Here is a 115,343-nt window from a genome sequence, read left to right as displayed (position 1 = left end):
GGCGCGCTGAACAGTGCCACCTCGCCGCTGCCGTAATGCTCCTGGTACGTATCAAGCAGCCCGCTGTACCGGGTTAGCTGCTCCTGCAGCTGATCCTCCCCGTACAGCTCGGTCATGAATGCCGCTGCATGTTGGCCTTCCAGCAGCTCCCTCGTTTGCTCAATTGTTAACATTGTTGCTCCTCCCCATTCGTTAGCCGTAATCCTATCGTCCCTTCGGGAATATAGGGGTCATATACCTAAGTTGAACTGTTATGTCACTTCAGGATGATCCGATACACCGGCACAGCGGTTACGCTGTGGATGCCTGCAGCCGCTTGGGTGCTGCCGGATTGCGCTTCGACTTCGGCAAGCGGTACTCCACCCCGACAAGGCGTCGCTTCCAAGATCAGCTCGCCGCCTGCAAGCTCAAGCGATTCTCTGAATCGCGCAAGTCCGATTTCCCATGGGTCACCGTTCCAGAAGTGATCATGCATCAGCCTGCCCTGCGTAAATGCATAGCCCACATTCCCGGTATAATCAATCTTCAGCAGCACATCCTCCAGACCGTCCGGCATGCCGTCCTCCAGATAGACCGCTGTCTTCAACGGGCGAAGCGGCTTGACGGTCATGCCGACCCGCTGCTCTGGCACCGTTACACGGCAGGTTTGGAACCAGCCATCCCGCTCGGCGGACAGGGAACCGCTACCTTCCAGCACATAGGGAGCTGCCCGACCATCCGAATGATCTTCGACATGATCTTCCGCATGATCGTTCGCGTGATCATTCGTATATTCACGGAACGTGAATTCATGCTGCCCGCAGCTGTGAAAGACAAGCCTGTCACCGTCAGCCGCAACCGGCACCTCCGAGAACAGCACACGCTTGCGGCCGCCTGTTTCGAGCAGCCACATGGTGCACGCTTCCCGGTACGGCATCACATAGACCCGGATCGGCTTCTTGCTGCCTGTTCGGCGGATGGTGATGCTGCCGGAATGCTGATGCGGTACGGTAACGCGGCAGCATTTTCCATCCTGGTCATAGTCAACTCTACTTTCGCCGCCTTCCACTGCCTCGATCCCCTCCGCTTCCCACACGAGTTCGCCGTCGATTCCTTCCGGCATGACGAAGAAGCAGGTGGAGTCGTGCTCCGACTCCAGCATCGTAACCAGCTGTGCTGTGGCGTGGCGGAGCCGCAAACCCGACAGCTCCATGCGCAGCGGCAGCACGAACGACGCTCTCGGCGGAACCGTCAGCGAGCCGGAGGCCGGAAGCCGCAGCGTCTCAGCGCCAAGCTCAATGCTGAACCGCACGTCCCGGTGCTCACGCATCTTCACATGATCCTGGTAATTGTTCACGAACAGGAACCCCGATTCCCCATCCGTACGGGCTGCATAACGCAAGGTATCCGTGTCGTCCGGCTCCAGCTTCCCCGCTCCGTCCGGCAGTACAGCCGCCATCGGAGCGAGCTGTCTGCCGAAGGACTGCAGGAAATAATGCAGCAGGCGCAGCGGATGATTGGACGGCCTCACCTGCCCGAACTCTCCGATCGGCGCCTGGAAGTCGTAGGTGATTTTCGGCGTTGTGCTTTCATTCAGATAGCCTGACTCCGTGACCGGATTCGTGCCTCCGTGGAACATGTAGTAACCGACGAAGTTGCAGCCTCCGGCGATTTTCACCAGACTCATCGCTGCGGCGCTCTCCGGGTCCACCTGGAATCTTGCGCCGTACCAGGCCTGCATGCCCCCGCCCATCTCGCAGCAGGCATACGGATACTTTGACTTCGGATAAGGCGGGTTGTACTCGCCCTTCGCCCCATCCTCATGATAACTCTCGAACAGATACTCCCGTGTCGGCTCCTGTTCCTTGCCAGTACCATTGTTGAACCAAGGCGTGTAGGCGTAGCCGCCGTATAGAGGCAGCACCTCATCCTCCAGGACAGGGGCCCCGCCCCAGCCTGTGCTTGTGTAGATAGGCGCTTCCAAGCCCGCTTCCAGCGCAAGCTCCTTCAGCCGCCGTATATGCTCCGCGCCGCCAGTGCCGCCGCTTATATATTCGTCCCCCTGCTTCGCCGTCAGCTCCCAGAGCGCAGCGGAGGCTTGAAATTCATTTTCCAGCTGGATGCCGATCACCGGGCCGCCGTCCTTGAACATCAGCCCTGCGGATTGCCGTCCAATCTCATCGTACAGCCTGCCTACATACTGCATGTAACCGTTATCATTGGAACGAACCTCAAATGACCGTCCGAACAGCCAATCCGGGAGCCCGCCATTGCGCACTTCGCCGTGGCAGAATGGTCCAACTCGCAGCATCACATAGAGACCGCTCTGGCCGCACAGCTCAATGAACCGCCTAACATTGCGGTTACCTTCCCAGCACCAATCGTCTTCCCGCTCCTCATGATGATTCCAGAATATATACGTCGCCACAATGGTAATGCCCGATGCCTTCACCTTGGCAAGTTCAGCCTGCCAGTGCTCCTCTGGATAACGTGAATAATGGAATTCGCCGCAGATGCCGAAGCAAGGCTGCCCGTTCAGCTCCATGTAGTAGTTTGTGAATGAGATTTCGTCTCCTTCGGGGCTTCGCCCGCCAAGCTTCAGAGAGGAACGGTATATGGCCTTCGGCGGCACATTGGCGTTCAACCTATACTGCATAGCTGATGCACCTCCTGATAAAAAGATAGCAAGCCAGGCACTGCGTCCCGGCCTGCTGCTGTCTCATCGTGGCTTATTATGCTCTGGCAGAACGCTTAAGAACGGCAACGCCGTTCACAGGCAGATCCAGCTTGCCGCTGACCGCTTCGCCCGACTCGAGATTCGTATACTGGCGGCTGTCCAGCTCGACGGACTGCCCGCGTCCGCTGAAGTTCATTACGAATACATAGTCGGATTCGCCGTCCGTGCGCACCTGTGCGGTCACACCTGCCGGAAGCTCAGCTTCTACAGCCTTGGCAAGACCAGCTTCCTTCACGATAGCCTGATAGAATCCGCCCAGAAAATCATCCTGCAGCCGCGCTGCCATATGATAGGCTTGACCCTTGCCCAGCTTGTTGACGGTCAATGCCGGTCTGCCTGCGTAGAAATCATCCGTATAACGTCCGAGCACCTCGGCGCCTTCGGTATGGATCAGCTCGCACAGTTCGGCAACCTCGAAGCTGCCGCTGAGACCCAGCACATTGCCCTGCTCCATTGCTACGCCGTTGCGGTCATAGTCATAGAGGCCTTCAATCTCCTCCGCCCAAATGCCAAGCGTCTTGCGCAGCGGTCCAGGGAAGCCGCCCAGATGACAGAGATCATTCTCGTTGACCACACCGGACCAGTAAGTCGTCACCAGCGTGCCGCCGTTCTCGACGAACTGCTCCAGCTTCTTACCCGTCTCTTCCCGGCACAGGTACAGCATCGGTGCGATGATCAGCTTATAGCCGGCAAAATCATCCTCTGAGCCAATCACATCGGCCGGCACGCCCTGCTCCCAAAGTGCGCGGTGATGGGCCAGTACGGTCTCTTCATAGTGAATGCCCGAGTTGCGCGGTCCCTGCGCATCCTTTACCGCCCAGCGGTTATCCCAGTCGAACAGGATGGCCGTCTGCGATGGCGTCGGCGTTCCGGTGATTTCCGAGATGTCCGCAAGGCTGCGTCCCAGCTCGGCTACATCCTGGAATACCCGTGTATGCTCGTGGCCTACATGGTCGACAACAGCGCCGTGGAACTTCTCGCTCGAGCCCCGGCTCTTGCGCCACTGGAAGTACTGAACCGAATCCGATCCATGTGCGACAGCCTGCAGGGAAGACAGCTTGTGCATGCCCGGGCGCTTCAGCTTGCTGACCGGCTGCCAGTTCGTCAGGCTCGGCGTGCTCTCCATCAGGAGGAATGGCTTCTGCTTCAGGGAGCGGTACAGGTCATGATAGAACGAGATCGAAGCGCCAAGCTTGCTGTCGTCCGCTGCATCATGCCAGGTCGGGTAAGCGTCCCAGGAAATGACGTCCAGAATGTCCGCAAATTTGCGGTAATCCAATCCCTCGATCATATGCATGTTGGTTGTGGCCGGCAGGTCAGGGTTAGCCGAGCGGACCGACTCAATTTCGTGACGGCAGAAGTCAACGGTCAGGTCCGTCACATAACGGCGCCAGTCAAGGTTCTGGCCGTGTACCATGTTCTCGCCGTGCGGCGCTGGAGATTCCACCTGGCTCCAGTCTGTGTACGTATGCGCCCAGAACGACGTCCACCATGCGCTGTTGAGCGCATCAAGCGAGCCGTATTTGTTCTGCAGCCACTGGCGGAAGCCGTCCTGGCAGTAGCTGCAGTGGCAGTCGCCGCCGAACTCATTCGAGATATGCCAGCCGATAACAGCCGGATGATGGCCATAGCGCTCCGCCAGCTTGCCATTGAGGATCGCTGTCTTCTCGCGGTAAACCGGCGACGAGCTGCAGTGGTTGTGGCGCATGCCGTGCAGGTTGCGGACCCGGTTCGCTTCTACGCGCAGCACCTCGGGATATTTCTCCGACATCCATGCCGGACGCGCGCCGCTCGGCGTAGCCAGCCAGGCGAAGATGCCGTTTGCCGCGAACGAATCCAGAACCTTATCCATCCACTCAAAATTAAATACACCCTCGGCCGGCTCGAATGCCGCCCAGGAGAAAATGCCGACTGCCATTACATTGCAGCCCGCGAGCTTCATCAGCCGGATATCTTCTTCGAGCACCTTCGGGTCGTGCAGCCATTGGTCCGGATTGTAGTCCGCGCCGTGCATCAGTACCGGCAGCTTGCTGCTGACCGGAGGGAATTTCTTAGCCATTATATGATCGCTCCTCATCTGTATCGTTTAATGCTCTTATCTTACTCTTATAGTAGACGATAACCCGCCCGAACAAGTAGAATAGAACCATCCAATAATCGTACAATCTTCTCATGGAGGTCTTCTTATGATGCCTTTCCTGCTGGCGGAGTTTGCCAATATGGAGCATACCCTGCCGCTGTATGTCTGCTGCGTTGGCAGCCATGAACAGAAGTGGCTGGAGCGGCCGGACGGCTACCACGCCCATCAGCTGTTCCTCTCCCGCAGCGGACAGGGTACCTTCCGCATTGAAGGCCAGCCCGACCTGACGCTGACACCCGGCACGATGCTGCTGCTGCCCGCGGGCGTACCGCATGCTTATTTTCCCGATCAGTCCAGCGACCGCTGGGATCTTGGCTTTGCCGCCTTCAATGGGCATGCGGCCGGGCCGCTAATGGAGCAGATGGCGCCGCAGGCACGGACCGTGCTGACAACGAGCCGTTTCGACCGGCTCTGGGACCAGCTGGAATCGCTGTGGCAGCTGATCAGCCTGAACGGGGAGCAGTCGTACTGGGAAGCCTCGAAGCGGATGTATGACATGATGGTGACGCTGCTGGAGGGCTTAAGCGCGGACAAGAAGTCCGCGGCGAGGCCGGCCGTCTCATCAGGCGTGCAGCATCCCGGGCTGCAAACAGCCGTCAAGCTGATCCATGACCATTACAACGAGCGGCTGCTGCTGGCAAATGTGGCAAGGGCCGCAGGCTATTCGCCGCAGCATTTTCACCGGCTGTTCGTTGCAAGCTACGGCATGACCCCGCAGCATTATATCCTTCAGCTCCGCATGCGGACAGCGGCCCAGCTGCTGAAGGAGGATGCTTCCGTTTCGGTGGAGCGTGTAGCGGAGTCGCTCGGGATGGAAACGAGCTATTTTATCCGCATGTTCAAGCGCACCTATGGCGAGACGCCAAAGAGGTTCAGGGACCGGTAGTGCGGCAGCGTGGAAGGCACTAATTGATCCGGAAGCTGTACTGACAGCAGGATTAGACTGTCCATGCACAGGAAAAACACCGTAGCAGGTCTATATGAACCCGTTACGGTGTTTGTCATAGGTACCGCTGATTGGCCCGGTGAACCATCAGTCCGGCAGCTGAACGCTGCCCGGCACGAGATAGGCAGTTGAAGTACCATTTGCCGGAAGCGCCTGGATCGTGTCGGTGACCGATTTTCCACGGATATCCGTGATTCGGACCTTCAGCTTGGCGGTTCCAAGGCCTGTTCCCACAAAATGATTGTATTCCGTCTTCTCCAGACTGATCCAGCGTTTATCCTTATAAACCTCCAGCTTCAGCACGGGATACTTGTGGTTGCGCACTTGGATAGCGGCCCACCACTGGCTGCTGCCTTCCTTGATCCGGTAGGTGAAATTGCCTTTCACCGGCCCTTTGACCACACGCCATTTGATGTTGATTTTACCGGCCTTCATATCACCAATCTTGGCAAAAGCATTCGGGGAAAGATCAAGCGCCCCCGGCGCACCTTCGGGATACTGGTCCGTTACGTAGACCACGGTCTTTCCTTTGGGACCCTGCACCTCCAGATAAGCCCCGGCCAGCGCTGCCTTGATCCCCATATAGTTGTAATCCATAGGATTGAGTGCTGTTATCTTCATGGTGGATGGAATCGGGTCCAGCAGCGCATTGCCGCCGGAATAGCCTGAACCGGTATAGGTCGCATAGCTTGAACGCCAATCAGTCCAGGCTGCGCCCGCAGAAGCAGCAAATACGGATAGAAACAGCATCAGTGCCACAGAAGTGACGAGAGACTTTCGGGTAATCCTCTTATTACCGTTCATAATAAAACCTCCTCCAACAAGTGTAATAGAGCCGGGACCCAACCCTCCTTTCGCATCTCTCTATAACCCTAGAATATTATGCTAAGTCTCCCTTATTATCTCATATATTGATAGAGAGTCCAAATCTCCTGCCGGCGGTATTCCATCTAATGAGCAAAAAAACAGCCGCCGATGATGATCGACGACTGGCTGTTGATGCCTTATAAAGATGAGTGATTTTCGGTTGGAACTGTGAATTGACTCCTATAATTTAATATTCAGCTCGGTTGCTGTGTTCCGGATATAGGCAGCCGCCTGCCGGTACTGCTCCTGCGTATGCAGATGCTCGATGATGAGCGTGGTATCGGAATCAAGCTTGTTCAGTTCTGTCAGGAAAACCCGGTAGTCCAGTGCGCCTGTGCCCGGCACCACTTCATCCAGATGAACAGTCAATTTGCCCGCCAGCTTGATATCCTTGGCATGGCAGTTCTTGATCCAGGGTCCCAGCTTCGCGAAGAAGTCACGAATCATCTCCCCGTTACGGTAGTAGGTCCGCGGGCTGCTGATCATATTGACCGGATCAAGATGTACGGCAAAGCCCGGGCGGTCTACCGCCTTGATCAGAGCCAGATAGGTATCCGCAGAATCAGGGAATACCCAAGGCATCGTCTCCATGGTAAAGAAGGTCCGCTGCGGCTTCACGCTGTCCATAATGTCTCTTGTTGTCTCCACAATCATCTCGAAGGTCTCATCCGAGAAGTTATCCGGATGCGGACCATCCCACTGCTCGCCGCGCGAGCCGGCAATATTAACGCAGCATCTGGCCCCAATTTCCTCTGCGAGCGCCAGCTGCTGCTTACAGAACTCTAGCGCCTTCCTTCGTGTTTCCTCATCTTGTGAGATTGGATTGCTCCAGGCACCAACCTCGGAGATCAGAATGTCCCGCTTCCGCGCTTCATCCGCATAAGCCTGTATTAAGTTCCGGTCCGCATCACCGCCTACCGGAAATACAGCCGCCCGGAAGCCTTCATTCTTTAGCGCCTCCGCCCAGGTATCCGGCTGGGGATTGTCGATAAATACTTGTCCGCCTAATCGCATCCTGCTATCCTCCTCTTAAGTCGAATCTGCTGCCTTGTTAAAAATCAAACAAGCTTGTCGAGCTGAAGCAATAGCTCCTCGGCACCGCCTTGAAGAAAGCAGCCGAACCGGTGCTCGCTGCCCGTCTCTTCCTTATTGATGAGCAGCAGCTTTCCCTTCGTCATATAAGGCAGCTGGTTGGCCGGGTATACCTGCAGGCTCGTCCCGATTACAAGCACCGCATCAGCCGCTTCGATAGCCTGAAGCGCTGCATTCCAGGCCTGCTGCGGCAGCCCTTCCCCGAACAGCACCACATCTGGCCGCAGACGGCCGCCGCACCGGCATGCCTCTCCCACAAGGAAGGCTTCTTCCTTCGCCGGCTCACTGCACCTCTGGCACCGGAAGCTGCGAATCGAGCCGTGCAGCTCCTCCACCTGCTTGTTACCAGCAAGCTGATGAAGGCCGTCTACGTTTTGTGTGGCGATGAGCTGAATACGTCCCGCCTGCTCCCACCCGCCTAGCACATCATGCCCCATGTGCGGGGTCACCTGCTTGAGATGATTGATGCGAGCGGAGTAGAAAGCGTGAAACAGCTCATAGTTCCCCTCCAGCGCCTCGACCGTTGCCACGGTCTGCGGATTAATCTGACGCCACCACCCTGACGGCGACCGAAAATCCGGCACCCCGGCATCCACAGAGCAGCCTGCCCCTGTCAAGACAACAAGGCGCCTCGATGAGCGGATAATGGTTGCAGCGGTTTGGAGCATGGTTGTCCCTCCCCGTAATGTTAGTAATCGCGTTTCACACATTTCGTGTCTTTGGCATTAATGTACCACTCACGGCAGCAGGGGGACAACCTGGGGCTGTTTCAGTGACTCTGGCTTGCTAGACGCCGCAAAGACGCCAGCACGATCATTGATCAGGCGAACCTTACGGAAAATAAATAGAGCCGCCTCCAGCAGGAAGCGGCTCAGACTCATTTAATTTTTCGCCTTCGGGTCCCAGCCCTTCAGCACATTCGGGATCGTCCACTCGGCTGCCTGCTCATCGGTGAGCTGGCGGCGGGTGTCCGTCACCACGGCGCCTGGGCCGTGGTTGTTATACTCGAAGAAGCGGGCGTCTTCCGCTGAGAAACCGGACATATCGGTCCAGCCAATCGGATTAATATGCGCGCCCATCTCGGTGTTCATGAACACCACGCTGGCAATGGCGTCCGGGTTGCCGCCCGGATGCCAAGGACGGCCCAGCCAGACCGTGCCCGGCGCTGCATCGCTCGTCAGCTTGCTGTTTACAATCAGATAGCCGAACGGCTCGCTGATCATCGTGCTGGCCGCTGTAATGTAGCCATTATTGCTGGAGGAGCCGCGGTCGAGCGAATGAATGGTGCATTCGTCGAACACTGCCCGCGAACCCCCGAAGATAAAGTCCACATCGCCTTCAATATAGCATTGGTAGAAATACTGCGTACCGCCGTTGGTCAGCAGCGTGTCCTGGTTGCCGAGGAAGCGCACATTCTCGAAGCGGTGCCGATCTCCACGTACATTCAGTGCCACCGCCTGCTTGCCCGACACATCGACCGATGCCTCATCGAACGAGTTCTCAATCGTCAGATTCCGGACCGTAACATCACTGCCGCTTATGAACACGCTCGCACTGCCGCTCGTACCGTAGGTTCCACCGCCCGGCTTCTCCCTGCCGGAATAGTTGTCGTAGGTCAGCACGGTACCCTCGGCGCTTTCCCCTGTCAGCGTGATGAAAGGCTTATTCGCGGGGATGGTTACAACCTCTTTGTACACACCATTATGGACGAAAATTTCAACCGGATCCGTATTGTTCGCTTGTACCGCATCAATGGCCCCCTGAACCGTCTGGTAGTCACCCTTGCCATCCTGTGCCACAACCAGACGGCTCGGCATCGCCCTCAGTTGATCCCGGACATCTCCCGCCTGCCTGATATCACCTTCCGCCAACGTTCTTCCCCTTACGTCGGCCGATTGGCCCGCCACGACTCTCGCATAAACGCGGTCATCATAATATCCGGTTGTCTTCGCGGTCTCCAGCAGTCTTGCGGCATAGCTTCCGCCCCACGAGTAGCCGTCTCTGCGCTCCTTCTCAATCTCCTGAATGCTGTACTTGATAACGCCATCCCGCCCGGAGAATATTCCCCTGTTCGTGCCGATCTCATAGAACCGGTACCAGCTGACCGCCTCAGGGTCCTTCACAAAATATTCCCCGTTCGGATCAGCCTTCACATAACGGATACCTTCCAGCTTCACATCATCGAACCACTTCAGCGCTCCTGCAACGGCCCGCTTAATTTCCTCCGTCTGCTCCGGCCGGGACATCAGATAACGGACAATGCCGACCGATTCCGAGCCGGATACCGAAGGATGCTCGTAGGCGCGCGCTCCCCTCGGCTCATACGTGAGAGGATCATGCTGCGCACACCATGCCGCCAATACGCCATCCACTTCAATCTGCGACTTCAGGATGTACTCGATCCCCTTATCCCTGGCCTGCTTCAGCTGCTCCAGCCGCTCCGCATCAACCAAGTCCGTATCGTACGGGTAGTTCTTTGCCAGCATATTGTCGATCAGATCCAGCACATTAATCATGGCATTATCGTTGAACGTCACATAGTTGGAATAATAGACGCCATCCCCCGGGTTGCCGCGCTGCGGATAAACCTGCGGCCAGCCGCCGGTTTCAACCTGCATGGTCAGCAGAAAATCAACGCCCCGCCGCACGCTGTCTTTGAATGCTTCATCGCCGGTTTCCCGGTACACCTGCGAGATAAAACGCAGCTCATTAATAGTAGCATCGTTGTCGATCGTGCCAAGCTCAACACCGGTCGGGCTTGTCTGTGAGGATTTGGGCTCCTGCCCATCCCACGCCCTGTCATAAGGCATCGCCTTCGTCCAGCCGCCGTGGTCCATCTGCCAGGAGACCAGATTGTTCGCCTTCTGAACCGCATCCTCCAGATCGCCGGCAAAATCATCCGCCGCTCCCTCGCCCTCGATAAGCCCGCCATCCTCGAAAGCTTCCACCGTCTCGAAGAACAGCACCGTATTGCCATAACGGTTCTCGCCTACTGCTGCTTTGGTCAGCTGAAGATTCTTGAAAGCCGGTGTAAGCGACTTCCAGCTTCCCGTCGGCACACTGAGCACGATGTCCTTGACATCCACCTCCTGCAGCTTGCCGTTCAAGGTCACTGCCGCAATGTTGCTGGCCACAGCATGAACGCCTGCGATTTGAATCTCATCAGCTCCCAGCGCACCCTTAACCTTCTTCTCCAGCATCTCTCTTATAAAATCAGCCTCGTCGGCCGTTAGATAATCCTTCAGGCCAAAGCCCCTGCCGCCCTCTGCCGACATGTAGCCTTCCTTCGTGACCGCCCCTATGGCGCCTCTGCTGTCCTTGCCGGCCTTCAGCTTCAGTGCTTTCGCTAGCATAACGGCAGCATCCATTCGGGTCAACGGCTCATCTACCGCCACCGAACCGTCCTTACCGGCTGTAACGTATCCCGCTGCCCGGGCGGCCTCTACTATATAAGCATCCCAGTCCGCAAGGGATTTGCCCCATATCTCGGACTCAAGCTTCACATTCTTGTACGTATCCTCATGGGTGAAGCCCAGTGTATCGTTAAGCAGCGACATGAACGCAATCCCCGTGATGGGTTCGGCTGCAGACTGCTCGCCCGCCAGCATGCCAAGCGACTCCAGCTTGCGGATCAGCAGTCCGCCGAGCAGGTCTTGGACTTCAACCTCTACCAATTCCACAGGCGCCGGAGTATTCGACTCCGGCCTGTTATGTACACGCAGGTGGTCGATGTTAGCCCCGCCGCTGTTTCCTGTAGCCGTGGCGCGGATTACATTCGTTCCTTCCTTCAGGTTTACCTTCGCTGAAGTGGTCAGCCAGGTGGCAAAGTCTCCCGTCGGCTGGAAGCTGAGCTGCGGCACAGCCACTGTATCGCCAACCTTGATCTCTGCCGGCCGGTCCTCTGCTGCACCGGAGGCGTACCGGAATTCAAGCGTGTACTCGCCTGCCTGCGGTACTTCTACTGTCCATTCCAGCCATCCGCCTGATGTATTCGGGTTGTAATCCACGAATCCTGTTCCCGTAAAGCCCGCATGCTTATTGTCAATGATCGCTCCCGATAGTGCGGCATTCTCGGCTTCATAAACCGTGTCAAACGCCTGTCCGGCACTGCCGTCTGCAGTCATTCCACTAACCGCTTCTGCTGCCGCCGTCTCCGCAGCGTACCCCTGCTTAGGCTGCAGAGTCAGAACAGGTGCAGTCACAAGCGCAGATGTCAACGCCAAGCTAACCAGCTTTCTTGCATGCTTTGCCTTCCTCAAAAGATCGTTCCCCTTTCATCCATTAGAATGGTATCCAGTGACACCCTGATTATATGTAAGCGCTTTAAATCACGTATATAATCTTTATCTCCGATGCCGTGCAATCATAGGCCTACAGGTTGAACCCAATCTAATGATTATAGCGGAATGTCAATGAGAACCAGAATGCCTGAAGACGGAAACCGTATATAAAAGGACAATTTCCAGAGACGAGTGATATACTTCTTCTATAAATAGACAGGCGGAGAACCCTTCCCCGCCGCGGTCTCAATTTTAACGATAATAGAGGTGCTGCATTTGGCAAAAATAGATAACCCATGGATCAAGCTTCTGACCCGGATCAATCAGGAGGATTACGAAGCCATTCAATTACTGGAGCAGGCATGCTGCCAGGCAGACGGGACTGCACTGAAGCTTGAGCTGGATTACAAGCTGGCCGCCGGAGAAACAGAGTCAGAGGCATCCGGCTCTTCGTCCGTACGACAGATTAATGATTTTCTCTACTATGACGGCTCCAAGCTGATCGGCTATATGGGGATTAACGATTTCGGTGGTGCAGGCATGCCGATTGAAGTGAATGGCATGGTGCACCCCGGCTATAGGAGACAGGGGATTTTCAAGCAGTTAAGCGGGCTGCTTATGGATGAATGGGCACGGAGAACGCCGTCGGATATGCTTCTGCTGACTGACCGCAGCTCTGTTCCGGGCCAATCCTTTGTCAAAGGGACTGGCGCGGTGTATAAGCATACTGAGTACGAGATGTATCTCCGAACTGACCATCAAACTGTGCAGCCGGAAGGGGTTCATCTTTCGCTTCGCAAGGCTGTCAATGCAGATGCCCCGGAGATCAGCCGGCAGAATATGATCTACTTCCATGACGAGCTGGGTGGTGATCCGGCAGCCGAAGCGGAAGTAGACTTGCTCCTGCCCGAAGAGGAGGAGAAGAAGGGCATGACCATCTATCTTGCGGAAGTAGACGGACAGGTTGTGGGTAAGGTTCACATTCAGCTGACCCCAGCTGCAGGAGGCATCTATGGACTGGGGATTTTGCCCGAATATCGCGGGCTGGGTTATGGCAGAGCAACTCTTCAGATGGCAATAGCCAAGCTGCAGGAGGCCAAGGCTAACGCAATCATGCTGCAAGTGGCTGCCGACAATGCAGGCGCGCTTCAGCTCTATAAATCCTGCGGTTTCGTCGAGACCTCGACGATGGATTATTATAAGCTCACAAGGCAAGTATCCTGCCGCAATGCATTTGGCATGCTCTAACTAGTTGGGATAAGCAGCAATTAAGGCATTTCCTTCCGACTCAATCCGCTGCAGGGTTTCTTCAGCCGTGTATCTGCCCTGGAAAAAAGCCGTCAAATGTTCGGCAGCCATCGGAGGCAGTGACTCATCCAACTCGACAGGCTCCTTCGGAGCACGAAAAGTGCCGAAACGCTGCTCATAAAGGGGCTGCACCGTAACACCGCTAACAGCAGATGGCACATCCGTTAATGGCAGTATGTCAAGACTAGGTACTGCCGCCTCTTTACCGGCCATGTATTCCATCACCCTCCAGGCCAGTGAATCCTTATCACTGTCCGAGCCTATACCAATGAGTCCGGTAAAACGAAGATCTGAAGCCCCCCCTGCCCCAGCAGGGGGAGCCATCATTTCCCACTCGAAGTCCAGCTTTTTGTCATGCAGCCTCAGCGCATAGGACGGCTTGGCCCACGCCATTGCCGCATCTCCCGCTATGAAGTTATCTTTGTCCGTCAACTCCAGATAATCAGCTTCCTCACCCAGCAAACCTTCGTAATCAGTGAGCAGCTTCATCCAGCCTTCGGTATTAACCGTCATCTGTTTACCGTCCCAGATGGCAAGGTTATCCTGCTCACTGATTTGCAGCAAGAGCTGACCCGGTGTTGACCAGGTATCATACCCCCTCTGTTCTCCCGGGAAGCTGGAGGCCAAGCTTAACAGCTCGTGCCACGTTAGCGGCGTTTCAGGCATTGGAATGCCTTCTGAGCGGAATAACGATTGGTTGATGAATAGAGCCTCGGTTTCGAAGCCCACCGGCAGCGCATACAGCTGTCCGTCTCCCATGGCCCGCAGATAGTCGATCGAACCAAGAGCATAGCTCCCGGTATCATGCTTGTTCTTCTTGAGAAGGGGGTCAAGCGGTTTCAGTACACCTTCATTCACCAGCTTATAATAGAAATATTCATGATTTATCATGTACATATCAGCCGAAGTGCCTTTCAGCCAGTCTATATAGTCGGCAACAGTTTGTACGGATTCCGGTCTCGTCACTGTTTCGATCTTGACATTAGGGAAGTGAATCGCAAGGGCATTGCCTGACGAGTAGTTAAACCCATCCTCAGAATTTACGGCAATTCTTAATGTCCCTTCCAGCTCCTCCGGTTCAGGAGGTGCTGCACAGGCCTGCAGCATCAGAAGAATGATTACGATAGCTGCCCCCGCAGCAGCGCGTTTTGTGAAACGTCCCTTCATTGGTTCACCCCGGTTTTAGTTGTATATTCCAGCAGCTTGGCATTTGCCTTATCCTCAATGCTGGTAAGCATTTGTTCAACCGTTTTGTCGGCCGCCAGCCTCATCTCTTCCTCAATTAGGTCCTTTAGTACGGCTTCCAGATAATCAGCCGGTTCGCGGTACACGCTAAGCTTATCCATGTCTGCCTCAAGGCCTGTATAAGCACCTGCCAGATCTTCTTGAATAAATGCCTTTCGGATTGGCAGATGGCTAAACCTCCCGTTACTAACCCTACTCTTCAACCTAGCCGTTTCCTCGCTGTTCATAAAGGCCAGCACTTCCCAGGCAGCTTCTTGGACCGCAGATTCAGCATGAATTGCCAGCATCGTCGCCGGCTTCATGGAGCTTGAAACATTCCGCTGAGAGCCTTTAACAGGCCCGCCTATTACCTTCCATTGCAAGTCGGGTGCTTGTTGCCTCAATGTTCCTATGTAGGAGGGGTCCATAACCGTCATTGCCGATTTCCCTTCCAGGAAAGGATCATAGGGCGGTCTGGGCAGTCCATTGGACTGGCTGTTCCGGTGCTCAGAGGCGTCGAATATGACATACTTGTCCATGACTTGCATCCAACTTTCGAACACTTCCTTCCAACCCTTTGTGTGAAACACAACACGGTCTCCTGATGGCGTCAGCCAGTCAAGCCCTTCATTTTCTCCCAACTGTAGTAAAATAGAAACTGGGGACAGCTCTGCCTTGCTGAAGCCGTAGACATCTTCGGCCCCTGCAAATCTTTCGGAGAGCTGCATGATCTCCCTGTATGTCATACTGCCTGCCGGGTAAGCGATGTTCAGCTTGTCGAATAGTCCGGTGTTTATGTATAATGCTTCACCTGTAAAGCTCAGTGGCAGTGCATAGAGCTGCCCTTCCCCTGCCGCACGTATTTGCTCGACCGGGCCTTCAAGAAGCCCGCCAACATCATACTGGTCCCGGAGAATGTATGGGTCGAGAGGCAGGAGCCTTTGCTCTTCGACCATTCTGCTTAATGAACCCGATATGGAGGAGGGAATCGAGATGAGATCCGGCCGATGCTCATCGATATAGGCCGTAAAGCTATCGTAGAGCGGCTCTCCCGGTTTGAATATAGGAGCATACTCCATAACCTCTACAGTGATATGTGGGAACTTTGCTTTTACCATGTTCTGAAAATCCCACTCATATGCTGCTCTGGATTCATACAAAACTTTGATGACAGCTTCCTCCTCCGCAGGCTCAGATACGGAAGTGCAGCCGGTTAGCAGGAACCCGACAGCCAAACCAATGAATAGCGTTAGCCGAACTGACCTCATACAACAGCTCCTCTTCCAACGTTAATAGACACCCATATCGACAATTAATATGGATGCAATTTGATATTATATCATTTCCTGTAATATATTCCATCCATTAATATAGCATCATGTCCCAAGCTTGTATACCATGTATGCTGCTGGCAAGGCGATTAGCCATTCAAAAAGGAAAAAGTCCCCTTATCCAAGAGGACTTCATTCTAATAAACTATGCTAGTTTCTTAAAACGTTATTTTATAAAAGTATTCTCCACCCGCTGAGACAACAGGAAGTAGGGAACCCAGATGACACAGGTTACGACATATCGGCCTATCTCTCTTATCTGGCTTCCGTCTGCCATCGCTTCCTTCAAGACTGGAATTTGCTGCACAAATACATAGCTTACTATCATTCCAACCAAGCTGGCCAAATACAGCGTAATCATCAGCTTCGGGACGATTCTCTTCCTTCTGTAGAACAGGACAATCGTAACCAAGGTTCCAATAACCAAAACTAAATTCCAGACTACCTCCGTTATTACCATTGGCGCAAACAGCGGGTCATATAGAGATGAATCCTTGGACCCCAATACTCCCCATATGGATGAATCCAATACATCCGGCAGTTCTTTCACAAAAAATAAAAACAATGAAACCACTGAAATTACAAAACCAATCTGCGGCAGGATCAGCCAACCGCCAAAGCCTAAGGCTCCAGCTGGCTCAGGAATGTGCTGCTTCTTCTCCTGCTTGTCCAAACTATTCGTCTCCACCTAATCTCTCCTCGTGTAAAAAAATGCCCAGTTTATCAAAGTCCGGATATATCCCCGCTTAATTCATCGTAGGGTTGGCTTAACACTTCCTTTGCTAAAGGCTGGAAAAGCTTATGCCTCAACTAATAAGGCCCCTAACCCTTCGGGCGGTTGTCCGCCAGCCAAGCCTTCGCATAATCGACTGCTTCCTTCACGCTGAACAGCCGGCATTCTGCCCTGCCAATCCGGCCTAGCTTGACTGCCACCCGCCCTTCCATATCCGCTCCCAAATCGGCAAAATCATCCGCATCGTAAGCATAATCGGTAAACGTCTTCCATACACGCTCTCCCTGCTCCAGCATGGCGGTGCCCATCTGCTTCTCCGGCATGCCGTCCAGCTGCGTCTCTGCGAGATGAAAGCTCGTGCAGGAGTCATAGCCCGCGCCCAGCAGCAGGACCTTTGCATCCAGCTCGTACAGCTTGCCCAGCGGGGAAGCCTCGCCAAACTGCGGGGTCAGCGGATGCTCTGCGGTAATGTATGCAGCTTGACGGCCGTTTGCACTGAACGATGACTGCGGGTGAGAAGATCTCATCGTTCCCGGAAAGGTGCGGAACAGCTCGGCAATCCGGCCCATTTCGCGCGTCGGCGTAACGGCCGGGTCAAAGGCCGGCATTTCCTTATAAATGATCTCGATCCACTCTTGAGGCACCGCCGGGTTCCCCCATCCGGCAGGGTCGCTCCAGTCGCCGCTCTGCGCAGGCATAACCACTGTTCCCCCGCTGCCTACTGCTGCCATCAGGGCCTGCACGACCGTCTGCGGCCCGCCGCAAACCCAGCCCAGGCTGGAAAGCGAGGAATGGACGATAACGGTATCGCCTTCGCGAACCCCGAGGGCATCCAGCTCCTCCTTCAGACTGCTTAACGTAACCGGCCATTCCGTGGCTTGTATCAACTCATGTTCACTCATCGTTCATTCTCCTATATGTATCAGCTATAAATAAAACACGCCTGTCCCTCCCAGGGGAACAGGCGCTAACACAATTGTAGCATATTTTTGACAGTATAAGATGGAAGCTTTCACTGGATTCTTACAAGAATCCTTCCAGCGCAATCGTCGGCTTCATGTCCGACTGCCACGCTCCTTTGCCGTAGCCGCCGTTGTAGCCTGGAGTCGCGCCCGGCTCCCAGTAGAACACGCCTTTGCCTTTACCGCCCGGCAGCGCCTGGATCTTCTTCACTATATCCGCCACGAAGCTCTTGGCTGCCGCCGGCTGGTTATAATCCATGCCGATCTCGCTGATCATCACTTCCTTGCCGTACGTGTTAATCATGTCGTTCGCATTCGACACCGTCTGATTGACAAGGGCAGACCAGTCCGATGCTGACGGGTACAGGGACATGCCGACGATATCGAAATTAGCCCCGTTGCTGATCAGGCCGCCGATATTCCATCTGTACAGTGAATTGTCATTTCCATTGGCAAGATGGACAATCGTCTTGGTGCCGCTGTTAACCGACTTCACCGCATTGTGTCCGGTATTGACCAGCCAGGCATAGTTCCGCATGCTGACCGAGGCTCTTCCGTCTTCCCACAGCATGCCGTTGTTCGTTTCGTTGCCAATCTGCACCCAATCAGGTGTTACCCCTTTGCTCTGCATCGTGAACATAACATCACGGGTATGGTTGTAGACCGCATCCATCAGCTGCTGGAAGGTGTAGTTCTTCCACGCTGCAGGCTTGGTCTGCTTGCCCGGATCAGCCCAGGAGTCGCTGTAATGGAGCGTCAGCATAACGGACATCCCCTTGGATTTGGCCCTAGCAGCCAGCGCCGCAGCACGGTCCTTGTTCATGTATCCGTTTCCATAATCATTCGTCGGATTGACGAAGACCCTGATCCGCACCGAGTTAATCTTGTAATCCTGACGCAGGATATCAAGGATGTCACGCTGAACACCATTCTTGTCCTTCCACTTGTAGCCCTGAGCCTCCATACCCGCTACCCAGCTGATATCCGCCCCCTTGGCAAACGAAGGCGCCGCGTAAACCTCAGCCGTTGGAGCAACCTGGCCCAATGAGAATAACGACAAACACATGGCAATCACAAGAGCAAGCGATAATCTCTTCTTCATGATGCATCTCCTTTTCCATGGATAAAATGTGCACTTTCTCACACAAATGAAAGCGCTCACCAAGAGTGTAAGCGTTATCAACAAGGAGTTGAAGGATACGATTACAACATTTATGACATTTTCCCAATGTCTTTGATACATTATGGAGCTCTGCCGCAAAAAAAGAAGAAGCGGATTGCTCCGCCTCTTTTATCATCAATCTGTCAGGCATACTATGGCTGCGCAAAATCAGTTCTGCTGATTTACGCTGAATACGTCGCGGTCGTTCCACGGCTGCACAGGCCGGTGATTGTCCGGGAAGATCGCCGCAAAGGCGTCAATCTGCTCCTGCGAGACCTCAATTGGCTCCTGCATAACCGTCCATTCTACTCCCTCGGAGCATGGCGGCGTCGTAAGCGAACCGTCATAGCGGAACACATCCTGATCCTGCGGCAGCAGGGCCGGAAGATCAATGGTCTTCTCCAGCGCAATGTTCTCTTTCGTCTCCTCGGCAGGCAGCTTCGACCAGAGCTCGGACAACGCTTCGTTCGCTGCGCCAGCCTTCATCAGCACACCGACAACAGCGAGCTTGCCATCTGCATCCTTATGAACAAAATGCAGCTCCATATCCAGATTCTTGCCTTCCATCTGATGCTCGGAAGGAACGTGGAAGTGGAACTGGGCCAGCGTATATTCCTTGCCGTCGAGTGTAATGGTATTATCCTCTGTTACAGCATCCGCCTGAATGGTATGACCGTTATTCTTAATCGTAAACTGGCTTGGCTGATAGTTGATTTCAATTGCCTCGGCAGCACCCGCGTCCGCTGACGCTTTCGCTTCATCCAGATTAATCGGCGACTGCTCCAGGCCGCTGCTGCATGCCCCGTTCTCTGTTCCCAGCTCTGCCCAATGCTCAGGTCCAGTCTCGCCCTCGTACGACCAGTGGACAGCATGAGCTTCATGACCGGCCGCTGGTGCGGACGGAGCCGGAGCGGCCTCCGGCGTTCCTCCACTCGATTGCTGTGCAGTAGAAGAGCAGGCTGTTAACGAAACAGCCAGTAATGCTGCGAGCAGCGTTTTTCCCCATCGTTTACGCATGATTTCATCCACCTCTCTATAATGTGGGATAATCATAGAGCAATGGATGGGGACAGGCAATAATTTCCACAATTTTGTAACAGTAAATTTATGTTGTATTAAGGTGAACAGCCGGCAGCGGTTGGGCTTAACGCTCAGCCTTCTGCTTGGGCTTTATAAAGTACGGCTTCGGCCTTGATTGTGTGCCTGGCCTCGACTGCGGTCTGGAATTCGACTGCGGACCTTGCTTCGACTGGGGTCTGGAACCCGACTGCGGCCTCGGCTTCTGCTGGGTCTGCGGTTTCGGCTGTCTGGGCTTCGAGGATGCAGAACCCGATCCGGCAGTCTGCTCCTGAATCGGTGACGTCTGTGTCTGCTGCATCGGGTAAGGATGGTCCTTGACCTCTGGAATCCGCTTGCCGATCAGCTTCTCTATATCCTTCAGATAAGGAAGCTCATCAAACTCGCAGAACGAGATGGCGGTACCGCTCATTCCGGCTCTGCCTGTGCGGCCAATCCGGTGCACGTAGGTCTCCGGTATGTTCGGAAGATTGAAGTTGACGACATAGGACAGCTCGTCGATATCAATTCCCCTTGCAGCGATATCGGTCGCTACCAGCACACGCGCTGTTCCGTTCTTGAAGCTGCTGAGAGCATTCTGGCGGGCGTTCTGCGACTTGTTGCCATGGATGGCGGCGGCTGTAATCTTCGCCTTCGCCAAATCGCGCACCACGCGGTCCGCGCCATGCTTCGTCCGGGTGAACACCAGCACGGAGTCAATAGCCGGGTCCTGCAGCAGGTGAGCCAGCAGCTTCTGCTTGTTGGCCTTATCCACCTTGTATACGGACTGCGTAATCCGCTCCGCCGTTGAGGACACTGGTGTGATCTCGATCCGCACCGGGTCCTTCAGGATGGAGCCGGCCAGCTTGGATATCTCGGGAGGCATCGTCGCCGAGAAGAACAGGGTCTGCTTGCTGCCCGGCATCATCGCCATGATCTTCTTCACGTCATGGACGAAGCCCATGTCCAGCATCCGGTCGGCCTCATCCAATACAACGATCTCCACATGCTTCAGATCAACATGCTTCTGGTGAATCAGATCCATCAGACGGCCTGGCGTGGCAATCACAATATCCGCGCCCTGCTGCAGCGCCCGCTCCTGCGCTCTCTGCGATACGCCGCCGACAATCGCGGTGCATCTGATCCGCGTAAACCGGCTGTATGCTTCTATGTTCTCAGCAATTTGCAGCGCAAGCTCCCGTGTCGGGCTCAGAATAAGCGAGCGGATGCGGCGCGGTCCCCCGGCCGGCTGGCGGCTGCTGAGCAGCTGCACAATCGGCACGGCGAAGGCTGCTGTCTTGCCTGTCCCTGTCTGGGCACAGCCCAGCAGGTCCTTGCCGGCCAGTACAGCCGGAATGGCTTGCTCTTGTATAGGTGTCGGTGCAGTGTAGTTTTCCTGATCCAGCGCCTTAAGGATCGCTGGTGCAATATTCAATTCTTTAAACGTCATAGAATCTCCTCATCTATCATGAATACGTTATGGTTTGGCTCAAGTCATGACATATAAGGATAACACAAATACCCTGTATGTGGAATGCGTGCTTCTGTCCTAGTCTTCTCTGGCCTATCCGCTGCACGGCTAACGAATCTCACACACGTTATACCTGCTAATTCGAAGCATTCTCAAACTTAACGAATCCCAGCCGTCTTATTTGGTGATTTACGCCAATTTTCCTGCATAACTAGGACTATAACGCTGCAGAGTTTCGTTACAGGTTTAAATCAGCCATATTGAGGCAAATAGCGACTGTGATATTCGTTAGAATTTCACAGATCACCAATTCCGGAGTGAACAGTATCAGAATTAATTTTACAAATGAAGAGGGGCCGCCCCTAAGTCATGATGACTTCGGGACAGCCCTCCAATATTCCCTTTCCCTATGACCCTATGACTGCGTGTACGTGTACTGCGGTGAATCATACTGCGGACCATTCTTCTCATAGGTGAACCAGTAGCGGATCTTGTCTCCCGCCTTCAGGCCGCTAACCGTCGTCTCCCAGGTACCGTTCCTGTTAGCCATGCGCAGGTTCTGCTGAATGCCGTTATTCACGGTGTAGTGAACATCCACGTACCTGGCAGCGGTCACCGGGCGAATATAGATCTTCGCTTGCGATGCGCTTAGCTTGGTGACGCCGGCGGCATAGTCTGCTGTGACATGCTCGCCGCCGGTATCCTGGCCAATCCGTTCATAGACTCTTACATAATCGATATACATGCGCTGGGGAAGGACGGAATCATCCGGGTTCTGCCAGCCGGTGAATGGCGTGCCCGGCCCGCCAATCGCCAGGTTCAGCTGCATATAGAACCGCTGGTCGAACGGTGCAGGGAAGGCTGCACCCGGTGTGAACCAGTCTCTCTTCGTCGAGTACAGCAGGCCGTCCACATACCAGCGGATCTCACGCTCCTCCCACTCTACGGCGAACGTGTGATAATCATCGGCAAAGGACTGGCCTTCAGGCAGCAGATAGTCCGCACCGGACCAGACGTTGTTAGGCCAGTCATTGCCATAGTGAATCGTTCCGGAAACCTTGTTCATCTGATCGCCGCGGTTCTCCATAATATCAATCTCGCCGCTCTTCGGCCAGATGCCGTATACCGAATCCGTCGGCATCATCCAGAAAGCCGGCCATACGCTCCGGCCGTAAGGCAGCTTCGCCCGGATTTCGAAGCGTCCGTATTTCCAGTCGCCCTTGTTCTGCGAGGTCAGCTTGGCAGAAGTATAGGCATGACCGCCGAACTCCTCCTTCTGGGCTTTGATGACGAGGTTGCCATTTTCCAGATAGGAGTTATCTCTCCGGTTCGTGTAGTACTGCAGCTCGTTATTGCCGAAGCCGCCTCCAGCGTGGATCAAGTTCCACTTGGACCCGTCAGGCGCGGAGCCATTGGCTCCATTGAATTCATCGTTCCAGACCATCCGCCACTGTGACTGGTCTGCCGCCGCAGCGGGCTCAGGCCCCGCGACCATACCCGGCACCATAGCCGCAGCCAGCCCCAGACTCAATGCAGCTGCAGCAAAAGATCTCAACCGTTTCCCTTTCATAAACCATCCTCCATTCATGTGTGATTCTGTTGCCTGCCCGACTTCACAACCATCAGCCTCCCTGACTGCTGCTCCGCATCCAGCCTTAGATGACTCCCCCCTTTTGCATCCTGATCATGCAGCCTTAGTCCTCAGCCCCGGCCAAGACCTTAACCTGTCACTAACCCTTCGCTGGGTCCTCGGCTGCCCTTTAACTATACCTCCGTGAATACGCTTTCTAAATGCTTCATTTTTTGGTTTCATGCCTTTTTGTTTTATACAGCAAAAAAGCCCCGCCTCAGCGGGACTTGGGCTTGCTGCTGCCAGTCTTACCCGGCACGCCTCACTTGATAAACAGACACCCACAGCGACAGAATGAGCAGCAGCTCGAACAGGTTGGTTGCAGCTGAGCTGTCCAGCGGGATCGGAATGGCGCTTCCGGCCAGCATCAGCAGGGTGCCAATGAACAGCCACGGGCTGCGCAGTCTCCTCCATAGCACGACACCTGCCGTGAACAGCGGAATCAGAATCAGAATGACCATCAGCGGCGGACCCGACTGCTCGATTGGCACATACCGCAGGACGCCATATTCATGCAGCGGCTTCAGCCGGACAGACAGCGTCTCCGTTACCAGCTCCAGTACAATCAGGGCGGCAGTGAACAGCCACGCGCCCCACCATGCCGCAGGCTTCCTTGCCCAGCTGCTTCCCGCCTGGCGGATCAGGCCATAAGAGACAAGAGCAAGCAGCGGTGTCAGGAAGGCATGCAGCCAGAACCTCGACAGGCTGAGCGATTCCAGCAGCGGACCCTCGCCGATCCACCTGCCTGTCCCAATCAATCCGTTGTCCCATAGAAGACCTGATGTTACCAGCAGCAGAAGATATTGGAGCCCCCAGTGCCTGTCGCTCCTGAACAACACCAACCCCCAAGCCAGCATGACGGCATACGCAGCAGCAAATGTGAGATATAGTATGGTATCCATCTGTATACTTCCCTCCCTCTATTCTCATAAACACAGCAGACCTCCGCCAACCAGAACCGGCAAAAACTTACTGGAAGTTATTGACGGCTTATCGTCCATCCTTAATAATAAGCCATATAGGTTAATATTCCCATTTACCATTGCGAAGGAGAATCCCCTATGAGCCTGACGATTAGTAAAGCCGAAGAAGCAGGAATGACCGTGGATGGCATCGAGAATGTGGACCGAACAGCAAGACGGCTTGTTGAGGAAGGAATTACCCCGGCTCAGGTTACCTTTGCAGCCAGAAGAGGGATTACCGTTCATCATGCAGCATATGGCACCCTGACGCCTGAACCGGATTCCCCTCCTCTGCAGCTGAACTCCCTGTTCCCGCTGTGCTCCATAACGAAGGTAATAACAGCGGCCAGCATTATGCTGCTGGTCGAGGAAGGCCGGATTGGCCTGAACAGGCCGGTCGTGGATTACATACCCGAGTTCACTGGTGAAGGCAAGCACGAGATCCGTGTTCATCATCTGCTCACACACAACTCCGGCATCCGCCCTGAAGACTTACACCCGCACATCGACAGCAAAAAGGGGGTCGCCGTCATCCCGCCTTGCCCGCCTGGCCAGGATCCTGAAACCCATGAGTTCCTGTCGCTGGCCTACGATGTACCCGCGGCCAGTAAACCGGGCGCCGTCATGTACTACCTCGGCTTCGGATACGAGCTGCTCGGTGAGATCATCCGGCGCGTAACCGGCCAGACGCACGATCAGTTTGCGGCCGAACGCCTGTTCAAGCCGCTCGGTATGAATGATACTTACTACAGCGTGCCGGAGTCCGAATGGCACCGGATTGTGCAGCGTTCGCCTGACGCGCCCTGCGCCGAATGGATTGACGAAGGCCTGATCCGTTCGACATCTGCCTCAGGCGGCATCTATTCAACCGCCCGTGACCTTGCGGTGTTCGCCCAGATGTTCCTGAACAAAGGAATATATGAAGGCGTCCGCATTCTCAGCCCGGTCTCCGTCATCGAGATGACCCGCAACCACATTCCCGGCGTGCCCTCGGAGTACAGAGATGAGGTATTCGCGGAAGCATCATGGGGTTATGGCTGGGCCATTAACGGCAGCAAGCGTGACGGAGGAGACCTGTTCTCGCCCCAAGCCTATAACCATTGGGGAGCGGCCGGTGTCTTCGTCTGTGTGGACCCCGTATACGAAACCGTGCAGGTCTACCTGTCCGTCGAGCTGGATCACCAGAAGCCGTTCAAGAACATCTATGCTGACCTGTTCAACAATGCCGTTCTGGCCGCAATAGCAGAGCTGTAATAGCTGTCCTGGCATCTGCCCCCACCCCCTCACATATATATGTCGTATATGGGAGGGGATGAAGGTGGTGTACATCTATGCAGCGATTGGAGATTCGTTAACCGCCGGGGTTGGCGCGCCTGAAGGGTTTGGATTTGCTCCCCGTTACCGGCACGCTGCCCAGGAGCAGCTGCGGCAGCCGGTTCGACTTGCCACTGTTGGCGTTTCCGGCATGGACTCAACCGGCCTCGCCAGGCTGCTGCGATCCGACCCCGAGCTTCGCATGCTGCTCCGGCACGCCCAGCTCATCTCCGTTACTATCGGAGGCAACGATCTCATTGCTGCCGCCAAGGCTTTTTTGATTGACGAGGACCCTGCGCACTTCGAACGGGCGCTGAAGACCTTTAAGCCTTGCTACGAAAGCATCCTCCGCCAGCTTACCGAAGTAAGGAACGGAAGGGACACCCCCTGTATTGTGCGGACAGCCAATCTGTACAACCCGTTTCCCGGCCAGCCGGTCGCGGTAAGATGGGTTGCAAGATTTAATACTTATATTCAAGAATGTGCCAAGAGCTATAGCAATCTGGCCGTAGCCGATCTGCACCGGCTGGTGTCCGGCAGCGAGAGCCGGTTGCTTGCTCCTGACCGTGTCCACCTGAATGCAAGAGGATATCAGCGGATGGCGGAGCTGTTCGACCGGCTGGGCTACAAGCCCCTTGGATGAAGGTTACGGATATAACATATCTCTCATGTAAAAAAGCCGCTGTCCCGGAATCACGTATCCGGAAACAGCGGCTATTTCTTGTGCAGTACCTTTCGCTAAATATACGGCCTGGAAAGAACCAGCGGCTGATGCGGAGGCACTCCTCCGTCATACCCGTAGCCATAGCCGTAACCGAACCCCGGCAATACAAACAGCGCTGCAACAGCTGCTAATGCAAGGACAACAGCCGCCAGAAAAGCAGATACACGGGCTTTGCCTGCTCTGCGTTTCTTCTTCGAGCGCGAGCCTGCGATAACTGCCTGGTTATACGGGTTTATGGTTACCTGGCCGCCGCCGACACTTGCCACAATGCCGACTATTTTCCGCCCGTCATGCATAACCGCGCATACCGGCATCCCCACATAAGGGCTGACCGTCATCTCATTCAGCGGATGAATCGGATGCATACCGCCACTTCCTTCCCCATCATAATCTTCGTGCTAATGCAGTGTACTGCAGTTCTGCACGGATGGTATGGACGAGTGGAAGCAGCAGCGCCCAAAAAGGGGAAAGTTGGACGAAGGACCAGCGGCAGCCGTACTGTGTGCCCCATTGAACCCATTGCGCTCAAGGAGCGGGCGGCTGCAGTCAACCTGTCAACTGATTAATTCATACCCTGCACGAACACCGCAAGCATCTTGGCCGCTTCAGCACGGGTAGCTTGACCCTTCGGTTTAAACATGCCGCTGCCCTGCCCCTGGATGATTCCTGCCTGCTGCATGGAACGGACACTGTCCGCCGCCCAGCTGCTGATCTTGCTGCTATCCGCAAAGGCGCCTGCTTCCTGGACAGACGGCAGTGAATAGCCGGCCTGTTCGGCGAACCGGGCTAGCATGACCGCCAGCTCCTCGCGTGTAATCCGGCCATCCGGATTAAACCGGCCATCGCCTACACCGTTCACGATGCCGCTCTCTGCGCCCCATGCAATATAGGAAGCATACCAGGCATCAGCGTTCACATCGCGGAACGTGCTTGTGCTGTACTTCGCAAGATCTGCGCCCGACAGCTTGGCAAGCAGAGCCGTCATTTCGGCACGGGTAATGGCATGGCCCGGGGCAAATTTTCCCACGCCTACACCGTTGATAATGCCGCGTGCGGCCAGGTAGGAGATATAATCGGCAGCCCAGCCGGACACGTCCTCGAACGGAACCTTATTATAACCCACCGCATACATGGAGAAATGCTTGACCTTGAATACCATTCTGCCTGCTGCCGCATCGTAGTGCCCATTATGAACAGCGGTCATCTGGCCGTTATCCGCCACATGGTAGGCCACAAGCGCCTGCAGATCCTCTCCGGCAGCAGGTTTGTATGGAATGCTCAGCTGAACGGTGCCGCCGCCAAATTCCGTTACGGCTTGACCGCCAGTTTGCACGGTGAAATCAACAACCGGCCGGCCGGCAACAGCCTGCTGCACGGATTGCGGCAGGGAAGCGTTAGACACGCTGGATAGGGTAAAACTCATGCCGTTCTGCATGCTGCTGCTCTGCATGCTGGACATGCTCTTCTTGTCGAATGTCATCTGAGCGACAGGTGCATCCACACTCACCGTATCCAGATTCAGATCAAACAGAGCAGATGCCGTCTCCTCTTCGAACAGGACCTCATAAGTCGAAGCATCCGGCACTTCTTCTACCGAAAACTCTATCGTTCTTTGGCCTGGATTGCCCTTCAGCAAATCCGCTCCGATAGTAATTTGACCCATCTGGACGATGGCCTCTACCCGGCCCGCATTTCCTCCGCGTCCTGTCAACGGAATAATGACATCCTGCCGTCCATTGGACTGGCGCAGGTACGGCGGCAGGTATTCATGTATGCCCGCAGGGTTCAGATGATACGAGCCCGAATTAATGCCGCCCGGTACGTAGCCGCCTCCGGAGCCTCCCCCTGGTGCTCCGCCTCCGCCACCCGGTATTCCGCCGTTGCCCGGCTGATCAGCCGGATCGTCAGCAGCGATGTTCATCTGATACACAGCTACCGTCCCGCTAACCTCATGAGCCGCCAAAACAAGCGGATAGCCGGTTGGGCTGTCTGCCCCTTTTACAACAGCAAGCCCTTCAGGTGAAACATCGCCGGCAATCGGAGCCGAGTAGTCGCGTGTATTCATGTAATCGAAGAAAACAGCACCGCCCGGATTGGTGATATCGTAGACCATCACGCCGCCGATCCGCTCCAGTCCTACGAATGCATAGTGCCTGCCTCCCTCTGACATAACCTTGATATCCTCAGGCTCAGGACCCTTCTTGCCGCTGCGGTCATCCAGCTTAATATTTTTGTTGGACGTGTTAAAATACTTCGGATACAGCTCAGCAGTCCGCTTCTCAAACTCACTGCCGCTGTCATAGACAAGCTTCATCGTCTCTGCATCCCAGATTGAGAAGGAACGTCCGCCGAGGACATACTGCTTGCCTTCCTCCAGCCCGTCGTGCTCCTCGTTCTTTAGTACCTCAACCTTGCGCCCGTCGATCTCGGCCGTCCGGATGTTCTCGTAATCTCCCCATTCCCTGGCATCCCCTTCGTTCGGGGTCAGGAGATACGTTTTACCGCCAATATTCGCTGCCGCCAGGCCATCCGGCATGTAGACGCCATAGACCGGCTGATTCTTGATATCGATTGTGCCGTCCTTGAGAAGATCCACTTCATTGCCCGGCAGGCTGTGGTCCTTGAAGCCAAGACCCTTCACGCTGGTAAAACGATAGTTCGCCATATCCAGCACCGCGATCGCATTTGCTTCCTGCAGCGATACATACGCCTTGCGGCTTGTGCTGTCCACGGCAATGTATTCCGGCTCCAGATCAACCGACGGTGCGGCACCTTTCTTCAAAATAACCTGATCCGCAACAAGCTGCTCCCGCTGCGCATCAAAGGCATCAAATGTCACGTTAACGGCAACCGCACTCTTCACGCCATGTCTTAAGTTAATAACCGAGACAGATCCCTTCGGATCAACAGTGCCTTCGCCGTAGCCTGCTCTCGGCTCTCCTTCATTAGCAGCCAGGATATACTGCCCGTCTGGCGAGAAGGTGACCATATCCGGCTGGATGCCGGCCCAGATGTGCTGAATCAGGTTTCCGTCATAATCGAGGACCAGGACAGCCCCTGTCTCCCTATAATCCTCAGCCTGTACGGCTACCGCCACAATGTCCCGCTCCGTATTGATGTCCACGCTTGTAATATCACCGAACGTAAAGTCGGGAACCATGCCGCTGACATCGATCCGCTTCTCGAGCTTGTACGTATTGCCGACTTCATTCTTCACATCAGCAAGGCTCACGATATCAATCTTCTTCTCCTGTCCGTTGACCAGATACATCTTCTTGTTGTCCGGATTGTACTTCACGATCTCGGCGACTCCGCCGTCTTCGCTCTGATAGCCGGTTGAGTAGCTTCCCAGGTTGGAAACCTTCTTCGGCTGCACCGTCACACGAAGGCGGCGCTCGGCGTCAATCGCGGCCAAATCCGCCTTGCTCATATAGGAGATCAGTGCCTCATCCAGTGCTGCAAAATTGTTCAGCACCGCAGGTTCAGCCAGCACCGTGTACCCGTCTCCGCCAGCCGCCATGAAATCATTGGTCGCCACCACATAGCTCTCCGTGTCCGACATCTGCTGCCCGTTAACTGTGATAGCCTTTACGCGCCCTTTCTCGACAGGCGTGGAGCCCGACATCACGGTATACTTCTCTACGGTAACTGTCATTCCGGCGACATGAGGGAACGAGCCTGCCCCAAAAGCCATACCCTGCTCAAGCGCTGCCTTGATCTGTGCGCCTGTCAGCGATTTGGTAATAATATAGTTGCCGAACGGCAGCACATCGAGAACCTGCCCTTTCGTAATATCGCCAGCTGGAATCGAATTCCGGATGCCGCCGCCATTGGTTATGGCAATCTGTGCGCCGCTCTCATCCAGCATGGCACTTGTAATCAGCCGTCCGAGATTGGTCTCGCCGCTCCGCACCATCGTCCTCTCGCCTTCCAGCGCGATTGGCGTTGTGCCGATCACCACATCCTTGATAGCAGACTGCCGCTGGATGATGGCGTCATAGACCGCTTTGACAGACGGGTCCTCCGGATACTGCTCCAGCGTCAGCCCGGAAGCGGGAATGCTTCTGGCCTGAAGCTGCTTCTCATGCGTTTCCTTGTTATACGCGACCGTAACGACTCCGGCGTTCTTGAAATATTCGCCCGCGCTGGCGATCAGGACACCGTTCACCCTTTGGCCCTGCGGGTAGTTCGTATGGCTGTGCCCGTCAATAATCAGGTCAATGCCCGGTACATGCTGGGCAATGTCCGTACTCTTGATCGTGCTCGTAGGATCATCTCCCAAGTGCGACAGCGCAATAACGAACTGCGCCCCTTCCGCCTTGAGATTGGCTGCCATCTGCTTGGACAGTTCAATGATCTGCTCATCCGTGCCAAAGTCAATGCCTTCCACATTCTTGGGATTCGTCTTATAAGCAGTCTCAGGCGTAGACAGGCCGAAGATGCCGAACTTGACACCGCCCGCCTCCTGCATGACTGCGCCGTTATAAACCCTGCCGCCATCCTTCATCGCATTAGCGGACAGAACCACTGCACCCGAAAGTTCCTCGAGCTCCAGCAGCCGTTCCCATCCGTAGTTAAAATCATGATTGCCCGCCGAGATCGCCGTGTACCCTACCGCACGCACCAGCTCGGCAATGCTTGCTCCCTGCTCCAGCGTGGCAATTGTCTGTCCGTGGAAAATGTCACCTGCGTCCAGTACGATTTTGCCGTCTGCCTGCTCACTTTCACGGTCAATGAACGTCTTGAACTGGGCAAAGCCAATCTGCCCTGAATCGCGCTTTGCTCTGCTATGTATGTCATTGGTGTGGAAAATCTTGATCACGGCCGTGTCGCCGCCAGGCACTGGTCCCGGAATCTCTGGTGCAATGCCCCATGCTCCGTCAGCCAGACTGCGCGGCCGGTTTGCCGCAATGAAAGCAGCATCCGCCACTCCTGCCTTATACTCCAGCACCTGAAAATCCGCCGCGTTATCGTTCGTATCCTTGAAATCTGCCCGGCGGACGGATTTCTGCTTGGAGATGGAAGCTACCGGGTTACCTTCGCCGCCTTGCTCCTTCACGGCCAGCTGGTCCACTGGAACAGACTCTCTGTTCACCACGCGGATATTATACTGGTCATTGTCTATGTACCGCTCCGGCCATTCCAGATCGTACTGCGCTACCTGGACGGTCACCAGGTCATCCGTTGTCGTCTCGGCCGCCCCGCGGATCAGATAGGAGGTGTACGCAGGGACCGTCCCTTCCAGATTCTTGTATACCGATTCTCCCACCGTGCTTCCAAGATGCTTAGAGCCTGATCGGGAGGATGAGTATTCGACCTTCCAGCCGCTTAAATCAACGGGCTTGTCTGTCGGATTATAAAGCTCAATGAAGCTGTGTGTGACAGGGGTATCACTCTTGCCGCCCCCGCCGTAAACCTGATTAATGATCAAATGGTCAGGATAGCTGCTGCCTTCCGCGTAAGCGGTTGTGTGGTACCCCGCAAGTACCTGAAGCGTTAACAATGCTGCCAAGCCAAGTGAAAGCCATTTTTTTAACCCGCCTGCATGCCACTCTTTCATACCGGTCTCCTTTACGTGCCCATGATTTTACCGCACTGTGTCCTTCGGACAAGCATGGTAGTTACTACTAAAATTAAAAGATTGTGATGTTTTTTACAACCCATATATGCTGCAATCACTTCCCGGACAAAATTTTTCTTTTGTAAAGGATGGAAGCTGCTTCCTATCAGCCTTTTCTTGACTAGAATACAAGCCGCGGGCGGACCTGTGCATATTGTGTAGTATTCAATAAGGAAAGGGGAACTTTATCCACATGCCTAAAGTGTCTGTCATTATGCCGGTGTACAACAATGCACCCTATCTGCAGGAAGCCGTATCCAGCATACTTCACCAAAGCTTCAGAGATTTCGAATTTCTGATCTTCGATGACTGCTCAACTGATGGATCTTCGGAAATTTTGGCCAGCATTAGGGACCCTCGTGTCCGTCTCATTCGCAATCCGTATAACAGAGGACTTATTGCCAATCTCAATGAAGGCCTGAACATGGCTCAAGGGGAGTATATTGTCCGGATGGATGGCGACGATGTCAGCTTACCTGATCGGATAATGCTCCAGGTCCAGTTCATGGACGCCAATCCCGCTGTCGGCATCTGCGGTACAGCGTTTCATGTACTGGGTGAAGCTCAGCCTAAGGTCAATCCGCTAAGTCATGAAGAAATCCAGGCATGGCTGCTGTTCCACTGCTGCCTGCATCACCCGACTGTCATCATGCGCAACAGTATCATGCAGCAGCATTATATCCGCTATGACGCCAACTATCCGCATGCGGAAGACTATGAGCTGTGGAACAGAGTAGCCTCCTATGTGCAGATGGCTAACCTTCCCCAGGTGCTCTTATATTACAGGCGTCACAGTGGACAAGTGTCCAGCCAGCATGTTCACATCCAGAATGACTCGGCTAAACGGGTCCGGATTAGGGAGCTCAACAACCTAGGCCTCTATCCGACTGAGGAAGAGTTCGGCGTCCATATGAGATTCGTCGAGTTCGGCATCAACCCTCACGACCCTGCCAACTACTACCCGGCATGGGCCTGGGCACAGAAGCTGCTGTACCAGAACTCCGTGGGCAACCGGTATAACCAGGAAGCGCTTAACACCGCGCTGTCCCGGTGTATTTCCCAGCTGCCTTATTGAGGCGCAACTAAGGGCGGACCATCTCTGCAGTGTTAGACATTGCCGGGATGGTCCCTGTCTTTATATCTCTGAGGCCTCACAGACCCGCCAGACTACTTTTACAACTTTTGGATCAACTAGATCTTCTATACAAGAGCATGACTAATCATCATGAATTTATAAACGAACTGAAGGAGGTTCTGCTTAGGTTGAAACAGCTCATTGCACTGCTCGCTTTATCACTGGTCGTTATTTCAGGCTGCGCAGAAGAAGAGGAAAAGGTGGTTGAAGGAAAACTGCGTATTATGTATTGGGATAATCACAACTTCGCAAATGATTATGGAACACTGATTGCGAGCCGTTTTCCCGAACTGGATTATGAGGTTGCTGCCATGAATGGAGTTGACGATCTATCGGCATTCATTAACGAAGAGCAGCCCGACATTATTTTTGCACCATCTTATGAAGATTATCTCCAGTTCATAGATCAGAGTTTACTCCTGCCGCTGGATCCGCGTATTCAACCCGGTTCATACGATATAGAGGACATACAGCCGGGAGTCGTTCAAATGCTGCGCAGCAATGAGCACCAGCAGCTGTTCGGTTTATCCCCCGCGTTCTCAAGCCAAGTTCTCTACTACAATAAAGATCTGTTTAAACGTTATGCGATTGAAGAACCAGTCAATCAGATGACATGGGAACAGGTCTTCGCGACGGCGGGTCGCTTCCATACTGCAGATGATGCCGCAGGCTTCTCCGTCAATTATACGAGCTATGATTTAGTAGAAATGATCGGAAACACAGTCGGCCTCCGGGTGATTACAAGCAATGGCGAGCAAATTGGAATCCTCAAAGATACCGAAAAGTGGGTTGATATCCTGGAAGACATCCAAACAGCTGTTCAACAAGGCAGTGTCGCCCTCCCAGGCTCCGCACCGGTCATTACAGAAGAAATGATTGATAAAGAATTGTTTCTTGCCGGAAAATCAGCTATGTCAGTCGGTCGGCCAGACCTCTTATACAGATACATACAATCTGATGCCAATTTCGATCTGGGCATCGTGACGGCACCTGTGGACCCTAACTTTCCGGACTCTACCTACTCTTACCGAATCGATTCCATCTTTGGCATCCATTCAGCATCATCTATGCCCGATGAGGCCTGGGAAGTCATCAAACTGATTACAGGTGATGAAATGGCAGGTATTAAGGCCAAGTACAGTAATCAACTTTCAACGAGAGCAAAGTATCTTACGGAAGTTAACGGTATAGCGCTTAATCCATTCTATGAATTATCCTACGACAACAGAATTTTCAAAAAGCCCAACACCTCCTCAAAGTTTGGAAGAAGCTTCTTTGTGATGATGTCTGAAGAATTGGAGAATTTATTACTAGACAAGCAATCAGCGGAAGTTACCGTTAAGAAAATTAAAGAGCAAGGGGAAGTGTTGCTTGCATTGGAGAAGGATTAGTCAGTCTCTCATTAAACATAAGTCTGTCTCTCATTAAAGACAACGCCGCAGGACCCTCAGATCCCAGGTCTTACGGCGCTCTCCCCTATATTAATCCTATAATGTTCAACTAGAGGGCCAGCCAAATCATATACGCTGTTCCTCGCGCCCGCATACCAGAACATACTCCGGTCCTTCGCCAGCCGGGGTGCCGTCATACCACCCGTATTCTTCCTGAATTACGAAGCCAGCTGAGTGAAGAAGGCTGCGTATATCATCACCATAGAAGTACCGGAGCCGAAGGCTGTCCTTGAACGCTTCCACGGTTCCATCCTGTCTATGTATCTGGTAGTAAAGATCCGTGTACAGCAGCCGCTTCTCCGTGTCGCAGGCCTTCTTGACGGAATGACGGGTCACACGCTCCCCGCTCGCAAGCTGTGATTCATAGTCCAAGTGCTCCTCGGGATCAACCCACCAGTCCCCCATCTGCCGGATGGGCTTGAAGACGTTAATGATGAACTGTCCTCCAGGCTCGAGATGCTCTCTGGCACAAGTGAGACAATTCAGCGCCTGCTCATCGGTCTCCAGTGACTGGAAGCTGCGGAACGGGATGAAGATCAGGTTGAAACGCTCCTCCAACGAAAAATCGGTCATATCTCCCTGCACCATATGGAGACGGCTGCGTACCTCAGCAGGCTGCTCAGCCGCCTTGGCGGCCATCACCTCCAGCATAGCTGGCGAATAGTCGAGCCCCCAGACCTCCGCTCCAGCTTCGGCAAGCGGAATCGTGACTCTGCCTGTACCGCACGCCAGCTCCAGCACCTTGCCCCCAAGCTTCCTTGCACGTTCCACATAGAAGGGAATGTCCGCCGTGAATACCGCACGGTTATCGGCATCGTACAACCCGGCCGTATTTAGATATAAGTTCTCCATTCTGTCACCTCCCCGGATTTGCAAGAATAATAACTGGAATGGAAGAGCCTGTCCATCTCGCAAACTAAGCCCTCTGCTCCGATTTCCAAGTAAAGAACTAAAGACGAAGAGAGTTTTTGCTAAAAGGACTGAGCCATGGAACTGTAAAGCTGCTGTGATTAAACTAGTTTCCGCTCGGCGGAAACTTCGATTACTTGTACCCGGAATGGGAAGTTCGGGATTATCGGATGGGTATCAATATCTGGGCTTGGCGTTTTTGATTACAGATCGCATGCCGGAGATTTGGATACGCTACGCTTTAATGCAGGCAGGTCTTTACGGAACTGAGAAGCGTTATTCACTGAATTAGAGTCAATTTTGAATGGTTACGGAACTCAGAGGCTTTAATGTCCCCCTATCATTAAAAATCCCCTCGAAATGGATCGAATAGCAGCGCTGAGTTCCGTTACCCGCTGAGGCGAACCCTATTCACTAAAATAAGGGCACTGAGTTCTGTTAGATTTAAATTATGCCAAACCGGAAGAAGTCTGTGCGCGGATTGCTTTAGTAGCCCCCGCTAATGGTTCATCCCACCATTCCTCGGTCTCCCCACAGGAACACATTGTGCAAAATCGGCCTTTACACCGAAGTGGAACCACATTTCATCTCATGGCATTCTTCGCATACCATCAGCTTAAACCCGTTCCGCGGATCACCCCACTTACGGAACTTCTCCACTTCCCTCAAAAAAATTTATACTTCCCTTTATGTGTACAAAAAAGCCGCGAGACCGATGATCCCAGTCTCACGGCTTCCTTTTACTAGAATAACCGCCTTCTCCTCCTGCTCCCTACACGCTCGCCGTCTCTCTGCCCGCCGTACGCCGCTTGCGCAGCGCGTCCATCTCGACGCAGGCCAGCACGAAGGCGCCGACGCCGTGCAGGTCATTCTCGCAGCGCGGCCGCTTGATGTAATGCTCGTAGTCGCCCACGCCTGTGCCGATGCAGATCTCCGGCATGATGAACCGGCCGTTGTCGTCACGGCGCATCGCCTCCAGCAGCCCCTTGAAGCCACGCTCCGCCGCCTCAGCAAACTGATCGCCGCCAATACCGAGCCCCTCCGCCTTCGCCAGCGCGAAGATATATAATGCCGAGCAGGAGGTCTCCAGCCAGTTGTCCGGGCGGTCTCCCTTGTCGATGACCTGGTACCACATGCCGGTCTTCTGGTCCTGATGCTTCAGCAGCGAGGTCAGCAGGTCCCTCTCCACCTCAATTAGAGCATCGCGTCCCTCGTAGCCTTCGGGTATGATTGTGAGAAAATCAGCCAACGCGAAGCCGTACCAGCCCATCGCCCGGCCCCAAACTTCCGGCGCACGGCCAGTCTCGGGGTCAGACCACGGCGTGCGCCGGCTCTCATCCCAGGCATGGTAATAGAGTCCTGTCGCTTCATCACGCGTATGGCTGCGCATCAGGCGCTCCTGCTCCAGCACCATATCGTACAGATCCGGCTCGCCATAATGCCAGCCGTAGCGGACCGCGAACGCACCGCCCATATAGAGGCCGTCCAGCCACATCTGATACGGATATTTATCCTTGTGCCAGTAGCCGCCCTCGCTCGTCTTGTTCAAGGTATCGAACAGATGGCGAAGCTTATCGGCTGCTTTCTTATAGCGGTCATCGCCCGTCTTCTTGTGCAGCGTGAAGAGCAGAACCCCCGCCTGTATCGCGTCCAGCTCCTCGCGGTCAAACAGGAAGTTGCCGTGCTCATCCACCAGATGGTCTACATAGCCCTTGATATAATCGAACAGCTCAGCTTCGCCCGTCTCCTCCCAGAGCCGGAGCATCCCGTACAGGAACACGCCCTGATGATAATGCCACCGGCCCTCCGGCGGAAGCTGTGCCGGCGTGTAGGTCTCCATGATCGACCGGCAGGCATCCTTTGCCCACTGCAGCGGCTGCTGTGCATGGCTTGCTTCTGTCATCATTGATATCCTCTCCTTCCGATTATGACAGGCCAAGGCTGCAGCCCGGTCTTACCAGGCCGCAGCCCCGCTTCCTGCTTCTTACACCTGCTTGTGTATTCCATATTCTTCTAGGCATTGCCCGGGAAATCCTTCAGCTGTCTCTGCAGCTTCCTACCAGCAGTACCTTTACCACGCTATCCCTTCAGGCCACTGGTGCTGATACCTTCCACAATATAGCGCTGGAACATGAAGAAGATAATGAATACCGGCAGAATGCTGACCGTCGACATGGCGAACAGGGCGCTCCAGTTCGTGATCGAGTCAGGGTCCGAGAACATCTTCAGCCCCAGGGATACCGGATACAGCTGCGGCTGGTTCAGGTACAGCAGCGGACCCATGAAGTCGTCCCAGCGCCAGTAGAACGAGAAGATGGCGCTTGTCATCATCGCCGGCACGATCAGCGGCATAATGATGCGGGAGAAGATCATGAACTTGCTGCAGCCGTCAATCTTGGCCGCTTCATCGATCTCATGCGGGATGGTCCGGATGAACTGCATAATCAGGAAGATGAAGAACGGCGTACCGAAGAACGTCGGCAGAATCAGCGGCCAGTACGTGTTCACCCAGCCGAACCAGTTAAACATGATGTACTGCGGCACCATGATAATCTCGTACGGCAGCATCATCGTAATCATCATGCAGACGAACCAGATCTGCTTGCCGCTGAACTTGATTCGTGCGAAGCCGTAAGCGATCAAGGTGGAGGACAGCACGCTGCCTATCGTCGACAGGATCGTAATGATGAACGAGTTCTTGAAGAACGTTGTAAAGGTGATGCCGCCAAAGCCTTTCCAGCCCTCGACATAGCTGTCGAAGTTAAGCTTATTGGGCACGAGTGAGTGCGCCGTCGTAAAGATTGTTGAGTTGTCCTTGAACGAGCTGACCGTCATCCAGAGCAGCGGATACAGCATCACGAATGTCAATACAATAAGCAGAAGCTGCTGGGCGATCAGCTGCCATGTTTTGCGTTTGATAGCCATATTACTTGTCTCCTTCCGATTCGTAGTGAACCCAGTAGGAGGAGCTCTTGAAGATGAGCGCCGTGAAGATGCCGATGACCAGCAGCAGCATCCAGGCCATTGCCGAAGCGTAGCCCATATCGAAGAACGTGAATGCGCGCTGGAACATGTACAGGACATACAGCAGCGTGGAGTTCAGCGGGCGTCCGTCACCGAAAATAATATAGCTCGGCGTAAACGCCATGAAGCCCTGGATCAGCTGCATAATGACGTTGAACAGGATGATCGGCGTAAGCAGCGGAATGGTAATCTTGATGAACCGGTGCCATGCATTGGCGCCGTCCACCTGGGCCGCCTCATAGTACGAGTTCGGGATATTCTTAAGCCCCGCCAGGAAAATAAGCATCGAGGAGCCGAACTGCCACCCGTACAGCAGGATCAAGGTCCAGATGGCGTAAGCCGGATCGCCCAGCCAGGAGACCGTCGGAATGCCGAGCTGCGCAAGAATCGAGTTAAGCGCCCCCTCGTTGCCGAAGAGCTGCCGCCACATCACGGAGATGGCGACGCTGCCGCCGATGACCGAAGGCAGGTAAAGCAGGGTACGGTACAGACCTTTCATAACCATAACCTTGGCCAGCAGCAGCGCTACGGCAAGCGCAAAGATCAGCCGGAACGGCACCGCTGTCAATACATAGAAGAACGTAACCTTGACGGACTGCAGGAACTTGTTGTCGTCGGTCAGCATCCGCTGATAGTTCTCCAGCCCGATCCAGTTCGCCTGTCCGAGCATGTCATAATCGGTGAAGGAGAGATACAGCGACATCGCGACCGGGAACACGGTCAAGGCGATGAAGCCGACCAGGAAGGGCAGAATGAACAGGTAACCGGTCAGGTTGTCGGTATCCTTGGTCTTCTTCCTGGTGCGCTTCACGCCGGGCAGGTCGACCGGAAGCGCTTCGCTTGTCAATTGCTTCGCCATGCTATTACCACACTTTCCTTATAAATTTCCGCGCGGCCCCTGAAGACAGAAGCCGGACCTGGCCTCCGGGTATGCGGAACGTCCAGGTCCGGCTGTAAGACAGGAGGACTTACTGTGCTCTCTTGATTGTGCTTTCCGCACGCTCGCGGAATTCCTTGGCAGCCTCAGCAGGCGTCAGCTGTTTGTACATAACCTGCTCATTGACTTCCTTCAGCGCAGCCAGCACCTCAGAGGAGCCCGGCGGGAAGTTGCTGTCGATCGGGGAGCTGTGCTCGCCGAGCATGTCGATATATTCGAAGATCATCTTGTTCGTCTCATCCAGATCAGCTGCCAGCGCATCGCGAACCTCGCTGTTAACCGGCACGCCGCGCTCGCCGTTCATGATCTTGTTCGCTTCCACGTCGTTGATGAAGAAGTCGATGAATTTAGCTGCTTCCTCCTGCTGCTTCGATTTCTTACTGATCGAGAAGAACATCGCCGGCTTCAGATACATTCCCTTCGCAGTATCAGGGCCCGGGAGCGGCGCCAGCTTGAGCGGGCGTCCGGCAGCCTTGGTCAGAGCCACAACCTGGTTGGACCAGCGGAAGTCGAACGGCGCCTTGCCGTGCACGATCAGCTGATCTTCAATCGCTTCATGCTGCATAATGACATCAAGCTTCGGATACGTACCCTTCTCCTGCTCATCAAGTGTCATCTGGAAATAATCAATTAACAGCTGGTCATCGTAGCCAAGGCCTGTTGCATCTTCATTGAACAGCTGCTGGCCGTTCTGACGCGCATAATATTCAAAGATATTACCCGTCTCAAGACCCTGCGTGCCGTATTCGCCAGTCTTCTCGTGGACAGCTGCAGCCGCAGCTTTCCAGTCATCCCAGGTCCAGTTCATATCCGGCACCTTAGCGCCTGCATCCTTCAGCATCTGCTCGTCATAGATAACCGTCAGCGCGTTCATGCCAAGCGGAATACCGAGCAGCTTGCCGTTCGCCTGACCGGATTCCATCAGACCTTCATTGATCTTGCTGACGTCGATCGTACCCGATTCGACGAATGGCTGCAGGTCAGCCAGCACATCCTTGCCGGCATACTGCGTCATATATTCACCGAAGTTCATCTGCAGCACATCCGGCATGTTATTGCCGGCTACCATGGCCGCGAGCTTTTCCCAATAGCCGTCAAAACCAGTGAACTCGGTCTCAATCTTCACATTCGGGTTCTTCTCCTGATACAGCTTAATGACTTCCATCGTCAGGTCATGACGGGTTTGCGAGCCCCACCACATCAGACGCAGCGTTACATCTCCGCCTTCACCGCCACTGCCGCTGTCAACCGTATTCGTCGTCGTATTGCCGCCTGTGCCTTGATTCGCCGGTTCATTGCCGCCGCTGCTGCAGGCAGCTAGTGCGAAGGTGAGAGTAATCGTCATGATGAGTGTCCACAGCGTTGATCTTTTGTACATACGCGTATGACCTCCCTAAGGGTTTAATCTGGCTTATACCGTTATGATAGCGCATACATTAAATCCGTTAAATCGAATAACCCGCTTCATTTCGTTTAAAAATCCGACCTCAGCTTCCCCCCTTCACGCCAATGCTGCAGCAGCCGTTCAAAAATCCGCTGTTCGTGTAATTTTCCGGTATGATGCTCGCATACTCCCCTTTCCTTAAGCCCTCATTCCTGCCTCCGCTTGTACTCGGATGGCGTTAAGCCCGTCACCTTCTTGAATACCTGGCTGAAATACTGCGGATTATTCGGGAAGCCGACCTTCGCGGCAATATCAATGATTTTGACCCGCTCGGCCGCATCAATCAGGCGCTTCGCTTCCTCAATCCGCATCTGGATCACGTAGTTGGAGAACTTCTCCCCCGTCTCCTTGCGGAAGAGCTTGCCAAGATAATCGACATTTAAATACACAATCTCCTGCGACAGCTTCGACAGGGACAGCGACTCATCGTGAAGATGGTCATGCACATAGCGGATGACCTGCTCAATAACCCGGCACTGCGACTGCATATTGGTATCATAGTACCGCTTCGTGATTTCGCCGGCCGCCCGCAGCAGCACTTCCTCCGCCTGCTCCAGTGTGCCGAGCGCCTCGATCTGCAGCAGATCTGGCTCCATGATCAGCGGACCGGCCGCCTGCCCGCTCTCCGCCTGGCGCAGCAGGATCAGATGCAGCTCCAGCACATAGGATTTGATGAAGCCGACCGGCATTTTCGACGATTTGAGCCTGGTGAACACGGTCTTGATCATATGCTGCACCTGCTCCCTGTTACCGCTTCGGACAGCTAACGCGAAGGCATCCCGGTCCAGCACGGCATCCAGATCATTGTCCGCCCCTTCCTCTAGCAGGTCCTCTTCGTCATGATGAATATCCTCCGGCGTAATGATGCTGCCCTCCCCGACATAAAACCGGTGCGACAGGCATTCCCGCGTCTCCTTGTACAGCCTGCGCAGGCGCGGAATCGTGCCCGGACTGCTGACCGCAACGGTCAGCTCCATCCGGAAATAGCGCTTATACATCGCCTTGATCGCAGCCAGCACCTCCAGCCACTGTTCCTGCGTCCCCTTCTCCACCAGCAGCACGAGGCGGTCGCCAATTGTCGTGTTAAGCAGGATCGTCAGTCCGCGCTCCTTCACCAGCTCATCCGAGATATTATGCAGGGCGAAGAGATGCTCGAAATCATAATCCTTGCCGTCCAGGTCAAACAGCAGCAGCCTCACCTGCAGGCCGGTGATGTCGAGTCCCAGCAGATGGCCGTAATAATCCCATTCCTTCTGCCCGTATGTCTTGTTCGTCATGCATTCCTTCAGGAACTGCGCCTGAATCTGCGGCAGGACGCGGGTTAGGCTCTCGCGGGTGCTGGCAAGGAATGCTTCCTTGCTCGCCCGCTCATTCAGCTCGGCCACGGCCTCGCCCAGCACCTGCATAATCTGCTGCTCGCTGCAGGGCTTAAGCAGGTAATGCCGCACGCCAAATTTCATCGCCGTCTGCGCTGACGAGAATTCCTCATGACCTGACAAAATAATGAACACAATGCCGGGATACTTGTCCTTCGCCCAGGCGATCAGCTCGATTCCTGTCATCTCGGGCATCCGGATGTCTGTAATAACGATATCCGGCGGATTGTGCTCAATCATCTGCTGCGCTTCCCTGCCGTCCACCGCTTTGCCGGCAAGCCGTGTCCCGTGCTTATCCCATTCGACAACACTTGCTATCCCTTCAAGAATGATCCGTTCATCGTCCACCAGCAGTACGTTATACATGCTCACCCTCCAGACTGTATGGAATCCGGATGCGGACCGTCGTCCCTTCCCCCGGTGTGCTCTCAACCGTTACCCCGTAAGCCGGGCCGAAGAGCAGGCTGATCCGGTCACGGATATTGGCAAGCCCAATTCCCGTGCCCTTGGACACCACCTTGCCTTCCGCAATAGCCCCCAGCGTCTCCTCATCAATGCCCGGCCCGTTGTCCCGGATGATAATCTCGATATGCTCCTCTTCCGCGAGGAAGGTCAGGTCGATCGTGCAGACACCCGACATCGCTTCCAGGCCATGCTGAATCGTATTCTCCACCACCGGCTGGATCGTCAGCTTCGGGATGTAGTATTCCGTGAGCAGCGGATCGTCGGAGCACCGGAACACCAGCCGCTCGCCGAAGCGCATCTGCTGAATCGTAATGTAGTGATGCAGGATGCGCATTTCCTCTTCGATCGTGATCAGCGGCTCCTTCTTCCCTATGATACTCCGCAGCAGACTGCCAAGCGCCTGAACCATCGTGGAGATGTCCTGCTGCTTGTTCACCTTGGCCATCCAGTTGATGGACTCCAGCGTGTTATACAGAAAATGTGGGTTGATCTGCGCCTGCAGCGCCTTATACTCCGATTCATTGATGGCCAGCTGCTTGGCGTAATTTTCACGGATCAGTTCATTAATCGTCTCCAGCATCAAGCGAAAATGCCTATGCAGCTGCCCGGTCTCATCCGCATTCAGATTATTGTCCTGGAACAGCTCCGCCGGGTCGATATGCCCCTTCTGCACGAGCTTCATCTTATCCGTCAGCCGCTCCAGCGGCCTGGATATCGTACGGCCCGCCAATCGGCCCAGGTAGATCGCGACGAGGAACAGCAGGCCATACAGCCCGAGCAGGCCGTACTTGATCATCTTGGACTGGTTAAAGATACTGCCGTACGGCAGGATATTATAATAGGTAAAATTCTGATACTTGGAGGTCAGATGCGTGATGAAATACGCCTGCCCGTCCAGCGTCCCGATTCGGTAGCCCTGCCGCTCCGTAAGCGGCTGCCCGAGCAGCGCATCCGTCTTCTCCGGGTTGGTCGACAGCAGATGCTGGCCCGCGTATTCGATCATGAACATCCGGTCACCCGTTAAGTCCAGTGTCGTATCGACCAGCCGGTTCATATCCAGGTACAGGATCAGCGTGCCCAGATGCTCCAGCGACAGGTCCTGCATCTGCCGGACCTCCCGCGCAGCCAGCAGGACGTTCGGCTCGGATGACGGCACCCAGACGACTGAGCCGCCCGCTTCACGCGCCAGCCGCACAGCCTCCGAAGTATCGATCCGGTAGCGCGAGGTCACCGACATCTGCAGCTCGCCGCCGAGCGCATCATTCATCTGCACGGAAGCGACCGGCCGCTCCTGCCGCGACTGGTCCAGCAGCCGCTCCATCAGCACATCCTTCGTCTTAAAGCGCTCGTATGCGTTCTGATCCCGCTTGCTCTCAATCAGGTAGCGCTGGACCGTCTTGTCCGAGATCATCCGGAAGGTCAGGTCCTCGATCCGCCGCAGCTGATTATCAATCGAGCCGGAGGACAGGTTCAGCACCTGTGCCGATTCCGAATAGATCCGGTCTTCATAGATGACAGTCGCCACCTGCACCGCAATGATGCTGACACCCGAGACGACGATCATAATCATCAGCGTGAAGAGGAAGATTTTGTTCTTGATCAGCTGGTTGCCAAAGTACGTCCTTATATTCAAGCGGCGAGCCTCCTTTGTGCCGGGATGTTCAGCTTACAGATAGCAGGCATAACGATTCCATTCACCAGCGTACGGCAGACTGGACTGAACAGTAGAATGAATACTGAGGGTGCAAGGCGGATTCAGCTAGGACAATGGGTTCGTCTAAGACATTAGGTTCGACTAAGACATTGGTTTCGACACAAAGCTGCCATTTTCCTATGAATGCGGTTACTTTCCTGAAAAAAGGACATCCTCCTGCATTCTTCTTCCTTGCTGCTGATGGCCGCTGATTAGATGAGGACAGGGATTATTTTCGCCAAACTGCGGGCATTCTAGAGGTAAAATCAACCAAGGAGGCAGGCCAAGATGGAGATAAAAACAGACCAGTATACGATTGCACCGCTGAACGGCCACGAGCAGGCCGTTGACGTCATTCAACAGGCGGAAGACGCCATCGCCGAGCTGACCGGACAGCGGGTAACACTGATTGCGTATGAGCGAAACGAGGAAGCAGAAGCGAACAAGCCAGGCTGACCGGGCTGGCATTGCTGATGGCTGCTGATGACTGAATGATTGTTCCCGATGGGGCTGTTCCATAAGTCATAACGACTTAGGGACGGCCCTTGTTATATTTATAAAACAATAGGAAAACCACTTATTAGAATATAGTGGCATGACCATGTATTCACTTTAACGAATCTCACAATCGCTATTAGCCTCTAAAAGGCCGATTTCGATCCTGTAACGAATCTAAGCCACGTTAATGTCCAAATAATTCAAGAAATTACACGATATTCGCCAAATAAGACTTTAGAGATTCGTTACAGTTGTGCAGGCTTGGAGTTTGCAGGTTTAACGTGAGTGACATTCGTTAGCCATTCTCATGCTCTCTTCTTTATTGTATAGTAGAATAAGCTCGTTCCATAATGTACCATATATGTGCATAAGCTCTAGAAGATGTCATTTAACTCAATTGAGACAGATTCATCGTAATGGTCTCCAAGTCAATGAACCCACAGGGGTGTGGAGTGGAAAGTGTTCGCAGGCAATTGAGTAGTCTAATGGAAGAGGGCTAAAGTACGTGACCTTTGAGCTTTGGATTTCTTTCGTTATCGCTTCCCTGCTTATTATTGCGACACCTGGACCGGTCGTCACCTTATTAGTCACCACCAGTATCAGCCGGGGCAAAAACGCCGCATTCTCCATGATTCCCGGTACATTTCTGGGTGACTTAACATCCATGCTGTTGTCGTTGGCAGGTGTGGGCGCGCTGCTGCTTGCCTCTCCTTCTCTCTTTAACATTCTCAAATGGCTTGGAGCAGCGTATCTTGTTTACCTCGGCATACGACTCTGGATTGAAGCAGCCGCTAACACCAGGGCCAAGGATAAGCCGGCAGTTGAGAAAAGCAAATCGGCACTAAAAGCCTTTTGGGTGACGATCCTGAATCCAAAGAGCTTCCTGTTCTATGTAGCGTTCATGCCGCAGTTTGTAAGTAAAGATGAAGCATTCCTGCCTCAGATCCTGCTGCTCGGAGCGACCTTTCTCGCCCTCGGAATTATGAATGACATTACCTATACGGTATTAGCTGATAAAGTTGTCCGATTCCTGAATAACCAGGCGCAGAAGTGGGTTCATCGGATCGGGGCGCTGAATTTAATGGCTACCGGCGTTATTATTATTATGCTGAAGAGCTGAAGAATGAGTAGACGCTAGCAACCTTTCACTTCTTAATCTAGAGGGATGAGTAAATGAAGAAAATGATACAGTGGCTGTACAGCGAGTATTTGCTGATACCCAGGGCGCTTCGCTTACTTATTTTGTGGGGATGGATCGGCCTCTTTATATTCTGCGGCTTCAGATTCGGCTGGTTTTACGTTTAGGGATGCCTTCGTCATTACAAACGACACTAGGCATCCCTATTCCTCAACCAGCCTTCAACCTCATGCCTCAGAAATCTCCTGATACTTGGCAATCTCAAGGATCATGCCGCTCATCCGTTCCAGCTCCGGCACGATGATCCGCTTGATCTGCTCTTCTCTTAAGCCATCTGCAGTTACCTTGCCAACGGCAACAGCCAGCACCTTGTGCTCGAAGGCTTCCTTAATCTCCTCCAAGGAGCCTGCGGTCCGGACATAATCGAACAGATAGCCGATCTGCGCGCGTGTTGTGAAGCAGACCGCATCGACCGCGCCCTCCCTCAACTCCTCGACGAGCTGCTTGAGCGTTTCCTCAGCGGGCGGCTCATAGTAGTAAGGAAGCGAGACCTGCAGATCACTGACGTTCTGGCTCTTCATGACATCAATCAGCTCGGAATGCGGCTGGCCATGCAGCTGAATCCACACCCTCTTCCCCGTCATGTCGTGATGCTCCAGCTTGTTGGCTACGCTCCGTATCGACCCGTCATCCGCAATAACGGACGGGGCTATGCCTGCGTTCTTCAGATTAAATATCGTCCGGTATCCGCGTCCGGCAACCTTGGCCTTCTTCAGCGTCTCCACGAATTCCGGCAGCATGTCAAGACGTTCTGCACTATTATAGAGCGCATTAAAGCCGATTCCTGTCGTGAAGATTGCCCAGTCCGTGCCCTCCCGGATCAGATTCCGGACGTCCTCGTCTACCTTCTGGTCATCGGTGAAGCTGAGTCCCTGCATAGATCGGACGACCGGCACGCCGCCGTACTTCACGATGATGTCCGACATTTTGTCAATATTCTGCGAGCCGGCGATGACTATACGCTTTCCTTCCAGATGACTCATCGGCTTATCCCTCCCTCTTTCCATCTGCTTTCTCCGGGACTCCTATGCTCACTTGCCCATCCTCCACTTTAACGGGATAGGAGCGGACCTGGCCGCTGTCAGGGGCGAGCACCTGGCCGTCTGCCAGATTTATTTTCCAGTCACAGATAGGGTCAAATAATACCTCTCCCGATACAATCCCTTCGACAATTGTCCCTCCCTTGGGACCAGGGCTTCTGTTCTCCAGGGCGTAGAGCTTCCCGTCAGTCGTATGGAAAACAGCAATTTCCTGTCCCTCCATCCGGACGACCCTGCCCATCCGCTGGGGGAACTGGTCCACCGGGCCGACTGAACGATAATCATACGAATTAGCCATATCCAACCTCCCTACTGGCGCCCGGACGGCGCCTGTATTTCATCAAACAGCTGCTCCTTCAGCTTCTGATTATCCAGAATATCCCGCCATGGCTCCTTCACCTGCTGCAATGCAGCATTTATTCGCTCTACAAGCTCCCTGCGGCTGTCGGCATCTTCAACAACGGTCTGAATGACCTTGGTCAGTCCGATCCGCTCAATCCAATCGGAGGTTCTCTCCAGATAATTGGCCGTCTCCCGGTAATACTGTATGAAGGCCGCGACGATCTCCATTACTTCCTCATCCGTCCTCACCTTGCACATCAGTTCAGCCAGACGGGCCTTGATGCCTCCATTGCCGCCGACATAGATCTCCCAGGCGCCCTCATTACCAACGATGCCGAGGTCCTTCGTAGCCGATTCGGCGCAGTTGCGCGGACAGCCGTTCACGGCCATCTTGAATTTAGCGGGCATATCAAGGCGCTCGAATCTCTTCTCCAATTGTATGCCCATATCAATCGAATCCTTCGTCCCGAAGCGGCAAAATTGCGATCCGACGCAGGTCTTCACGGTTCGCAGCGCTTTGGCGTAGGCATAGCCCGAAGGCATACCGAGCTCCTCCCAGATCTTAGGCACGTCTTCTCGTTGGATGCCGAGCAGGTCCAGCCGCTGACCGCCTGTCACCTTGACAAGCTTAACGTTATACTTCACGGCCACATCCGCAATCAGGCGCAGATCCTCCGGTGTTGTCAAGCCGCCGTACATCCGGGGTACGACACCGAACGTCCCGTCCTTCTGGATATTCGCATGCATCCGTTCATTAACGAACCTGGAGTCGCGCTCATCGACATGCTCGGCAGGCCATATCATGCCCAGATAGTAGTTCAAGGCAGGACGGCATTTGGAGCAGCCTTCTTCATTTTCCCAGCCAAGTGCATATCTGACCTCCTGTGAGGTGATCAGACCTTTTTCCTTAATATTCCGCACTACTTCATCTTTACTGAGCGTCGTGCAGCTGCAGATGCCTTCCTGCTTGGCCGCAGCTGAATCGTATTTATCGCCCAGCACATGCTTCAGAATCTGTTCCACAACAGGACGGCAGCCGCCGCATGAACGCGAAGCCCCTGTAGACAGCTTGATTTCCTCAACCGTCGTGAAGCCCCGCTCCTGAATCACGTCCACGATGCGCTTCTTGGTCACCCCATTGCAGCCGCACACAATCTCCTCATCCGCGATATCCGCGACCGAATTGCCCCCTGCGGCTTCGACCGCTCCCATTAACGTATCGTGAATCGCATCGGTCATAACGGTCCCGGTACGAATCCACTGCTGAAGCCTTGCCGCGGATTTGCCGTCACCCACAAGCACACCGCCGATAATTCTGCCGCCGCGCAGCAGTATCTTCTTATAGATCCGCCGCCACTCATCATGCATCCGGACAACCGTAAGGCCAGGCGCATCCGTGAATTCCCCGGCTGAGAACACATCCACGCCGGAAATCTTCAACTGGGTAGACATAACCGTTCCGGCGTAAGGCTCCGTTTCCACCCCGCACAGATGTCTGGCAAGCACGGCCCCCTGCTCGAACAGCGGCGCGACAAGCCCATAGCTTATGCCTCGATGCTCATTGCATTCTCCTACTGCATACACATCCGGGGCAGATGTCCGCATGTAGTCATCGACGACAATTCCCCTGTTCACTTCAAGACCCGCCGCAAGCGCCAATTCTGTATTAGGTCGAATGCCCGCTGCCATCACGACGAACTCAGCTTCCAGTTCCGAGCCGTCGCTGAACTGCAGGCCTGCCACCCTGTCGCCATCGCCCAGGTAGGCCACCGTCTTTTTGCCCGTTGCGAACTTAATGCCCTGCGTTTCCAGCTCCGCCTGCAGCATCGACGAAGCTGTATGATCCAGCTGGCGTTCCATAATATCGTCGAACAGGTGCACAACCGTAACATCCATTCCCAGCTTCAGCAGACCCTTCGCAGCCTCCAGTCCGAGCAGCCCGCCGCCAATAACCGCCGCTTTCTTATATTGGTCTGCCGCCTGCAGCATCGTCTCGCAATCCTTAATATCCCGAAAACCAACAATTCCCTGTTTGTCCGCACCCGGAATATCCAGCATGAAGGGAGTGGAGCCGGTAGCCAGCACAAGCTTGTCGTAAGCGATAAGGGTGCCGTTGTCCGTTGTGATCCTTTTCATCGTCGTATCAATATCCGTTACCTTCGTTCCCGTGTACAGCTCGATTCCGTTCTCACGGTACCAGTCCCAGTCATTCAGAATGATGTCTTCAATCGCCTTACTCTTCTCCAGCACATAGGACAGCTGAATCCGGTTATAGTTCGGGTAAGGCTCCGCCCCCACAATCGTGATTTGGTACCGGTCAGGCGCCTGCTCCAGGATGTTCTCCACTGTCTTGACACCTGCCATGCCATTGCCGATGACGACCAGATGCTCCCGTGCCATATTCAATTTCATTCCTACCTCCTAGAAAAGCCCATTGTAATGAAAAGACTGTCATACACCTTATACCCATTACCCGGAAAGTATAGCTTAACTTTTCCAAAATTAACAACCCGGGAATTACAACGGGATACCAGTGCATCCAGTCTTACTTCCCGGGATAAAGGGCCTTCTGCAGTCCGCCTCGGTGAAAGCTGCCTATTTTATTTTACATGATAATAGGCTTCATTGATCAGCTTGTGACCGTATACAATAATGAGTACACTCGTATTAGAAACCTTTAGAAGAGGAGATGGTCAGATGCCGGAGAAGGGTCGCGTGGATTGGGACTACGAGGGTAAACCTGACTTTTCATCTGGCACGGGGGCCTATGGCACAGAGAAGGCTTTGGCGCTTGCTTCCGCATTGGTAGTCCCCGGCTTCGTCCTTTACCTGATCGTAACGCAGGCGGTTGATTGGACGATGGTTCAGAAGATAATCGCACTTGTGCTGGCTGTTGACATAAGCGGAGGACTGGTATCTAATGCACTAAATTCCTGCAAGAGATTTTACCACACACCTCCCAAACCATCGGAAGGGAAGCTCGGCTCGCTGCTGAAAAACCCACTTATCTTTACACTATTTCATATTCACCCCATCGCGGCAGGGCTGGTATTTGCAGACACGGATTGGTTCTTTGGACTAGCGTGGTACGGTTTACTGCTGGCCTCTGCGCTTGCCGTCTTGATGACTCCACTGTATTTGCAAAGACCGGTAGCGATGCTCCTTATTATGAGCGCAGTTATGATCAATTTCTACGGAATACAAGCGGCCAATGGTTTAGAGTGGCTGATGCCCCTGCTGTTCATCAAGATTGTCTACGGGCATCTGGTTCGTGAAGAGCCTTACCGCAGATCATAATAACGGTCCCAAACGCACAGGCGTAGTTTCCTCAGCATCTCCAGAACATCATTCCGTATGCCCCTGGTATTCGGGACCGGAGAATCCTTCTGAACACACAAAAGACTGCGAATCTCGGTTCGCAGTCTTGTTAATTAAAGCCCTAACCACCTGATGGCGATCAGATTACTTCTGACGCTTGTTCTCTTTGTACAGGAAGTTCACCGTGCGCTTAACCGCATGCGCCAGAGGCTCTCCAGCGTACACATGCTCGCCGCCCTTGATGACAACAAGCTTCGAATCCTTGCCGTAAACTTTGTCATACTTCTCGGAGTAGCTCATAGGCACTACTACGTCTTGATCGCCATGTACAACCAGTACAGGACCTTCATATTGTGCCGAAATGCCGTAGATGTCCAGGCCGATGGCATCCTCGAACCACTGCTTGCCGAAGGTAAATGCTCCGCCAAAGATCGGAATTTCGTTCGGAATGTTGTTCAGGTCTACTGTCGTGCCAAGCAGGCTGCCGCTCTCTGCGTGGTCAACCAGTACAGCTGCAGCGGACCACAGTGCTACACTGTGAATCTCGCCCGCTCTCTCTCCAGCTGCCAGGCTCGTTGCTGCTCCGCCCATGCTGTAGCCAACCAGGTTAATTCTATCGGTATCGGTATATTTCTGTGCTTTAACGAAGTCAATAATTGCACTGAGGTCTTCTTTTTCCGTCTTGATCGTGTTGTTAATCAGCGTTCCGTCACTGTCTCCGTAGCCGTTAAAATCAAAGCGGACCGTTACGAAGCCTTTCTTCTGCAGAGCATCCGTAAGAGTTGTGAACATTCCCTGCTGATTGCGGTCACCCAGTACGCCGTGCGACAGAATCACAACGGGATACTTCTTGCCCTCTTGATAGGAATTAGGCATCCGCACTGAGCCGCGCAGCGTAACGCCATTGGAGCCTGGGTATTCGAATGCAATGTCACCTTCAACCAGCAGCGAACTCACTGCTTTCTCAGCGATCGCATCATAAGCACTTTCTTGTGCATACGCCACTGTGTTCGGGTTCTGACTTGCCACATTGCCAATTCCTGTGAAAGCGAGCGCTGCAGCCATGGTAACCAATAACTTCTTAGACATGGTTCTTTCCTCCTAGGTATATATGTCTATGTAATCCTGATTTCGCAGGATTCATTCCCACCGTTTGAGTGGGTCTCCTGTTATTGTAGCAAAAAAAACACCCAATATAAGGTCTATTCTTAGCTAAAATCGAGTCATTTCTTGACCATTTGACATTTTTCTTACAAACCCCTTGTCAAATTTAGTCGTTTCGACTTACGATATTGATCGGGCGTTACTAGGTATACAGACTTAAACACACGATTAAAGGACTTCACATTCGGGAAGCCGTTATCGTCAGCAATCTGAGTAACCGGATGGTCTGTCGTAACCAGGTCACGAAGCCCGCTCTCAAGCCGGATCGCATGGATGTACTGAAGAATCGTCATCCCGATCTGTTTGCGGAAAAAGCGGCACAGATACTCAACAGAAAACCCGAACCGGGAGGCGATGAGACGAATAGACAGCTGATGCTTGTAGTTTTCCTTAATGAAATCGGTGATCTCGGTTAGCAGACTCAAATGCTTGTGGGATTTAATCGCTCCTGCATGATTCTTCTCCACTGCAAAATCTCTCAGCAGCAAGTAGATCAGTTCATAAGATAAGGCCTTCATTCGGATAGGGGCCAGCGGGTCCGTCTCGCTGTTCCGGTACACCTCTATGATGGAATCCAGGGTATCACGAAGCCTGGCGTACCTGGCCTGCTGCTGCTCGTCATTCTCCACACTGGAGATGCACTGGAACCGGATACGGTCAATATCAGGGCAATTGTCCTTCAGGAAGCCTGGGGAGATGATGATCGTCAGAGCCGAGCTGCCTTCGGTTTGCTCAACAGAAAAGGAGTGCACCTCGTTCGAATTGATCACCACAATATCGCCCGGCCCCGATGTGTAGTCGGTTCCCTCGATATAGATGGTATCTATTTGACCCGCAACAACATAAGAAATTTCAACACTATCATGCCAGTGTCTCGGGAAGTATCTTATCGTATCATCCACAGGATGAAGAATAACCTTTACCGGAAGATCATCGTCAAATTTTACAAGCTCATACTCCATTATCGTTGTCACACTCTTTCTCTATATATCTGTCTTACGGGCTCGAAGCCCGGTTCATTGCACACCTATAAAAATATCGGATGCTGCTTTAATAATCTGCATACTGTGAAAACGGAATCATAAAAAAACCAAGAATAAAATTGCTTCACGACCTAAAAAACCATATTAATTTACCGAAATAAGTATTTAGACCTACACATTTTACATAAGTTGGATAGGACCAAGGAGGATTAGAGAAGAAATGAGTACAAAGAAACAGGTCAAAACACGTGTTAAAGAAAAGCTGACAGCCAAAGAGAGGGTACGGAAATTCTGGCGGGCATGCAAGCATTCCTTCCGGCAAATCCGTACGTTGCTGATTGCGGCCTTTCTCATCGTTCTTCTGGTTCCGAGCCTGCTGATCAGTTATTTTGCCTATGACAGCGCCAGGACAGAAGTGAAAAACAAGATAACGAACGGCGTTCTCTCCAACGTAGCGCTTGTTCGCAGTACCCTAAATATGCACATGAACAATGCCATGAACAACTTAAACGTGCTTGCTGCCGACTTAAGCTCGGAAGAAGCCAGCAGCAGCGAGCTGCAGCAGCGTTTGGACCAATATGCGGCCTTGCATCCTGAGCTCAGTGAAATCATATTGGCCGGCGATGACGGCAGCTATCTCGTCTCCCCGCAGATCGAGGCGCCCGATTTCAAGCCTCTTGAGGCCGGCTGGTATACGAGTGCACTTGCTGCTCCGGGCAAAATTGCGCTGGCAGAGACAAGTGCCCCGTCACTGGCTGGTCCGCTGGTGATCAACATCTCCAGAACGCTTGATAATGGGGCTGGCGTCCTTAACTTCAGCTTGAACCTGGACAAGCTGGCAGAGGTCGTGAAATATGCCAAAATCGGCGACGCTGGCGCCTTATTCGTAACCGATGCACAGAACAAGGTGGTAACGGGAGCGGGTCCGGTATTTGAAATGGGAATTCTGCCAGTTGGCGCACCTTACGAAGCTTCTGGTGAAGCAGATGCTTCCTTCGTTGCACCCGAAGAGAAGTACAGTGATATTTCGAAAATGTCTCTGGTTGCTATCGGTTTGGTAATGGATGGATACAGTACGACGGAAACGACAACGGGCTGGAAGATTTTCGCCTCCCTGTCTATTGGGGATTACACAACCGCCGCGAAGCCGATCATGCATACCACCTTGTGGGTCATTGCGGTGTCCACCGTACTGGTTGGCATTCTTGTGGTCTTCGTCATTCTGATCATCTCGCGTCCATTGCGCAAGCTGCAGCAGGGAATGACAGACATTCGGAACGGCAACCTGTCCAGAAGAGTGGAGCTGAAGGGAAAGAACGAGTTCGCTGTACTTGCAGACGGCTTCAACGATATGACCGACTCGCTGCGGACGATGGTAACGGAACTGAACGAGGCTTCTGCCAAACTGGCCCTCTCCTCCGACACGATCAAGGAGAGCACTGAGCAGACGGCCGAGTCCCTGCAGCATGTATCCGAGATTGTTCAGGAAACAGCGGAAACCGCGAATGCAGGAGCTGAAGCTTCCAGCCAGGCATCCGATGTTGTCGAGGAAATGGCCAAAGGCGTGATGTCGATTGCGGAATCGGCCAACACCATTGTGAACTCTGCGGAACAGACTGAACAGCATGTTGAGAAGGGCAGCCAGACGATTCAGAGCGTCAGCAATCAGATGAACCGTATTCTCGACGCCGTGTCCGAATCGACCGAGATTGTTGAACAGCTGGCCCAGCTGTCCGGAGAGGCACGGAAGATGAATGAAGCCATTGCCGACATTGCCAACCAGACGAATTTGCTGGCACTGAACGCAGCGATTGAAGCTTCACGCGCAGGTGAACAGGGCCGCGGCTTCGCCGTTGTAGCCGGTGAAGTCCGCAAGCTGTCGGAGCAGTCCAAGCAGACAGCCGACAGCATCGGAGCAACGATTGAGAAGATGAATGCCCTGATTGTGCGCTCCAACGAGATGATGAGCGGCAATGTGAAGAGCCAGGTGAACGAAGGCCTGCGCATCAGCGGTGAAGCGGCTTCGGTCTTCTCCAGCATCAAGCAGTCCGCGGATTCGATCAACGAGCAGATCCAGGACATCTCCGCTGTAGCGGAGCAGATTACGGCAGGAACGGAGGAGGCTTCCGCATCCGTACAGGAGCTGTCCCGCATCTCCGACCAGTCCGCCAGCGGCGCACAGTCAACATCAGCTTCGGTCGAGGAGCAGCTTGCCTCCATCCAGGAGATCGCCCACGCTTCGCAAGAGCTGTCCCAGATGGCCGGGAAGCTGCAGGAGCTGGTCAAGCGGTTTAAGCTGAGCGAGTAATACAGGCAGCATATAGGCATATTGTGTTAGGTAGTTGGAAAAGCCAGCAGCCCCGTTCATTAGTTGAACGGGGCTGCTTACTGTTATTTTGGGCAAGACGCATACATTAGAAGATCGTCGCGATGAATTTCGCCTTTCTTACTTTACAGAATCATACCAAGCATTGACTTCCTCAGTAATCTTGTCGCCGCCAGACTTCTTCCAGTTGTCCACCATGCGGTCAAACTCGTCAATGGACGCCTGGCTGTAGATAATCTTGTTGTATGCCTCGTTGATCAGCTTGCTCAGCAGCTCATTCTTGCTCTGCATCGTTTCGGTTAGCGGACCCATGAAGTAATTCTTCATATAAATATCCGACTGGTCCATGATGACCTTCATCGCATCAATGTTCTGCTGCTTCCGGGCGCCGACTTCCATCTTCTCATATGGCGACTCCAGCTCGCCGCCCTCGGCCGCCTTCACCATGCTCTCTGCATACAGCGTAGGAATCCGTGCGCCTTCAAAAGTCAGCGTATAGAACAGCGGGTTCGGCAGCGGATTGTTCAGATCCACGCCCGGGAACAGATCCGGGTGCTTCTTCGCATCCTCATTGTTCCGGATAACCGTTCCATCCGGTGCCACCGCGTAATCGTAGCCTTCGGCAAAGCCCAGAGCAAACTCACTGTCCGCAGCCGGATTCGCAAAATTGTCGAAGAAGAAGTTGTAGTAGTGCAGCACCGCTTCCGGATTTTTCGCGTTCTTGTTGATGAACAGGTAGCCGTTCACCGGCGGATTGTTGCCGCCTGCACCCGCTTTGCCGCCCGGTCCTGCCGGCAGCGGATAAGCCTTGTATTCCCCGCTCGGCACATTCGTCTCAAAATCCGGGAGCGGCCATGCCGGAATCCAGTTCGGTCCAACCATCATGCCTGCCTGCCCCTTCGTGAAGAACTCGGAGCCGCCCACTTCATCCTTCAATGCCGCATCCTGGGAAATATAGCCCTTCTCCATCCAGGATTTCAGCGTAGCGAGCGCTTCCTTGGCTGCCGGATCAACGGAGCCCATCGTCAGCTTGCCGTTCTCATCCGGATTCCAGCTGCCCGGAATAACACCATGAGCACCGAATACAAAGCCGATGTCGGTCATCCAGTTGCTGAAGCCGTTCTTGAAGCCTGCAGCCAGACCAAGCGTATCCTTCTGGCCGTTGCCGTCCGGGTCCTGGTTAACGAAGGCATCCATGACCTGCTCCATCTCCTCCAGCGTCGTCGGCGCCTTAAGGTTCAGCTTCTTCAGCCAGTCCTCCCGGATGAACAGCGTCTGATTGGAGTTGTAGGCATAGTCCAGAATGGGAAGCGCCATCTTCTTGCCGTCGCGTGTTACCGGGTACCAAATCGTCGGATCAAGCTCCAGCCCCTTTTTGTATTCCTCGCCGGCATACTGCTCAACCAGCTCGTCGACCGCCATGAACTGGCCGGAATCAATCAGCATGTTGACGGTCTCCATGTCCCCGCGGTAGCGGACCACATCCGGCAGCTTCTCACCAGAGGAGAGCATTAGTCTAAGCTTGGTCTTATAAGCATCATTCGTGTTGGTGACCACCCAGTTGTATTTCAGCTCAATACCGAGTCTGTCCTTGATCAGCTGTGTATGCACATTATTTTCCATCGTCTCGCCCTGCTTGAAGATTGCCGCGTTGGAGTCAATGCCCTGCACCGTTGTCACAGTAATAGGCGGATCATACTTCCCGTTTACGAAACCTGTCTGACCGCCCTCATTTTCATTTTGGGACGCGTTGTTTGCAGGCGCTGTATTCGTCCCGCCGTTATTATTGCTGTTGCCGCAAGCGGCCAAGCTGAACGAAAGCGCGCCAACCAGCAAAACGGACATCCATTTTTTCATGAGTGTTACCCCCAAAAGATGTTTTTTGAATACGTTTACAATATAACCTGACTGCTGCTGAGTTTGGAATGCCACATTATTTGCATTTATGCTAATTTATTATGACTCGCATCTATTCCTTTACCGCCCCCAAAATGATGCCTTTCACAAAATATTTCTGCAGGAAAGGATATACCAGCAGGATTGGAAGCGTGCCGATGAAGATCTGGGCCGCCTTGACGGTCCGCTGGGAAATGTTCTTCAGCTCGTTGACATCCGGGTTGATCTTGTTGAAGTCCTGCTGCACGATAACGGTCTGCAGGAACGTGGACAGCGGATATTTCTTATAGTCTGTAATATACAGCAGTCCGTCAAACCAGGAATTCCAGTGGAACACCATCGTGAACAGCGAAATCGTGGCCAGGGCCGGCATCGAGATGGGCAGATACACACTCCATAAGGTGCGGAAATGTCCTGCGCCGTCAATCAGGGAAGCTTCCTCCAGCTCCTTCGGCACCGCCCGGAAAAAGTTCATCATCAGCACCATGTTGAATACGTTGACGGCAGCCGGCAGCACCAGCGCCCATATGGAATTCATCAGATCCAGGTTGCGGACCAGCATGTAGGATGGCACAATCCCCCCGCTGAACAGCATGGTGAACAGGAAGTACCAGGTGTAGATTGATCTGCTGCGGAAGCCGTGCGAATCCTTCGAGAGAGCATAAGAAGCAAGCACAATCAGCAGCATGCTCACTAATGTCCCGAGCAGTGTCCGGTATACGCCCATCGTGAGCGCCTGGTGAAAATTGCTGTTATTAAGCGTCTTGGCGTAAGCCTCGACATTGAAATCGATCGGCAGCAGCCCGACCAGGTTGGAGTTGGCCGGCGCGCTGCCGCTGAAGCTGACCGCGAGAATGTGAATCAGCGGCAGCACACAGGATATGCAGATGAGCGTGAGCAGCGTATAGTTGAAAATACTGAAAACGCGATAGCCGCCTGTTTTGTAATACATCTCCCTCTACTCCCTTCGCCCTAAAATATTCTGTAGCCCGCGAATCTTGCTGCCAGGCGGTAAGAGATCACGATAAGCACAAGGCCGACCACCGATTTGAACATGCCGACTGCCGTGCCGAAGCTGAACTGTCCGTTCAGAATGGCTGTGCGGTAGACGAACGTGTCGATAATATCCCCCTTCTCGTATACCAGAGGATTATACAGGTTGAAGATCTGGTCGAAGCCAGCGTTCAGGATATTGCCGATCGACAGGGTTGCAACCACTACGGTAATTGGGATCATTGCCGGCATTGTAATATGCAGCGTCTGCTTCCAGCGGTTGGCGCCGTCTACCTCCGCGGCTTCGTACAGGGAAGGATTGACTCCGGCCAGCGCGGCCAGGAACACAATCGTATTGAAGCCGAAGTTCTGCCAGATATCACTCACCACGACAGTGAACCGGAACCAATTGCCGTCACCCAGCCAGAAGATCGGATCCATGCCAAGCGCTCTCAACGAGTTATTCACGATGCCCTCGCTGCCCAGCATGTCCGTCAGAATGGCACCAAGGATTACCCAGGAAATAAAATGCGGCAGGTAAACCAGTGTCTGCACCACCCGTTTGAACAGGATCAGCCGGATTTCATTCAGCAGTATGGCGAAGGTGAACGGGACCAGGAGCCCGAACACGATCTTCAGTCCTGCAATAACTAGCGTATTGATAATGACCTGCTTGCTGTCCGGATACTCGAACATGAAACGGAAGTGCTCAAGACCGACAAACGGCGAGTTCCATACTCCCTCGTACGGCTTGAAATCCTGGAATGCCATAACAAGTCCGCCCATGGGCACGTATGCGAAAATCAAAGTCACGATGGCCGCTGGCAGCAGCATCAGATGAAGCGGCCATGTGCGGCTTATTTTTTCCTTTGGTTTATTACTCTTGCTCGCTTTGCTGACGGAAGGCTTTGCTGGTGCTTGCGGGTTGCTCTTCACGCTTTCCATCCTACTTCGCTCCTCTGCTCAATTCTTTTACATGGATTGATTTTAATCGGCTTCTGTATTATTAATTGTATCAACGGCCCTTCGAGGGTTATAGACCACGATTTTTGGAACGATGCCATTCTGTTGTCTATTCTATACTTCACTTCACCGACGAAGGGACCGAGCCATCCAATGTCGATCAGAACGAACACGTTTGCCAAAATGATCATCGTGCTTGTGCTGCTGCTGATTCCTATTCTTGTGTTGTACGGCTTGTCCAACCGGATCAGCGTATCGGTGTTAAGCAGCGAAATCCGTGCCATGAAGCAGAAGGACCTCCGCTTCCTGGCGAGTGAATTCGACACCAGTGCGGACAACCTGTCCACCATGGCCTTTCTTCTTAGCGAGGACATTCACATCCAGGAGCTGCAGCATCTGCCCTCGATCCGGACAGCCTATGAGCGCAATGCCGAGAAATCCCGGATGCTGGAACGGCTGCGCCTGCTTAACGTAGCAGAGCGGTGGGATACGCAGTACAGCGTCATTGCCCCCCAGCAGCAGGATATCGTCTCGACTAACCCCCGGGCCTCCTTCGATCTGGAGGAGCTGAAGCGGATTGCAACATCCAGGTGGCAGTACAAGGAGATGAAGGTCGGCAGCCGCATGGAGTACCGGTATGTGCGCCACATCGTCAAGCCGGAGAGCATGCGTGACCGCATCGAGCAGGCCGGGCTTGTGGTCGAGGTTTCTTTCCCGAAGGATCTGCTTGTCAAAGATCTGGACAGCTTCAAGCTGGGCGGCCAGGGAGACCCGTTCATGGTACTGCCCGGTGAGCAGCTGATTACGAACAACTCGGCGGATCTGGACAAGATTGAAGAGCTGGCCGCCCGAATGGGCACAGAAAATATTCTAGACCAGGACAGCACGATCCTGAAGCTGGCGGGCGAGCAGTATCTGGTCCATGCGGTCCACATTGAATCGCTGGACGGCTATCTGGTCGACTACGTCCCGCTGGAGGGCATTCTTCAGCCTATTGTGCGGTCCCGCAACCTCTTCTACGGCTCCATCGGACTGCTGCTGATTCTGAGCCTGGTCGCCGTCTATCTGCTGTATCAGAACGTGCAGCGGCCGATCTGGCTTCTGATCCGCAATGTCCAGCGGCTGCGCAACGGAGAATACTCAACGCGAATAACCGCAAGGCCGAACAATGAGTTCTCCTTCCTGTTCGAGCGCTTCAACGATATGGCCTCCGACATTGACCAGCTGATTCACAAGGTGTATGCCGAGCAGATCAGTACGCGGGAAGCTACTCTGAAGCAGCTGCAGTCGCAGATCAACCCCCATTTCCTGTACAACTGCTTTGCCCTGATCCGCAGTCTGGCGCGGCTCGGCAAGAAGGAGCAGGTGATGGACCTGGCCATGCATCTCAGCAAGTATTACCGGTATACGACACGCACGGAGAAGACGACCGCTGCTCTCCGTGAAGAGCTGCAGCTCATCGAGAGCTATCTGGAAATTCAGAAGATGCATATCCAGCACTTGTCCTATGAGATTCGTGTGCCGGACAGCATGCTGGGCCTGGAGGTGCCGCGCCTGTTCCTGCAGCCTATTGTCGAGAACGCTGTCATTCACGGAATTGAGAAATCTGCAGCCGACGGGCTCATCACCATTACAGGCGAACAGTGGGACCGCTACAACTCCATTACGGTGGAGGATAACGGCGTGGGCATAACGGATGAGCGGCTGAGCAGGCTGCAGAAGGATATCCTTGTGCCCCCAACGGACAAGACCGGCTGTGCGTTATGGAACATCCATCAGCGGATCACGCTGCAGTTCGGGAGCGCGGCATCGCTGGAATTTGCCCATGGCCAGAGTGGCGGCACAGCGGTGAGAATTTTATGGCCAAGAGAGCAGATTGTCGATGCTGAACCATCGGGTTAAACGGGAGATACGCAACCCGCAGACTACGAAATGACAGGAGTGTGAAGCCATGCACCAGCTGCTGATTGTCGATGACCAGCCTGATCTGGTCGATGACCTGGCAGACATGATTCCTTGGGAACAGGCCGGCATCATAAAGGTTCATAAAGCTTATTCCGCCCAGGAAGCTCTGGAGATCGTCGCCGTGAACCCAGTCGGCGTCATCATAACGGATATCCGGATGCCCGGCGCTTCAGGACTGGATTTAATCGAACAAGTGCGAGCTACATGGGACAAAATCCGCTGCATCCTGCTGTCGGGCTATGAGGATTTTGACTATGCCAAGCGGGCGCTGCAAAACCGGGTGACCGATTATCTGCTGAAGCCCTGCGAGGATGAGGAGCTGATCGGGGCCGTACAGAGGGCTGTCAAGGATATCGAGGCGGAATGGGAAGCCATCTCCTCCTACCAGAATGCCATGCAGTCCATTAGACAGAACCGCCCCGCCCTCCGCAACCACCTGCTGATGGACCTGCTGGAAGGCAGCCGCGTGCCTGAAGATGAGCTGGCTGAACGCCTCGAGCTGCTGGAGGTGCCCGTTCAATCCGGACGCCCTTACTGTCTGATGCTGCTGCGGCTGGAGGATTATTTTGACCGGTACCGGGGCAGTGATGTACCCCTTATGGAGTATGCCGTCTTCAATATGGCCGAGGAGCTGTTCGCGGATACCTTCCATCTCTGGCAGGTGAAGGACAAGCATGGCTACATGGTGTTCCTGATCCAGCCCAAATCCGAACCGGGCACCGGGGAAGCGGGCCTTAAGGACACGGCGGAAAACAAGGCCTCAAGGCTTCAGCACAGCGTCAAGCAGTTTCTTAAGGGCACGGTCTCCGTCCTGATCAGCAGATGGCATCCGTTTCCCCAGGAATTAAGCCCCTTGTACGATGAATCTGTTGTCCAGTTCCGCCAGCATATCGGCAGCGACAGAGAGCTGCTTCTCACGATCGCGGACAGCCCGGAGCAGAGGGCACAATCCGTAAATTCCCTCACGCATCTGTATGACCCTCCCATGCTGGTTCACCTGCTGGAGGCCGGCCAGTGGAACGCGCTGGACGAGAAGATGGACGCGATATTTGATGAGCTGGAGCAGAAGTGGAGCCACTCTCATGAGCATATCCTGGAAACCTACTTCATGATTGTCAGCGCATTCAGCTACTCGATCCACAAGAGCAAGCGCTTGATGTCGGAGCTGATGGGCGAGGAGTACAGAAAGCTTGTGAGCGGGCCGCAGTTTCATACGATTCAGCAGCTCCGCGACTGGTCGGCGGGCATTCTGGAAACCTACAAACGCACCATGGCCGAAGAAGCGAAGGATTCGCGCTCCAGCCTCGTGCGGCAGGTTCAAGACTATGTCCACCATCACCTTGGCGAGGCTTCCCTGCAGTCGATCGCGGGCCATGTATTCCTGAACCCGTCGTATCTGTCCAAGGTATACAAGCTCGAAACCGGGGAAGGGATCAGCGACTATCTGTTCCGTCTGAAGATGGAGCAGGCAACCTACAAGCTGCGCAACACGAATGAGAAGATTTATGAGATTGCCGAAGGGCTCGGTTATCTGAAGACCAGCTATTTCATCAAATTGTTCAAGGACAAATACGGCATGACGCCCCAAGAGTACAGAGACAGGCTGGCCTGAGACAAAAAGAAGAACCCGCCCCCAGCAAGTATGGACGGGTTCTTCCTTATTCAAAATAATCGTCAGCCTGGCAGCTGTACGGTGATCGCCGGGACGCTCCCCGAGCGGACAAGGCTTGCATAGGGCTCGTGTATCGCTCCCTGCATATCGGCGCTCGTGCCATCCTGCAGCGTCAGCGTGTAACGCGTCCTGCTTCCATCCAGTGCAAATGTATCCTTCCGCTGCGGGTTGCGATAGGTCACCTCGCAGGAGCTGAGGAACCGGAACCGCACATCGCCGGCTTCATCGAAGAGCCAGCCGGGAAGACTCGGCATCAGCTGGAGCGTCAATCCGCCCTCATCTGCCCGAAACGGCTGCTTGCCGGCCATCATGATGAACCACATGTTCAGGAATTCCGCGGTAGAGCCGCTGAGGCGCGCCACAAAACCCCTGCCATGCAGCGTCTCGTCCGGGTTGGCGCTGCTTGCAATGAAGGAGGAATTCTCCAGAATGCTGCGGCCGTATACGGCAGGATCAAGAAACGGCGGCATCGCGTGCCGCATGTCCTCGAAGAACTCCTCGTAGAGGCCCGCTTTCAGCAGCTCCAGCAAGTACTTGTAGGACATATGCATGAAGACGGACTCGTTCTCCAGCCAGCCCGGCGTAAAGATCGTGGAACGTCCGAGCTCCAGCGGCTGTCCGGCCAGCGATTCGTTCACCTTGTACATGCTCAGCTTCCGGTCATAGATCCCGCTGCCGCGAATCTCGGCATAGAGCTGTCTGCGGTCCTTCTCCTCCTTCAGCACCTTGAACGCGCGCACCGGCCCCTCAAGGAAGCGCGGAACATCGACGCGGCGGAACCGCTCCACCCGGACAAACTGCCTGCCCTTGGCGTCAGACAGCGCATTGCCGTCCGCATCCCCAAGCGGCGTGTAGGCTTCGGCCTCGTAGCAGAAGAAGGTCGGATAGATGCCCTTGCCAATCGCGAGCGCTCTCTGCATCGCGTCATCCAGCTTGCGGAGGCACCGCTCCAGGAACAGTCCAATTCGCTCTGGCGTGAGCTCTGTTTCCGTTCCTTCGAAGCCTTCCGCAACGCGGCTGCGGTACAGCTCGCGCGCGGTAGACACGCGGTCCCAATAGCCGAAATCCCTGTCAGCCTCTTGAGATGCCTCGTACCGGTCCAGCTCAAGCTCGACCGTTCCGATCAGCTCGGCAGCCTCCGCCGGAATGAACGCCCCGCGGGCGTTCCACTGCTGCAGCGCCTCCATCAGCCGCTTCAGTTCACAAGTCTCCCCGAAGCCAGACGCGAACAGCCCGGGCAGACCGTTCATGGAATCGTTCCAGCCCGGCTTTCCTGCCTCCATCTCAACTCCGAGGCCTTCCGGATCCAACGTCGCAAATTTGACTGCTGCCAGCATCAGCAGCTTCTCGAACAGGGTAGACAGGTAGACCTCTCCCCCGCCGTTCCCCGTCCTCACCCAGTGCCCGCCGCCTGACCGGCTGCTGAGGCGGCGCTCCTTCTCCTCGTTCTCCTCAACGGCGTTATACTGACGGACCCGGCCCTCACCGGCCAGGACATACTTCCTGCTGCGCGGAGCTACGGCAGCCGGACTGTCGTAGTAGGCATATGCCTTCCTGCCGTGCAGCACTTCCTCCAGCCGGTCGGGATAGATCACGAGATAGCTCTCAACCAGGTCCAAATTATACGTCCAGTGGTCGATCCAGTAGCCTTCTCCGAACTCCGCTTCGAAGCTCTGCTCTGATCGGCGAAGCGCTTCCTGCATAAACTGCTCCGGCGCTATGGTCAGGCTGACCTGCCGGTCCATCATCATATTCAGCAGCTCTCCAGGATGGTAGGGCCGTTCAAAAAACCGGCGCATCGTCTCCCGGTGCTCCTCCGCCACATAGGCCATCAGCTCTGCATCGTCCTTCAGCCTGAAGGAACAGCCCTTGACGACAAGCGGATTATAACCGTCCGGCTGGATGAAGCTGAGGAACATGCGGATGTTGAAATCATGGACCTGCGGATGGAAGAAGATGTCGCATCGGCGGTTCTGGTTGGCATCCCGGTAATTGCCGTTGCCCTGGGAATAGAAGCTCGGAAGCAGCTTGAAGAAGTTGTAATCCCGCTCCAGATCACCATGCTTGCGGGAGAAGACATGATAGACCGCCCCCTCCTCCGTGCCGTTGTCCAATATAAGCGGATAACCGCCCCGCAGGAAATTGTCCAGATAGCTCTGCTTGACATACTCGTCAAACTGGGGCATGGCTGTGCGGGTTTCAACATCCTGCGTGTACCGGGACACAACCCCTGCCGCCTCCTGTTTCTTGCGCTCGATATAGTCAAAGCTCGCCAGTTCCTCCGCCCTCGCGTGAATGCGTTCAATGTCTTTGACATGGCCCGCCATGGATACCAGCCGCAGGCTCTCGCCAGGCTGCAGCGTCCGGACAGCTGCGGTGAAGGCTCCGGGCACCTTGTTTGTGGTGACCTGGGGAGCGGACATCAGCGCCGCAAGCCCGTGCTTCAGAAAGCCGTCAGGCCGGGACAGGCTCGTATTATGCGCGAAGATCAGATCCATATCCACAATCGGGCGGCCCGGCTTCGCAGGACGCTGATCCGCCTTATCTGTAAAGCCCAGATAGAAATGGCCTCCGCTGATGGCATCCATCTCGGCTGTATCGGCTATACTGCCGCGCAGATTGTACAGCGGAATACCCGATTCCAGATGCTGCACATCCATCCAGCTCTTCATCGTATAGCCCAGTTCCTTGTACACCGAATGATTCATTCCGTAAGGGATAACGGCAGGCATGCCGTCCAGCGCCTCCAGCTCCATCGCTTTCCCCGACGTGTTCGTTACGGTCACATCTCTCACAAGCGCCGCGAAGCTCTCGCCCGGCATCGTGAAGTAACCGACCTCTACGGACAAGCCTTCCGCCGGATAGCTCCCCTCCAGCTCAAGCATATTGGGGGAGATCAGCATGCGCTCCCGGCAGTCTGCTCCCGTCCCCGTCATGGCGAATGGCTCGAGGTATCCCTCTCCCTGTTCTGTCCTGTATCTGATGAAGGTGCGGAAGCCCTGGTAAGGCACCAGCTGGTAGGATTTGTTGGCCGGGAAAAATTCCATAATAGCACTGTTCTTATCCTCAACGCCGAAGCTCGCCACCCCTTGTCCCCTGTTCACATAGTACAGCCACAGCGGAATACCCGCCGTGCCTGCAATACCCGGCAGAAAGCTGGAGAACGGTTCAGCCCTGTTATACTGCTCCACGACAAAACGGCCGCGGTCATCATATTCGTATCGTACTGCTCCCATATGCATCCTCCTGTAACGGCAAAATGGTCTCCTCTTCATTATTCCTCGTGAACGGGCTCTCCGATAGCCCAATATCTTAACATTCATACCACTTTGTTGACATATGGCCCCGGAAGATAGGATGGCAGACAAACAAGGCCGGCCGGGTTCGAATAACCCGGCCGGCCTGTCTGCTGGCCTTGCGGCTGCAGCCTGCGGAAGTATGCGGAAGAAGTATGCAGATTTGAAGTATGCGCTCTGTTAAGAAGCGGAGGCTGTTCCGCCGAGCGCTTCACTCGCACCCTTCAGCTCCAGGCGCACGTTGTCTATGAAGATGTCATGGCTGTCAGCAGTCATGCCTTCCGCTGCGCCCATCAGAAGCTTGAGCCCGGCAGTCTGATCGCTGTCCATCCTCACTTCAAAGCTGTACGTCTGCATCTCCGGTGTCAGCTGTACACTTTCGCTTAGAAACCGTGTATATTCACTGTTGTCGATCACCGCCTCAATCGTTCTCGGCAGCGTTGACCTGGCATCGAAGGAAACCACATACGTTTGGTCCTGCTTCAGCAGTTTATCCGTCTGCATCAGCATAATATCCCAGGGATTGACGCCCGCATGAGCTATCGCGGCATGCAGCTCTCCTGTATCCGCCTGGAATGAAACGGAGGACGGTCCGTCATACTGTCCCTGCCAGTGCGTATCCCATCCCGACAGTCCTTCCGCAAAGTCACCGTTTGCGGCCAGGAAGGCCTGCTCGCGCGCGCCCTTCTGCTCCACCCGGACGTTATCCACGTACACATCGTGCGCTCCTCCCGCCTGCAGTCCATCCACCTTGCCCATGAGCAGCTTGAAGGAAGCGGTAAGATCGTCCGTTACCGGAAGCTCGAAGCTGAAGCGCTGCGCGGAGCCTGTCAGCTGAACCGTTTCGGAGAGATAACGCTGTCCGTCAGCATCAATCACAATCTCCACAGGACGGTCCAACGTAGATCTGGCATCGATTGACACAACATAGGTGTTCCCGCTCCGAAGCGGGAAATCGTTCTGCATCAGCATGACGTCCCAAGGATTATTTCCCGCGCCGGCAATATGGAATGTCAGCCCGCCGTTCTCGGCGGTGAACCGTGTGTCATGGTCCCAGCCGTCCCAACGGCCCTGAACATGCTCGCTCCAGTTTGCGGTTCCGAGCGAGAAGTCACCATTCTTCAGCGGGAACTGCTCATCCAGCGTAAGCTCTCCCGTGTCATTGGTCAGACGGGTCACAACCACGTTGTCCAGGTACACATCCGCTGTACTGCCGCCGAGCAGGAACACCAGCTGTCCTTCCGGATCGGAAACCGACTGCATTTCGAAGGTTACGGTCTTCGTCTCCATCTCCGCCGTCAGCTGCACGTCCTGAGGAACTGCATAGACAGCCGATCCATCCTTGCTCCAGACTGCCGCCTGAAGGGTTCGGGCTTCATCCGCCCTCGCATCAAACGTAATCTGATACTGATTGCCTGTGATCAGCTTCATTCCCGGCTGCACAAGCCGAACAGCATCTGCGGCATGACCGCCGTCCGTGATGCCAATCTTCAGCTCCCTCGTATCCGGATGAACCGAAGCTTCGGCTGCTGCCCCATTGGTGATGAAATGCCAGTAGGTCATCCGGTCCATTCTGCCCATATCAAATGTGCCGTTGTACACATGATTTCCGTTCACCGGCACCTTCGGGAGATCGGGATAGAGCTCAGGGGCCTCTGCCTCCTCCAGCTTGACATTACCAATCCATACAGTGGACCTGTTCAGACCCAGATTGAATTCGAGACGCGCCAGCGGGTCGGATTCCTTCTCCATCTGGAACACCAGCTCGTAGCTCTGAAGTCCAGTGCCAAGCTGCGCATCCAGCGCTCTGGAATACCCCGTCCATCCGCGGTCAGCCCCGCCGCCCAGCTTGACGGTCATAGCCCGCTCGGCTGCTGCCTTCGCATCAAAGCTAAGTCTGTACCATCTGCCTTTGCCGAGCGTAACGTTCTGGATCAGCTGAACAGAATGGACCGCATTGCCAGCGCGGCTAATATCGATTTTGGCAAAAGGAGAGCCTTCGAGCGGTTCCACCCCAATGGAGCCGTCCCCGTCGAACGTGCTAATATGGACAAAATTCCAGCCGCTGCTGTCAAGCGCCTCTCCCTCCGCAGCCACTTCCTTAATCGCCTGCTCAAACCGGGTATCGTGCACATAGTTTCCGTCTACTGCTTCCTTCGCGCCTGCGGGCAGCGGTTCAGCCTCAACCAGCGGCTCCACAGGCGTGTTGTACGGACGGCCAGTCAGTTCGTAGACACGGACATAATCAACTTCCATCGAGGATGGAAGCATGGAAGCGTCAGGAACACGGCCGTTGTCATAATTTCCGCCGACCGCCAGATTCAGAATCAGGTAGAACTCCTGATCGAACGGCGCGGGGAACGCATACTTGGCCGGCATGTCCTTGCCCCAGCTGTCCCAGCTGTTCTGCTCCTGATAAAGATTGCCGTCCACATACCAGCGGATGACGCCAGGCTCCCACTCCACAGCGTAGGTATGAAAGTCCGAAATGTCGGTTCCCTCAGGGAAGTGATAATCCTTACCGGAATAGCGGTTCAACGGCCAGCTTTCGCCATAGTGAATGGTTCCGCCAATCTCACCCGGCAAACGGCCCCTTGCTTCCATAATGTCAATCTCGCCGGAGGCTGCCCAACCGCCATATACATCGCTTGCGGGCATCATCCAGAAGGCCGGCCAGAAGCCTTGGCCGACTGGAAGCTTCATCCGCGCTTCAAATTTGCCATACTTCTTGGTAAAGGTAGGCTGCGTATACAGCCGGGCCGAGGTATATGGCTTGCCGCCGTAGCCGTCATTGCGGGCTTCAATAATCAGCCTGCCGTCCTCAACCCTGGCATTCTCCGCGCGGTAATACTGCTGCTCATTATTGCCCCAGCCGTCAAGCCCATACTGGGCGCCCGTGCCAAGCTGGTAATCCCACAAATCCAGATTGACGCCGTTATCATCCAGGTTGGTCCCCGTGCCTTCAAATTCATCGCTCCACACAAGCGTCCAGTCTTCCGCCCTGCCTGGGTCAGGCTCTGCCGGCGGCTGCGGACTGCCTGTGCCCGGATCAGGCTCTGCCGGCGGCTGCGGACTGCCTGTGCCTGGATCAGGCTCTGCCGGCGGCTGCGGATTGCCCGTGCCCAGATCAGGCTCCACTGGCGGCTGTACGTTACCGCTGCCTGGAGTCACCCCGGACGAAGGCTGCGAGCTTCCGCCTGGTGCGGATTGACCTTTATCTGAAGCAGGCTTGGTCACCCCTTTGTCTAATTCCTTCCCATTCAACAGGGTATCATCTGCATGGTTCATGATTTCTCCAATCCCCCCCGCTGCCAGTACCTTAGTACCTATTGCGCCCTGCCCAATCTCAACCGTACCAACGCTGGCCCCCTCTTCTACCTCGATGATGGCCGGAGTCTTGACGTCAACTCGGCTGATCTGCGAGCTGCCTGACAGGACAATCCGTACAGCCCCCTCCTTCTTGTCCAGCTCGATCCTCTGAGCCGTAGAATCCGCGACGTAGACGCTATTAGCACCCCCGCCGTTAACGAACAGGACGCCTTTGACAGCCGACCGCTGCACATGCGCATCGCCCTCTCCGACTCCTGCGGTCAGGAATACGTTTCCGTCTACGGAAGCATCCCGGATAACTGCGGCAGCCGAACGGACCAGTAGATTTCCGTGTACAGCTTCACCTGTATACGTTCCTCCCTGCTGGATGATCCTTGGAGCCAGACGCTCCAGCAGAGTCACCATCTCCGCGCGCGTTACCGGCTTGCGCGGCCGGAGTGTGCCATCCGGATATCCTCCCATGCTGCCGCTGCCCACAAGCCTGGCAAGACTCTCCTGTGCATAGGCGCTTACCTGACTGGCATCCTGATAGGATGCCAATGCAGAGCTCTGCTGCGCCGGGAGCTGGAACAGCCCCGCAAGCATATGAGCGCCCTGCTCGCGCGTCACCGCCTGATTCGGACGGAAGCTGCCGTCCGGATACCCGGCGATATAACCCGCCCGGGCTGCAGATGATATAACCTGCGCGTACCACTCTTCTCCGCTTACATCCTTGAAGGAAGTGCTGCCCGTCCCGGTGAAGCCGAACACCGTATTCATCATCGTAACCAGTTCAGCCCGCGTCATCGGCTGGTCAGGCCGAAGGCTTCCGCCGGGGTAACCTGACAGCAGCCCTTGCGCATGCCATTTGTGCAGCGCGGGTTCAGCCCAATGTCCTGCGGCGTCCTTTCCTGCTGCTGACTCCGGCTGCACAGCAGCCCCCGATTGCACGGCAGCTTCTGGCTGCACAGAAGCTCCCTTCTGTATATCTGCCTCCTGATGCACAACGGCTCCTGCTGCCGTTCCGTACCCGGCTGCCAGTACGACGCATAACAGAACGGCTGTTATCCTGTGAAGCAATCCTCTCTTCTTGTTGAGTCCCTTGCGTCTGGACATCTGAATAACCCTCGATGATAGCGCTCTCATTTTTCTGCGTATCCCTCCTGATTATGTAGAGTCTGTATCATTTTCCTCCCTGCCTCTTAAGTATTTCCCAAGCCGCCTCCTAATGAAATGCCATTCTTTTTGTTTTTATACTCCAATGTTAACAAACAGCAGGAGGCCTGCTCCTCCCGGGGCAGACCTCCGTCCCATACATCTGATGACCTCTCTTGTCCCGGGACAGTTCCCCGGTAAACGCCGCCTTAAGGCAGAAACAGCCTCTGAATAAATCTGGCGTACATGGCTGCCGCCTCCTGTCTGGTCATGATGCTCTCCGGTTGAAAATCAACAGCTCCGCTGCCCTTCAGCTGTATTTCAGGACCATACATGCCCTTAGCTGCAATATAATGAACCGCGTCCTTCGCCCAGGGCGCTGGCTCTGTGACCAGGTTTGCCTCTACAGGGGCCAATCCCATCTCATTGCTGGCAACACGCCACAGAAATGCGGCCGCTTCCTGCCGGGTAATCGCTCGATCAGGCTCAAAGTTCCTCCCCTTAGTCCCCGTCAGTCCACCCAGCTCTGCAGCTGTCTGAATCCAGCGCTCAAGCGGGTGTCCCTGCGCATCCTGGAACACAGCCGGATCGGGAGACGGCCGCTGCCCGGAGAACCGGGCCAGAATGCTGACGAATTCGGCTCTGGTCATCTCTTCATTCGGACGGAACGCAAGCTCACCTTCATCATCGAACGCCTGCAGTGAGCGCAGAAATTGAATATCCTCCGCATAAGGGCTCTGATCACTTACATCGGAGTAGGGAGCGGCCTGCAAGACCTTCTCGTACATGCTGTCCGGTGATGAATAATAGATATAAGAAATGCTGCCGTCGGCATCCTTCTTGAATACAGCAGGATTACCTCCCTCATCCTCGAACAGCAGCGGGCCTGCCGCATGCAGGACACGGGAGCCGGCCGGATCGCTAACGGCAAGTCTTCCGTTCTCTGCACTCACCCTGATGGCCATGATGGGCGTGCGCAAGCTTCGGTATAAGCCTTCATAAGCGGCGAGCTCACTGGCTCCAAGCGTCTGGTCATAAGGCTGCTTGGGCTTCCCCGGGTAAAAATGATCCATGAAGGCTTCAAAAAAGTGCTGTCTGATGCCCGCACTGGCATCACTGTTAACAACGATCATGCCGCCGGTCTTCTGCTCGGGAAGCAGCCAGAGCCAGGAGTGATACCCCTCTTGATCTCCGCCTTTACCAATGACGAATTGACCGTTATGACTGCTGTGGAAGAATGACTCGAAGCCGTAGGACATCAACGGCAGACCGGGCGCAAGCTCGTAGTGCTTCTGGTGCATCAGCTGAACGGTTTCCTCCTTCAGGATGCGGGTATCCTCAAACTGTCCGCCGTTCAAATGTGCCCGGATGAAATTAGCCATGTCGCTGCCCGTGGCAAACATGCCGCCTCCCGGCGATATGGTCGGGAAATTCGGGTAGGGCTCCAGCGGCTTCATGTCAGCCCGATACCCGGTTGCTAAATTGGCAAGCACCTTGTCATCCATCCTGAAGGTCGCATGCTTCATGTTCAGCGGATCAAACAGATGCTCCTTAACATAGTGCTCAAATGGCTGGTTCGCTGCATGCTCCACCATGTATCCCTGCATGGTATAGGCCAGGTTGTCGTAGCGGTACGCTTCGCCCGGCTTGCGAACGACCGTCGGCGTGTTAGCCTCCAGGCTCTCGCGAATCGTTATCTCCGGTCCCTTGTGGCCGCGCGGAACCCGGCGCACATCCGTATAGTCAAAACCAGCCGTATGCGTGAGCAGGTGCTCAGCCGTTACCGGCGTCCCCGTCCGGTTCGTGATATGAATGCCGGGCATATAAGCGGAAATATCCTTGCTGAGGTCAAGCTTGCCCTGCTCAGCCAGCTGCATGACCGTTGTGGCGGTGATGACCTTGGAGATGGAGGCCATCCGGAATAACGTCTGGTCGGGGTTGATTTTCCGCTTGGCCGCGACATCAGCATAGCCGTACCCCTGATTCATCAGCACGTCATCCCCATTCACTACGACGACTAATGCGCCTGCCAGGATGGCCTGAAGTTCGGGCTGGGCAAAATACGCATCCGTAAAGGCCTTAACTTCCTTCGCATTCACTGCAGCCGCCGGCTCTGCTGCCGAATGGGCAGCACGTTCAGCCTGCACCGGGTCAGCTTGCGCATACATACCAGCTGGCGATGCCAGCAGCGCCACCGCCATAACAGCAGATACTACGACACGCCTCTTCTTCGCCTTGCTCTGTTTACCTGATCTCATCCTCAACGCACCTCTCCTGATATGTAATTCGTACCACTAAATGGTAAACGTTAAGGGGCTGATGCTGAACCGTCTGCAGGAGGAAAAGGACGCCTGCCCGCAGTCGGGGAATGCTGCTGGGCCCAGGTCGGGGAACAGCCTATCACCGCGTAATGCCCGGGAGCTGATGGGCGAGGCCTATCTGTAAATGGGGACAATGGCAGGCAGTGCTGCAGTGAAGCAGTTTCTGCAGTGGATCGGCGCTGATGAACCGTCTATCCGTAATGAATGAGGAGGAGTCAGGGTGAACGCAGTAGCAGGAAGGGCACAGGCGCGCTCGAGTGAATGGGCGGTAGAAGCGCAGGGGCTGCGCAAATCGTTTGGTGATAATCATGCGGTAGCAGGTGTTGTTCTGAAGGTCGGGGCGGGCATGATCTATGGTGTGCTGGGTCCTAATGGAGCAGGCAAAACGACCACGATCCGAATGCTCGCGACACAGCTGCGGCCGGATGCCGGCTCGGCACGTATCTTCGGTTATGATGTCGTGAAGGACGCCCATGCCGTGCGGCAGCTGATCGGGGTAACAGGCCAGTATGCATCGGTGGATGAATCGTTAAGCGCAGCGGAAAATCTCGTTATTTACTCCCGGCTGCTGGGTCTCGGACGTTTGGAGGCAAAGCACAAAGCAGCTGAGCTGCTGGAGGAATTCGGATTATCGGAAGCGGCGAAGCGTCCGCTTAAACATTTCTCCGGGGGCATGAGGAAGTGCCGTAAGGGGTGCCACTCGCCCCAGCATTTGAATATCTCCTTGTTTATGAATTGACCGGCGCTAGCTAACTTCTCATTACCCATACACTTTGCTACAATGGCCATGTCGAACGGGAAAACGCCACATTTTTTTCAAATCCTGAACGTTTAAGGAGGTCACATTGAACCGTAAATATTATACAGGTTTAATCATCGTGTCATCTCTGCTGTTATTAACATCACTCTATTATCATGTACTTAGGCAATATTCTGACGACGCATCAACCGCATTAGTTTATAGCAGGGTGTCAGATATACAAGAGTTCATTGGAGGGACCGTAGAAGATCGGAAAGCTTATTTATTTTACTTGAACCACAGTGACCAAATAGTTGGCAACTCTATGACGAGAAACTTCTTCGGCTGGAAGCTCAAGGATTCTGCTACTGGGACTGGACTTGAGGTGGATGTGAAGCAAACCTTGTCTAAAGCCGGAGTCGGCCCGCTTCAGAGCAAGCATAAGTTCTATTTTGGACTAGTATCCGTGGATAATGTGGACCGGATTCTGGTTGATGAGCAACATGAAGCCAAATTAATAGCGTTAGACAGCCAACTACCTGACTTATCTGAAAATAAATTTCTATGGTACGTATACTTTAATGATGATTTGATGGAGGACAGCTATAAGGTCGAGGTTTTCAATAAGGAAAATGAGGTTGTTTATAGTTCGTCTTATTAAGTGAAGAAAAGCTGCGGTAGAGGCATTTATTCTGGTTTGTACTCTGTTAAGGTCCATTCGCCAGAGTCTTGGAAATAAACCCAATATGTCTTCGACTGGGGTTTTTGGAACCGAATCGTAAACCCCTCATTTAGCATGCTCTTATCATACTCAGAACCAATTTTGTTCACAATCTGTTCCTTAATATTTTCGCTTTCAAAGAAATTACGGGTTTGTTCAAATACTTCCTCTCTCTCCTGTACCGAAAAATCATCGGACGACAATGTATAATGGACCGTAATATATACGTTATCAAACTGTTGGATTTGTCCGTTAGCAATGTCGCCGTAGTTCTCGGATATTTTCTCAAAAAAAGAGTTGGCCTCAGGAATGTTAAGATTACTGCTTTGGGTACAGGCAGCAAGCAGCAATAATGCCAGAGCAGTAAGACACCACGTCATCACTTTGTTCAACATACTCCTCCTCATCTGCCTACCTCCCTGCAGCTTCTTGGGTGCTGTAGGGTTTGGGATGATGTGCCCTAGCCTTTACTCCTCTTTATCTTCTCAACATGCTCGGCTTTTGTTTGTGAATCGGTGATATTAAGGCGGTTTAGTGTATTGTAAATTTGATTTATATCCTCTTCGGTAAGAAGCTCAGATGAATGCTCGGCCTCCAGCCTCTTTAGCTTTCTGCCAATAAATTCTGATAGCTCTACGTCATAGACAATCAGTTCATCGGAATGGATTTTTCGCAGGTCCGGATCAATACTGAATCTGCATCGCATCGTAAAGGATATGATAGAGATATATTTTATTTGATTAATTTTTCCGAGATGGGACTCAAGCGCCTTAATGTGACCGTAATTCTGCATAAGGGGATTATACATCTTGAAGCGGTTGCTCACGCTCCACTGCTTGTCGCTGCGGCCACCCTTAATTTCACCATTATAGTTCTTTGTCTCAATAACAAACAGGCCGTAGGGTGAGATAACAACATGATCGATCTGTGCATAGCCTGTTCGGGACTTTGCATTCGGGATTAACAGATCACTTAAATACTTACAATCCTTGGGAAGTTGATCCAGCTGGATATTAATTTTATGCTCTCCGAGCTCGCCAATGCGAGTAGATTCAATCCTTTTATGCTTGGGACTGGTACTGTTCTTCTTAATAGGTGCCTGAGATACTGTCGTGGATTTCCCCTTAAATATAGCGAGTAATTTACCTAGCATGTTCACATCTCCTGTTGTCTAAAAACTAGGATGGTTATATGACGTACTATACAAACTTTCTTCCATCTTACCACAGAATCAGCCGCAACCAAGAAATCGGCTCACTGGGCAGCCTCACTAAATCGTTTGAAGGACCTAATTTATCAGTATCTTATAATTATAAGAATGGTTAAGTAGGCTTAGTAAACTTGCTGTCAAATACTTTACCTGGTATTGATCCAAGTCATTATTGACAATCAACTGACCATCCTCTTTTCTAAGCAGCTGTTTCGAACCATTTTCCAAAAGCAACAAATTCCCCTCGAATTTCTTCATAATAGCACCCATAATGCTAAATAAAGATTCTAATCCCTGAGAATGATTGTTGCCGAATAACTGAATTCTAATGCAGACATTAACATCTAATTCATAGTGACTTCTAACGAAAGCTATGTCCGAAATATCTTCGATTTCAATAGCCATTGAAAAACATTCAGTCCCAATAACTATTTCTTCAGCATTATTGACAACCTTTACCTTCTCATACAGATCTCCGGCGATTACTTTCTCTAGCGCTTCTGCTAATGATTCACAACTTATATTCATTCCTAAAAACAATTCAAAATCCATGCATCTCTATCCTCCAAAAAAACCATCAGCTACGATTATTAACTGGGGTTTTTGGAATCGAATCCTAATCTCTTCATTTATCATGCTCTTATCATACTCGGTTTTGTACAGCCGGTTGGCAGTCCTATGAATAAATCTTTTTAAGGAAATCCTCCAGAATCATTTTGACAGGCAGACTTGCTTTCGACTTCAAATTACTTATTCGATCCAATATGGACGGATTGGCTGCTATCAGCTGTTTACTTTCCGGATTTGTAAAACTTCTCAACGTATCAATGCAAATTTCGAAGAGCTCTTCATCTTCAGTATTCAGCAGCTCCAACAGTATCTTTAGTTCATGCATATTACAGCTGCTATCCATACAATAGGCGAGCTTTCTCTGCCATGCCAGTGGCATATTAGCCACACTCTTAGACAGCTCCTCCCAATCCTCCAGGCTGAACTCCGATAGAATCTCGCTTGCAATAATGCAGCCATAATCGTACCACGAATCCACTGATGTTTCGCCCGATAGTAGGTCGTCTAGCTCTCTATGCATGCTTTCCATTGCGGACTCCCTCCTTGTAAGTAAAAGGTCAAGACAACTTTCTAAGCAGATAACTCCCTGTATATATAGGGATATTTCAAATAATCTGAGACTAGAAGCAGTTCACAGTCCATCTCACTGACCTCCGATATTCCATGCTATCTGATCTTGTTCCATATTTGATCGACCCAATCTATCGCTGACGCTGCTGCATCTTTTGATATAATGCTCCTCTAGGCCTTATAATCAATATTCACTTTTGCCCAGACTAAGAGTATTTTCAGAAATTCTACAGTATCAATCTTGCACACTATATCCTCTCTATCTTCATCCGTAAAAATATCTTCCAAAATGGTATACTGCGCGTCGGATCTTATTACGTTAATATTTCCCCCACCTGCATAAAGATTCCTTTTTTACCTCCATAGTTTGCTATGAATTCGGAAGCCTCTGGCTTGTTCCACCAATATCAGACAGTAAAAAACCGAAGAGGTGTGGTCTCCGGTTCTGCCTTGGTTTATATCAGTCTAGAGCCAATAAAGCAAGCCGCTTCCTATATTTCTGCCCCAAAATACTTCCATTAAGCTCCAAATATAACCACCCTTGACTTTCCAATTCGATCTGGGTTTTCACTAACATAAACTGTCGTGCTCTACGGTTACACTGTCACTTCTAAATGTCATTATCTTAATGCCCTCTTCTCCTTCAAAGACGATTTTAATGTCCTTCAATGTTGGAGAAGAATCTACATCCGAACAATTAATCTCCATAATAGAATCAGAATCTACTGTATCATTTGTTGAATCTAAGTAATAACTTTGAACATTACCGAAGACCACCTTGATTTCTTTCATCTCATTTTCGTTAGGGCTGTAATTATTTTGTCTCCAATTACACAGAGCGATTTCAAGAACCAGTTTCCCACCGTTAATCTGATTCTTTTTTATTAAGCTATCATGCAAATCGTATTCTTCAATAAAAGCATTTATTTTCATATTCATTCGCCATCCTCAAACACATATGAACATTAACCTTTCTACCCTATAAAAACAACGGCATTTTTGCGCTGAAATGCAAGTGGCAATTTATTTTGAAGCCCTGTTATCCTTTCAAACATTTTATCTTTTTGTTCCTCAGTTAAGTTTTTTGCTGCCCAGTCTTTAATTTGAATGAGTTCCTCAATTATTGATGGCACATCTTCCTCATCTACATCGACACCTGATGAAAAGAGGTCTGTCCATTGCAGCCCTAGTGCTTCAATCGCAGGTTGCCAACACTCTTTAAAAAACGATTCCGTAGCAACTGGAATAAAGAAACTTTTTTCAAAATCATTTTGTGGTTCATGTATTACTACACTTATGGACATTTACCTATTCACCTCCAAAAGTCGCACTAAATTTATAGTCTGGAAATTCTTCTTTGAGTTTATTAACGCTGTTGTAAACAGCTTGTCGCAATTCGGGTGTATCACCGTCTAGTCTAAATACAAACTCTTTAATACCCTTTATTTCTTCAAGTGTCGGTATCTCCTGCGACCCATTCACAGTTGTTCTTGTCGATGTAGCGTTCTCTAGTGCAGAAATCCGATTGCGCGTTTTTGTAAGTATCTGTTTGTTTGCAAATTCTTGCGGTGTTTGTGCAGGTAATCCTGTTTTAGGATTAACCTTATTAAGACCTTGAGCAGACTTATCTTCATAGAAGATCCCTTTGTTCAAGTCAATTTCATCAAACTCACCAAGAGATTCTCCTCTTTGATTAACTATTTCAACCTCTTTTGCACTCTTAATCCTTGCAGCTTTACCCGCTCCATCAGCAACATCATCCCCATGCTTCCCAGCACCTGTGATCGCATCGAGCGCTTCGTCGCCATGCTTGGCAATGCCGCTAACTACATCTTCGGTCCTGCGGAGCCATGGCAAGCCTATTCCTAGCCATGCCATTACCTTATCCCCGCCGGATAACTCCTCACCAGCCATCGTCTTCCCTACTGCTAGCTCAACTAATGACTTAAAGTTGCCTACACCCGGGATAAAATCAAGCCCTGTTGAAATATATCCAATCGCTTCATCCTGAAGCTTTTTGGCCTCTTCACTATGCTTGTCACTCACCCCCTGCTGGCTGGCGACAAACGCTTCAGCGAATGGGTCGTCCTTAATATCCGCCCCTACGTACTCGAAGGTCCGCGGATCGTACCCCAGCGAGATCGTATAGTCCAAAAATTCTTTAATATTCCTATTGAAACGCGGGTCATACACTTTAGCCGCATTGAGATTGCCCCATCGTTCAGCCTTATATCTTCTTAGCAGCTCGTCCAGGTTTTCTTGGTTAACAGAAATGACCTCACCATACCCGTTAATGACCACCATACCTTTACGCTTGTCATCATAATCGTACTTGGCCGCCAGCTCCTCTGGCGTGAACACTTCCTTCTCCGGCAGCAATCCCATGCTGTTCAGCTGCTGCAGCAGGTCGGCTGTATTGCTGAGCGATGCGTACAGGCCCATCATATCCATGGCTGCTGCCTTCTCGCCAATGCCGATATAAGCAATCCGCAGACGATCCAGAAGCGCCCGCGCTTCGATGAGCTGCTGCCTTGCCCAGTCTCCCTCCGAGCCTTCCTTCATCGAGAGACGTACCAGATAGAGATACTGATCTCTATTTAAAGCTTCGAGCATGTCCTCGTCAATGGGCAGCGGTGTCATGACCGTCTTCACCAGCAGCTGTATCTGCCGGATTGTCAGTTCCCCGATTGCCGTCACAAAATTCCCAGCCATCGCAATCAGTTGCTGGATATCGAGCGGCTTGCCATCGCCTGCATCCTTAATCAGGTCAAACAAAGCCGGGATGAAGGCAGTGAGCCTCTTTTCAATCCCCGCAATCTTGAGCTCCAGGTCAGATATACTGATCAGGTTAAAAGCATCGAAATTCGCGGACATCACGCCGATCGTTCCGAGAACCGCTATTCGCTGCTGAATCTGCCTCTCCATGGTCTGGTAGCGGTCGCTGGACTGCCTCATGAAGGTCTCGACGCTCATCAGCTTCTGATGGATGCTCTGCGCATCGGCTGCCGCCTGACTCAGCCTGCCGCCGATCCCGCGTCTGGCCTTGATTTGACCGTCCACGCCGTTTCCAATGCTGCGCACATTGCCCGTCACCGACGACAGTTTGTTCACAGCTCCGCTGTGTAACGTGTTTATACTTTGGGCTACCCCGTCGAAATCTATTTCCAACCGCGACACCCGTTCCACTTCCTTATCCTCTGCCGTACCAAGCCGGTTTCATAAGCATATTAAAGTTCGCTTAATCCCCATAAATTCCTGTATATCCCTGTTAAAATCTTGCTAAAGAAAGAGCAGAGACAAGAAAAAAGCAGCAGCACCCAGAACCCCTGGTCTGCATACTGCTTCGGTTAAATACTGTTTGCGTCAGCACTGCTAGGCACATAGGATTGATCCCGCACCACAACCGTTTCAGGTGTAAAACATATGAGCACATTGCTGCTGTCGAGATTTTGAAATCTGACGTCCCAGCTCGATTCGTCGCTTCCCAGATACTTGGCCAACAGCCTTCTTGCTATAGCAAGATCGAACTCTTTCACTACCGCCTGTCCTCGAAACCCAGCATGAAGCACCTTACCGCTCCTCTGATCATAATCAATGATGCCTATCGCACATGATGGATGCTCTCGAATCCTCCTCGGAAAACTGTCGTTAGCATTGCCGATTATCCAGATGTGAGTCCCATCCCAATCCAACCAGACAGGCGAATCGCGAGGCCCTTCATCGGACAACGTTGACAGATGGGCAAACAGCGGCTGCTGCAAAAACAGCTCCAGATCAAAGCTGCGGTTCTTATCTCTAATGATTTTCACGTTTCACACGTCCTTTAAGCTGCTCAGGGCTTACCCGGCTTTAATCCTCTTCCTGCAGAGGTGACTTGCGCCAATTGTATTTGCTTAGAATATTGATTTCTTGCTCGTCGTACTCGGAATGGTAGTGATGCCCCTCTACGTCCTCTTCATCGATCCGTCAGCTCCAGAACACGCTCCAAGAGATTAATTAGATATTCTTCGCCTTCCCGCCCTTCAGAGGATAACGAGGTGAACGTATACGTGATTACAGCCGCTAAACTGCAGCAAAACAAGGACAACAGCGCAATTGTCCCGATGTCCAGAACCTGACTGCTGGTTGCCAATATAAGGGCGAAAGACCCCGCAAATAATATAACCAGTGACAAAATATCGGTAAGCCCCCTGTACGTCCTAAAGCTAACCATCGTGACGCCTTTCCTTGTCTTAATTCTCCCAATGACCTTGTTGAATACGGGATTGTACATGCGAATTTTCCCGCTCTTGTAACTTATACTGAACCATCCTCGCTTAATCCAGCCCGAGTGGTGCTCACTCCAGTCATCAAAAAGCGTTAAGTCCACACATTCTCTAAAAGCCGTTTCACATTCTTGAACAGACAGCTTGGATATGTATCTTTTCTTCAGTGAAACCACCTGCCAATTAAGACTCAAATATTACGGTACTGCCATACCCGTTATCTGTATTTTACTGCACCTACGAATCTCAAGTAATTCGATAGAATGGTTGATTCGGAAACTGCCCCAGCATATTGAAAATTATACAGTAAAACCACTGCATTAGACTCATTCGGCAACCCTTCTTGCTCTATAGCAATAAATTTCGGGATAATCTCTTCATCATATGAGAATCCTTCAAGTAATTGACTTAAGTCATTACTTGCTTCTTCATAATATTCCGCTTCTCTTACAGCATCGTCATATCTACGAATCTCAAAGTGTTTAGCGAATATTGAAGGAGCAAAATCCCCCTCATCCGAATAAGAAACAGTCAGTAATCTATTCAATTCCTCGAAAGACTGGACATTCCCAACCCAGAGAGATACAAACCCTTCTTTTTCCATGTCAAGCCTCCTACTAACCTGCTGTTTTCAGTATGCATTTTTAGCACATAAGTTTCGATCTTGGTACGTTTTGATGTCGAGGGGATAAGAGAATATAATGTTGGCCAAAACAAAAACCTTGTCTGAGTAACGAACGCTCGACCAAGGTTTGAATAGTACATAGATCGCAGATTTATAAAAAATAATCGGTTTGAGAGTCCATTTTAACTAAAAAGTCTTTAAGTGAACTGGCAATTTTCTCACCAAAGTAATATATAGCACTGCCCTCCTCGTGTTGATCATTATTAAGATCCATTGTCAGATACGTGCCTTCGGAGACCTCAAAGAAAACTAAATAGTTCTGAGTATCGTAAATCTCTCTGTCTGGATCATATTCATAAACACCTTCGCCAAGCATAAAATCTACAATACTTGATGGATCCATCAACCGATTTACCCCACTCTTATTGGGATTACAAATAAAACCATAACCAATTTGTTCGAAAAAGTCTTTTAGCTCTTTCGGGAAACTCGAACCGAGCCTTAATTCGGCATTTTCGATATCATGTTTCTTTAACGGATAAAAAGCATGTTTTTCTTTGTTTGCCTCTGCATCTCCCTCGACAAATATATAATTTTTCAAGAAAGAGAAATCTGACATTTAAAAACCTCCCATTTATTCGAAAATCTCTCTCGCAGGCCCGCCCGACCTATGAATACCACCTTGATGTTGTGTAGGGAACGACGCTGGATGCATATTCCACCAAGTATTTGGCCCGCCATAGCTACTCTCGATAATATGGTGTGCATCATAATTATCTCCTACATTCCTCAATATCTTTCCATCTTTAGAGTATACGGGTTCAGTATATTTGGGCCAAGATTGTCCTGTATTTTGTTCCCATTCACTGATGATTTTTGATCTATTTGCATTAAATTCTCTTCTGTGAAGCGCCTGAGCTTCCGGACTTAACTTAGTGTAATTATTATTTTGCAGAGCATCCTTTAAAAACGCCCTTTGGTTAGATCCAATCGGCAGATCTGTGATAGATTCGATATCCCTAACATAACCCTTATGCTTTAATGCATTGTCGAGATCACCCACGCCCTTAGCAACATCATCCCCATGCTTCCCAGCACCTGTGATCGCATCGAGCGCTTCGTCGCCGTGCTTAGCGATGCCGCTGACGAAATCTTCGGTCCTGCGGAGCCATGGCAAGCCTATTCCTAGCCCTGCCAGCACCTTATCGCCGTTCGATAACTCATCACCAGCCATCGTCTTTCCTGCCAAGAGCTCAATAGCCGATTTAAAGTTCCCTACTCCCGGTATATTATCAAGCCCTGTTGAAATATATCCGATCGCTTCATCCTGAAGCTTCTTGGCCTCTTCACCGTGCTTGTCACTCACCCCCTGCTGGCTGGCGACAAATGCTTCAGCAAATGGATCGTTCTTAATATCCGCCCCTACGTACTCGAAGGTCCGCGGATCATACCCTAGCGAGATCGCATAGTCCAAAAAATCTTTAATATTCCTATTGAAACGCGGGTCATACACTTTAGCCGGATTGAGATTGCCCCATCGTTCAGCCTTATATCTTCTTAGCAGCTCGTCCAGGTTTTCTTGGTTAACAGAAATGACCTCACCATACCCGTTGATGACGACCATATCTTTACGCTTATCATCATACTCGTACTGGGCCGCCAGCTCCTCCGGGGTGAACACTTCCTTCTCCGGCAGAAGTCCCATGCTGTTCAGCTGCTGCAGCAGGTCGGCTGTGTTGCTGAGCGCTGCATACAGGCCCATCATATCCATGGCTGCTGTTTTCTCACCAATGCCGATATAGGCGATCCGCAAGCGGTCCAGCAAAGCCCGCGCTTCGATCAGCTGCTGCCTTGCCCAGTCTCCCTCCGGGCCCTCCTTCATCGACAGCCGCACGAGATACAGGTACTGCTCTCTATTTAACGCCTCCAGCATGTCCTCGTCAATGGGCAGCGGTGTCGTGACCGTCTTCACCAGCAGCTGTATCTGCCGGATCGTCAGCTCTCCAATCGTTGTCACGAAACTTCCCGCCATCACAAGCAACTGCCGGATATCAAGCGGCTTGTCTCTGTCCTTAATCAGGTCAAACAAAGCCGGGATGAAGGCAGTGAGCCTCTTTTCAAGCCCCGCAATCTTGAGCTCCAGGTCAGATATACTAATCCGGTTGAAAGCATCCAGGTTCGCGGACATCACACCGATCGTGCCGAGAATCGCGATTCGCTGCTGAATCTGCCTCTCCATCGTCTGATAGCGGTCGCTGGACTGCCTCATGAAGGTCTCAACGCTCATCAGCTTCTGATGGATGCTCTGCGCATCGGCTGCCGCCTGACTCAGCCTGCCGCCGATCCCGCGTCTGGCCTTGATTTGACCGTCCACGCCGTTTCCAATGCTGCGCACATTGCCCGTCACCGACGACAGCTTGTTCACTGCTCCGTTATGTAACGTGTTTATACTTTGGGCTACCCCATCGAAATCTATCTCCAACCGTGACACCTGTCCCACTTCCTTGTCCTCTGCCGTACCAAGCCGGTTTCATAAGCATATTAAAGTTCGCTTAATCCCCATAAATTCCTGTATATCCCTGTTAAAATCTTGCTAAAGAAAGAGTGGAGACATGAGATAAGACAAGAAAAAAGCAGAAGTTCGCCATTTCCTAGCGTGCTTCTGCTCTACTCCTCCACCACATCCAGCCGTTCCAGCTCCGATGCCTGATCGACCTCATAGCGGTCCCACTTCACGTTCAGCCTGCCAAGGCGGCGCTTCTCCCGCCACTGCCGCAGCTGCTCCTCCGTCTCCAGCCGGAGCTCGGCCACTTCCTTCGCCCGCTGGAACATATACGCCGAGGTCAGCAGCATACTCTGCACGCCGTGCCCGCCGGGGACGATCGGCGGTCGCCTAACCTTCCACTCTTCAACCTCCAGCTTCACATACAGCTCCGTTGGCGCACCCCGGCGCAGCGGAATCTCATGGATCTGTCCCTCGGCAGGATGCTCCACGACTTGATCCGCCCGTAATACCTTACGCCCGCCTGCTCCGGACCGAACAGCGTACTCGACTGGTAGATGCCCACCACCTGCAGGTTCGCCAAATCCCCATGCCGCACAAAATGCCGCAAAGGCACATGATAAAATCGATGCGTCAGCAGATCCTGCAGCTGCTCCCGACGGCTGAGTGCTCCGACGAGCACGGTTTTGCCGCTCATTTTATCCGCATAATAGGTGTCCGTCCCTCTTGGGCGGGTCGACCGCTCATAGGCCTTCTCCGGGCTGTCCATAATGAGCTCATCCAGAAACTCCTCCACAAGCGTCGTCGCACTCGGCAGGAACGGCAGCGCCCCCACATTCACCAGCTCAATACTCCGGTAAAAATCATGCGCCCGGTACTCCTCCTCATTCGGATACGGGAACAGTACATACGCGCCGAACATCGTCCGCTCCGCCTCCGGCTGCCCCTGCTCCCGGCTCGCCTGATACACAATCGCATCCCGGTACCGGTGCATCGTGTTGATGTCCTCCTCTTGAGGGCCTGGCGTCTTGTAGGTGCTTCGGTAGGACGTGCCCTCATAGGCCGGGTTGATCCGGTACTTCGCGTCGAAAATATATTTGTACTCCACAGCCGCATCCTGCTTCTTCAGCGTCAGCACATTATCCGGCTTCTGCCCCACCGTCACACTCTTATCCCCTGGCGGCAGACCATTATAGTACAGCGTGAACACTTCTCCGTTCCTCGGGTTCCGGTACACCATCTTGGAGTCACGTGCCCGCTGCAGCGTAACGAACAGGCCGCCTCGGTTCAGCTTCACCACATCCTGCTTGACCAGCTCGTACTTGCGGCTGAGCAGCTCGTGGATTTTCAGGAAGCACCAGTACTCGTACAGCTGCGCCAGATCCTTCATCGACAGGCGGAACAGATCGTCCTGGATCGACAGCCCCTTCATCAGCATCAGGTAATAGCGGTACACATCCCGGTAGCCCGGCGCCATCTGGAGCACGAGCGTCACCGTCATCTGGCGCATCTCGCCCACCCGCAGGAAATCCAGCTTAAGCAGCCGCCCGATATCGCTCTGCATCCGGTTCAGCTTGTTCATCAGGACTGGGTCAGGCGCCCGGTCCTTCTTGTTCAGCAGCAGCTTCATGCTGCGCAGCCGGCGTTCGATCCGAAGCAGCACCCAGCGGACAAAACGATTCTCCATCGTGTCATAGTCCACATGACGCTTCGTCTCCAGCACATGGGTCGGCGTATAGCGCTGATTGCCCAGCCGCAGCAGACCATTCTGGTTATCCTGAGCGAGATAATGAGGACGTTTTGCGAGAAAAGCGATATTTTCCCGGCCAGCCTTCTTCACCCGTGCCGCGTCCACCAACCGATTCTCCATCCGCATCCGGTGATGAGGCGCGCTCTGCATCCGCTCGATCGTCTGCACCAGCTGCTGGAACACATGCTGAAGAATCACGAAGAACTCCGTCATACTCTGGTGGCGCGTCTCCCGCAGGCCGGTGAGCTGGAACGTTCTGCGCAGGAAGTCGAACGACAGATTATAGATCTGTCCATTCACCTCATGGAGGATCGCCTCGTAGTCCTTCTGGTAGTCCATCTTGGATGGGAAAATCTCCAGCTGCAGCCGGAACACCGGCTTGCCGTCTCGCCTAAGCTCAAGCTCCGTATAGCCGACCTCGTTCTGAAAATTCAGCACCCCGCTGAGCAGCCGCCGTCCCTTCGGAAGCACTGCTTCGCGCACATGCTGGTTATCGTGGTAGAACGTGAGCGCCACGTCATCCTCCAGCTCGACCACAAGCTCATAGCCCTGCGTTTCAAAAAATATCGGCGGACACGCATCCCCCGCCTGCCAATCCGTCAAGGCTTGCTGCTCCGGGTTAAAAAGCGCGATCGAGCGAAGCTCGAGCCCGCTGTGCAGCGACTGCGGCTGCAGCCGCGCCTCCACCCATCCCGCGTCGTCCCGGCGGTGCAGCTGCAGCGCCTCAACTGTCGGGTGAAATGGCTTGCCCTGCAGGTACAGATTGAACCAGTTCGTCTCGATGCGAAGCAGCTCAACCGTGCGGTTAGGAGAGCCAGTATGAGGTGAAGCCATCTTCATCCAACCTCCGCAGCATAAAGACGATTTTGCGGGCGGATTGCGCGTAGGCCGCTCCTTCAACCGCTTGGTCTACATTCCTCCACAGACTTGAAGCATCCTCTTCAAGACTGCTCATATCAAGCCTTCTTGCTGATCCCAGCGTGATCTGAAGCAGCTGCAGGAGCACCTGCCGCACAGCCTTATTGCTGCCTTGGATGCGAGGAAGGATTTTCTGCAGGAGCTGATAATCAAAGGCTTGCTCACGCGTCATCAGCCCAGCCTGCTCGTTGTAGATCAGATAGAAGCAGATTGCGTCCCGAATCCGGAAGCCAACATGCGAATGAATCGACTCAAGAATATTGTTAATCGCCACAAGCTGCTGCGTCGTCTCTTCAATGAGTGTCTTGTACGTCGGGTTATAAGCATCCGCCAGCTTGAGATAGCTAGAACGGAGAAAATCATTCGGTGCCAGCTCAGCCTGCGCTTCCTCCTCGGTGACAGACGGGTACTCGTTGTTTGTCTAGTTTAGTAAGTATCTTCCCAGTATAATGCTCCTCATTTTCAATCAAATGTAGACAACTCCATATCAATAATTACACCAAATACTTACTTAATTTTAATTTTAAGTAATAATATTAATACTCCTGCTTGCTTCAACTTATGCTCGTCACTCATTTTCTTTTCGAGGACGAAGGAAGCAGGCTCAGAAATCCAGCCTTCACCAAATGTTTGAAAGTAACCTTGCTAATATTATGCTCCTTCGAATAGGCAAATAATCTTTAACTAACTGTATCGATCCACATCGGTAACTACAAGAATAGCTGGTAGACTGACCGAAGGGTAACCAATCACAATTCCGCCTACTGCGGAACCAGGATGTACAAAAGCCTTTCCTTTTTGACCTGAATATTTTATCCTATCATTTATCTTTATACCAGACTTAGTAACATCTAATTTGACGCCATTATAATAAATGTTAGCACTCTCAATAGTGATTCGATCAGGCGTATCAAAACGAACAGAATATAATATCTTTCTGCTTGCTTCTCTAATTGTTAGTTTGTTACCTTTAAACTCTATATCCCAGGGTGATATCGAATATACAAGCTCATTATCATATATCTGGAGAATTAATTGGTTGTGTCGATCAAAAACATTTGCATGAATTAATAAATTAGTTCCTTCAATGCGGAAACCTAACAAAGACACTCCATCGATCATTATCATTGATACTTTTATATCATCTAATTCCTCTGAAGTATTAAACTCAGTGATATTCGACCCTATGTCCATAATACAATTATTTCCACTATAATGGAAAATGTACGGTTTGCTCGCCTTATTTTTAATATTATAGGGTTCTTTATTCGCTTCTATTATTCTTGTTCGTGGAAGAAGTTTGTTGGTTACTTCTTTATGGTGTTGGTCGCATAATAAGGTAAGATCCTCTGCAACATGCTCCCTTACAACAGCCCACTCCTTTATATGATCATACTCATATAAAGGATTCCCGCACACAACACAACCATATCCGCACCTCTGACGAACTTCCCGCTTTATATCTTCAGGAATTGGCGGTCTTCCATTACCTTCAGACATTGCGTCCCCCCATGTTCATTCTTTGTAATCAGACTTGTTCCTTGACTCGAAGCATTTTTCTTCTCACTCCATGGCATCGAGCATATGCATATTGCAACGAGGCACCCAAAGTTTCAATGATCTTTACATTAAACAGTAGATTCATAGAACAAGAGCTGAAAGTTGATGTAAAACGTAGCTTTGTATCGTTAAACTTTCTTGGAATAGCGAGGCTTGCAGCACATCCGCTCCCTTGCTCTCTATCGAGACGCACATGCAGATTCACCAAATCCATTCCGCACAATATGCCGACGCAGCGGCACATGATAAATCCATCCCTCTCGGGCGTGTCGACCACTCATAAGCCTTCTCCGGGCTGTCCATGATGAGCTCGTCCAAGAACTCCTCCACAAGCGTGGTCGCACTCGGCAGTAACGGCAGCGCCCCCACATTCACCAGCTCAATACTCCGGTAAAAATCATGCGCCCGGTACTCCTGTGCTTCCGTATTATTATTGAATCTGTTTAAAGAAATCTAAATCACTCTCACTCAAATTCGGACTTAGAGTGACTCGGACTGTTTGGCGTATCTCTCCTAGCGACTTGCCTGCGGCACTTAAAACGTGACTTGGCTTAGTAGCGCTACATGCCGATCCAGTGGAGAGGGCTACATAATTAGATAGCTTCTTAAGCAACAGCTCATTATTTACTCCGATAAATTGTATACTAATCAATCCAGGTATCTTATTTTTAACATCACTATTAAACTTAATTCTCCCGGAAAAATTACTCTTTAATATATTCATCAGGTAGTTCTCTAGCTCATTTAATCGATTAACATTTTGCTCTAATTTATTTAATGCAAGCTCTGCAGCTTTACCAAGGCCTACAATATTATGAACTGCTAGTGTACCGCTACGATAGTTATTTTCTTGACCACCACCATGCAGTAGAGGTGTGATTTTGGTAAAAATCTCGTTCGATTGTTTGCGAACAATAGCAGCCCCAATTCCCTTTGGACCGCCAATTTTATGTCCAGACATAGATAGAAAGCGGATTCCTTTCGTCTCTTTTAGATTAACTGGTACCTTTCCCACTACTTGAGTAGCATCCGTATGTAGGAATAAACCATTCTCTTCAAAGAGAGCAGAAATCTCGTTAATCGGGTTTATTGAACCCACTTCATTGTTTCCCCAAATAATCGAAGTAAGCAGAGGTCTCTTCTCAATACCTTCTTTTATTTTCTGAAAATCAACTCTAGCATACTGATCAACTTCCAAGAAGGAAACCTCATAACCCCGATCACCTAAATAGTTGAAAGTTTCGATTACAGATGGATGTTCAACCTTAGTAGTCAGTAAATAATTATTTGCATCATCTAAACTACCATAATAATCGGCAACACCCTTAATAATCATATTGTTACTCTCCGTTGCACCACTCGTAAAGACAACTTCATCGGAATCACACCCAAAAAGCGCAGCTACGTGTTCCCGTGCTCTTGCAACTGCTTTTTTAGCGTTCTCAGCCAGAGAATAATACTTACTTGATGGGTTACCGTACTCTTCTTTAAGATACGGCATCATCGCATCTAGCACCTCAGGGTGGATCTTAGTAGTAGCACTATTATCTAAATAGAGCATCTATATCCCCTTCATCCTTAGAGTAATAACGCCCGAATAAAGCGTTCAAAGTTACCAGCACTCTTATACTCAGCAGCCAGCAAGCGAATTCCTCGCTCAAGATGAGCATTAAAATAACCAGGGAAGTATTCTTCATCGGTCATTTCTTTTTCAGCGTATTGTATAATTAGAGCTTTAAAAACATCATCGTACTCACCAGTAACTGTGTTTCTGTTCAATACCAGTCCATCTGAGAAATCCTTGATAGGTGGTTCAACCTTTTCTTCAGATGCATTGCTGCGTAAAGAGAGACTAACGGCGTATCGAATTAATATATTTGGTGTAATACCAGTCGATGCTTGTAATTGTGTAAGATTTTCCTTTGCATACTTAGAAGTTTTCAAAGTAAAGTTCATTGTAGTTACTCTCCCTGACTCATGTTAAAGTAGCGTCCTTGAGCAATGCTTACACTGTCGAACTTTTCTTCAAAATCCAAAGTATAACACCTCGCGGTAATATCCTTGATTAAATTAAAATGCTCTGTTGTAATCTCCGAGTCAGTAGTGAACATCAAGACCTGTTCTCCGCATTTTGGTATAAAATGCTCAATCAAAGCCTTCTTATGATCTTGATCTAAGCGTCCCATAAGAGTATCAAAGACAAAGGGTAATTTCCAACCCGATACTTTAAACATGGCCCAAATAACAGTGAGCATTAACATTTCCTTTTCGCCCGCTGACAAACGTTCCTTTGTAATTTCCTGTTTTTGACGATCAAAGAGAGATAATTCAAAGGTAGCATGATCGATATATATTCGCTCAATATAGGCTTTTTTTCTGAAAAGGATGTTAATCATTTTTGTTGCCTCATTAATAACATCATCCAATTTTTTCCGCCATTGTCTTTCTCTAAAACGTTTGCTGACAATCAACAACTTCTCTGTCATGACATATGAATCCTCAGCTTTGTAATGGTCACGAATTTTATTTCTTACTTTACTTAATGCTGTGGATTGTATATTAATAATATCTTTTGTCTCTTGAATTTCTTTTTCCTGTTGTTCAACAAGTAAGCGCAGTTGCTCAACCCTCTTCGTTTTTACCTCAATCTGCTCTAATAAGTCTTTGAATTCACTCGACTTGTCATTCAACTCAATTGCCCTTCTAATTCGTTGAGCTTCAACCAACATCTCTGAATTTTGGTCAAAAAGCTGAAGATAACTCCTAGGATCTATCATTTTAATTTGGTTGTAGATGTTATGAATTTTGCTTCGTTGCTCGAAAGAAGCCCGATGCAACAGCTTAATGTTTTCAGGCCTCATAATGTCTAAGATACCGTTATGTAACTGATCGATATCCAGATCTACAGTATGTTTTGAATTTGCTTGCTGTAACTTATAAATCAGTTTAGATATTTCACTTTTTTCCAGAGCTGAAGAAGCATACTCGAATGACTCATTCTCCCTCTCTAGGTCTAACTGCTTGATCACTTTCCCTAATAATTCTCGCGCAATGTAAAAAGGAAGAATAGTATTAGTAAAGGAACGAATTCGTTCAGAGTTAGCTTTTCGCCGATTTTCAATTTCATTTTCCTTCTGTACAAGTTCAAGTCTCCGCTCGTGTAACAACCCACCGTGAGTATCAAAATCTCGCTTATGTTGTCTAATTTCATCGTTAAGTAGACTGATCTCATCTTTTTCGGCCGAAATTAAAGACACTTTATCATCTACACTCTGTTGGAAATCCGCAATCTGTTTTTCCAGTTTCTCTTGCTCGGCAATCTCTTCTGCTAAACTGCTACTTTTTTGTGTAAACTGCGCTCGATAAGTTTGTAGATCTTTTTCTAAGTTCATGAAGAGGTCCAAATTAAACAGAATCCTCCCAGACTCGCCAAGATATTCGGGAATTTTTTCCTCTGATACAATTCGAGAGATATCCTCCCCATCAAATAGACATAGTTCAAAGAGTCGTGGGGGCATTTCCTCTCTCAAACGATTCTGGAAATCTGAAGTTTCCTGATTACTTAATGCCTTTCCATTCCTAACAACATAAAAGTCTTCTTTTAACTTCTGACCCTTTATTCTCCAACTCCGAGTTAGGGTATACTGATTCAACTCAAACTCTTCAGTAGAGGTGAAGTTGAGAATTATTCGGAAATCAGAATTAACATTTTCCTCTAATGCTTTTCGATTTAATAAAGAAGAGATTTTGCGAAAATAAGGCTCATTTTCATTAACAAAACCATAAGCCATCGAACCAAATAATACGATTCTAAGTGATTCTAATATCGTTGTTTTCCCAGCACCATTTTTCCCTCCAAGAAGGATTACATTTTGACCTTTATTTGTTCTAAAATCGAACATGTTTTGGTTCCCGTAATAAGCTCCAATATTATTCAACAGCAATTTTGTAATCTGCATGAGAGGCTAGTCCACCTTTATAAATGTAAAAAGTCTTGTTTAAGCGTTTTATCGAATGCTTGGAATAACCCCCGTCTGACTTTTACACCAGAATAGTCCTTCTCTACAGATATTAATTGCTTAAGAACGCTCATATTAACGCCTTCTTCTTTGCATATTGTCTCAAGATCAGTTATCTGGTCATCTTTAAACACGGGACGATCATTATGGTTCCAGTCATAAACTTTTCCTGTTTCCTCTTCAACTATCAATGGCAAGCGATCTTCCCACTGTAGGTCCTCATGCCAGTATTTACGTATAACTTTCAATTCTTCAAAACTAATCAGCTCGATCGTTGGATCATGTAGCTCTCTTATTTGTTTTTGGGTTCGTAATAGCTGCCTTAAAATCTCTTCGCGTGCTTTTACTGTAAAAGGACCAACTCCGAAACGTTTGTAGGAACCATCCTCATCTTCAATTATGATATTCAAATCTTCAACAGTAGCTAAGTTAATTTGATTTTTTTCAAGGTAACCCCCGAGTTCTTTCTTCTTCACTACAATATGCCACTCTTCTATTTTCTCATTATGAGGGAGGAGGTAAACTTCTCCGTTCATACGTTGTTTCTGCCTTTTGGACTGGTCTTCTCTAATTTTCACCAGGAAGTTTCTGAATTCATAAAGTGGGCGTAGCCAGTCCACACCATTATTAATAAAGCCGCTCAGCGCTTTATCTTCACTCACTACTGTACAGGTCCAGCAACCGAAGCGGCTATTCCCACAGGAACCCGCGCTCTCTTTTACTTCTTTGTCCACGATTAAAGGACATTCACTGCTAGAATTTTGATAGAGTTCAAGCAGTTCATTGTTATCATCTCCCCATGGGGATTCATATTGGAGTAAGTATTCCCACACATCATCGACATCAAAGGACCGGATAGGAGCAAATACAAACGCATTTCTTAAGGTCGAGTGGCGCATAAGCTTCTTACCTTCAATTGTATGGGATTGCATGACCCCTGCGCGTGTAGAACTTTCTGAATCCCTCACACCGAGTAACATTACCACTTCACCGAACTGATCGACTTTTTCCAGTATAAAGCGGTTTGCAGGTTCAATCTTTAAACGATCAGTACACCATCTAAATTTTTGACGTGGAGTTGGGTAACCCTTCCCAATAATGGATGACCAGAAGGTTTGCTCAACTTTCGGACGTACTTTCTGAGTCTCAATAGGTAACCCTAGTTCCAAGGCCTTCTCTTGGATACGACCTAAGGTACGAGTAATTTTATCAATAATAAGAGGTGTCTCAACAAGGGTATCTGAAGAAATGATGTATATTTTTTTATGACGTTCAGAGGGGTCGAGTTCTAGAAGAGCTTGAAAGACAAGTTGAACTACGGCAGTAGAGTCTTTGCCCCCACTAAAACCAACTACCCAAGGACGTGCATCCATTAGATAAACTTCTTTCACTAAATTTTTGGCTTCTATAAATTTCGTATCAGTATTAAAAATATTAAGTTCCAATTTACTCATGCTTTAAAGGCCTCCTTGAATCTGTTCTCGATGTTCTGTTCTTGCTCTGTGAGGGGGAGGCCAATTTTTGACTTAATTAAATTTGCAGTGAGCTGTATTGTCTCACCGTTTTTATTAATCCGACCAGTATTGCTGTAAGCTCTCCCCTGCCAGTCCGTTTTATTCTCACGATTCCAATCTATAATATGGAGTCTTTTTATGAAGGATTGCCACTCGTCAGGGTGATGCTGATAAAGGTAGTAACCTATAATGCCTAAGGATTCCAAAAATATTCCATGCGCCACAACCGAATGGACACGTAGATCTCTAGGTGATATTTTCTTCAATAAAACATCTTGCCATTCTGGTATTGAAGTACATAACAAACTCCAAAACTCCGTAGCATATTTTCTTTCCTGCTCAGAGACCATATCGCCTTTACGTTTATTCAGAAGGCGAGAAGTCATATTAAAAATATGATTAAGCGCAAATAGCTTCGGTGAATTTTTAGACAAAGAGACCTTCTCACGATCTGTGTAACGCTCCAGTAAAGGTATGTTAGATATTAACCCCTTTGTAATTAATGAGAGCTGGTCTCTATGGTCATACAATATACCAATTGAGGAAGTAGTATTAACTGCATGACGGTTTAAATCTGAAAACATCTGTTGAGATCGTGTTAGCCCCAAGTCGTGGAAAAACACTACCGATATCGTTTCGTCCCCGAGATCAGGGGAAATTTTCAGAGCTTCTTCTATAGCCGCTCTACGATGTTGACCGTCATTAATCAAAAATCTAGAATCGAGCGATATGGTTAGGTAACCTATATCCTTAAGTTCAGTGGAGGCTTCTTTGAAACTCATTTCCCCATCAACAGAAGCGGTCAGTGAGGAGAATATATAGTCTTTTGGATTCTCCAGAATATAATTTGTTATATCCGGAATTCTCGCCTTATTCATTAACCGCTGGGCCCGATGTTCTGCGGGGATCTCTTCTTCGTCAAAGAGGAAGATCTTCGGTATCAGACGTAATGGGCACATGACGGTGTAAAATTCTCTACCAGCTTGTATCCCTCTTAGAGCAGGAAAGGTATAACTAAAATTCATTCGCGATCCCCCCAATTACGTACGTAATAATTTGATTTGTAAATGTATTTTAACGTAGGACGAACAAATGTTCAACTATTTAGATCCTTATTATCAAGTAATTTTTTATGAAAAAAGTCTTTTTCTAAATCCACTGTAGTACTAGGATTTAGAAAAAGACTTAAATATGCCAGGCACTTTATAAATATCAAAAACAAATCACTTGTTTAGTTCCCAAAAAGCTCGATCCCTCATCCAAACTGGTTGACCAGCACCTGCTTTTACAATACTGTAGTGTTTTTGTAGCGATTTAATTCGGCTCGAAATGTTCTCTTCCTCTGCCTTACTCTGTGTATTAAATATCATACGAATATCCTTAGCAGACAATTCAGAGACGTTATGCACAATCCAAGTCAAAATATAATTGGCATAGTCATTATCAGAAGTTGAGAAATGACTTAGGAACTGTGTAGACAAAATCGTGCCTACGCCATACTCACGACCTTCTTTGAGTATCTTCTTAATAGAAGTAAAATCTTTACTCAAGAAGTTATCTGCTTCATCAACCAAGATCATTTTACTAATTTCGCGATAATTGCCATTTATTGAGCTATGCCCTTGCATTTGCATTTGATTGTAGAAGACGTCTAGAGTTATCGACACTACTAAGTTCTGAATACTAGGATTAAACCCTGATAGATTAATTACGGTGATTCCCTTAATCATATCGAATAATGGTATAGTTTTTGATGAATCCGGTTCAAAAACCTCCATCTCGTACAACTCTTGGAGAGCTGCATACAAACTATCCACTTTAAAGTCTTCTCGCCCAGAATAAATGTCATAGACATCACTTAGTGTCGGGGCTGGATTTCCCCATGTTGATACATCATTTTTAAGTATGCCTTTTTGATTATAGGCATCCATAATAACCCCTTTAAGAGTGTTTACTTGTACCTGACCTAACGTGAAAGATTTTGAAATAGTATCCGTCAGCGAACTACTAGTATGAACAGGGAGCAGCGGTCGAGGTGGATTCGTGACAAACAGCGAAAGCGGATTATATGGCAAATGGTAAAGGTCATAAACCTTAGCCCCTGTAACTTCTGTGAATTCAGGTTTAATGTAGTCACCTTTATAATCAAATATTAAAATTCCAATCGGTGTCTTGTTCACGTTATCTATACTATTTCGACTTAGCTGCGTAATCAACGACTTTGTAAACTGAGTTTTTCCCGTACCCATGGTCCCGATAATACCTGTGTTAGTGTGCATCACCTTATCTGTCGACGTGGGATACCATTTAATTTCTTCTTGATTCTGTGCATTATGTCCGAATAGGATTTCCATTGGCTTGTTAGGATATGTTTCCCGTAACGTATTCACTGAATCGATTAAACCCGTTGTCTCTTTTGAGATAGCGTAATCCGAGTTATTTTCAGCAACTTTTTGAGGATATTCACTTTCAATCTCAACAGACTTACCCTGTACCGTTTGTATCGGCAGATATAGTCTGGATAGCAACTGTTCAGCAGATATGTCCCCATATTCGCTCTGAATATGTTCCTTAATCTCCTCAATATCTTTTATAATGAAATCATATCCGCTTCTTTCCGGATAATCAAACACAAGCACATCATCTTTTCTCTTTACTTCTGTGAAAAACCAGTCTTTTCTAAAGGAGATGACAGCACCATCTCCAATATGCTCTTGTAGAGCATTAGTAATACTATAATCATCATTGAGCAGTCTTTCCCGCAAACTACTATTTGTTATAGTTCCCCAATATTGTTCAGGCCAGATCGCATACAAATCCATTTTTTCCGCGCTTGCAATCGCCAACTGTATAAAAAAGTTGCGATATAGTTTCGCCTTGAATGGATCTTCTTCTGTTGCAACTAAATAATCAAGAAGAAGCATCTTCGTTTCACTAACTTGTTTATAAGCTTTCTCATAAACAGAAGGTGGATTATTTCCGATCTTAACTTCAATAGGGTAGAGATGTACAAACAGATCGTTATCTTGTTGTTCAACACCAATGAGTAGCAGATCATCACTGTATGAGCCGAACTTACCCAGGTTTCTAACTGAGAAAAGTCCTTCAGACTGTCGTAACCCTGTTCCGCCGGAAATACGTAAGATTTCCTCCATTGATATGGGGATCCATATGATATCTCGATGGGCGAAAGCAGCTAATGCTAGTTTGACAGCTGACAGAATACTTATTTTCTCCTTAGGAAATTGATTTTTCTGTGCCAACAAGCGAAGCAGCCAGTTCCCATTAATAGCATTAAAGAAGTTAATGATTGGTGGTAATACCTCATCAGTTGTAGTAATTTCATGAGAAAATAAGAACTCTTTAATTAGCCGTTGATATTGTTTTGAGCGCCTGGTTACAGTAATCGCATCAAAACCACTTGAAGAGGTATACTGGTCACTATAATGTATAACTAGAAGATCCTTTTGTGTATCGTTATTTTTAAAGAAACTTAGATCCACCTTTGGTTCAATAAATGTTACCCAGTGAGCTGTATCATAAACGGCATCCAACTTCTTTTTGTGTTCTGCAGAAATCGCCGTTACAATATTCATATCTTCTTGATAATTATCTAGCGTCTGTGCAACACGCAGCAGCGAGTTAAGTTTGGGTACTAGAGAAAGTAATGGAGCTTCAGTAGTTCTATAGTATTTGGTTCCAAATCCTGTCTTATAATCTTGGTTGATAAATACGGATGGAATACCAGATACCAGACCAAATAGAGAGACCCCCGTGATCATTTCAGATGCATTGCTTGTAGCTACCTGTTCAATCTTACTCATTTGATAAAATGTTATATGACTATATTCATATTCACTGGCTGCTAAATCACGCGAGTAAAATTTCACCTGGTCACGAAAAATGTTGAGCAGTTCCTCGGGATGGTATCCTTCTAATTCTAACTTCAGGTTGAAATTTCGTGCAATTTCTTCAGCATCTGTATATTGTGACATTTCCTCAAATACATTATTTATACCCTTCTCAGCGTATATGTGTAGCTCAATTGGTAATAGCTCTCTTTTAACTAGTTCTCTCTTGAGTTGTCGCTTGTAGTACTCGAATAGCCCCTGCAGAATCTCTTGACAATCCCCCATATTAATTGTGTTGATTTTTAATGGAGCACGGTAATCTAGATCAAACAAGTACGAGAAGTGTTCTGTAAACTCCTCAATCTTCTCTTGAACAAGCTTATTTACAAACATCTTAGATGACTCGAACCTCGGCAAACTTTGGTCAATGTATATTGTCCACTCATAGGAATCGACAGACTCGATCGCTTTATATAATCCATTATTAAAAGATACATACGGCATAAGGAGAGTAGATCTTAAGGAACGAAGCAATTCGTCATTTATTATCTCTTTACTAATCAGATCGTTTAACTGAATCTGATAGGCTAGATTCAACGGATGAAGAGGCGTAAATAACCATTCTGGGTCTTTAAGTCCTTTCCGGATTGTACCCAGTAAGACTAAATCACGTTGTGATTGGTTCAACGATTGTCCATTTTTTAAATGATCTAGCTCCTTAATGTATGCCTCAACATAGCGCCTAGCTAACACATAATATTCTCTATCCAGATATGCTAAGCTAGGAAGCAACTGGTTGTCACGAAAATAGCGAAGTAAATCAATATATGCCTCTTTAACAGAGTCTGGTACGTTGATTTGCGCTGGGAAAAGTTCGCCAGCTTCCTCTATAAAATATAAATGGTTATCTTCAATAATTTTAAGTTCTCGTTCAAGGTTCTTCTTAAACTCTCCTTGTGCATAAGTCTCTCGTGTACCTTGGACGATTTTCATCTTATCGTTCTCAAGCCGATATACAAAGTGCTCTTGTTTCTCCCTCTTCATTTTCCAAACATTAAATCCGCCAATCGGAACAGGGCGTTCGACTACATCCTGAACAGAGAGCGGAATTGTAGTATTAGGTAGCTTAATAGCGAAATGGATATGTTCCTCGTCGTTCGAATGTTCAGCATTTTTCGAAACTACCAATTCTTCGGAATCGGTGATTTCGAACTGATTATGTTCAAATTCATCTGCGAGTTCGACCTTTTTGACATCAGGTTCATCTTTGTTAAATATCCATTGTTCATTGTCAGAATGAATTAGAATACTAGAATGTTTGGACTTCGTTTTTACGAGGTTAATCGTATAAGAAGTCTGAATCGCCTGAAGCAGCTTTTCTGTAGTCTCAACAACTGCGATCTTAAATTCGTAGGTAGGAGAAACCTCTGTTTTATATCTCACACCATAAAAAGTTGTCTCCCCAGGTTCATGGGACAATACTACCTTTAGCTTCTTGCCTGACGGTTCAGAATTAATTTTATGTTTAATGAGATTGTCATTAATATGTTGTGCTTTGATGAAATCACTAAATTGAAGTTCTATAGTAATTGTATTTTGTTGCTCTGGATTAAATACAATAATATTTCTTTTTCGTTGTTTACTTTTCGATTCTCCATCCGCTCTTTCCCAATATACCAACCCTTCCAAAGTCAGCTTTTTTGTTGCCTCAAGATACTCAAGTCCCTTCCCCTCTAATTTTTTCTGGTTAGAACGTCTTACGTTTCCAAAGTCGGTTGACTGCCAATCTAATGCCGATAAAATCTTTACGCCGTTTTCATCAAAATGTCTTTCTAAGCTAATATCGACAGGGCCATACTGATGGGCCATTTCTACATGGCTAAAGAGATTATGGTTCTCAGATAATCGACCTTGGATCTGCTTATCTGTCATAGGAGTCTCAAATAGCTCAGAGTCTACAAACAGACCAAAATCTTTATAATCATCAAGCTCAAGTTTTCCATTGTTCAGGACAGTCAGGATCTTCTCATAATCAAACAAAGTCACTTGTTCATGGATCCCTTGTTGAGCTCTGTTCGTCTCCATACTAAATTTTAAAATTTGCTTTTCCGATGGAGTGAGCTTTGAGTCCACCATCATTTCATGGAGATTCTCCTCAATTAGATTAATATGAAACGGCATACCTTCTTTAGCGAACGAGGTCATACCTTCAACTAGACTATCAAGGTTTGAGTTATGAATTAACAACATGGCCTTATCATTGAAACTTTCTTCTAGAGTTCCAACTTTATTCCGTAGAGTTGTTAAGAAATCCGGGGTTACTTCATCCGAGTTTGAAGCAATAAGCACTTTACTATTCTGACATATCAGACAAAAAGATTGGTAATCCCCTCCTTCGGTCGGGATAGAGAAGGGTTCCGCTGAAGACATTTTCTTTATCTCTTCGACAAGACTTTCTACTTGTTCTGTACGTTCAAATTGTATATGGTATTTATCACCAGGCTGAATATTAATCTGCCCAAAAAAATGGACAATCCGTTCAGCTAGATAATTATAAAAATGCTTTGACATAAATAGCATCCCCACTATCACTTTTTTTCTCAAGCAGATTTATTTTTTTGAAATACTCAACAATAGCCGTTTGCGTATCTCGATCAAATATCATGCCACGAGCCTCAAACTCTTCAAAAAGCTTCTTTAGACGAATTTTATTTTCATCTTTGATCATCAATTTAGTCATAAATAACAAATAATCTGTATCCAAAATCAACATTTTCCCTGACCTACCTCGCGACTTCAAAAAAGTCTTTTGACAAAAATGCACAAACCACTGTTTGTACTCATTGTAAGGCTTTGACCTGGAAGACTGATTAAATTGGTGATCGATCATGTGGAACAAATGATTCATTTTATTTAGGGGAGATAGGTCATAACGATCTGGTACAGTACCCATTAGCATCCATTTACTGTCACCAGATAACTTTTCCTTATACTCCTCTATCAATCTATCCAATTCACTTTCCAACACTACTTGTTCTTCTTCACTCATTAGGCAAACATATTTAGCGATATCCTGATATGACAAAGGGGTACTGTTTGCTGAATCGCCATCGTTGTTGGTTGCACAATTCAACATCTTCAGAAAATTGATATGAGAGAACATGCGACCAATTGATATCTCCAAGCTTTTCCATCCATATTCATAGCTTACCCGTGTCTTCGATAAACGTTCTTCTTCCTCGAAGGTAAAATAGATGGGACGAATCTTCTGCTCTACGGGAGCAAACAATAACTCGTTTCGAAGTGCAAATTGTGTGACATAGAAGAAATAGTAATAGGTAACTATTTTCTCAACCTGCTGAGTAAAAAGCTCACTCTTTGAAGTAAGCCATTGAAAATCCTTATTAAACAACTCAGAGATTTCAGGAAGCATAACAGCATAAGTTTTCTTCGCATCATTAACAACAGCTAGTTCAGGTAGAGACCTAAAGAGCAATGCACTCATTAAGTCAGCCTCTTTCTGGACAGCTGAATCAACAGACCAAGCTTCATTTTGGTTCCAAAGAACATTGTACAGAAACATTGCCAACTTCTTATTCTCATTCTCTAACGTATTTATGTAATACAGGGTTTGAGGATGAAACAGATAAAGCTGGTCATTCTCATCCAAAAATAGAGTTTTAACCATCTGTTTAAATTCCCCGCGCTGATTCGGTTGTGCAAACGTAATAGAGTCAAGTACATTGTTCAATAACTTATTTGCGTCAACGGCCTCTGGTAACTTCTTTTGGCCGATCAGGCGCATAAATTCTCCGGTAACTTCTCTAAATTTATACTGTGTTTCTTTGAATTTTGTTGTGTAAGGTAAATACTCGAACACCATTTTGGGGTTATGCTTTATCGAACTTTCAAACTTAAATTCTTCTCGGATCTTGTCTATGTTAAGATGGTAGCTCATAATTTCACGTCTCCATAAATGAGTATTGATCAAATGTTTCATCATATTGCAATCGATATCTAGTCGATTTACCAAACTGTTTGCTTTCAAAGATAATTTCATTCACATGAGACCCTGCATTACTTAATTTATCGATAAATTCTACAAACTTAATGAATTGGAACTTGTCTTTTTTGTTTGGACGATAACCATTCTTTATCTTAATTAACAAGCGATATAACGAAAAATCAATTTCAATAGTGGGAAATTCCATATCTGAAACATATATTGTATTCTTTGCTTTGAATTGAATAGTCATCATTGTCAGAAACTTAAATAGTTCCTTGTCTTCAAGTGGACTGTTTCGTGTTATATGCGGTTCGATTTCCAACTTTTGAAGTGAATAATACTGCGTCTGCGGTTGCCCAACTTGAACATACACTAGATCCCCATTAGTTTCGCCATTCCATCTATAGATTGCATCACTTACGTCCTCTTTATAAAGCTTTGCTAATTTACCGATATCTCTCTTATTCCAGTGGAATAAATACATCATAAACTTCTCGAATGTTTCATCGCGAAAGAAATTATGCTCTACTTTTGGAATAAAGTAATAAAGATAAACAAACAGTTTAATCAAACGTTGTTTGTACCCTTGATCTTTGAGAGACGAACCGCTCCAGGGATTGTGTTGGAGAATTGAATTTGAAAAATAGGGCAACCGACTGATATCGATGTGATTGATGAACAACAAGTTTCCGTCTTTGATAGACTTAAATTCAATTAAATATTGATCAAGCTGTTCTGTTCTAATTTTGGTGGGGTTAACTCGATCAATCGCCTGGTGTAATGAAGATGCATCAGCTTTCTCGAAAACTTGGAAAGGAAGCAAGCAGCCCACATATTCCTGAAAGTCCAGCTCTAGAACAAATTCGGAAACACGCTTATGACTCATATTCTCCATAACCGATGGGACAAGCATACTGTAGATGAAATCCAGTAAGGCGCGAGTTGAAATAATCAGCTTTTCCTTTATCATTATCTGAATTAAGAGATGAATAATCTTATCCTGAACATCCTCATGTTGTAATAATTCATAGTTTTGAATTATGGGGTTTCTCGCAGCCAGCTCACGATCGTCTGCGTAATCTCTCAAATACGCCTGATAAAACGGGTTGTCATCTGTTTTTTGAGTAACCTTTTGAAAAATGCCTTTTATATAATCAGACTTAGGCCCACTCTCCGTAAGTTGATACATATGATAATCGCTAAAATTGACATATTTAAAAATCTGGTCGTCTGGACTCGTCTCCTCGTCAATTACAGATTCCAGGATCCTTTTCTGCTTAACATACTCCTTTAATCGGGTAAAAGCACTGCCCTCTTCAGAATCGATGAAGTTATTTAGAGCCCCGAGATTGATAGCTAGTACAATATTACGAGTACTTCCGGCTTCTAGACCAACATCGGAAAAAGGCTGAAGTATAGTAGTCAGCGTCTCAATAGAAGTTTTCTTAGGGGCAAAACTTTCAGTAGCATCATTATGAAGGTAGAAAGCAGACTCATCTTTTAAAAACGGGTGTTTATCCTTAAGATAAGATAAGATATGTGACTTACCATCGCCCACTCCTCCGCAAACCAATACCAGGCAAGCTCTAGGCGATTGAAAAGCTTCATTAATCCGTTGCTCGAGCTCTGCCTCAACCGGCCTTGGAACGTGCATGTATTTCTTAAACTCGCTGAAACTCTCCAAGTTCTCAACGGCTTCTTTAGACGATTGCCTACATTTTTTCAGAATGTCAATGAGATGCGGAGATTGTGTTGTATTCATTGCTATGCCTCCATGTATTTGAAGATTACCTCAAAGTTCGACTAAATAGGGGCCATACGATATAGGTCTTAAGTAATTATTCACTGTCTTTATTGTACTTTGTTTGGAGGGAAGTGGGAATACGTTATTAAAACAATAGCAAAATTAAAGAAGACACCTTGACGGCGTCTCTTAAATGCTCTTGTACCCATCTAAAATCGTAGTTAGTGAAACCAGATAACTTCGTTGAGAGAGAATTATAACGATATTATTACGAGATTAAGGCAAGGAGGAAGGTAAACGCTTGGCACGGTATACAAGAAAAGGGACAGGTCTAATTGCGGTTCGCCGAGCTTTGCAATTCTTGTTTTGCTAATATAGAAACACAGCGGTGACCAGACGCCGACCTTTACTACAGAACAGCTTATTCGATATAAGATAAACGTTCAGCTGCCATAGTTGGAGAACAAGATAAAATTAGGTTAGTACCATTTCATACCTTTTTCTTTTTATAGTCACTACCCATTATTGCTAAAGCACTAGCTGATAGTCCCCCAAAGAGGGCAGCAAACATGAGAATCAGAAGATAAGATACAACCACCGTTACCCAATTATCTAAGATTAATCTTCGCATATCTTCTTTGGTGAGACCAAGGACTACAGCAATAGTGCTTAATATGAGTAACCATTTAAAAGCTTCAAAAAGCGTTAGGGTTATTTCATTAAGTAATCTGTAGATAAAAGAATGGTTCCATAGATGTCGGTACCATCGGTGTTCTTTATAAATCGCGTTGAAATTTTCCCAAAAATCACCTTCAATCGTATTGGTTAAATCTGTGAATCGTTTCTCAAATTTGTCGAGGGTTTCTACATTAGGCTTAGCAAGATAGGTCTCGAAGAAAGCCTCTGTTTCTTCATAATATTTAATTAAACGCTTATTGGCTAACTTATAGAGATGAGACTCTGGATCGCTGTACTTTGTGAAGAAGGCAAGAATCATAGTCATCCTGTTTTTGGAATTTCTTTCGCGTTGAATCTTTAGTAACTCTTTTCTAATGGGGCCAATCGCTTTATCTTGATTTTCTTGCGCTTGAGCAAAAAAACGTTCTTGTTTCTTTTGTTTAACATAAGAAACATACCCCAAAATGACTGCTAATACCGCTGTAACAAAGGGTATATAGATCGACAAGTCTTTCATTTAAGTTCGCACTCCTCGTTAATATTTCCTGGACAATACTTAATTCGGCGTTTTGCTCATCTCACGCAAAACGGTAGCCACCTGTCAGTAACCTCATAACATGTTCACTATGAATGTTATTATATCCCTCACCAACCTCAAACCCTGAACGCGATCCCCAGCTCCCGGGCGCATCGGATTCCGTAGTAGCGTTCCAACGAATCACCTGCTTCAACGGCCTTCATTACAACGCTTCTCCATTCATACTGAGCAATGAGCCTCTGGCATGCTTCCAAGGCCCCTGCTCTCTGCTCCTCCGTCCAGCCCGAAGAGAGTCGCTCTGCCCACTGCTCGCCGCCTTCGTCCACTTCCAGGAAGTCGCGGATGCCCATCAGGACGGACAGATGCTTCGCGGTAGAACTCATATCGCCTGCCAATCTAACATAATCGGAAACCACCTGCGGAGCATGCTCATAGTCGTCGATGTCTTCGGCCGGGCCTCCATTCAGCAGTGCCTGTATAATATCCGTCGCTCCATCGAAGAGCTCCCCATCAACCTGGCCGCCAGCCAGCGCCACATGCAGCTCCCCGTTCATAGCACAAGTACAGGCCAGATATTCGTTCATGATGCTGTTCTGGCAGCCGTGGCGCAGCAGCCAATCCTTGATCTTCTGGCTGCTCGGCTCCAGCCTCTCGACGATGTTGATTTTCCCCCACCCGTTAACATGCTTCGCTAATTCGAAGAGCACTTCGTTGCTGTCTTCCATGCCGTTCTGAATGGCAACCGCCGCATAGAGCGTAAACTCCTCATGCCTTCCGACCGTAAGAAGCAGCTCCTTCACCTGCTCATTACGAAATAATCCCAGCAGCGCAATACCAAACTTCACAACGTTACGATGCGTCCCATGCTCCACCATCCATCTGGCCTCATCAAACAGCGCCTGCAGCTGCATCCCGGGATGCTTGCGCGCTTCATCCAACACGTCATCAATCAAGCCGCCTACATTGGACGAAACAACCATGCTGTACAGCGCCTTTCGAGTGGACGTTCTGGGCTTTAGTGAATGCTTGGCCAGCAGCTCGACCAGCTCACGCACATCGTCTGTATTCCCGCTTAGAGCGGCGTGATGTCCGAGGACTCCATCCATGGCCCCTGCTGCCCAGCGGATGCCGCTCCCGGTCAAGAAATCTTCATCATCCGGCAGGGAGCCGTCCACCGCATCTCCTTGCTCTCGTATGTACGAATAAATCGGGGTTCTCCCCGACCAGGGCGCTTGAAATACTTTACCGAAAAATTGCTTCATCGTTCATCACCTGACCTCATAAAGAACTTCATAGGAAAACAATACTCGAAGAGAGTAATGTTTTCCTATGCATAAATTAACCTCGCAGAGCATTACAACCGCGGATCAATCTCCCGCTCCTGCGCAACCTCGAACAGCAGGCTGGCCGCGATTTCCTGGTAAGCCGCATGCTGCGGCGAAATCTCCTCGAACGGCACCTGGAGCAGCTGCAGCCCCAGCTTGTACTCACTCAGCGACGTACGGACCTTCTGGCTGATGTTCTTCTGCTTCAGCAGCTTGCGATACTTATGCGGGAACTTGTAGTCATACCCGTAGATGATCGACAGGTAATCAGGATTGCGCACCTTCATATAAGGCACCGTCTTCCCGTTCCACACCTCCGGCTTGATAACGACGCCCTCCATCTGGTTCTCCAGCGTAAGCTTGGCAAAATAACGCTCCGCCGCCTCATAGCAGGCAGGGTCAGACAGCTCCAGCGTCAGTGCCTCGTCCTCCGACAGCAAAGCATACATCTCAGAGGTCTTCCACTCTGGAATCTGTTCGCGCCCGTCTTCATATATCAGCTTCAGAAGGGCAAAAGGCTTGTACGCCATCTGCTCATCCTGCGCATACAGCTCCAGCTGCCGCTTATAGGTGCGATAAGCCTCCATATGCTCATCTACAGGTACAAAGGTCTCCCGCACATCGTGAACATACTTATAGGTCTGGTAGGTGCTTGCGCCATATTTATCGCTCAAGGCCGCCTTCGGCATGCGGTGCTGGTCCTGCTCGAATCCGCTCTCCTCATAGGCTGCCACCAGCTGGCCGTAAGCCTGCTCGAATCCGTTGTTTTGGAGGAAGGCAAGCTCGGTCTCCAGCGCTCGCTCAATTGGCTTAAACTGCCGTGCAATCAGCCCTTCGCCAAGCGCCTTCCACGGGAGAAGCTCTCCATCCAGAACCATCATCGTGATCTGCTGCTCCTCCATATATCCGCCGAACTTATGCAGCAGCCTGCTGTAGATTTCGGATAAATCCACTTGATTGATTTTGTAGCCGTTACGGCTTACCGCAAAGCACTGCTCCACATCCTTATGCAGGTACACATTGCATCTGGATCCCATATATTTGGGCTGAAGGATGACCTGATCCACGCCGCGCTCCCGGAAGTAATCAAGCCCCCGCCTCAGCGATTCAAGCTCGTTCGTCTCCTGATTCTTGTCCGCCGGGGACATCGTACCGGAGATGAAGTTGATTTTGTGACGCGAGCAGTAATGAAGCCTCCGAACCTCATCCTCCCCCAGATCCCGGACCGATACCTTCTTCTCTTCCTTGAAGAGAACCTGCAGCTCCTCCGCTATAACCGTGTGCCGGGACTTCCGGGATTTGATGAACGGCTTATACGTCATACTGACCGATGTCAGCAGATTTCCGTGGACGCTGCCTGTGTCGATGTGAAGCTTGTTGCGAATCCGGAACGATTGCCCCGCTGCGATATGCCCGAATATGTGAAACGGATGAATCTTGACCGCCTCCTCCTTCAGAAAAGCAAGCTGCTCCTCAAGCGGCGCCTCCCGGTCGATTCGGAAGTTCCGCTGGTGCCGGACAGAGTTCGTATCCAGCTTGCCGATATACTTGTTCCTGCACGGCGCATGCGTCACGAAGAAGGACGGTCCCCTGGCCCCGACATACCGGTAAAATGGTTTCGACAGCGAAACCAGCTGCTGAAATTTTCCCAGCAGCTCCTTGTCGTTCATCAGAACCTGCGTCGAATCAAAGTACGTCTGCAGCAGCTCCTGATCGGCTCCCTTGACCTCGCCCCTTAAGTACTTGTCGACGAAGTTCTCGTGGTTCCCCATCACCAGGTAGAAGTATTCCTGATTAGCATGCAGGAATTCAATGATCTCTCTTGTTTGTTTGCCTTTGTCGATCCAGTCCCCAACGAGGACAATCCGGGTGTTCTTCAGCTTCTCCGGTGCAATAAGCTTGTTCTCATCCAGCTTAAAGCCATAGTCAAGCAGCAGGCCCTTCAGATCATCCACACATTCATGAACATCGCCGATCATGATGTACTGCTGGTCCTGAGGAAGCACGGTAGACAGATACGCATCGATATCCTCAATGACGATTTTGTACGCAGGATTGGCCCTGCCCTCTTCAGGGTTATAAAAATCCTTCGCCCTCACTCTATGAATCTTGGCATAGCCTTCACGGGGCAGCGCTCCGAGAACATCCTTTTTCAGCCGGTTAATATGATTCGTGATCAGCTTCTTCGAGCGCTCCGATGCATAGTAGTCATCCCGCTTCCGGTAGTCGAAGACCATGACCTCCAGATTATAGTTGTTCTGATGCGCGATCTCCTTCACCTTAGCCCGAAAATCCTCGGAAAGCCCTGTCGTATCGACGATCACAAACTCCGCATTAATCGGGAAGGACGTCGCCATCCTCAATCTCTCAAACAGCATATGAAAAGCCTGCTCGCTGGCCTCCAGCATGACCTGATCGTACTTGTCGTACTCGTAACCGAGAATCTCCTGCCGGATTTGGTCAGAGGAGAGGTATTGAATGTTAGCCCTGATGTTCCGCTCAGCATCTTGAAAACGCAGACCAGGGATCAGCACTTCCTTGGCGAACGTCGTTTTGCCGCATTCGGTTGAGCCGACCAGCATGATAATCGTATGAACCTTCGTCTGAATTTCCACGGGTCAAGCCCCCCTTTTCTTCAAAATAACACCTTGAGTCGTTCGTATATGATTGACGCCATCTCCAACGGCCACGAACTCAGCCTGCATGTCTGCCTCTTGTATGACCTCGCGCATCCACTGCTGGAACGCCTCCTCGCCCATCTCCCACTTGTGATCCTCATGCCGGAAATCGCTCAGCTCGTAATAACGATTGAAATCCGCGTTAGGCGTCGTAATGATGAAGTGGTCAAAATCCACATGCCTGCAGATCTGATGGATCAGCTGCCTGGCCTCCTCCTGGCTCATATGCTCAATAACCTCGGTCAAAATCACATCAACCTGCTCGCCGCTGTAGCTCTCCAGGAACAGATCGATCGAGGCGAAGGTGACGATATTGTCGATTTCCTTGGTCTCCGCCTTGCGCTTCACCTTCTCAAGCAGCTCCTCGTTGATGTCGATCGCGTAGTAGCTGCCCTCGATTTTCCCGGCATACGGAATGGCATAGAACCCTTCCCCGCAGCCCACATCCAGGATCGACTTGTTGAACGGCAGGGCGCTTCCAATGTAATTTCTCCGCTGCAGTGCCGTGCCGCCATATGCGAACTGAATAGCGTACCGCTCCGTCTTCTCCAGCTCCGCCTTGTACTTCTGGAACCGGTCTCTGGAGGATAGGAAGTTGCGGACGAACAGACTGCGTATGTAAAACGGCGCATCGATCACATTCACGCTCTTAATGTACTTGTCGAGGATGCTGTCCGAGATATCGATGTATTCATTGCCGAACATTGACAGGAACAGGCACAGCACACTTACGGCATGCAGGAGCTGATACAGACTCTTGTTCGTTGTGATCGTCAGCGAATAGCTCTTGTGAGCCTGATGGGTCATCGCAAACGAGAAATCCTTCAAGTGCTTCTCGAAAAACTCGATGTAACGGTCCCGTTCAATATGGATCATGCTGATGAAGAAGGTGTGCTCGTACCCTTCCACATCCCGTTCAGCCTGCGCCTTCAGCGGTGCGGAGAAAAACTCATTGATCGCATTAAGCGGAAACAGCGGCGTGTTGTATCTGGAGACATTCAGGTATTCGAAGTTTTCCTGCTCGTGCTGCTTATAGGAAATTTCGTTGTCCGCATCCTTGAAATACACATTATAGGTCTGGTCATACGTGTACCAGCCATAAGCCATGCCCTTGCGAACCGAGCGCAGCATCATGCCGGTGTTCGGGTTCTTCTTAATGAGAAACGAAAACTGCGGGTTGGTGGATCTGATTTGAACAATTGCCATTTCGGTCTGCTCCTAACTTGTCGAATGGAATAAACAATGTGTGAATTCATTTTCGCTTAGTGATGCCGTTACGAACAGGGCGAAAGTATTACGAGCGCGGCAGGATCGTTTCTAACCGGGCACTCGTTAATCTCCTTCCTATTAAGCTGGGGAATTGCACATTTTAAAAAATTGTCCAATTTTGTGCAGATATTACGGGAGGTTATTTATGGAAGAACAGCGAATAAGTAGGTTTGCTATGGAAGCAAGAGTGCTACAGACAGGGAAGTGAGAAGAAAAATGCAGCGGCTGATAATCGATTTGGCCCAGGTGAGTAGCAGCACGGTACAGCTGGGTACAGCAGGTCGAAGGCTCTCCCCTGTGCCCCAGCATGTACAGGCCGTGAAGAATAGGCTGGATAGCGCAATTGGTGCAAGGCGCGGCATACATAGCAGGTTAACCCAAGCGGCTGCGGATGCCAGCCGGATCACCGAGCGGATAGCCCGGCTGGAGTCTTTTGTGCTGCAGTCAGTGCAGCGTTACGACAATGCGGAGCGGCAGCTGATAAGCCGGGCAGCGGCTGTGGAGGAGCTTGCCGGCCGTTCGGTGAATGAAGCAGCTTTCCGGCCGGTGGATTGGGAGGAAGTAGATGTCCGGGTCCAGCTGCTGGCTAAGAAGCTGGGCGGGTTGCTGCCACAGATAGCGGGACTGATAGATGATGCTGAAGAACGGGCAGCAGAGACTCTGCAGCAGTTAATAGCAGGCTCAGCTCAGATCCTAGCCGCTATTACGGAATTTGTAATAGAACAGGTGAGCTTGGTTGTGCTGAATGTCCGGAATTCGCAGCCGAAGCCGGTGAACATAGACAATTTGAACCTCTTGATAGCAGCCTATGGTGCTGAGCGCAAGAAGCTGGTGGATGTGGATCAGCTGTTCTCCGGGGACAAGCTGGATGCCGATATACTAGACTTCCTCGCTTATGTGGCGAAGAAAGGCTTTCACCCGGTTACATTCGAAGGGCTGCCCTACTGGGATTGGCATATTGCGGCCGAGAAGCTGAAGGAGATCCAGGATGCGAATGCGGCAGAGCCCAGGTTCTGGGGCATTGATCTCGCAGAAGGACTGTACGAGGGCGGCAAATCCGGGGTAATGGGTATCGCTTCATTTGGCTATGACTTGTACGATGATCCGTGGGGAACGGCCAAGGCAATAGGCGAAGGCGCCAAGCAGATTTCAATAGATATCTATAATGAAACGAACAAGCTGATAGACGACCCGTTCCTGTATGTGAATAATAAGGCTACCAACCTGAAGATGACGGCGGAAGAATTCTTTGCACTTTCTCCGAACGAACAGGCCAGATTAATTGGCGAGACGCTGGGCCGTGAGGTTGTCTATGCCGCTGCTGGCGGCGTGGCTCTCAAGAGCGCAAGGGGAGTCATCTCTGTCGCCGGGAAGGCTGGGACCCGTCTGGATGACGTAAGCATTCAGATCCGCCAGGGCGCAGTCATGCTGTTGGACAATGCAAAGCTCGCTGGTCAGCGGCTGGCAGATCCCGGATGGCTCCGCCCGCTGAATTTTGCTCCCGCAGGAGGCCCGGGAATGCCTGATGTCCGCCTCATGGATGGAGGCAAGCAGGAGCTGCCGCCCAAGAAGAATGCCGTGCAGGAGAATTACCTGCGGGCTATGGATGAGAAGGCTGAGGGGACTGGTAATGTTTTAAGCAATATTAAAGGATTAGATGACATCTTGAATGACCCTAGTAAGTTAAAAGGGGTTACACCTGAAGAACTTTATAAGTACCTAAATGATAATGGGTATAATCCATCACCACTAAATAAGAGTCGAAACTATACAGGAGTGCCTTTTGAAGAAGGTGGAGGCTTTAAAATTAATTGGGGTGGTGACAGAATACTACAGTACCATCCGGGAAGTAGTTATCATGGGGATGTACCATACTATAAAATATCTTCAGGCAGTACAGGAACACAAAGATTTGATATGGACGGAAATCCTTTAGAATAAAAAGTAGAGGTGACACATGGAGACAGTTGAAAATAAAATCATTTCATTATTTAAAGAACTAAATTACAAGGAAAAAGTAATCAATAATTCTGTTGTTTATGAATCTGAAGGGAAATATCTTAAATTAACCTTTATTAACAAGTTAAAATCATACGTTATTGAATATGCCGATAGTTATGACGAAGCTACCAAAAATCTTTTTGAAGATGGTGATTTATATCCTATAACAATGGATGAAGACGAACTAATTTGTAAGATGCGGAACGAAATAATTAACTCATAATTGTAGCTAGCGGCACTATCGTTGCATAAAAACCTGGAAGACAATTTAGATAACCAGTTTCTACCATGAAAACCAAAAGGCCGAGCAGTCGCCCTGTCAGTTTTATGCTTTATGAGAGTGTAGAACAAGCTCTTAAAAGACCAAGTTTAATGGTGACACCATGACGAATAGGTATTTAAAGTTTGGTATAAGTATTGATGATATGGAACTTGTGTCCAAGGATTTACAAAACCTCTTAAACATATGCTTTGAAGAGCATGAAAGTAGCTACTGGGGAGAATATAATGTTGCCCAGTTATCCGAAACCGAGAGTGTTAGGACTTTAACCTTAGGAGATGATTCCTATATTACATAGGAGTCATCTTTAATTATTGTAAGGGTTGCGGTAATGAATAGGCTGGGAACAGGATTCGGCTTAAAACTAGCTAATATACCTACTGGTTAACCAGCAGAAGATTTGATGTCATGACACACAATCAAACGATTTTACCATGCTATTCTTGAGAACTACCATACAAGAGTGATTGTTGCTATAAAGACCCGATAGAATTAGGTCGTGATTAGTTGCGTTTTCTATAAGTATCCGAAAGAAAGTACTTACATGATTGGTAGCATGTCTTTATACGACTCATGAGGTGAACATATGTATCAATACCATGGTTGGGCGGTTGTTATAGAAGGCACTGGTGATGAGGCAGGTAACGGGGGAAAAGTAAACATTTATGAAAAAGTTAAAAAGTATATTGAAGATTTACAACCGAATGTAGATGTGTTAGACATGAAGGCGATAAATGGACAATATCATCTTTGGATGACGGGCTTATGGAATCGTGAGCCTTCATCAAAATTTAGTCCAGCAGAAATAATGAATAACATAGGGATTATTGCTCCTGGTTCATATGGCATGCTCTATGTTTTTAATAATGAGCACCCAAAACATTCTAATGAGTTTAAAGTATATGTTCTTGCGAGGGGAAACGTTGAAGAAAAAAATGACCCATTTTTATCGCCATTAATACCGGTTGTAGCTGATGACTCCGATATTTAGCTGAATATAGCCAATGCCAACTAAGACAAAAATAAGAGGGCCGCAGCCTATTCAGGCTCGCACCCTCCGTTCCATCAAAAACACCACGTGCACCGATCCAACAAACACTAAAACAAATCCATCTGCTCCACTTCTCCGCCGGTCCTGTCCATTGACTCCGGCGCATGATCGCGGAAGTAGGCCTTGTGTTTTGCAAGCAAAAAGTGCTCAATATTGCAGCAAAAAGTGCCTAAGAGATTTGCCAGGATATGAAGCTATACGGGGACTCGTTCCATCGCTTGCTTGAAGCGGAAGCTCTCACCCGTGAATGAGAGAATATGAGCATGGTGTACCAGCCGGTCCACAAGAGCGGAAGTCAGCTTAGTATCTCCGAAAATCGACGTCCACTGGCCAAATTCTAAGTTGGACGTTACAATCACGCTTTGTCTTTCGTAACAGTCGGCAATCACATTAAACAATAGCTCAGAGCCGGTCTGGCTGAAAGGTACATAACCGACCTCATCCAAGATGAGTAAGTCAGCCTTTCGCAGTTTCTCCCGTAATCGGTTCACCGTTCCTGAGGCAAACTTCTCCTGCAGCAAAGCCACTAGATCCGAAGCGCGGTAAAACTGCACCGCCTTGCCTTGGCGGCATGCTTCTACGCCGAGTGCTGTAGCCATATGCGTTTTTCCGGTGCCTACTGCCCCCATGAGCAGCAGGTTCTCCTTACGCTCCAACCACCCGAGTTCCAGCAGCATGGCGGGACTGCTGCCGCTTGGAAAGGAGATGTGGTCATACACATAGCCCTCAAAGGTCTTAATATGTGGGAATCCAGCTTGTTGGACAAGCTTACCCAGTTTCGCACGCCTGCGGCCATCCAGTTCAGCCGTTAGCAGTTGCAGAACCACACCATGCAGCTGTTCGTCCTGCTGCAGCGCAACATGTTCGACGACATGTGCCAGCCGCAGCTGCCGGCACAAATCGGCCAGTTCTGGCTTCATGTCAGCTCACCCCCGTCAGCTTGTCATAGCGCTGTAGTGAAAACTCCACTTTGGTACTCGGCGGTGAGATTGTCTCCTCTAAAACGGACGGTATATCCCGACTGCCTGACCTCATGCCGAGAACAGCGGTTATACGTTCAACGGTAGCTTCTGTACCGAGAAGGTGGAGAGCATCCTCTATTTCCCTCATCGTGTACACGCTGCTCCAGTGGGCTAGGGCTAGGAGGCGTTCCTTGCGCATATCTAGTTCCTTTACCGTAGCATAGAGCTGCAACGTTTGCGGCAGCATGCGAATGAACTGAGAGTGAGTCACACTTCGCGGCTTGCGCAGCAAGTTAGTAAAGACTTGTTCCCACGGAATGTCAGCGGTCTTGCCAGTGTAAGGCCGAGGGATTTCTCTTACGAGCTGGTGGTTGTTATTGAGGATAACCAGGCGGTCCCAGTAGGTTTGGATCATGACCTGGCTTCCTGGTTGAACCAGTCCCAGCATAGGAATGGTGGTTTCATCCACTCGAATCTCTCCGTATTTATTGACCGCCGCAGCAGATATACGAAAGGCTTCAAAAGCCACCTCCGGCAAGACAAGTAACTTTGCCCGTTCCTCTTCCCACAAGTCAGCGATTCGCTGCCCCTTGGCATAGTGTGTACGCTCTTGGTCTAGCAAGGCTTGCTTAGCAAACACAGCAGCAAGCTGCTCGTGGCTCTCATAAATCGGGATCGGGACAGCCCAGTTCCGTTTCGAGTACCCACATTTATTCTCAACATGTCCTTTCTCATGTCCGCTGTACGGGTTGCAGAACACTGCTTCGAACCGATAATGCGCACAAAATCGCTGAAACCCGTCCGTTAATTGCCGTTCACCATGCTTCTCAATATGTACAACCGCAGCAGACAGATTATCGAACCAAATCCGAGAAGGAACCCCTCCAATTTGCTCGAAGCATTGCTTTAACGCTTCCAGAAAGCATTCCTGGTTTTCTGCTGGGGTCGGATAAACGTACGCTGCGTTGCTGTAAGGAAACGAGATGACCAGCAGTTTATAGGTCAGCAGCTCCTGGTCTTGGCTCACCTCAATCGTCGTGAAATCCACTTGCGCTTCACCGGCTGGATGCTCGAGCCGCTCGTAGATTTTGGCGCGTTCCAGAGCCAATTCTGCCTTACGCTTCTTTACATAAGCAAGCACGGTACGCTGTCCGCCGGTAAACTCATACTCGTCTCGCAAACGCTGGAACACTCGCACTCCCGTGTGCCGTTGCTTCCGTGGGAGCAGGCGGTCCTCCTCCAGCCAGGTGTCTACGATATCCATAAACGGCCCCATGACCGGGCTTCTGCTCTTCTTTTTCTTCAGCGATTCATTCCAGTTGGACTGATCCGCATATTTCTTGGCTGTCCGCCAATGTATGCCCATTTCTCTAGCAATTTCGTTTACCGAAAGCCCTTCTGCTTCCCGTAAAAATCTGATATATTGTTGTTGAGGCATTTTCAGCATCCTTTCGTAACTCCTTCGCTAGTTCTCGTCAAACTTAACGATAGGAGGAAGTTGGGATCCTGACAAGTGTCTCTTTTTTGCTTTCTAGTTGAGCATTTTTACGCTGCAATCTTCGGCATTTTTAGTATGCAATAAACA

General features: G+C 50.6%; 85 protein-coding genes and 2 pseudogenes (1 of these 87 running past the window's edge). 18 read left to right on the top strand and 69 right to left on the bottom strand.

Features of this window, described 5'->3' with window-relative positions:
* From DNH61_RS25145 to DNH61_RS25135, 3 genes are all read right to left on the bottom strand, one after another.
* Positions 1–173, bottom strand: partial view of a galactokinase gene (locus DNH61_RS25145; protein WP_111149712.1) — the start only. It extends 1,123 nt beyond the left edge of the window; the window shows 173 of its 1,296 coding nt (coding positions 1–173); the start codon lies at positions 171–173; its stop codon lies beyond the left edge, outside the window.
* A gap of 83 nt (positions 174–256) precedes the next feature.
* Positions 257–2,635: a beta-galactosidase gene (locus DNH61_RS25140; protein WP_111149711.1), complete on the bottom strand. Its 2,379-nt coding sequence runs from the start codon at positions 2,633–2,635 to the stop codon at positions 257–259.
* A 76-nt stretch (positions 2,636–2,711) separates the two neighbouring features.
* Complete coding sequence (locus tag DNH61_RS25135) at positions 2,712–4,775, bottom strand: beta-galactosidase (RefSeq protein ID WP_111149710.1); 2,064 nt, start codon at positions 4,773–4,775, stop codon at positions 2,712–2,714.
* A 127-nt stretch (positions 4,776–4,902) separates the two neighbouring features.
* Between DNH61_RS25135 and DNH61_RS25130 the strand changes: the two genes are divergently transcribed.
* Entirely contained in the window at positions 4,903–5,742 is an 840-nt protein-coding gene (locus DNH61_RS25130) for an AraC family transcriptional regulator (protein ID WP_111149709.1), read from the top strand.
* A 147-nt stretch (positions 5,743–5,889) separates the two neighbouring features.
* Here the strand turns inward: DNH61_RS25130 and exlX are convergent, their stop codons facing one another.
* The 5 genes from exlX to pelA form a co-directional block, all read right to left on the bottom strand.
* On the bottom strand, positions 5,890–6,552 hold the full coding sequence (exlX, locus tag DNH61_RS25125; protein ID WP_111149762.1) for an expansin ExlX: 663 nt from the start codon (positions 6,550–6,552) through the stop codon (positions 5,890–5,892).
* 297 nt (positions 6,553–6,849) lie between these two features.
* Positions 6,850–7,683 (bottom strand): sugar phosphate isomerase/epimerase family protein, encoded by an 834-nt coding sequence (locus tag DNH61_RS25120; RefSeq protein WP_111149708.1) that lies wholly within the window; start codon positions 7,681–7,683, stop codon positions 6,850–6,852.
* Between the two features lie 44 nt (positions 7,684–7,727).
* Complete coding sequence (locus DNH61_RS25115) at positions 7,728–8,429, bottom strand: SIR2 family NAD-dependent protein deacylase (RefSeq protein ID WP_111149707.1); 702 nt, start codon at positions 8,427–8,429, stop codon at positions 7,728–7,730.
* A 69-nt stretch (positions 8,430–8,498) separates the two neighbouring features.
* Positions 8,499–8,642 carry a hypothetical protein gene (locus DNH61_RS26565; protein WP_181438873.1) on the bottom strand — a complete coding sequence of 48 codons (144 nt, stop codon included), beginning with the start codon at positions 8,640–8,642 and terminating at the stop codon, positions 8,499–8,501.
* The gene (gene pelA / locus DNH61_RS25110; protein ID WP_111149706.1) at positions 8,643–12,020 is read right to left on the bottom strand and encodes a pectate lyase; all 3,378 of its coding nucleotides are present in this window, start codon (positions 12,018–12,020) and stop codon (positions 8,643–8,645) included.
* 297 nt (positions 12,021–12,317) lie between these two features.
* Here pelA and DNH61_RS25105 point away from each other — a divergent pair, with 297 nt between their 5' ends.
* Complete coding sequence (locus DNH61_RS25105) at positions 12,318–13,289, top strand: GNAT family N-acetyltransferase (protein ID WP_111149705.1); 972 nt, start codon at positions 12,318–12,320, stop codon at positions 13,287–13,289.
* Here DNH61_RS25105 and DNH61_RS25100 read toward each other — a convergent pair whose 3' ends face one another.
* The 9 genes from DNH61_RS25100 to DNH61_RS25060 form a co-directional block, all read right to left on the bottom strand.
* The gene (locus DNH61_RS25100; protein ID WP_111149704.1) at positions 13,290–14,516 is read right to left on the bottom strand and encodes an ABC transporter substrate-binding protein; all 1,227 of its coding nucleotides are present in this window, start codon (positions 14,514–14,516) and stop codon (positions 13,290–13,292) included.
* Positions 14,513–15,841, bottom strand: a complete 1,329-nt coding sequence (locus DNH61_RS25095; protein WP_111149703.1) for an ABC transporter substrate-binding protein — start codon at positions 15,839–15,841, stop codon at positions 14,513–14,515. The genes DNH61_RS25100 and DNH61_RS25095 overlap by 4 nt, the downstream gene beginning before the upstream one ends.
* Positions 15,842–16,070: 229 nt before the next feature.
* Positions 16,071–16,592, bottom strand: a complete 522-nt coding sequence (locus DNH61_RS25090; RefSeq protein WP_111149702.1) for a DUF2569 domain-containing protein — start codon at positions 16,590–16,592, stop codon at positions 16,071–16,073.
* A 134-nt stretch (positions 16,593–16,726) separates the two neighbouring features.
* The gene (locus tag DNH61_RS25085) at positions 16,727–17,539 is read right to left on the bottom strand and encodes an AAC(3) family N-acetyltransferase (protein ID WP_111149701.1); all 813 of its coding nucleotides are present in this window, start codon (positions 17,537–17,539) and stop codon (positions 16,727–16,729) included.
* A gap of 121 nt (positions 17,540–17,660) precedes the next feature.
* Positions 17,661–18,665, bottom strand: coding sequence for a glycoside hydrolase family 53 protein (locus DNH61_RS25080; protein ID WP_245948329.1), 1,005 nt, complete (start codon positions 18,663–18,665; stop codon positions 17,661–17,663).
* 264 nt (positions 18,666–18,929) lie between these two features.
* Entirely contained in the window at positions 18,930–19,778 is an 849-nt protein-coding gene (locus DNH61_RS25075; RefSeq protein ID WP_181438872.1) for a carbonic anhydrase, read from the bottom strand.
* Positions 19,779–19,905: 127 nt separating this feature from the next.
* The gene (locus DNH61_RS25070; RefSeq protein ID WP_111149699.1) at positions 19,906–21,267 is read right to left on the bottom strand and encodes a DEAD/DEAH box helicase; all 1,362 of its coding nucleotides are present in this window, start codon (positions 21,265–21,267) and stop codon (positions 19,906–19,908) included.
* A gap of 436 nt (positions 21,268–21,703) precedes the next feature.
* On the bottom strand, positions 21,704–22,858 hold the full coding sequence (locus DNH61_RS25065; RefSeq protein ID WP_245948322.1) for a glycoside hydrolase family 16 protein: 1,155 nt from the start codon (positions 22,856–22,858) through the stop codon (positions 21,704–21,706).
* A 308-nt stretch (positions 22,859–23,166) separates the two neighbouring features.
* Positions 23,167–23,820: a hypothetical protein gene (locus tag DNH61_RS25060; protein WP_111149697.1), complete on the bottom strand. Its 654-nt coding sequence runs from the start codon at positions 23,818–23,820 to the stop codon at positions 23,167–23,169.
* Positions 23,821–23,979: 159 nt separating this feature from the next.
* On the opposite strand from DNH61_RS25060, the gene DNH61_RS25055 reads away from it, so the two are divergent.
* Together DNH61_RS25055 and DNH61_RS25050 are read left to right on the top strand one after the other, a co-directional pair.
* Positions 23,980–25,134 carry a serine hydrolase domain-containing protein gene (locus DNH61_RS25055; protein ID WP_111149696.1) on the top strand — a complete coding sequence of 385 codons (1,155 nt, stop codon included), beginning with the start codon at positions 23,980–23,982 and terminating at the stop codon, positions 25,132–25,134.
* A gap of 64 nt (positions 25,135–25,198) precedes the next feature.
* A complete protein-coding gene (locus DNH61_RS25050; RefSeq protein ID WP_181438871.1) occupies positions 25,199–25,837 on the top strand; it encodes an SGNH/GDSL hydrolase family protein in 639 nt (212 codons plus the stop codon).
* A 95-nt stretch (positions 25,838–25,932) separates the two neighbouring features.
* On the opposite strand, the gene DNH61_RS25045 is transcribed toward DNH61_RS25050, so the two are convergent.
* Positions 25,933–26,283: a hypothetical protein gene (locus tag DNH61_RS25045; RefSeq protein ID WP_111149694.1), complete on the bottom strand. Its 351-nt coding sequence runs from the start codon at positions 26,281–26,283 to the stop codon at positions 25,933–25,935.
* 197 nt (positions 26,284–26,480) lie between these two features.
* Complete coding sequence (locus tag DNH61_RS25035; protein ID WP_111149692.1) at positions 26,481–31,478, bottom strand: choice-of-anchor I family protein; 4,998 nt, start codon at positions 31,476–31,478, stop codon at positions 26,481–26,483.
* Between the two features lie 253 nt (positions 31,479–31,731).
* Here DNH61_RS25035 and DNH61_RS25030 point away from each other — a divergent pair, with 253 nt between their 5' ends.
* The gene (locus DNH61_RS25030) at positions 31,732–32,613 is read left to right on the top strand and encodes a glycosyltransferase family 2 protein (RefSeq protein ID WP_111149691.1); all 882 of its coding nucleotides are present in this window, start codon (positions 31,732–31,734) and stop codon (positions 32,611–32,613) included.
* Between the two features lie 188 nt (positions 32,614–32,801).
* Positions 32,802–34,064: an ABC transporter substrate-binding protein gene (locus DNH61_RS25025; protein WP_181438870.1), complete on the top strand. Its 1,263-nt coding sequence runs from the start codon at positions 32,802–32,804 to the stop codon at positions 34,062–34,064.
* 126 nt (positions 34,065–34,190) lie between these two features.
* On the opposite strand, the gene DNH61_RS25020 is transcribed toward DNH61_RS25025, so the two are convergent.
* The 8 genes and pseudogenes from DNH61_RS25020 to DNH61_RS24985 all read right to left on the bottom strand — a co-directional run bounded on the left by DNH61_RS25020 (position 34,191) and on the right by DNH61_RS24985 (position 43,912).
* On the bottom strand, positions 34,191–34,976 hold the full coding sequence (locus tag DNH61_RS25020; protein WP_111149689.1) for a class I SAM-dependent methyltransferase: 786 nt from the start codon (positions 34,974–34,976) through the stop codon (positions 34,191–34,193).
* A gap of 572 nt (positions 34,977–35,548) precedes the next feature.
* Positions 35,549–35,702, bottom strand: a pseudogene (locus tag DNH61_RS27285) (transposase zinc-binding domain-containing protein); the annotation flags it as partial.
* 103 nt (positions 35,703–35,805) lie between these two features.
* Entirely contained in the window at positions 35,806–36,936 is a 1,131-nt protein-coding gene (locus tag DNH61_RS25010; protein ID WP_111149760.1) for a glycoside hydrolase family 88/105 protein, read from the bottom strand.
* A 176-nt stretch (positions 36,937–37,112) separates the two neighbouring features.
* Positions 37,113–37,958, bottom strand: coding sequence for a carbohydrate ABC transporter permease (locus DNH61_RS25005; protein ID WP_111149688.1), 846 nt, complete (start codon positions 37,956–37,958; stop codon positions 37,113–37,115).
* Between the two features lies 1 nt (position 37,959).
* The gene (locus DNH61_RS25000; protein WP_111149687.1) at positions 37,960–38,916 is read right to left on the bottom strand and encodes a carbohydrate ABC transporter permease; all 957 of its coding nucleotides are present in this window, start codon (positions 38,914–38,916) and stop codon (positions 37,960–37,962) included.
* A 109-nt stretch (positions 38,917–39,025) separates the two neighbouring features.
* The gene (locus DNH61_RS24995; protein ID WP_111149686.1) at positions 39,026–40,372 is read right to left on the bottom strand and encodes an ABC transporter substrate-binding protein; all 1,347 of its coding nucleotides are present in this window, start codon (positions 40,370–40,372) and stop codon (positions 39,026–39,028) included.
* A gap of 212 nt (positions 40,373–40,584) precedes the next feature.
* The gene (locus DNH61_RS24990) at positions 40,585–42,180 is read right to left on the bottom strand and encodes a response regulator (protein WP_111149685.1); all 1,596 of its coding nucleotides are present in this window, start codon (positions 42,178–42,180) and stop codon (positions 40,585–40,587) included.
* Positions 42,173–43,912, bottom strand: coding sequence for a sensor histidine kinase (locus DNH61_RS24985; protein WP_111149684.1), 1,740 nt, complete (start codon positions 43,910–43,912; stop codon positions 42,173–42,175). Before DNH61_RS24985 ends, DNH61_RS24990 begins: the two co-directional genes overlap by 8 nt.
* 348 nt (positions 43,913–44,260) lie before the next feature.
* Between DNH61_RS24985 and DNH61_RS26560 the strand changes: the two genes are divergently transcribed.
* Together DNH61_RS26560 and DNH61_RS24980 are read left to right on the top strand one after the other, a co-directional pair.
* Positions 44,261–44,428: a hypothetical protein gene (locus DNH61_RS26560; protein ID WP_181438869.1), complete on the top strand. Its 168-nt coding sequence runs from the start codon at positions 44,261–44,263 to the stop codon at positions 44,426–44,428.
* Between the two features lie 547 nt (positions 44,429–44,975).
* Positions 44,976–45,590, top strand: coding sequence for a LysE family translocator (locus DNH61_RS24980; RefSeq protein WP_111149683.1), 615 nt, complete (start codon positions 44,976–44,978; stop codon positions 45,588–45,590).
* 245 nt (positions 45,591–45,835) lie between these two features.
* Here the strand turns inward: DNH61_RS24980 and DNH61_RS24975 are convergent, their stop codons facing one another.
* The 3 genes from DNH61_RS24975 to nirB are packed head-to-tail and all read right to left on the bottom strand — an operon-like array spanning position 45,836 to position 49,450.
* Entirely contained in the window at positions 45,836–46,651 is an 816-nt protein-coding gene (locus tag DNH61_RS24975) for a uroporphyrinogen-III synthase (RefSeq protein WP_181438868.1), read from the bottom strand.
* Between the two features lie 4 nt (positions 46,652–46,655).
* Positions 46,656–47,006, bottom strand: coding sequence for a nitrite reductase small subunit NirD (nirD, locus tag DNH61_RS24970; protein WP_111149681.1), 351 nt, complete (start codon positions 47,004–47,006; stop codon positions 46,656–46,658).
* Between the two features lie 11 nt (positions 47,007–47,017).
* Positions 47,018–49,450, bottom strand: coding sequence for a nitrite reductase large subunit NirB (nirB, locus tag DNH61_RS24965; protein WP_111149759.1), 2,433 nt, complete (start codon positions 49,448–49,450; stop codon positions 47,018–47,020).
* A gap of 297 nt (positions 49,451–49,747) precedes the next feature.
* On the opposite strand from nirB, the gene DNH61_RS24960 reads away from it, so the two are divergent.
* Positions 49,748–50,347, top strand: coding sequence for a hypothetical protein (locus DNH61_RS24960; protein WP_111149680.1), 600 nt, complete (start codon positions 49,748–49,750; stop codon positions 50,345–50,347).
* A gap of 165 nt (positions 50,348–50,512) precedes the next feature.
* Here DNH61_RS24960 and DNH61_RS24955 read toward each other — a convergent pair whose 3' ends face one another.
* Positions 50,513–51,457: an alpha/beta hydrolase family protein gene (locus tag DNH61_RS24955; RefSeq protein WP_111149679.1), complete on the bottom strand. Its 945-nt coding sequence runs from the start codon at positions 51,455–51,457 to the stop codon at positions 50,513–50,515.
* A gap of 161 nt (positions 51,458–51,618) precedes the next feature.
* Positions 51,619–52,506, bottom strand: a complete 888-nt coding sequence (locus tag DNH61_RS24950; protein ID WP_245948321.1) for an AraC family transcriptional regulator — start codon at positions 52,504–52,506, stop codon at positions 51,619–51,621.
* A gap of 229 nt (positions 52,507–52,735) precedes the next feature.
* On the opposite strand from DNH61_RS24950, the gene DNH61_RS24945 reads away from it, so the two are divergent.
* Complete coding sequence (locus tag DNH61_RS24945) at positions 52,736–54,823, top strand: methyl-accepting chemotaxis protein (protein ID WP_111149677.1); 2,088 nt, start codon at positions 52,736–52,738, stop codon at positions 54,821–54,823.
* 138 nt (positions 54,824–54,961) lie between these two features.
* Here the strand turns inward: DNH61_RS24945 and DNH61_RS24940 are convergent, their stop codons facing one another.
* From DNH61_RS24940 to DNH61_RS24930, 3 genes are all read right to left on the bottom strand, one after another.
* Positions 54,962–56,698 (bottom strand): extracellular solute-binding protein, encoded by a 1,737-nt coding sequence (locus DNH61_RS24940; RefSeq protein WP_111149676.1) that lies wholly within the window; start codon positions 56,696–56,698, stop codon positions 54,962–54,964.
* 112 nt (positions 56,699–56,810) lie between these two features.
* Complete coding sequence (locus DNH61_RS24935; RefSeq protein ID WP_111149675.1) at positions 56,811–57,689, bottom strand: carbohydrate ABC transporter permease; 879 nt, start codon at positions 57,687–57,689, stop codon at positions 56,811–56,813.
* 20 nt (positions 57,690–57,709) lie between these two features.
* A complete protein-coding gene (locus tag DNH61_RS24930; protein WP_245948327.1) occupies positions 57,710–58,564 on the bottom strand; it encodes an ABC transporter permease in 855 nt (284 codons plus the stop codon).
* A gap of 282 nt (positions 58,565–58,846) precedes the next feature.
* Here DNH61_RS24930 and DNH61_RS24925 point away from each other — a divergent pair, with 282 nt between their 5' ends.
* Both DNH61_RS24925 and DNH61_RS24920 read left to right on the top strand, forming a co-directional pair.
* Complete coding sequence (locus DNH61_RS24925; RefSeq protein WP_181438867.1) at positions 58,847–60,595, top strand: sensor histidine kinase; 1,749 nt, start codon at positions 58,847–58,849, stop codon at positions 60,593–60,595.
* A 49-nt stretch (positions 60,596–60,644) separates the two neighbouring features.
* A complete protein-coding gene (locus DNH61_RS24920; protein ID WP_111149673.1) occupies positions 60,645–62,270 on the top strand; it encodes a response regulator in 1,626 nt (541 codons plus the stop codon).
* Positions 62,271–62,332: 62 nt separating this feature from the next.
* On the opposite strand, the gene DNH61_RS24915 is transcribed toward DNH61_RS24920, so the two are convergent.
* Positions 62,333–65,566: a cellobiose phosphorylase gene (locus DNH61_RS24915; RefSeq protein WP_111149672.1), complete on the bottom strand. Its 3,234-nt coding sequence runs from the start codon at positions 65,564–65,566 to the stop codon at positions 62,333–62,335.
* Positions 65,567–65,687: 121 nt separating this feature from the next.
* On the opposite strand from DNH61_RS24915, the gene DNH61_RS27080 reads away from it, so the two are divergent.
* Positions 65,688–65,810, top strand: coding sequence for a hypothetical protein (locus DNH61_RS27080; protein WP_281272434.1), 123 nt, complete (start codon positions 65,688–65,690; stop codon positions 65,808–65,810).
* On the opposite strand, the gene DNH61_RS24910 is transcribed toward DNH61_RS27080, so the two are convergent.
* Both DNH61_RS24910 and DNH61_RS24905 read right to left on the bottom strand, forming a co-directional pair.
* Complete coding sequence (locus tag DNH61_RS24910; protein WP_111149671.1) at positions 65,807–70,081, bottom strand: carbohydrate binding domain-containing protein; 4,275 nt, start codon at positions 70,079–70,081, stop codon at positions 65,807–65,809. The two genes, DNH61_RS27080 and DNH61_RS24910, sit on opposite strands and share 4 nt — an antisense overlap.
* Positions 70,082–70,299: 218 nt before the next feature.
* Positions 70,300–72,348: a serine hydrolase domain-containing protein gene (locus DNH61_RS24905; RefSeq protein ID WP_111149670.1), complete on the bottom strand. Its 2,049-nt coding sequence runs from the start codon at positions 72,346–72,348 to the stop codon at positions 70,300–70,302.
* A gap of 283 nt (positions 72,349–72,631) precedes the next feature.
* Here DNH61_RS24905 and DNH61_RS24900 point away from each other — a divergent pair.
* Positions 72,632–73,093, top strand: a pseudogene (locus DNH61_RS24900) (ABC transporter ATP-binding protein); the annotation flags it as partial.
* A 163-nt stretch (positions 73,094–73,256) separates the two neighbouring features.
* The gene (locus tag DNH61_RS24895; RefSeq protein WP_111149669.1) at positions 73,257–73,811 is read left to right on the top strand and encodes a hypothetical protein; all 555 of its coding nucleotides are present in this window, start codon (positions 73,257–73,259) and stop codon (positions 73,809–73,811) included.
* Positions 73,812–73,837: 26 nt separating this feature from the next.
* Here the strand turns inward: DNH61_RS24895 and DNH61_RS24890 are convergent, their stop codons facing one another.
* From DNH61_RS24890 to DNH61_RS24760, 29 genes are all read right to left on the bottom strand, one after another.
* Entirely contained in the window at positions 73,838–74,263 is a 426-nt protein-coding gene (locus DNH61_RS24890) for a hypothetical protein (RefSeq protein ID WP_181438866.1), read from the bottom strand.
* A 68-nt stretch (positions 74,264–74,331) separates the two neighbouring features.
* On the bottom strand, positions 74,332–75,024 hold the full coding sequence (locus DNH61_RS24885; protein WP_111149667.1) for a nuclease-related domain-containing protein: 693 nt from the start codon (positions 75,022–75,024) through the stop codon (positions 74,332–74,334).
* A gap of 135 nt (positions 75,025–75,159) precedes the next feature.
* Positions 75,160–75,633 carry a hypothetical protein gene (locus tag DNH61_RS24880; RefSeq protein ID WP_111149666.1) on the bottom strand — a complete coding sequence of 158 codons (474 nt, stop codon included), beginning with the start codon at positions 75,631–75,633 and terminating at the stop codon, positions 75,160–75,162.
* A 124-nt stretch (positions 75,634–75,757) separates the two neighbouring features.
* The gene (locus DNH61_RS24875; protein ID WP_484216272.1) at positions 75,758–76,180 is read right to left on the bottom strand and encodes a hypothetical protein; all 423 of its coding nucleotides are present in this window, start codon (positions 76,178–76,180) and stop codon (positions 75,758–75,760) included.
* Positions 76,181–76,791: 611 nt separating this feature from the next.
* Positions 76,792–77,154, bottom strand: a complete 363-nt coding sequence (locus DNH61_RS24870; protein WP_111149665.1) for a hypothetical protein — start codon at positions 77,152–77,154, stop codon at positions 76,792–76,794.
* Positions 77,155–77,195: 41 nt separating this feature from the next.
* Complete coding sequence (locus tag DNH61_RS24865; protein WP_111149664.1) at positions 77,196–77,525, bottom strand: hypothetical protein; 330 nt, start codon at positions 77,523–77,525, stop codon at positions 77,196–77,198.
* Between the two features lie 4 nt (positions 77,526–77,529).
* Complete coding sequence (locus DNH61_RS24860; protein ID WP_181438865.1) at positions 77,530–79,332, bottom strand: pre-toxin TG domain-containing protein; 1,803 nt, start codon at positions 79,330–79,332, stop codon at positions 77,530–77,532.
* 236 nt (positions 79,333–79,568) lie between these two features.
* On the bottom strand, positions 79,569–80,030 hold the full coding sequence (locus DNH61_RS24855; protein ID WP_181438864.1) for a pyridoxamine 5'-phosphate oxidase family protein: 462 nt from the start codon (positions 80,028–80,030) through the stop codon (positions 79,569–79,571).
* Between the two features lie 146 nt (positions 80,031–80,176).
* Positions 80,177–80,590, bottom strand: a complete 414-nt coding sequence (locus tag DNH61_RS26555; protein ID WP_181438863.1) for a hypothetical protein — start codon at positions 80,588–80,590, stop codon at positions 80,177–80,179.
* 113 nt (positions 80,591–80,703) lie between these two features.
* On the bottom strand, positions 80,704–81,090 hold the full coding sequence (locus tag DNH61_RS24845) for an immunity 22 family protein (RefSeq protein WP_111149661.1): 387 nt from the start codon (positions 81,088–81,090) through the stop codon (positions 80,704–80,706).
* A gap of 172 nt (positions 81,091–81,262) precedes the next feature.
* Positions 81,263–81,730: an SMI1/KNR4 family protein gene (locus DNH61_RS24840; protein WP_111149660.1), complete on the bottom strand. Its 468-nt coding sequence runs from the start codon at positions 81,728–81,730 to the stop codon at positions 81,263–81,265.
* Positions 81,731–81,745: 15 nt separating this feature from the next.
* Entirely contained in the window at positions 81,746–83,602 is a 1,857-nt protein-coding gene (locus tag DNH61_RS24835; RefSeq protein WP_111149659.1) for a pre-toxin TG domain-containing protein, read from the bottom strand.
* Between the two features lie 176 nt (positions 83,603–83,778).
* Positions 83,779–84,105 (bottom strand): hypothetical protein, encoded by a 327-nt coding sequence (locus DNH61_RS26895; protein WP_245948320.1) that lies wholly within the window; start codon positions 84,103–84,105, stop codon positions 83,779–83,781.
* A complete protein-coding gene (locus DNH61_RS24830) occupies positions 84,033–86,198 on the bottom strand; it encodes a restriction endonuclease-like protein (RefSeq protein ID WP_245948319.1) in 2,166 nt (721 codons plus the stop codon). Before DNH61_RS24830 ends, DNH61_RS26895 begins: the two co-directional genes overlap by 73 nt.
* Entirely contained in the window at positions 86,170–86,556 is a 387-nt protein-coding gene (locus DNH61_RS24825; RefSeq protein WP_111149658.1) for a hypothetical protein, read from the bottom strand. The genes DNH61_RS24830 and DNH61_RS24825 overlap by 29 nt, the downstream gene beginning before the upstream one ends.
* Before the next feature lie 410 nt (positions 86,557–86,966).
* The gene (locus DNH61_RS24820; RefSeq protein WP_111149657.1) at positions 86,967–87,782 is read right to left on the bottom strand and encodes an HNH endonuclease; all 816 of its coding nucleotides are present in this window, start codon (positions 87,780–87,782) and stop codon (positions 86,967–86,969) included.
* Between the two features lie 261 nt (positions 87,783–88,043).
* Positions 88,044–88,217 (bottom strand): hypothetical protein, encoded by a 174-nt coding sequence (locus tag DNH61_RS26550; protein WP_181438862.1) that lies wholly within the window; start codon positions 88,215–88,217, stop codon positions 88,044–88,046.
* 55 nt (positions 88,218–88,272) lie between these two features.
* A complete protein-coding gene (locus tag DNH61_RS24815) occupies positions 88,273–89,403 on the bottom strand; it encodes a cysteine desulfurase family protein (protein ID WP_111149656.1) in 1,131 nt (376 codons plus the stop codon).
* 17 nt (positions 89,404–89,420) lie between these two features.
* Positions 89,421–89,798, bottom strand: a complete 378-nt coding sequence (dndE, locus tag DNH61_RS24810; protein WP_111149655.1) for a DNA sulfur modification protein DndE — start codon at positions 89,796–89,798, stop codon at positions 89,421–89,423.
* A gap of 5 nt (positions 89,799–89,803) precedes the next feature.
* Complete coding sequence (gene dndD / locus DNH61_RS24805) at positions 89,804–91,801, bottom strand: DNA sulfur modification protein DndD (protein WP_111149654.1); 1,998 nt, start codon at positions 91,799–91,801, stop codon at positions 89,804–89,806.
* Between the two features lie 17 nt (positions 91,802–91,818).
* The gene (gene dndC / locus DNH61_RS24800) at positions 91,819–93,315 is read right to left on the bottom strand and encodes a DNA phosphorothioation system sulfurtransferase DndC (protein ID WP_111149653.1); all 1,497 of its coding nucleotides are present in this window, start codon (positions 93,313–93,315) and stop codon (positions 91,819–91,821) included.
* Positions 93,312–94,400: a DNA sulfur modification protein DndB gene (gene dndB / locus DNH61_RS24795; RefSeq protein WP_111149652.1), complete on the bottom strand. Its 1,089-nt coding sequence runs from the start codon at positions 94,398–94,400 to the stop codon at positions 93,312–93,314. The genes dndC and dndB overlap by 4 nt, the downstream gene beginning before the upstream one ends.
* Before the next feature lie 198 nt (positions 94,401–94,598).
* The gene (gene dptH / locus DNH61_RS24790) at positions 94,599–99,797 is read right to left on the bottom strand and encodes a DNA phosphorothioation-dependent restriction protein DptH (protein ID WP_181438861.1); all 5,199 of its coding nucleotides are present in this window, start codon (positions 99,795–99,797) and stop codon (positions 94,599–94,601) included.
* Complete coding sequence (gene dptG, locus DNH61_RS24785) at positions 99,778–101,184, bottom strand: DNA phosphorothioation-dependent restriction protein DptG (RefSeq protein ID WP_181438860.1); 1,407 nt, start codon at positions 101,182–101,184, stop codon at positions 99,778–99,780. Before dptG ends, dptH begins: the two co-directional genes overlap by 20 nt.
* A 4-nt stretch (positions 101,185–101,188) precedes the next feature.
* Positions 101,189–102,994, bottom strand: coding sequence for a DNA phosphorothioation-dependent restriction protein DptF (dptF, locus tag DNH61_RS24780; protein WP_111149649.1), 1,806 nt, complete (start codon positions 102,992–102,994; stop codon positions 101,189–101,191).
* Between the two features lie 472 nt (positions 102,995–103,466).
* Positions 103,467–104,171 (bottom strand): hypothetical protein, encoded by a 705-nt coding sequence (locus DNH61_RS24775; protein WP_111149648.1) that lies wholly within the window; start codon positions 104,169–104,171, stop codon positions 103,467–103,469.
* 137 nt (positions 104,172–104,308) lie between these two features.
* Complete coding sequence (locus DNH61_RS24770) at positions 104,309–105,454, bottom strand: limonene hydroxylase (RefSeq protein WP_146241149.1); 1,146 nt, start codon at positions 105,452–105,454, stop codon at positions 104,309–104,311.
* A 92-nt stretch (positions 105,455–105,546) separates the two neighbouring features.
* Positions 105,547–108,132: a metallophosphoesterase gene (locus tag DNH61_RS24765; protein WP_111149646.1), complete on the bottom strand. Its 2,586-nt coding sequence runs from the start codon at positions 108,130–108,132 to the stop codon at positions 105,547–105,549.
* Positions 108,133–108,135: 3 nt separating this feature from the next.
* The gene (locus DNH61_RS24760) at positions 108,136–109,401 is read right to left on the bottom strand and encodes a class I SAM-dependent methyltransferase (protein ID WP_111149645.1); all 1,266 of its coding nucleotides are present in this window, start codon (positions 109,399–109,401) and stop codon (positions 108,136–108,138) included.
* A gap of 279 nt (positions 109,402–109,680) precedes the next feature.
* On the opposite strand from DNH61_RS24760, the gene DNH61_RS26630 reads away from it, so the two are divergent.
* The 3 genes from DNH61_RS26630 (at position 109,681) to DNH61_RS24745 (ending at position 112,736) form a co-directional block, all read left to right on the top strand.
* Positions 109,681–111,405, top strand: a complete 1,725-nt coding sequence (locus tag DNH61_RS26630) for a hypothetical protein (protein ID WP_220036960.1) — start codon at positions 109,681–109,683, stop codon at positions 111,403–111,405.
* Between the two features lie 16 nt (positions 111,406–111,421).
* Complete coding sequence (locus DNH61_RS24750) at positions 111,422–111,688, top strand: hypothetical protein (protein WP_111149644.1); 267 nt, start codon at positions 111,422–111,424, stop codon at positions 111,686–111,688.
* 643 nt (positions 111,689–112,331) lie between these two features.
* A complete protein-coding gene (locus DNH61_RS24745) occupies positions 112,332–112,736 on the top strand; it encodes an Imm7 family immunity protein (RefSeq protein ID WP_111149643.1) in 405 nt (134 codons plus the stop codon).
* 254 nt (positions 112,737–112,990) lie between these two features.
* On the opposite strand, the gene istB is transcribed toward DNH61_RS24745, so the two are convergent.
* The gene (gene istB / locus DNH61_RS24740; RefSeq protein ID WP_111145329.1) at positions 112,991–113,716 is read right to left on the bottom strand and encodes an IS21-like element helper ATPase IstB; all 726 of its coding nucleotides are present in this window, start codon (positions 113,714–113,716) and stop codon (positions 112,991–112,993) included.
* Between the two features lies 1 nt (position 113,717).
* Positions 113,718–115,196 carry an IS21 family transposase gene (gene istA, locus DNH61_RS24735; RefSeq protein WP_181438570.1) on the bottom strand — a complete coding sequence of 493 codons (1,479 nt, stop codon included), beginning with the start codon at positions 115,194–115,196 and terminating at the stop codon, positions 113,718–113,720.
* Positions 115,197–115,343: the final 147 nt, after the last annotated feature.

It is taken from the genome of Paenibacillus sambharensis (assembly GCF_003233845.1).
Lineage (GTDB): Bacteria > Bacillota > Bacilli > Paenibacillales > Paenibacillaceae > Paenibacillus_I > Paenibacillus_I sambharensis.
This window is presented reverse-complemented; position numbering and strand designations above follow the sequence as displayed.

What these genes read in the sequence shown, in the direction of transcription:
- DNH61_RS24845 (WP_111149661.1), bottom strand. Translation starts at nt 81,090, where the DNA reads ATGGAAAAAGAAGGGTTTGTATCTCTCTGGGTTGGGAATGTCCAGTCT.
- DNH61_RS24945 (WP_111149677.1), top strand. Translation starts at nt 52,736, where the DNA reads ATGAGTACAAAGAAACAGGTCAAAACACGTGTTAAAGAAAAGCTGACA.
- DNH61_RS26630 (WP_220036960.1), top strand. Translation starts at nt 109,681, where the DNA reads ATGCAGCGGCTGATAATCGATTTGGCCCAGGTGAGTAGCAGCACGGTA.
- istB (WP_111145329.1), bottom strand. Translation starts at nt 113,716, where the DNA reads ATGAAGCCAGAACTGGCCGATTTGTGCCGGCAGCTGCGGCTGGCACAT.
- DNH61_RS25010 (WP_111149760.1), bottom strand. Translation starts at nt 36,936, where the DNA reads ATGACAGAAGCAAGCCATGCACAGCAGCCGCTGCAGTGGGCAAAGGAT.
- DNH61_RS24925 (WP_181438867.1), top strand. Translation starts at nt 58,847, where the DNA reads ATGTCGATCAGAACGAACACGTTTGCCAAAATGATCATCGTGCTTGTG.
- DNH61_RS25005 (WP_111149688.1), bottom strand. Translation starts at nt 37,958, where the DNA reads ATGGCTATCAAACGCAAAACATGGCAGCTGATCGCCCAGCAGCTTCTG.
- DNH61_RS26560 (WP_181438869.1), top strand. Translation starts at nt 44,261, where the DNA reads ATGGAGATAAAAACAGACCAGTATACGATTGCACCGCTGAACGGCCAC.
- DNH61_RS26565 (WP_181438873.1), bottom strand. Translation starts at nt 8,642, where the DNA reads ATGAGTCTGAGCCGCTTCCTGCTGGAGGCGGCTCTATTTATTTTCCGT.
- DNH61_RS25045 (WP_111149694.1), bottom strand. Translation starts at nt 26,283, where the DNA reads ATGCATCCGATTCATCCGCTGAATGAGATGACGGTCAGCCCTTATGTG.
- nirD (WP_111149681.1), bottom strand. Translation starts at nt 47,006, where the DNA reads ATGGCTAATTCGTATGATTATCGTTCAGTCGGCCCGGTGGACCAGTTC.
- DNH61_RS25070 (WP_111149699.1), bottom strand. Translation starts at nt 21,267, where the DNA reads ATGACGTTTAAAGAATTGAATATTGCACCAGCGATCCTTAAGGCGCTG.
- DNH61_RS25060 (WP_111149697.1), bottom strand. Translation starts at nt 23,820, where the DNA reads ATGGATACCATACTATATCTCACATTTGCTGCTGCGTATGCCGTCATG.
- DNH61_RS25130 (WP_111149709.1), top strand. Translation starts at nt 4,903, where the DNA reads ATGATGCCTTTCCTGCTGGCGGAGTTTGCCAATATGGAGCATACCCTG.
- DNH61_RS24915 (WP_111149672.1), bottom strand. Translation starts at nt 65,566, where the DNA reads ATGGGAGCAGTACGATACGAATATGATGACCGCGGCCGTTTTGTCGTG.
- DNH61_RS24910 (WP_111149671.1), bottom strand. Translation starts at nt 70,081, where the DNA reads ATGAGAGCGCTATCATCGAGGGTTATTCAGATGTCCAGACGCAAGGGA.
- DNH61_RS24770 (WP_146241149.1), bottom strand. Translation starts at nt 105,454, where the DNA reads ATGAAGCAATTTTTCGGTAAAGTATTTCAAGCGCCCTGGTCGGGGAGA.
- DNH61_RS24840 (WP_111149660.1), bottom strand. Translation starts at nt 81,730, where the DNA reads ATGTCAGATTTCTCTTTCTTGAAAAATTATATATTTGTCGAGGGAGAT.
- DNH61_RS24995 (WP_111149686.1), bottom strand. Translation starts at nt 40,372, where the DNA reads ATGTACAAAAGATCAACGCTGTGGACACTCATCATGACGATTACTCTC.
- DNH61_RS24870 (WP_111149665.1), bottom strand. Translation starts at nt 77,154, where the DNA reads ATGAAAATAAATGCTTTTATTGAAGAATACGATTTGCATGATAGCTTA.
- DNH61_RS25020 (WP_111149689.1), bottom strand. Translation starts at nt 34,976, where the DNA reads ATGGAGAACTTATATCTAAATACGGCCGGGTTGTACGATGCCGATAAC.
- DNH61_RS24975 (WP_181438868.1), bottom strand. Translation starts at nt 46,651, where the DNA reads ATGAGTCATCTGGAAGGAAAGCGTATAGTCATCGCCGGCTCGCAGAAT.
- DNH61_RS25100 (WP_111149704.1), bottom strand. Translation starts at nt 14,516, where the DNA reads ATGAAGGGACGTTTCACAAAACGCGCTGCTGCGGGGGCAGCTATCGTA.
- DNH61_RS24960 (WP_111149680.1), top strand. Translation starts at nt 49,748, where the DNA reads ATGCCGGAGAAGGGTCGCGTGGATTGGGACTACGAGGGTAAACCTGAC.
- DNH61_RS24865 (WP_111149664.1), bottom strand. Translation starts at nt 77,525, where the DNA reads ATGTCCATAAGTGTAGTAATACATGAACCACAAAATGATTTTGAAAAA.
- nirB (WP_111149759.1), bottom strand. Translation starts at nt 49,450, where the DNA reads ATGGCACGGGAGCATCTGGTCGTCATCGGCAATGGCATGGCAGGTGTC.
- DNH61_RS25080 (WP_245948329.1), bottom strand. Translation starts at nt 18,665, where the DNA reads ATGTGTTTGTCGTTATTCTCATTGGGCCAGGTTGCTCCAACGGCTGAG.
- dndD (WP_111149654.1), bottom strand. Translation starts at nt 91,801, where the DNA reads ATGCAGATTACAAAATTGCTGTTGAATAATATTGGAGCTTATTACGGG.
- istA (WP_181438570.1), bottom strand. Translation starts at nt 115,196, where the DNA reads ATGCCTCAACAACAATATATCAGATTTTTACGGGAAGCAGAAGGGCTT.
- DNH61_RS25085 (WP_111149701.1), bottom strand. Translation starts at nt 17,539, where the DNA reads ATGAGTGAACATGAGTTGATACAAGCCACGGAATGGCCGGTTACGTTA.
- DNH61_RS25030 (WP_111149691.1), top strand. Translation starts at nt 31,732, where the DNA reads ATGCCTAAAGTGTCTGTCATTATGCCGGTGTACAACAATGCACCCTAT.
- DNH61_RS24775 (WP_111149648.1), bottom strand. Translation starts at nt 104,171, where the DNA reads ATGAAAGACTTGTCGATCTATATACCCTTTGTTACAGCGGTATTAGCA.
- DNH61_RS25095 (WP_111149703.1), bottom strand. Translation starts at nt 15,841, where the DNA reads ATGAGGTCAGTTCGGCTAACGCTATTCATTGGTTTGGCTGTCGGGTTC.
- DNH61_RS24750 (WP_111149644.1), top strand. Translation starts at nt 111,422, where the DNA reads ATGGAGACAGTTGAAAATAAAATCATTTCATTATTTAAAGAACTAAAT.
- DNH61_RS25035 (WP_111149692.1), bottom strand. Translation starts at nt 31,478, where the DNA reads ATGAAAGAGTGGCATGCAGGCGGGTTAAAAAAATGGCTTTCACTTGGC.
- DNH61_RS24815 (WP_111149656.1), bottom strand. Translation starts at nt 89,403, where the DNA reads ATGCTCTATTTAGATAATAGTGCTACTACTAAGATCCACCCTGAGGTG.
- dptF (WP_111149649.1), bottom strand. Translation starts at nt 102,994, where the DNA reads ATGAATACAACACAATCTCCGCATCTCATTGACATTCTGAAAAAATGT.
- DNH61_RS24830 (WP_245948319.1), bottom strand. Translation starts at nt 86,198, where the DNA reads ATGGCTTCACCTCATACTGGCTCTCCTAACCGCACGGTTGAGCTGCTT.
- DNH61_RS24745 (WP_111149643.1), top strand. Translation starts at nt 112,332, where the DNA reads ATGTATCAATACCATGGTTGGGCGGTTGTTATAGAAGGCACTGGTGAT.
- DNH61_RS24880 (WP_111149666.1), bottom strand. Translation starts at nt 75,633, where the DNA reads ATGGATTTTGAATTGTTTTTAGGAATGAATATAAGTTGTGAATCATTA.
- DNH61_RS24955 (WP_111149679.1), bottom strand. Translation starts at nt 51,457, where the DNA reads ATGTCTAAGAAGTTATTGGTTACCATGGCTGCAGCGCTCGCTTTCACA.
- dndE (WP_111149655.1), bottom strand. Translation starts at nt 89,798, where the DNA reads ATGAACTTTACTTTGAAAACTTCTAAGTATGCAAAGGAAAATCTTACA.
- DNH61_RS25000 (WP_111149687.1), bottom strand. Translation starts at nt 38,916, where the DNA reads ATGGCGAAGCAATTGACAAGCGAAGCGCTTCCGGTCGACCTGCCCGGC.
- exlX (WP_111149762.1), bottom strand. Translation starts at nt 6,552, where the DNA reads ATGCTGTTTCTATCCGTATTTGCTGCTTCTGCGGGCGCAGCCTGGACT.
- DNH61_RS24920 (WP_111149673.1), top strand. Translation starts at nt 60,645, where the DNA reads ATGCACCAGCTGCTGATTGTCGATGACCAGCCTGATCTGGTCGATGAC.
- DNH61_RS24885 (WP_111149667.1), bottom strand. Translation starts at nt 75,024, where the DNA reads ATGCTAGGTAAATTACTCGCTATATTTAAGGGGAAATCCACGACAGTA.
- DNH61_RS24905 (WP_111149670.1), bottom strand. Translation starts at nt 72,348, where the DNA reads ATGAGATCAGGTAAACAGAGCAAGGCGAAGAAGAGGCGTGTCGTAGTA.
- dndC (WP_111149653.1), bottom strand. Translation starts at nt 93,315, where the DNA reads ATGAGTAAATTGGAACTTAATATTTTTAATACTGATACGAAATTTATA.
- DNH61_RS27080 (WP_281272434.1), top strand. Translation starts at nt 65,688, where the DNA reads ATGGCAGACAAACAAGGCCGGCCGGGTTCGAATAACCCGGCCGGCCTG.
- DNH61_RS25140 (WP_111149711.1), bottom strand. Translation starts at nt 2,635, where the DNA reads ATGCAGTATAGGTTGAACGCCAATGTGCCGCCGAAGGCCATATACCGT.
- DNH61_RS24940 (WP_111149676.1), bottom strand. Translation starts at nt 56,698, where the DNA reads ATGAAAAAATGGATGTCCGTTTTGCTGGTTGGCGCGCTTTCGTTCAGC.
- DNH61_RS25135 (WP_111149710.1), bottom strand. Translation starts at nt 4,775, where the DNA reads ATGGCTAAGAAATTCCCTCCGGTCAGCAGCAAGCTGCCGGTACTGATG.
- DNH61_RS25065 (WP_245948322.1), bottom strand. Translation starts at nt 22,858, where the DNA reads ATGAAAGGGAAACGGTTGAGATCTTTTGCTGCAGCTGCATTGAGTCTG.
- DNH61_RS25075 (WP_181438872.1), bottom strand. Translation starts at nt 19,778, where the DNA reads ATGCGTAAACGATGGGGAAAAACGCTGCTCGCAGCATTACTGGCTGTT.
- DNH61_RS25120 (WP_111149708.1), bottom strand. Translation starts at nt 7,683, where the DNA reads ATGCGATTAGGCGGACAAGTATTTATCGACAATCCCCAGCCGGATACC.
- DNH61_RS25055 (WP_111149696.1), top strand. Translation starts at nt 23,980, where the DNA reads ATGAGCCTGACGATTAGTAAAGCCGAAGAAGCAGGAATGACCGTGGAT.
- DNH61_RS25115 (WP_111149707.1), bottom strand. Translation starts at nt 8,429, where the DNA reads ATGCTCCAAACCGCTGCAACCATTATCCGCTCATCGAGGCGCCTTGTT.
- DNH61_RS24935 (WP_111149675.1), bottom strand. Translation starts at nt 57,689, where the DNA reads ATGTATTACAAAACAGGCGGCTATCGCGTTTTCAGTATTTTCAACTAT.
- DNH61_RS24760 (WP_111149645.1), bottom strand. Translation starts at nt 109,401, where the DNA reads ATGGCAATTGTTCAAATCAGATCCACCAACCCGCAGTTTTCGTTTCTC.
- DNH61_RS24875 (WP_484216272.1), bottom strand. Translation starts at nt 76,180, where the DNA reads ATGGAAAGCATGCATAGAGAGCTAGACGACCTACTATCGGGCGAAACA.
- DNH61_RS24930 (WP_245948327.1), bottom strand. Translation starts at nt 58,564, where the DNA reads ATGCTGCTGCCAGCGGCCATCGTGACTTTGATTTTCGCATACGTGCCC.
- dptH (WP_181438861.1), bottom strand. Translation starts at nt 99,797, where the DNA reads ATGTCAAAGCATTTTTATAATTATCTAGCTGAACGGATTGTCCATTTT.
- DNH61_RS24820 (WP_111149657.1), bottom strand. Translation starts at nt 87,782, where the DNA reads ATGTCTGAAGGTAATGGAAGACCGCCAATTCCTGAAGATATAAAGCGG.
- dptG (WP_181438860.1), bottom strand. Translation starts at nt 101,184, where the DNA reads ATGAGCTACCATCTTAACATAGACAAGATCCGAGAAGAATTTAAGTTT.
- DNH61_RS24990 (WP_111149685.1), bottom strand. Translation starts at nt 42,180, where the DNA reads ATGTATAACGTACTGCTGGTGGACGATGAACGGATCATTCTTGAAGGG.
- dndB (WP_111149652.1), bottom strand. Translation starts at nt 94,400, where the DNA reads ATGAATTTTAGTTATACCTTTCCTGCTCTAAGAGGGATACAAGCTGGT.